The following is a 111,662-nucleotide window of genomic DNA, read 5'->3' as shown; positions in this document are numbered from 1 at the left end:
TTCCTGCTCCCCGCACACCCTGGCCTGTATCGGGCTTACGGCAAAGTCGTCCGGCAAGGACGCAGCGTCGGCTTCCTAGAGGCCGAGCTGCGAGATTCAAACGACGTGCTCATCGCGACGGCCAGTTCGACGGCGGCTCTACGGCCCAAGAATCCTGCCGGAACCAGCCCGACGTAATCCTTTTGCAATTCTCGGCTCTCAGAAGCCGTAGAGTTGGACTGCATTGTCGATTAGGATCTTCCTGCGGACAGCCTGGTCGGGCACGCAGCGCCTGAACAGATCCATCAGCACCGACTCCTTCGGAACATCGTCGTCGGCGTGGCCCACATGCGGCCAGTCGCTGCCCCAGACCAGCCGATCGGGGTTGGCTGCGACCAGCGCCTTCATGAAGTCCTCGGTGTCCTCGTACGGGCTGCCGACTCGCGTGTTGCGATCCGCACCGGACAGTTTGCACCAATAGCGGCCGCTCTTGAGGCCGCGGTCGCAGAACCACTGGTAGCCACTGTAGTTGACGGTCTTGTCTGCCATGGTGCGACCCTGATGGTCGATGACGAAGTCGAGCGGGAGCTTCTCGATTTCGGGCGCCAGTTGCTGCAGATCGCCGGTCTCGATCCAGAGCTGCGCGTGCCAACCGCGCTCGGCGATGCGCGGCGCCAAGGCTTTCAGGTCGTCCAGGTTCATTCCGCCGCCCGACAGCACGGGCTTGCCGTCCTGGAACAGGAGATTGATGCGCACGCCCTTGAAGCCGGCATCGGTCAACTCGTCCAGCCGCTTGTCGGTGACGTCCTGGTTGAGGATCGCGACCGCACGCAGTTTGTCCGGAAAGCGCTTCAAGGCCTCGAGCGTCACCTCGTTGTCCGAGCCAGCATTGCCGGCATGGACGATCACGCCGCGCGAGATGCCGATCGACTTCCAGACGTCGAACAGCATCTCGACCGGAAACTCCTGCTTCGGAGCGAATTTTCCGGAATAGTCGACGGGGAAGCGATCGAACGGCCCATAGATGTGGACGTGGCAATCGCAACTTCCGTCCGGAATTTTTTCGAGCTTTTCCGTCATGGTGACCTCACTTGCCCGTGAAATTGGCGGATCGGCGCTCCGCCGTGGATTTGACGCCTTCACGGAAATCGTCGGTCACGCGGAGCCGGTTCTGCTCGGCGAGTTCATGGTCCGTCGCCTTCTTGACGCGGTCCGCCAGCCCGGCACGCATGGTCGCTCGGGTGGACAGCAAGCCGAGCGGCGAGCATTCGGCAATTTCCTGCGCGAGCGACATCGCGGCCGCGCGAACCTGGTCCTGAGGGACCAAAACGCTCGCCAATCCCATCGCCAGTGCCTGCTCACCAGTGACGCGACGGCTGGTGTAGAACATCAGCTCGGCGTTCGACTTGCCGATGGCTTCCGGCAGAGTGACCGTCAGTCCGAAGCCGGGGTGGAAACCGAGGCGGGTGAAGTTCGCGGCAAACCGGGCCTCAGGGCAGGTCACGCGAAAATCCGCCGACATCGCCAGACCAAAGCCGCCGCCAATCGCGGCGCCCTGCACCGCTGCGACGATCGGCTTCTTGTTCCGGAAGATGCGCACGGCCTCGATATAGAGGTGACCGCCGTCTCGCTGGTCGCCACTGGCCGGCGCGTCCCGGGCTGGCGTATTGAAATCCGCGCCGGCGCAAAACGCCTTTCCTTGCGCGGCAAGAACGACGGCGCGGATCTCTCCGTTCGCATCGATCTTGTCGAGTGCGTCGGCGACGTCTCGAATGAGCTGGAGATCGAAATAATTCAGCGGTGGCCGCTGGATCTCGATCGTTGCGACGTGGCCTTGCGTGGTAACCGCGATATCAGTGCTCATGTGGAGTCAGATTCCCTTTGTCTTGATCAGCGAAGTCCAAGCCCGCGCGCGATGATGCCGCGCAGGACTTCCGTGGTGCCGCCCTGGATTGTGAGCTTCGGCGCGATCTTGAGCTCGAAATCCAGCTTGTTGCGGAAGGCGTCCTCTTCGTCGTCCTCGAGGTCGAGCAGCGAAGCGAGCTCGCGGACCCGATGCGGCAGGCCCTGCTCCCAGACCGTTCCGAGATCCTTGACGATCGCGGCCTCGACGACGGGTTCGCGGCCCGCCTCGAGCATCCCCGCCACCGAAACGGACATGCGGCGCAGCGTGTGCAATTGCGCGACCAGCCTCCCGATGCCGACGGTCACCCTCACGTCGGGCGTGGCGCCCGCTGCGTTGGTAAGCGCAAGCAACGCATCGTAGGTTTCGAGAAACCGCTCAGGCCCCGAGCGCTCGTAAGCCAGCTCGCTCGTGGCCTGCTTCCAGGCGCCATCGACCTCTCCGATGACATGATCATCCGGAATGAAAGCGTCCTGGAACACGACCTCGTTGAAGTCGCGCTGGCCGCTCATTTGGCCGATCGGACGACATGCGATTCCAGGGGTCTTCATGTCGACCAGGAACGAGGTCAGGCCATGCCGCCGGTTTTCCCTGGTCGAACCGGACGTCCGGAACAGGCCGATCATGTAGTCCGCGATGTGCGCGCTACTGGTCCAGACTTTTGTACCGTTGATCAGCCAGCCGCCATTCGTCTTGGTCGCCTTCGTGCTTGCCGCGAACAGGTCCGAGCCGGAGTTGGGCTCGCTCATGCCGATGCAGAAGAACAGCTCGCCGCGGATGATGCGGGGAAGTACGTCCTGCTTGATGTTCTCGTGCGCGTAGCGAATGAGGGTTGGGCCGCTCTGCCGATCCGCCACAAAAAAGCGGCGCACGGGTGCATTGGCAATCCGCATCTCCTCGGTGACGACATAGCGCTCGAGGAAGCTGCGCTCCTGCCCGCCATACTTCTTCGGCCAGGTCATGCCGATCCAGCCTTTCGCGCCGACGCGACGGGAGAATTCATCGGCATTCTTCGCGCCGACTTCGGGCCTATCGGGATCGAACGTGCCGGCTGCGATCTCGCTCTCAAGGAACGCCCGGACCTCCTTGCGCAACTCCTGGCAATGATCCGGCAGGCGCATGGCGTCGAAATGAATGAGAGACATCGCGGCTCCTTTCAGCGAGAGGCAAGCAGGGGCCAGAGTTCCCTGGCACCTCTGGCGGTGATTAACTCGCCGAGCTTGAGGCTCCAGAACGTTTCGTCACCGAACTCATCGCGCCATGAAAGAAGGCGCAGCGTGAACCGATGCAAGATATGTTCATCGGTGAATCCGATCGCGCCGTGCACCTGATGGGCGATGCCGGTTCCGACCTCGGCGGCCTCGCTGCAGCGAATCTTAGCCGCTGCGATCTCAAGCAGCGCGGCATCGTCATCAAAGCTGGTGTTGGCGATGGTATCGGCCGCCGACGCCGCCGCGGACGCAGCCGCAGCAACCTCACCGCCGAGCCGCGCAAGGCTGTGCTGGATCGCCTGGAATTTCGAGATCGGCTTCTCGAACGCGACACGCTGCTGCGAATAAAGAACCGAAAGTTCGAGGATCCTCTCTAGAGCGCCCGCAATCTGCTGCGCTCGCACAGCAGCGCCCATCAGCAGGAGGACGTCCTTCTCGCGCGCTCCCGATTCCTTCTGGCGCGCACGATGGACCGGCAGCACGTTCGCGAACTCCACGGTGTCGCGAGCGTCGCTCGCGAGGCTTTTGCCGGGCTTCAGCTTGCAATCGGCCATTCGGACCAGAGCGATCGACGGCCCCTCGTCGCCATTGGCCAGCACGACGAGATGCTCGACATCGCTCGCGAAAGGCACCATGCGGGCTTGGCCGTTGACGCGTCCGGTCTTGTCGAGTGTGAGGTGATCTTTCGGCCGAACCGGCGCCACCGTCATCGGCCCGCCCGGCGCGGTCAGACCCGCGCGGTCTAGCAGCCACCCGGCCAGAAGCGTTTCCGCGAGCGGCACTCCCAATGCCGCGCGGCCGGCCTCGCGAACGATGCCGAAGCCATCGCCGAGCGACGCCCCTGCCCCGCCGGCGGTCTCGGAAGCCCAGGCGAGGTCCAGTCCTACCTCCTGAAGAGACGACCAGAGCGGCGCCTTCCAGGCATCGTCGCGCTTCTGGACAATGGTCTGCGGATCGGCCAGATCCGCAAGGACACGCGCGGCTGTTTCAACGACGAGGGTTTCGGAAGCTGACATCGTCATTCTCTCACTATGTGGATGGGGGGCGCGGGCCGATCACGCCCTCGCTCCGCAGCGTAGCGATCTCGGGCTCCGACATGTCCAGCATCGACGACAGCACCTCATCGGTGTTCGCGCCCAATCTGGAGGAGATCGCGGCCGGCAGCCTGTCCGCGCCGTGAATGCGGATCGGGCTGTCCGGAATGACGATCCGCCCGAACTGCGGATGCTCGATCCATTCCAGCATGCCGCGTGAATGCATGTGTCGATCGTTGCACACCTCTTCTAGGTCGCGGACCGGTGCGGACGGCACCTTGAATTTCGCCAGTGCAGCGCAGGCCTCCTCGCGGGTGATCTTCGAACTCCAGTCCGCGATCAACCGGTCGGTTTCGTCCATGTTGCGAACGCGCGCGACTTTGTCGCGGAATCGCGGATCGTCTGCGAGTTCGGTCCGTCCGATCGCTTGCAGCAGATTGCCCCAATGCTTGTCGTTGGTCGCAATGATCGCGATGTAGCCGTCACTCGCCGGATAGACATTGTATGGCGCCGCGGAGAGCCCGCCGTGTCTATTGCCGGTGCGCGGCGGTGCCCTGCCGATGTCGTACATGTAGGCCAGGTTCGAGGCGAGCGCGGGAAACACGGCCTCCTGCATCGCCACCTCCACCAGCCGGCCGACGCCGGTGATCTGCCGCTCGTACAACGCCGTCATCACCCCGGCATAGAGGTGAATTCCGCTCATGAAATCGACCAGCGCCGGACCGGCCTTGACGGGCGGGCTATCCGGAAAGCCGGTAACGCTCATGAGTCCCGACACGGCCTGCACAGTCACGTCCATGGCCAGATTGTCCTTATCCGGGCCCGACAGTCCATAACCGGATCCCGACGCATAGACCAGCCGGGGATTGAGCTCGTGCAGCACGGACCAGCCGATCCCGAGCCGATCCATCACGCCCGGCGCGTAGTTTTCCAGCAGGACATCGGCGTCCTTGACCAGGCGCTTGAGGATCTCCTTGCCCTTCGCGGATTTCAGATCCAGCGTGATGCACTTCTTGTGACCGTTCAGCATCGCGAAAGGTGCGCCCGACCCGCGACTGACGCTGTCGCGCTGACGAACCGGTTCTCCGGCAAGCGGCTCGATCTTGATCACCTGGGCCCCGGCCTTGGCCATCAGATAAGTTGCGTAAGGGCCCTGATAGACCTGGCCAAGATCGATGACCGTGAGGCCATCGAGCGGAAGATTGCGTCGACCCTGCATGTGTCTGTCTCAAATCCCTTGCAATAGGCTATCTCTACTACGCGCCGAGATAGGCTTCCTGGATGTCAGGCGCATTGGCGATTTCACTGGCGGATCCCTCGCGTACGATCGAACCGACTCTCAGGACGTAGGCCCGATCGGCGATCTTGAGTGCCGCGCGCATGTTCTGTTCGACCAAAAGCGCCGACAGGCCCTTGGAACGCAGCGCGCCGATAGCGCCGAGCACGAATTTGGAAAAGAACGGCGACAGGCCGAGTGACGGCTCGTCGAACAGGATCAGCCTTGGACGCGCCATCAGACCGCGACCGATGGCAAGCATCTGCTGCTCACCGCCGCTGAGATTTCCGGCGGCCTGCCGAAAGCGCTCGCGTAGGCGCGGAAACATGTTCAGCACGTCCTCGACCGTGAACACGGGGCCGCTGCCGAACGCGTCAACGATCTTCAAATTCGCCTCGACCGTCATCGACGGAAAGATCTCGCGCCCTTCGGGGACGTGGCTGATGCCGGCCCGGCTGAGCGTCCAGGGCTTGCGCCCGTCGATGCGCTGATCCGCGAACTCGATGCGGCCCGCAGTGATCGGCAGGACGCCGGAGATCGCGTTCAGCAACGTGGTTTTACCCGCGCCGTTGGCGCCGAGGATGGCGACGATCTCGCCGCGGTTGACGGAGAGCGAGACGCCGCGGAGCGCGACGACCTTGCCGTAAGCCGCCGAGACGTCCTTGACGGTCAGAAGCGTGCCATCACTCGTCATCGTCAGCCCCCAAATAGGCGGTCACGACTTCCGGATGACTGAGAACGTGATGCGGCGCGTCGACAACGACAGGCTTGCCGTCGACGACGACGAGCGCGCGGCCGCAGAGCTGCCGGATGACCGCCATGTCGTGCTCGACGATCAGGATGGTCCGCCCCGGTGCGATCGCACGGATCAGGGCGATGAAGTCGGCGGTCTCGCGCCCGTTCATGCCGGCGGCGGGCTCGTCGAGGAACATGATCTTCGGATCGGACATCAGTGCGATTCCGACGGCCAGCCGGCGCTGCACACCATAGGCAAGCACGCCGGCCTTCCGGTGCCGCTCTCCGTCGAGGCCGATCAGCGCAAGAATCTCCTCGACGCGGTCCTGGAAGGCCTGCTGATCCCGGACATAGGACTTGCTGCCGACGATGCGGCCAAGGACGCCATGGTGAAAGCTCGCATGGCGCCCGAACAGGAGATTTTCCAGCACCGTGCTTTCGGCAAACACCGCAGTTCTCTGGAAGGTTCGGGCGACGCCTGAGCGCGCGATGAGATGCGGCGGCATCCCCGATATCTCGCTTCCCATGATGCGGATCGATCCGCTGGTCGGCACGGTGATGCCGCAGAGGATGTCGAACAGCGTCGACTTGCCCGCACCATTCGGGCCGATAATGCCAAAGATTTCGCCTTCCTCGACATCGAGGCTGACGCCGTTCAAGGCCGTCACGCCGCCATATCGCTTGACAATGTCCCGGGCCGAGACGACTGGACGCTCAGCGGCTGCGATCGTCATCTGTCCTCCTCCCGAGCCGGTCACGCAGAGCAACGCCCAGTTGATGCAGTCCGCCGGGGGCAAACATCATGATCAGGATGATGATCGACGAGAACACCAGGATCCTTACGTTCGGATCGAGGTTCATAGCCTGCGGTATCAGCGTGAACATCGCAGCGCCGATCACCGGTCCGACCACGAGCTGCGCGCCGCCCAGCAGGACCATCAGGAGCCCATCCACCGTGTTCGCGACGCTAAAGACCTCGGGCGTGACAATCTGCGTGTAGGGAACGGCGAGCGCACCAGCCAGTGCAGCAAACGGCGCGCTCAGCATGAAAGCCTTGAGCCGGACGCGCGCCACATCGACGCCGACCGAGCGCGCGAGATGGGGATTCTGGCGGACACTGTCCATGGCGGCGCCGAACGGAGACCGGCGCAGGGCCACCAGGAAGACGATTGCAAGCAGAAGAATGGTGGCGGTGACCGCGAAGTAGGTCTGCGGATCCGACAGCTGAAGCGGGCCTATCTCGATCGGCGGAAAGCCGAACAGACCGAGCGGCCCCCCGGTGATCTCCTCGAGATTCGTCGCTGCGACCATGGCGACGCCGGTCAGGCCCCAGGACACGATCGAGAAATAGGCGCCGGTCAGACGCAGCGTGATGACGCCGATGATGGCGGCCAGCACCACGGAAAGCACGAGCGCGATCAGCACCGCGACCTCGAACGGCAACCCAAGCTTGCCCATTCCGATCGCCGCGCCGTAAGCGCCGACGCCGAAAAACAGGCATTGGCCGAGCGGCACCTCGCCGACGCCGCCGAGGATGATGTTGATGCTCAGAGCAAACAGGGCGAACGCACAGGTGTAGCCGGCAAGGGTCACAACGAACGGGTCGGTGAACGCGAAGGCGAACGCCGCGATGGCCACGGCGGCGCATGCGACGTAAATGGCCTCTCGCGCGGCGCGCGCAGCCTTGTTGCCGTTCATGGCGCCGGCCCGCTTCCTGTCCATCATCGTGCCGAAATCCTGGATCGCCATTTCAGTGCCGATGCTGCTGGACTTGGCCAAGCAGTCCCTGCGGTCGGAACAGTAGCGTGGCGATGACGAGGCCCCAGCCCAGCGCGGGCGTCCACGAGACAGAGACGTAAGTTTCGAACAGCGCGTTGGCGACACCAATCAGAAGCGCACCCAGCATCGCGCCGGGAATGCTGCCCATTCCGCCCAGGATGACGACAGTGAAACCGACGATCAGCGCGCTGTATCCCATGGTCGGGTAGATCGTTGAGATCGGCGCCAACAGCGCGCCGGCCAGACCAGCAGCAGCAACCCCGAGCACGAAGGCCAGCGTACGTATCCGGGGGACGTTGATGCCGGAATAGAGCGCACCGCGCGCGTTCTGGGCCACGGCGACGACCTGCTGGCCCTTGATGCTCAGGCGCAGCCACAGGCCGAGTGCGCAGAGCACGAGCACCGAGCAACCGAAGATGAAAGCACGCTGCGAGGTCACGAAGATACCGACAAACCGCATCGTGCTTTGTCCCAGCGGCGACGTCACGGGGAGCGGATCTGGCCCGAAGATCAGGATCAAACCGGCTACTGCGGCCTGGCCGAGCGCGAAAGTCACGATGAGCGAGCCGTGATGGGAGTCCCCGTAGAGGCTGCGCCGGATGACGATCCATTCGGTCAGAGCGCCGATGATCACAACGACCAGCACCGACAGTGGAACGGCAACGAAATAGTTCAGGCCTCGCGACGTCAGCAAATAGCAGGCGTAGCCGCCCATGGCGAAGAATGCGCCATGGGCAAAATTGGCGATGCCTACGATTCCGAAGATCAGCGTCAGGCCCACGGCGATGACGGCATAGCCGGCGCCCAGCACCAATCCGTTGACCAAAGTTTGAGCCAGAAGTTCCAAAGCCGTAGGCACCCTCTACGTTAGATCCGCGGTCGATCTTCAGTTCGAGCTAACGCGCTCAAGCTGAACGACAGCCCCGTTCTCGACTCGCTGAATGTAGAAGTACGGCGCGCGCGCTCTGCCCTTTTCGTCGAACTTCAGCAGGCCACGCGGGCTCGGCCAGGCGCCTTCGCGAATGACCTTCGAGATCTTGTCGTAATCGCTGTCGGTTGCGGCCTTATCCATAGCGGACGCGATCAGGTTGATCGCTTCGAAAATCACCAGCTCGCCCTTGCCGGGGACGCTGTTGAACTTCTTCTGATAGCTCTCGACGAATTCCTTGCCGTCAACCCCCGGATCGGAAGCCATGAAGATTTCACCCGTGATGACGCCATTCATGGCGCCTTCCGACGGCTTGATCATGCCCGGCGTCACTACGCCCGGCGACATCGCCTCGATCTTGAAGCCGCCGAGCTGGCGCACCTGCTTCCACAGTTGTGCGGCGCGCGCCGGATAGGCGTCGGCGACGTAAATCATGTCCGGATTGCTTGCCTTGATCTTGGTGAGGATCGACGTGAAGTCATTGGTCTCTGCGTCGTAGGTCGACGTGCTGACCAGTTCGATGCCAGCCGATTTGAGGCTCTCCTTGAGCTTCTCAAGAACAGTCTTGTTGAACTCGGAATTCTCGCCCATGTAGGCGACCGTCTTCGGCTTCAACGTCTTGACGATATAGGCGTTGAACGCCTCCGAATTCAGCGACACCGTGTTGTTGATCTGGAACAGCCAGGGGCTGCCCTGGTCGGTGATGGCGTCGGCCTGCGCGCCGGCATTCACCTGCAGAATTCGCTTCTTCGTGACCGAGGATTCCGCGAGAACAACCGAGCTGTTGGTGCCGCCGGTGATCGCCTTCACGCGTCCGACAGACATCAGCTTCTGCACCGCTGCGACGCCGCCCTGCGGCGTACCCTTCTCGTCCTCGAAGACCAGCTCGATCTTTCGGCCGCCGAGAATGCCGCCCCGCTGATTGATCAGCTCCGCCGCGTATTCAGCGCCGCGCTGCAGCTCCTGCCCGTAAGTCGCGGCCGCGCCACTCAGAGGCAGCGCAAGTCCGATCTTGACGGGGTCGGCCGCCATCGCGCTGGGCGCGTAAGCGAGTTGCACAGTCGCAGCCACGACGGCGCCCAACGACAACATGATTCTCCGGCGATCCGCACGCATCATCTCTTCCCCTTATGATTTTGTCAGGTTGTCCACGGCGACGCCGCGGCGGACCCCTTTTGAATTCAGGTTAACTCGACAGATTTGAACTCAATTCAGATTGCGCTGAAAGAGATCGAACAAGCGCTCCCAATGCCGCTCGGTGCTGGCCTTGTGGTAGAGGCGCCGGGTCGGAAAGGCGAAGCCGTGCTCGGCTTCCGGATAGTATTCCATCCGCCCGTTGATGCCGGTCGCCTCGATCGCCCGCGACACCTGCTCGAGCATCTCGGGAGGCGCATAGTGATCATGCTCGGCCAGCGCAAAGTAAATCTCACCCTTAATCTTGTCGGTGACGAGATGCGCGGAGTCCGGCTGGTCAGTGACGAGGCGCGCGCCGTAGACGGAGGCGCCGGCAGCCATGCGATCGGGAAACACACCCATCGCGCGATAAACGTAGCGGCCGCTCATGCAATAGCCGACGCATCCCGTCTTGCCCTGCCGTGCAGTCGGCTCATTGGCGAGGAAGTCGAATATGGCCTGAGTGTCTTCCATCACCATGGTGTTGGTGAGGTGGCGATTGAGCTTCCACATGAACTCCAGCTTGTCCGCGCAGGCGGGGTCCCACAGCCGGTTGGCGTCGAGATCAACGCAGCGGACCATGCGGTAATACATGTTCGGCATGATGACGTAGTAGCCGACCGTCGCGAGACGCCGGCACATGTCGGACAGCTCCTCGCGGACGCCGACCGAGTCCATGTAGAAGATGACGACAGGGAACGGTCCTGGACGGTCCGGGTGAAACACATACGTGTTCATCACCCCGTCCTTGGTTTTCAGATCGACGACCTTCTCCTGCACGACTCCACCCTTCTAACCATTTTGTATCTCCGCGCGTTCGAGGCGTGGAGTGGCGGAAGCATGTGCCGGGACGTGGCTGAAAGCCAGAGCATTACAGATATGCGTGCGTATTTACAGATATGTGAAAACGGAGTTGTTCAGTTGCGGGATTTTGTCGCGGATGCGTGATCCTCCCGCGTGACGAATTTGTCGATGCCTTCGCGCAGCGATCTCAGGATTTGCGTTCGCTTGGATACCAGTCGTTCGACCGGACCGCCGACGCCGATCGCCAGGATGCGGCCGTGGCGCCGCTCCGGCAGCAACATCCCGATGACGCCCGCTCCGGCCGTTACAGTGTGAAGGGAGATGACGTAACCATCCTTGCGGATCTTGCGGAGCTTCTGCATTAGCTCCTTCAGGTCGACCTTCTTCTTTCGGTCTTCCTCCTCGAAATTGATGCGGCGCACGAGCTTCTCGATGGTGTCGTCCGAACGCGCGCTCAGCAGCATCCATCCCAGGCCCGAACGCGCAAGCGGCCGGATTGTCCCAGGCTTGATCGAAAACTGGATCGCGCGCGGCGAAGGCTGGACATGGATATATTGCATGTAAAGGTCGCTCTGGGTCGCGATGCTGACAGTCTCTTCCGTTTCCTTGTTGAGGTGATTGACCAGCGCGGAAATTCCGCGCTCGCCGAAAAGCGCGCCCTGCACCCAGTGTCCGAGCTGAACGATCCGCATCGTCGGCATGTAGGTCCGCGAATAGCGGTCGAAATCGACATAGCCGAGCACCACCATGCTCTTGAGGACCGCGGACGCGCTGGAGACGGGGTAGCCGAAGCGCAGCGCGACTTCCTTGAGACTCAACGGCCGCTGCACTTCATCGAAATATTCCAGGATCTCGAACAGCCGCTTGGCCGTCTTGATGACCTCTTTGGACATGGTGCCTCACTTGCTTTTTCATATAGATAGAAAACTTTTCCTGCAGGCGAAAGCCGTTTCGCAGTTTCCCGGCTTTTGTTAGAAGGCCCACCTAACGGAGGACGCCATGGTTGCTACCGAGCAGATGAAGTTCGATGTGTCCGATCGTGTCGCGACCATCACGTTCGACCGGCCGGACAAGATGAACGCCTGGACGCCAATCATGGAGAGCGAGCTGCGCCGCTTGATGGCGATCGCGTCCGAGGACGACGGCGTGCGCGCGATCGTGATCACCGGCGCGGGCCGGGGCTTCTGCGCCGGCGCCGACATGGGCCGCCTCTCCGACGCGTCGTCGGGAAGGGCCGCCGCCGCGGTGCCGGTCGTGCCCCCTATAAGCGACGACGATCTGGCGCAGCGCTACAGCTACCTGCTCGCCGTTCCCAAGCCGATCATTGCGGGCATCAATGGCGCGATCGCAGGCGTCGGACTTTGCATCGCGCTGTATTGCGATCTCCGCTTCATGGCAGCTGGCGCAAAGCTGACCACGTCCTTTGCCCGGCGCGGCCTCATCGCAGAACACGGCAGCGCCTGGATGTTGCGTCAGCTCATCGGACCGATGAACGCCGCGGATCTCCTGCTGTCCGGACGGGTGGTCGAAGCCGCTGAGGCCGAGCGGCTTGGCCTCGTCCGAATGTTGCCCGCAGACAGTTTTCGCGAGGCAGTTCAGCAGACCGCGTCGGATTTTGCCAATCTCTGCTCGCCCCGATCCATGCGCATCATCAAGCAGCAACTCACGGCAGCCCCGCGACAAACCCTCGCCGAAGCGACGCAGCTCGCGAACAGGGAAGTCGCAATCTGCCGGGGAACCGAAGACTTCAAGGAAGGCGTTGCCCATTTCGTCGAAAAGCGGAGGCCAAGCTTCACCGGCAAGTGATGCGAGAACGCGAGCCTCTTTCGATGGAACTAGGGGCCAGGCCGGGCGCGTGCCCCGATCATCAGGCCGGCCGGACTCGGCTCGGCCTGCGCGATATCTTCAGTAGCCACGCCCCGCCCCTCGAGGATCGCGAGAAAGCTGCGGCCTTCCTCGGTGATGTTCCATACGTCCGGCTCGCGCACGACCAACTTCTGGCCGAAGATATCAAGACCCGGCGCACGTTCGGCGAGCCGCCTCATCCGTCCGGTCCATTCCTGGCCACTCGTATAGAGGATGGCAAGGTGCTGCTTGATGACCTCGAGGCTAGCGCGTCCTTCGGTCTGGCCGTCGAGAATTTTCAGGATGGAAAGCTGGAAACTCACAAGCGACTCAGACGCTACCATTCACCGTCGCCGTATATTTGAGCCGAGCACGATGTGGAAGTCATGACGGTTACGCTGAAACGGGATACCGGCCCTGTCGATGCACTCGGCTGGACCTGCCTGCGGGACCCGACTAACCTGCCGTCAGATAGACACGAAATCAGAATGTCGGCTCGGCATCGCCGGATCTATGCGGAATAGTCGGCCCAATCAGACGATGGCAAGAAGAAGCAAGAGAGCGACGGCGGACGAGCAGATCACGGAGGCGACGAGCTACGGCCCGCCGGCCGCGGGATCGGTCAAGTCGGCAGGACGTGTGCTGCGAATCCTGGAATTCTTCGACGAGATCCAGCGCGACGCGCGCGTTGCCGAAGTGGCCGAGCGCCTGAGATTTCCGCAATCTTCGACCTCAATCTTGCTCAACTGCCTCGTCGAGCTCGGCTACATGGATTATCTGCAGGAAAGCCGCAGCTTCCTGCCCTCGCCGCGCGTCACCCTGCTTGGGACCTGGCTCGACAAGGGCCCCGTCAGAAACGGCAGCCTGATGCGGATGCTCGAAGAGCTGTCCCACAAAACAGGCGACACCGTCATCATCGCTGCGCGAAGCGGAATCTATGCGCAGTATATCCACGTCTTGCAGGCCCGTGCGACTATGCGCTTTCATGTCCCGCCCGGATCCAGGCGCCTCGTGGTCTGGTCCGCCACCGGGTTTTCGCTATTGACGTCGAGCAGCGACAAGGAGATCCGCAGCCTGTGCACGCGCACCAACGCGGAAGCCGCGCTCGGCATATCCCGGATCGACATCAATCAGGTGCTGGAAAACGTCGAGCGAACGCGGCGTGAAGGCTTCTTCTTCTCGGCCGGTCTCGTCACCCCCGGCGCCGGATCGATTGCCGTGCCGCTGCCTGAGGGCATCGACGGCTGGAACCGCGCGCTTGCGGTCGCGGTCTCAGGCCCACTCCAGGATATCACGCGGCGACAGACGGAGATCGTCACGCTGCTCAACGATGTCGTGCAGCGCTATCTTCGCCCCACAGCCTCGGTTTAGGCCGCGCCGGCGGCTGCCGGCCGGTCGACGAGCAGCGGCCAGAGACCCTCGCCGCCTTGCGCGCAGATCATCCGGCCGATCTTGTCCTGCCACCAGGGTTCCGCCCCCCATTCGTCGCGCCACGACCAGAGCCGGCGGGTCGCGTAATGCAGCGGATGCTCTTGGGTAAACCCCATCGCGCCATGGACCTGATGGCAGAGGGCCGCGACCTGACCGGCAGATTCACCGCATCGCGATTTTGCAATCGCCACGGCCAGCGCGTCATCGCCCAGCCGCGGCGACTCCGTCAGCGCGTCGCCTGCCGCCGACGCCGCGGCAAAGTGGCCTGCCGCAATCGCCAGCATATGCTGGATGGCCTGGAATTTCGCGATCGGGCGGCCGAACTGCACGCGCTCATTGGCGTACGACAGCGCATAATCCATGCACCGTTCCATCCCGCCGATCATCTGCTGCACACGGATAGCTGCGCCGAAGGGCATCAAGCCGTCAACTCCGAGACTGGCGGGCGCCGGCAGGATATCGCTCGCGGCCAACTGCACGCCACCGAAGTCGACATCTTCGCGCGGCTCGTAGGCGACGTTGCGCCGCGTCTTGTTCGAACGCGCCTTGGCGGTCGGCACGCGGCAGAGGAAGGCCTTGCCATTCGCGTCGTGTGCAAGGACCAGCGCGGTCGGAGCCTGCTGGCCCCAGGCGACATGCCGGGCGATACCTCGCAAAATCGTGCCTGCCGCACCCGAGACGAGCGTGATGCGATCCTGCGGATTAACCGGCGCAAGCGTCACCGCGCCCGCGATGACGTCGCCGCCAGCGTCGGTCCAAAGCGCGTTGGCGATCATGGTCTCGGCCAGCGGCAGCGGGACGGAATGAAATGCGGACCTGCGGATCAGGTTTGCCCCAACGTCCGGCGTGAGCCCCGCCCCACCCTTCATTTCCGGCACCAGTGCCGACGGCAGGCCGGCATCTTCAACCGCGCGCCATGGCGCATCAGGCCAATGCCCCGCATCTGCCGCGGACAGAACCTTCTTGTCGATGTGCTGCGCGAAGAGGCGATCGGCCTGCTCGAGCACAATGGCGGACATGTCTTCCATGGCATTCTCCCCGTCAGCGCAGGCCAAGACCGCGGGCAATCATCCCGCGCAGGATTTCCGGCGTGCCGCCGCGAATGGTGAACGATGGCGCGTGCAGCAACACATGTGCCATCGCCTGCGAATACTCGTCATCATCATCGAGACTTGCCTCGACCGGCAACAGCTTGCGCACCGCTTCCGGGACTTCCCGCTCGAATGCCGTGCCGACATCCTTGACCAGTGCAGCTTCGGTGACCGGACTTTCGCCTCGCTCCAATAGGCCCGCGATCGACGACGACATCCGGCGCAACGTGGCGAAGTGAGCCGCGAGCCGGCCGATCTCGACCGCCTGCCGCTCATTCGGCTCGCGCCCGATCTTGTCGACGAGTTCGACGAGAAGCCTGATGTCCGACATGAAGCGATCCGGGCCGGCGCGTTCGAACGCCAACTCGCCGGTCACGCGCGTCCAGCCCTCGCCGGGCTTTCCGATCATCATGTCGTCGGGAACGAAGCAGTTCTTGAAGAACACCTCGTTGAACTCGTGCCCTCCCGACAGGTTCATGATCGGCCTGATCTCGATGCCTTCCGAGCCCGTATCCACAATGAACTGGGACAAGCCTGCGTGACGGTTCTCGCTGGGCGGCTCGGTGCGGGCCAGCACGATCAGGTAGTGGACACGGTGCGCGTTCGAGGTCCAGATCTTGGTACCGTTGATCACCCAGCCACCTTCCACCTTGTCCGCCTTGGTGCGGGCGGCCGCAAGGTCGGAGCCGGAATCGGGTTCGCTCATGCCGATGCCGAAATAGCACTCGCCCGCGGCAATCCTGGGCAGAATCAGCTCGCGCGCTCGCTCGCTGCCATGCTTGAGAATCTGCGGACCGGACTGCCGATCCGCGATCCAGTGCGCACCGCCCGGCGCGCCGGCCGCCAGCATCTCTTCGGTCATGACGAAGCGCTGCAGGTTGGAGTATTCGCCACCGCCATAGCGTTTCGGCCAGATCATGCCGATAAAACCGGCTTTGGCGGCGCGCTTGCTGAACTCCGGGTCGAAAGTCGACCAAGATGTCCGGTGGGCGGCGTAGCGGCCCTTGTCTCGCTCCTCCTTCAAGAAGGCGCGAACCTTGCGCCGCATCTCGTCTGCTTCGGGCGGCAAGGTCAGAGATTCGAACCGGAACGCGCGCATTCAAGCCTCCATTCGTCGAAAGTCGTCGTCTGGCAGAATAGTCATCATCACCCCCGCCTCATCTGCTCTTGCCGCTCGGGGAGATTGTCTTCGGCACATGCATTCCGATCTCCGCGAGCAACTCGGCCGTATGTTCGCCCAGCCGCGGCGCATGGCGGCGGACCCGGAACGGCGAGGAGCTAAAGGACACCGGCGACCGTATCGACTTGTATGCTCCCTCCGATGGATGCTCGGCACGGCTGAACATCCCGACCGCCTTCATGTGTTCGTCATCGGGCAGATCGGCGAGACCCAGGACGGGCATACAGGGAATGCTGACGTCGTCGCAGAACGACACCCATGCGGCCGTAGAATGCCGGGGGGCTTCCTGCTCAATGATCTCGTAGAGTGTCTCAAGATGCGCCACCCGCTCGACCAGCGGAAAGAAGCGGGTGTCGGACTTCATTTCGGGGCGCCCCACGAAGTCGAAGAAGTCGCGCCAGTTGCGATCCGAATAGGGAAGGATGCACATATACCCGTCGCCGGTGCGAAACGGCTTGCGGCGCGGGCTGACGACGCGGGCATAGCCGGGGTCGCCGAGCGACGGCTCAAAGGCAAAGCCGAGCAGATGCTCTATATAAGCGAACTCCGCCGTGGTCTCGAACATAGGAACCTCGATGGCCTGCCCTCCGCCACCACGCTCCCGCTGGAACAGCGCCGCCATCACCGAATAGGCGATTGCTTGCCCAGACAGCTTGTCACACAGCACTGTCGGCATGAAGGCCGGCTCGCCGCGCGCGACCATATGCAATGCGGCGAGCCCGGAGCCGGCCTGGATGATATCGTCATAGGCCGCCTTGTCGCGATAAGGTCCTTTCTCGCTGAACCCGTAAGCGCCGCAATAGATGATATCAGACTTGATGGCGCGGACGGCCTGATAGCCAAGCCCGAGCTTGTCGATAGCCTTGGGACGCAGCGAGTGGACGAACACGTCGGCTGTCGCAATCAGCTTGCGCAACGCATCCATCCCCGCAGGCTGCTTCAGATCGAGCATGACGCTGCGCTTGTTGCGGTTGAGATGGAGAAAGCCGCCGGCCATGCCTTCGTTGCGATTGGGGCGATATGTCCGGAAGGAATCGCCCTCCTCGCTCTCGATCTTGATCACGTCAGCCCCGAGATCGGCCATGATGTGCGTTGCAAACGGTCCCATGATCACGTTGGTCAGGTCGATCACGCGAATTCCGCCCAACGGGCCGTCTGCAGGGGTCGTGTCCATCCCGAAGCTCTCTCGTTCATTGGCCACCGCGGTTGGCGCGCGCCACGCGGGACGTCCAACTTCTACGTGATTGCATTTCGATCAATACGGTTTGGCACGATCGCGCCAATTATCACATATGCGATTGATTATGCCCCATCGCTCTCTTGCTGGCGGGAACGCGATCAAACATAGTTTCGCCCAACCACAAAAAGACTTGGGAGAAAACAATGATTTCGACGAGCCGTCGTCAGTTTGCGGGCGTGATTGCTGCGACATTTGCTTTGGCGGGCCTTGCAGCGCCAGCCGCAGCCGCTGAGAAATGGGATCTCTATATCTACAATCCAGTCGCGACGGTGGCAGCGGCCAAAGGCATGAGCGCCGTCGCCGAGCAGATCGAAAAGGACACCGGCGGAGAGCTGTCGGTCCGGATGCATCTCGGGGGCTCGCTCCCGATCAACACCACCACCATCACCCAAGCCGTCAGCGACGACGTCGTCCAGATGGGCGACGACGGCTATTTCCTCGGCAACGTGCCGATCGGCGGTGTCCTGCGGCTGCCGATGCTGATCCGCTCTCTCGATGAATACAAGAAGGCGGCGGACATCATGGCGCCGTACCTGGAAAAGGCCTTCGAAAAGAAGGGCGTCCTGGTGCTGGGGCAATACCTTTATCCCTACCAAGTCGCATTCTCGAGCAAGAAGCTGACTTCGCTGGCCGACATCAAGGGCCAGAAGATTCGGGTGACGTCGCCCGAGCAAGGTGAGTTCATCAAGCGGCTCGGCGGCGTGCCGGTCACGCTCGGCGCCCCCGAAGTTCCTTCCGCGCTCGACCGCAGCATTGTCGATGGTGTCCTCACCGCCAACACCGGCGGCGGAAATACCTGGAAGGACCTGCTCAAGTTCAATTACCGGCTCGGCATCAACTATTTCAACTCCGTCGTCATCGTGAACAAGGAGCGCTTCAACAAGCTGTCACCGGAGATCCAGGCCAAGGTCCGCAAAGCCGTCGCCGACAACATGCCCCTTATCACCAAGGCGATGGCGGATGAGGAAGACAATCTCAGCAAGAAATTTGCCGAAGGCGGCATGACGGTGACAGAGCAGCAGCCCGGCGATCTCGACGTCGGCACCAAGGCGATTTCGGCCTATTGGGACGAATGGGCGAAATCGAAGGGGCCGGATGCTGCGGCCGCGCTCAAGCAGGTTCGTGCAGCGCTTGGCCGGTAATCGATCATGGCTGGGAACATGGAGATCAAGGAGGTGGCGCCTGACGGCGCCGTCCATTTCATCGACAACGTCTCATCGGGCCCCGGCCCGATGGAGAACGCCTCGGAGGCCATCTGCGCGCTCTTCCTGATGGCCATGATCGTCCTGATCGGTGCCGAGGCGATCGCACGCAATCTGTTTGCGACATCGCTCCAGATTACCGACGAGATCGGCGGCTATCTGTTGGTGGCAATGACCTTTCTGAGCATGTCGGTCGCCGAGGCGCACGGCGCGTTTCACCGGGTCGAGCTGGTTCAGGCTCGCCTCGGACACTCTGCCCGGCTGGTGTCGCAGATCGTGTTCGACCTGATGTCGCTGGTCGCCTCCGCATTGATTACATGGCAGCTGACGCGACTGGTCATGAACTCGTGGCGCTCGGAGGACGTGGCGCCCACGCCGCTGCAGACGCCGCTGTGGATGCCGCAGACCACCATGGCCATCGGCATGTTCCTGCTCTGCCTCGCCCTCCTCCGAACCATCCTCACCAAGACACGCCGTCTTCGCGGGAGTGCGCAGTGATGACTCCGGGCGTCGAACTGATCTTTGTCCTGGCGATCTTCGTCGGGCTGCTCTGCGTGGGAATGACGATCCCGTTCTCGATCACGGTCCCGTCTGTCCTGTATCTGCTGCTGCATGCAGGTCTGCCCGGACTGAAGGGCATCGGCCTCGTCAGTTGGGGCAGCATGAACAGCTTCACGCTGAGCGCGATCCCGCTGTTCATCCTGATGGCCGAGATCCTGCAGGAGAGCCGACTGAGCTTGCGGGTGTATCACGGCCTGTCCAAGCTGGTGTCCTGGATTCCCGGCGGCCTACTGCAGACCAACATCGCGGGATGCGCCATCTTCGCGGCCATCAGCGGCTCGAGTGTGGTCACCGCCGCCTCGATCGGGCGGGTCGCGCTGCCTGAATTGCAGAAACGCAAATACAGTCCGCGCCTGTCCGCGGGCTCGCTGGCGGCGGGCGGCACGCTCGGCATCCTGATCCCGCCCAGCATCGCGATGATCGTCTACGGCACCTTCACGGAAACTTCCGTCGCCAAACTGTTCATGGCGGGCGTGATGCCGGGCCTGCTGCTGACCGCGATGTTCATGGCCTACATCGCCGTGCATGCGTGGTTCAGACCCGGAATCGCTCCGCGGGAAGTCGGCGCCCGATCAACGCGTGAACTGCTCTCGGCCCTGCTCGACGTCGTCCCCTTCATGGTTCTGATCGGCGGCACCATCGGCAGCATCTATTCGGGTCTGGTCACGCCGACCGAGGCAGCAGCCGTCGGCTGCGTGCTGGCGATGATCATTGCGGTGTTCTGGGGCGAATTCAGTGTCGCAATTCTCTGGCGCGCGTTGCAGACCACCGTGCGTGTGTGCGGCAACATCCTGTTCATCGTCTATGCCGCCTTCCTGTTCTCCTATGCCATCAGTTATGCTGGCGTAGGCGAGCAGATCACCCAGTTTCTGGTCAATCTGAAGCTCTCCAAGCTGGAGTTTTTCTTCGCACTGTTCGTTCTCTACACGGTGCTAGGCTGCCTGGTCGAAAGCCTCGGCATGATCGTGGTCACGGTGCCGCTGCTCTATCCGGTTCTGGTCCAGTATGGCATCGATCCGATCTGGTTCGGCGTCATCCTGGTGCTGTTCATCGAGATGGGCCAGATCTCGCCTCCGATCGGCATCAACCTGTTCGTGATCCAGAGCATATGGACGGGCAAGCTGAGCGACGTTGTCGCGGGCACGGTCCCGTTCCACCTGATCATGTTCGTGCTGCTCGGCCTGCTGGTAATCTTCCCCGAAATCGCGATGTGGCTGCCTTCGCAAGTCACTGCCGTGCCCTAAGCGAGATACCCCGATGTATGCTCCACCCGAAGAAATCAAGACCGAGGTCTTTGCCCGCCTGCCGGACAAGTTTCGACGCAAGGACCCCGACAATGCCTGGTCGCTGGTCAACCGCCGTGGGCTGGTGGCGGATTCGTTCATCGAAGGTCCGTCGTTCGACCGCGACGGCAATCTCTACATCGTCGACATTCCCTATGGACGGATCTTCCGCATCTCGCCGGCGGCAGAGTTCACGCTGGTCACCGAATATGACGGCGAGCCGAACGGGTTGAAGATCGCGCGCGACGGGCGGATCATCATCACGGATTATCGCCACGGCCTCATGACGCTCGACCCGGCCAGCGGCACGGTCAGCTCCCTGTTGGAGCGGCGCTGGTCCGAGCGCTTCAAGGGCGTCAACGACCTGATCTTCGCTGGCAATGGCGACATCTATTTCACCGACCAGGGTCAGACCGGGATGCATGACCCGACGGGCCGCGTCTATCGGTTGCGCGTGGACGGAACACTTGACCAGATCGTCAACAACGTCCCCAGTCCGAACGGCCTCGTGCTCAACGGCGGCGAACACATCCTTTACGTGGCCGCCACCCGGGGGAACGCAATCTGGCGGATACCGCTGATGCCTGACGGCACCGCATCGAAGGTCGGAATCTTCATCCAGCTGTCTGGAAGCCTCGGCGGCCCCGACGGCCTTGCGATGGACGAGCAGGACAACCTTGCGATCGCTCACGCGGGCCTCGGCACTGTCTGGATCTTCAGCCGCCTCGGCGAGCCGCTATATCGGGTTCGATCCTGCCAAGGCCTCGCCACCACCAACGTGGCCTATGGCGGCGCCGACAACAAGACTCTCTACATCACGGAATCTGAGACCGGCTGCGTGCTGGTCGCGCGACTTCCCGTTGCTGGACGGGTCATGGCATCGCATCGATAGTGCCGGACTGGCTTTGCAAGATCAGAGACGCCGCAGCCCCAATTTGTTTGCTACGAAGAATGAAAGGACTGCCTTCATGTTGAGGAAGGTTCGAACGGTCATATCGATGGTCGTCCTGACGGCCTCGGGAGCAGCGATGGCCGCTTGGCCCGAGGACAAGCCGATCGAGGTCGTCGTTGGCTTCGCCGCGGGCGGCGGGACCGACGTCATGGCTCGCAAGCTGCTTCCCTTCGTCGAGAAGCGGCTCGGCGGAAACGCGCGGTTTGTCGTCCTCAACAAGCCCGGCGCCGGCGGCGAAATCGCGTTCACCGCGATCGCACGCGCTGCTTCCGACGCCTATGCGATGGGTGTGGTCAACGTGCCCGGCTACAACTTTCTGCCGATGACGCGCAAGACCCAGTACACCATGGATGAAATCCGTCTGGTCGCGCGCGTGGTCGACGATCCCGGCGTGATCGTCGTTCGCAACGATAGCCCATTCACGACGCTCGCCAGCGCTGTCGACGCGCTGCGCAAGAAGCCCGGTTCGGTCACGTTCGGACATAACGGAGCCGGCACCAATGGCCATCTGGCCATCCGCATGCTCGCGAAGGCTGCCGGCGTCGAGCCAAACGAGATCTCCTATCGCGGAACGGCAGCGCAGAGGACCGACGTTCTCGGCGGCCATCTCGATATCGGAATGGTCAGCCTGAGCGAGGTGCCCGAACTGCACGGCACCAACAAGGGAGAGCTCCGGGCACTCGCGATCCTGTCGAAGGCTGGCTCCCCGTCCTTGCCCGGCGTACCCACCGCCGAGGAAGCCGGCGTTCCCGTCATCATGACCGCGGAGCGCGGCTTTGCGCTGCCGAAGGATGCCCCCGACGACGTCGCGAAGAAGCTGGAAACGGCGATCGCCGAGAGTCTCACCGATCCCGACTACGTCAGGAGTTCTCCGGGTGATGCGCCGGTGCTCGCCTTCATGCCCGGAGCCGAGTGGCAGAAGCGCCTCGACGAGATGACGAAAAACTTGCAGCCTCTCGCCAGCGAGTTGGCGGAGCCGAAATAGCTTAGTCGATCGGAGGGCGCTAGGTATATCGGTCCGTCACGGATCGGAAGGCAACATGCCCGGCGCGCGGGAGCAATCCTCGATACCCCCGAGTTGGGCGTATGCTCAAACACCGTCAGAAATCGGGAGCGCGCAGGTCCCAGTCGTTCAAAGTCCGCGCGTGCCACCAGTTGAGTGCACTGCCACGGTAATTTTTCTGCACAGACGGCCACTTCCTTCTCGATAGTTTTTACTGTGGGGTTCGAATGTTCTTCACTGTCATTGCCGGCATCGGCTGCACCTGTCTTGGAATGGTGGTCGGAGGGATTGTAGCATTCTACATCGCGAAGGTACGCGAGTTCACGCTGCGAGGCCTGACCAGCGTTTGCGCCATTGTCGGCGGTGCCGGGGTCCTGAAGATTTTCGAATTGCTGGGCGTTCCTGCAGAGCCAGGCGTCTACTGGTTTTATCCGATCGGCCTGCTCATCGGCGCCGGTGGACTTGCATCACTGCACTACAACGAGCCGGGACAAGGATCAGGACTACGGTGACCGTGCACTACACCGCGTTGCGTTCACCACTCTTGGGCTGCGGTCATTCAGATGAGAGCACAGCCTTTACGGTTACTGAGCATTCAACTCGGTACGTGCGTGTCTGATCTTTTGAGCAAGACATATCGTGCCCCAACGAAACAGGGAAAAGCCGCAGCGCGGTTCCAGCCCCACTGCGGCCCATCCCGGGCAACTTGAAATTGATTGATGCTTAAATCTCGCCGGTGTTCTCACAGTAGAACACCCCGTTCCAAATAAGGACTCCGTATAACTACCGGAGTCCGCTGTTCCACGAGTTGTCATTAACGGCGGAACATGGCACGGCTCGCTGTTCCAGCCCCAATGCTCCCGGCCGCCGGTTCAATTGAGGATCAGAGCGCCGGGAGTGCTAGTGCTGGGCATCCGCAGCCATTCCAAATACCTTCCCAAAAACCGCTGACAACCCGCCGGAAACGTGTAGGATTCACCAAAACCGGAGGGAACTGCATGTTTGAAATCAACGGTTTCGACACGGCGGGCGTCGTCAGTCTCAAGCGGCTGTCACTCGAAGCCGCCCTCAAGAAAGCCAGAGAGCTTGTCCGGGACGGCTGCAGGGACGTTCAGGTCGTCGATCCCGCCGGCCGGGTCTACACGTCGTTCGAAGAACAGGCCGCCTAGCCGCCTCGCCATTCGAGCCATCATCAGCGCGGCTATCCGCCTCGGCCGACGTTTGACGAGGCGTTGTTCAGCCAGCGCGCCGTTGCCTCGTCGCTCCAGCCGGGGACGGCAAAGCGCGCCGGCGGGGCTTCATTCGCGTGGGGCCGATCCACCGCGGGATGGCGCGCGCGGGCGTGATGCACATTTGCAGCGCTTGCGGAGCTGCACAGCACCAGCAACAGACCCATGGCGAACACAGACCGCATCGCAGCAACTCCAATCGAGCAATCGCCCGCTGTCATCTGATGCGCCGGTCGGCTCGTCACAACCGAGCGCGGCTTCACAAGCCGGAGAGAAGCGCCGCGCAGCTGCGCTGGTGCAGGCAGCCCTCAACTGCCGCGCGCGATGCCATTGCCAGTCAACTCGTTTGGGAGCAGGCTCGCGCGAGGCGCTCGAGACGCCGCACAGGGAGCGAACCATGAAGGAACCGGGCCTGGATGGCCGCCACCGCGACAAGGATGCCGCGATCAGCAAGAAGCACGGCAACACGCTGGTCGGCACGTTGCGCAAGATTTACGGGAAGGGCTTTGCGGCCGGCTATCCCGATACGACGCAACTGAGCGAGGTTCTGGTTCAGCTGAACGAGACGTCGCTGAGCCAGTTGCGCCGCGATCATGACACCGGGCATCTGCAGCACAAGATCGACCACGCCGCGAAGTGACGGGCTGTCAGGCCTCCCGGGCAACCGGGGTCGGCCTCTCTCGATCAGGAAACTCTCGTCAGCTTTCGGGAGCCCCCGTCGCAGCCGGCACCGTCAGCGGCGCGCCTCCGACCGAAACGGGACCCAAGGGCTTTACTTCCCGAATTTCCCGAACGTCCCGAACGTCCCGAACCTCCCTTGCCATCCGCTTGCGCATCGCGGCGGGCAGTCCGTAGCGCGCATGCGCGCGCCGGACGGACGAGGTGACGTCCGACGTCACCGTGTTTTGCAGGTTGTCGATCTTCGCCATCAGCGCGGACAATTGCGAGGAGATCTTCCTCACGTCGACCCGCTCCTCCGTGATGCTCTGCCGCAGCGACAGCAGCACCATTGAATCCTGCTGCAGCAAGACCGAGTTCTGATCCGATACCTGATTGTTCTGTTGTAGCAACACGGTGTGTTGCTGCTGGGCCGCTTGAATGTCCTTCAAGGCCGCGACCACGGGATCCGGCTTCGGCACGGACGCCTCCAGGCGCGGCAGCAGTTCAGCCAGACTGGCGACGGTCAGCGACCGAAAATCGGTCGGCGAGGTGTAGATGGCCGCTGCGCCGTTGATGGCGAGGGCACACACCGCCAGGGCCAGGACCGATTTCCGGCTGGACCGCTTGAGCAGGGCCGGAGCTTCGGAGATTTCAGGTTCGTCCGCTGATGCGGCAGCCGCAAGGGCTGCGGCGTCGAGCTCTTCGGCGAAGCTTTGCGTTTCGAAAGTCGCGGTCATCTGCATTGACCCCAGTGAGCGAGCAACAGGAAGCCGCCCCTGAACCGCCCTCGCGACGACCCCTTGTACGCAGCACCCTTACACAACTGTCTAAAATTGTGAGCATTTCGGATTAATTCCACGTTAGCGGCCTGGCCCGCCGACCCCGGCCGAATACGGAGATCATGCGAGCAGCGAAGGCGCCACGCAGACAAATGCTGTTTTGCCCGACGGAGCAAGCGCGCCTCTCAACCCCGATTCAAAAAGCCTTGCGCCAGCAGCACTTAGCTACTGTGCATGGGGTTGTTTTCGCGTTTTTTGCTGTCCCTACCCCTCGTCCAGCAGCTCGAACAATTCCTCCACCCGATCGAACGGCGCGTCCTGCATCTTGGCGTGATGGACCACGCGGTCGCCATCGCGCTGCAACGATTTGCCCCGCGACTTCCGCAGGCGCCCGGGCAGGAAGGTTGCGGCTGCCGCCTCGGGCCCGACATCGAGGCGGACGATGCCTCTGCGTTTGCATTCGAGCCTGATCCGGGCTGCGGCGAAGAAATCGAGCGCGCCCCTCGGCAGCGGGCCGAAGCGGCGTGCGGTTTCTTCCTCGAGATCTTCGAGATCATCCTCATCCTTGCATCTTGCGGCGCGCGCATAGAGTTCGAGGCGCACCGGCTCGGACTGCACGTAGGTCTCGGGCAGCATGTCAGCGACCGGCAGGTTCAGGTCAGGCACCCACACGGCCTGCCCCTCGTCGAGCTTCTCCGAGGCCATCTTCAGGAGGTGGCTGTAGAGCACGGGCCCGAACACCTGGACATGCCCGGATTGCTCCTCGGAGAACAGGTCGCCCGCGCCTCGCAGATCGAGGTCGCGCTCGCTGATGGCAAAGCCGGCGCCGGGCTTGCTGAACTCCTCGAGCACGGCCAACCGCTTCTCGGATTGTCCGGACGCCGTCTCGGTCAACAGATGGGCGAAGGCGCGGATGCCGCCACGGCCGACGCGCCCGCGCAATTGATGCAGCTGGGCGAGGCCGAACTTCTCCGGCCAGCACACCACGATGGTGTTGGCGCGGGGAATGTCGAGGCCGCTCTCGACGATGTTGGTTGCGAGCAGCACGTCGGCCCTGCCCTCGACGAAGCTCATCATGCGATCGTCGATCTCGTCGGCCGCCAGTCGGCCGTGCAGGCAGACGATGCGCAGGTCCGGCGCCACCGCCTGCACCCGCGCCAGCATCGGATCGAGATCCTGGATGCGCGGGCAGATCAGGAAACTCTGGCCGTGGCGGCGCTGCTCGCGCAGCAGAGCCGTCGCGATCGCCGCATCCGACAGTGGCGCGATCCGGGTCGCGACCGGCAGCCGGTGCACCGGCGGCGAGGCGATCACGCTGAGGTCGCGGAAGCCGGCCAGGCCCGCGGCAAGCGTGCGCGGGATGGGCGTCGCGCTCATCATCAGCACATGGACGTTCTTGGCGAGGCCGGACAGCTTGGCCTTCTCGGCGGCGCCAAAATGCTGCTCCTCGTCAATGATGACGAGGCCGAGATCGTCGAACCTCACGTCCTTGCCGGTGAGCGCCTGCGTGCCGATCACGACCTTGATCCGGCCGCTGCGCAGTCCCTCCCTGGTCTCGCGCAGCGCCGCACCCGAGGTCGCCCGCGACAAATTGCCGACCTCGATGCCGAACGGCGCAAAGCGCTTCTGGAACGTCGCCACATGCTGCCGCGCCAGCACCGTCGTCGGCACCGCGATCGCCACCTGCTTGCCCGACAGCACGACGGCCGCTGCCGCCCGCAGCGCCACCTCGGTCTTGCCGAAGCCGACGTCGCCGCAGATCACCCGGTCCATCGGGTGACCGGACGCAAGATCGTCCAGCACGTCGTCGATCGCCTTGGCCTGGTCGATCGTCGTGAAGTAGGGGAAACGCGCGACGAACTTCTCATAGGTCGATCCCGGCGGAACCAGCTTGTCGCCGCGCCGCTTGCGGCGCTGGCTGATGTGCTTGGCGAGCGCCTTGCCTGCCACCTGGATTTCGCGCTCCGCCTCGCCGCGGCGCGCCCACCATGTGCTGCCGTCTGCCTTGTCGAGCGAGAGCTTGCCGAGCTCGGCCGCGTAAGGCCACATCAGCGCCAGATCGGGCGGCGGCACCAGCACCGCGTTGTCGCCGGCGAACTTCAGGCGGATCATCTCCCGCATTGCGCCGCCGCCGGTGTTCACGGTCTGCAGGCCGTCGAGCACGCCGAGGCCGCGCTGGAGATGGATGACCACGGTGCCCTGCTCGGGCACATCGGCATGGTCGAAGGCCGCGCTCCAGGCCCGCGCCATCGGCTGCGGATGATGCGCGCGGCTGCCGAGCACGTCGGAGGCGGTCACGACGACGAGGGGCTTTTTCCCCGGCACGACGAAGCCGGCATCGAGATCGGCCAGCAGCGCGGCCTCGCCGGCCCGCCCGCGCACAGCCTCGTCCCAATCTTCGCATCGCTGCGCCTTGAGGCCGCTCATCCGCTCCATCACGCGCAGATCGTCCTCATGCGCTGCGACGAGGATCAGCCGCGATCCGGCCCGCCGCGTGTCTTCGACGAAAGCCCGCAACGCCTTCCTCGTGGAGGTCAGCTTCGAAAATTCGGGGATGGTCTGGAAGGACGAAGCGCGCGGCAACACCTTCATGCCCCGGCAGAGCTGCTTCCAGTCGCGCCGTCCGAGATATTCGCGCTCACGCTCCGCGCGCGGCGCGGCCTCCTCGATCGTATCGAACCAGCCGTCGACATGTGCCGGCACGCCCGCATCGGCGATCCATTTGGCGCGTCCGCAATAGTCGAACAGGCTGGCGCGCTTGCCGCCTTTGCCGGCAAGGCCGAGCCGCTCCGACATGGGATCGACGACCAGCTCCCTGGTCTCGAAGATGATCCTGTGCTCGTTCGGATCGAATGCCACGATCCGCTTGATCGCGCGATCCGAATGCTCGATCCGGAACGGCCCGAGCGCGCCGGCTGGAAATATCTCGAAGGTCTGGCCGTGGAACAGCGCCCCGCCCGGATAGTCCGGCTCGTCATCGAGATCGTATCCGAGCGCTTCGAGGCGCGTCTCCAGATCCTGCTCCGAGAAGGCGCCACCGACCTTCAGGCTCAAGCTCAGGCGCGACAGGCTCGCCGGTGGCGGCAGTCGCTCCATCACGGCTTCCGCCGTTGCGACGAGAAAGAGCGGCTTCTTGGATTTCGCGATGCGCCTCAGGACGGAGGCTCTCCGTCCCGCAAGCTCGTGCGATGGCTCGAGCTGATCGAACGGCAAGGTGTTCAGGCGCGGAAACACCAGCACCTCGCAGGAGGGGTCGAGCGCGTGAATGACGCTGCCGAGCCGCTCGGCCCTGTTCTCGTTCTCGGCGAGAAAAACGATGCCGCTCGGTCCGGACTGTTTCCATTGGACGAGCAGGTGCAGCGCCAGCAGGCCGAGCGGCGACGAAGAGGAGATCGCGGCGCGCTGGGCCTCTCTGCTCTTCCCTGGCAGCGCCTTGCGGGGCGACGTCCTGGTCGGCGACGCCTTCTTCGGCGGCGTCTTCTTTGCTGACGTCTTCTTCGGCGGCGTCTTGGCCGCTCGCGCCTTCTTGGTAAGCCTCACTTGAATCCGTTTCTGCTCGTAAACCGTCGTCAACTGAACGCCAGCCGCCCTCATTCTCGATTCGGCGACTTCTCGCCATGCATATGGGATTTGCCCGGTGAACGCACGCCTGGTGGCAACGTTCGGCGCGGCGCCGCGATCCCGACAATTTTTCTGTTGATCGAGCTCTGGCCGGAACTAGCTCGGCGCGAGATCTGCGTCTGTCGATGCGACGCTTGGCGCGATTGTAAACATTCTGTGCACGGAGAGAAACGAAAAACCCCAGCGCTTGGAGCCACGCTGGGGCGTTTCGATCAAAATGAACTGGTCAAGCAATGACGCCTTCATAGCAGCGATTTCAGCTCGCGCTTGTGAACTGGTTCACACGTTGCAGCAAACAAACGACCTCGGCGCAGGGCCCTGAGGTCACCGACCTTTGTGGGGGAAAGGTTTTCTCACGGCGGGGCTTTCGGGGCAGTCGTTCCAAGGTTCGCCGGTCCATTCACGCCGGAACAGGGTACCGCATTCTTCGATTTGAGCGCACACGCGCCACGCGCTAGGGTGCCTGCTTTGACGGAGGCTCATTTGAAACCAATCATTTTCATCGCTGCCATTGCACTGCTTGCAACGGCGCCCGCCCGCTCACAGCCGCTGGTCGATCCCAACAAGGTTGCGCCGGAATATCGCGAGGCGGCCGAGAAGCGCCGGGCCGAGCAGTTGCGCCAGCGCGAATGCGCACTGAAGGCGGATCTCGAGAAGGTGCTGCCCAGGGATCGCACCGCCTTTCTCAACCAGTGCCTGGCCACGCTGGCAGCCAAGCAGTAGCGGCTGACCGGCAGTTCCATCCGGCCTCTTCCGCCGGCTGTGACTGGCCGATGGCGCTTGTCCGCGCGAAGACATTCAAGCTTTCTTCAGACATTTGGGATCATCTGACGATCCATTTTCCAAAGACATTGTTGTCCGCGCATGAGTTCGGTCCAGATTCAGTGCACGCGGTGCAAGGGCGTGTTCCGCGATCGCGCCGGGCGGTTGCAGGACGGCTATTCCAGGCAATGTCCGAGCTGCGAAGTCGTGCTGTTCTTCGCCGAAGATTCCCAACATCCCTTCGTCAAGCGCGCGATGCGCGATGCGCGCAACGTCCGCAAGCAGATGCGGGAAGCCGAGGCCGCGAAGCGTGCTGCGCCCGAACCGCAGGGGATGCAGTCGCGGAGGTTCGCCGGACGGACGCGGTCGGTCGGACGCGAGGACTAGCTCACCTTCGCCTCTGCTTCCTCGGGAACAGGCGATCGCGAATATAGCGCGAGGTCGGGGTCAGGCGGAGGCCGCGCGGCTTCTGCCAGGCGGCGCGGTCGATCTCCTTCTTGTCGCCGATCGCCAGCCTGCCTTTGGCCGTCTTGGCAATGAAGATCGCATCGCTCATCTTGCGGCCGGAGCGCTTGTTCCTCGCCGTCACTTCCTTCCAGAGGCTGATCCTGCCGAGCTTCAGCTTGGGCAGTTCCTCCCTGATCTCCCGCCGCAGGCAGTCCTTGTCGGACTCGCGCGCGCGCTTGCGGCCGCCAGGGAACATCCACAGGCCGTCCGACCGCCGTCTGACCAACAATACCTTGCCGCGCCGGGCGGCAACCAGTTTGGAAGACTTTGCCATTGCTGCCGTCATTGAAACCAGAATCGTCCCAATCGTAACTTGTCTAGTCGAACAGACAAGTTCCCGGCGCGTTTTGATCACAGATGCGAGCCGTCGAGTGGTGGCCCGACCCGGCGGAGAGATCGTGCCGCTCGCAACGCGATCAGGCCTCGCTCGCCCCCACCCCGTCCTCCGTCCTGATCCAGGCCATCATCATCTCCCAAGCCACCGACAAGATGATCGGTCCGATGAACAGGCCGACGATGCCGTGGGCCAACGTGCCGCCGATCACGCCGACGAAGATCACGATGGTCGGCGTGGTCAGGCCGCGCCCCATCACGAGCGGCTTCAACATGGTGTCGAGGAAGCCGACGAGGACGAGAAACACGGTGAGGAGCAGCGCCGTGGTGACGTCCTTGGCGGTCCAGATCCAGATGATGACAGGCAGCAGCACGAGGAAAGCGCCGATCTGCACGATCGAGAGCAGCAGCACGATGAAGGCGAGAAGGCCGGCGCTCGGCACCGCCGCGAGCTTGAAACCAATGCCGGCCAGCAGCGCCTGCACGATCGCGACGCCGATCACGCCCTGCGCCACGGCGCGGATGGTCGCACCCGCGAGCGACAGGAAATGCTCGGTCTGCTCGGGCACGATGCGAAACAGGAAACCGCGGCTGGCCGCGACCAGCCGCGGCCCATGTGGAAACAGGAAGCCGGCCACGAACACCGAGACCAGGAACTGGAGCGTGCCGACGCCGGCATCGCCCGCGAGCGAAAGCAGTGGCCCCGCCAGCGGCTGCAGATACGGCGCCACCTCGCGTACGACCGCGCGGACGTTGGTGTAGGCCTGGTCCCAGAGCTCGTAGAGCAAGGGGCCGACCAGCGGCCACGATTTGAGCTGCTCGGGCGCGGCCTGGAGCGCCAGATCGCCGGTCCCGAGTTGATGCGCCAGCTCGCGCACGCCGTCCACCGCGCTGATGCCGAGCCATGTCGCCGGGCCGATGACGATGCCGAGCGTGATCAGGGTCAGGATCACCGCTGCGGTCTTGGGCCGACCGCCCAGGATTTTGGCGACCCAGCCGAAGGCCGGATAGAACGCGACCGCGAGCACGCCGCTCCAGGCCAGGATCGGCACGAACGGGCGGATGATCAGGAAGGTCCAGATGATCAGCAGGGCGAGCAGGCCGAGCCGGATCACGAGCTGGATGACGTCCTCTCCCGTCAGCAGCTGACGGAGACTTTTCACGGGCACGGCCTTCCCTGCAACATGAACGCAACCCCCGGTGCTTGCGAGGCCTGGCCGTTATTGCCAGCAACGCACCCGGCGTCAAGACGAGCGGAACCGCCCTTTACCCAGGATTAGGAACACGTAGGACCATTCCGCATTCGAAAGACGATGACACGCCCGCCCGGAAAGTCCGATGCAATCGCGGGAATACACCGCGGCATCCACTATTCCCTGAGGCCGAATGCCGCGCCGGGCTATTGGCACTTTGCCTATGCGATCGGCGGCAGGGTCCGCTCCGGACGGGTGCAAGGCAGGCTGCGGCTGCTCGCGGTCAGGCGGGTGCAAATGCGCATCGACCGGGACATGCGACGCGGCAGCTGATCCGGCTGCGAAGCCGCGCTGATCTCGCATGACCCGCGATAGCGGCGGCCGGGCTTGGCTAACGCCCGTTAACCGGATTTCCCCGCGCCGATTTACGCCACTGCAAACGCCGGTGACTACCGTGGGTCGAGGTCAACAAAAACCATTCCGTGCAAATGGCCAACAGCATCTGGACGATCGAAGAATTCACCTGTGCAGGTTGCGGCATGAACTACACCGCGACCAGGGAAGAGCACAGCGAGGCCCACACAGGCAGCTTCAAATGCAGCATCTGCAGCGGCATGGTGCACGCCTGGTCCGGCAAGCATCATTTCTTCGGCTGGCAGGCCGTCAAGACGAGGCCGCCCGTGTTCGGCAGGCGCTGGGCCGACGTCGAATGGTAGGCTGAGGCACGACGCCTCCGCCGCGTCATTGCAGCCTGCGTGAACTGTGGCTTCTGCTCCTCTGCGGCATCAGTTAGACTCTCCGCCCCGCAACTGAAGCCGATGGCCAATGTCCGCTCCCTTCGTTCCCCAGATCTCCCTCTACCGCAACTGGCTCGCCGAGCAGCGCGGCCTCACTTTTGCTGATTACGAGGACATGCGGCGATGGTCGGTGCGCGATCCCGACGGCTTCTGGCGCAGCATCTGGGACTATTACGATCTGCAATCACCGACGCCGTTCGCGGCCGTGCTCGCTGAGCGCAGGATGCCGGGCGCGGTCTGGTTTCCTGGCGCGCAGGTCAACTATGCCCGGCAGGTGTTCCGGCATGTCGCGGCGGCTGATGCCGCCGGCCTGCCCGCCATCGTCAGCGCCGGTGAAGACGGCAGGCTGACGGAGACGAGTTGGCCGGAATTGCGGCGCAAGGCGGCCGCACTCGCGCTGCACCTGAAGGACCAGGGCATCAAGCCCGGCGACCGCGTCGCCGCCTATTTGCCCAATATCCCCGAGACCATCATCGCGTTTCTCGCAACCGCCAGCCTCGGTGCGGTCTGGAGTGTCTGCGCGCCCGACATGGCCGCGCCCGCCGTGATCGACCGCTTCAAGCAGATCGAGCCCAAAGTGCTGATCGCCTGCGACGCTGTCACCTATGCCGGCCGGCGGCACGACCGGCGCGATGTCTTTGCCGAGCTGCGGCGTGCGCTGCCCAGTGTCGAGCATGTGATCCTGCACAGCGAGACCGTTGCGCCTGCCGCACCGGAGGCTCTGCTTTCCGACATCCTCGCAAGGACGAGCACTGCGATCGATGCGTTCGAGCCGATGTGGCTGCCGTTCGATCATCCGCTCTGGATCGTCTATTCCAGCGGCACCACCGGCCTGCCGAAACCGATCGTGCACGGCCATGGCGGCATCGTCATCGTGGTGCTGGCGCTGCTCGGCCTGCACAACGACATCGGCTGCTCCTATCACCCGAATTCGTTCGGCGAGCGCTATCACTGGTACTCGTCGACCGGCTGGATCATGTGGAACTCACAGGTCGGCGGCCTGCTCAGCGGCACCACCTGCTGCATCTTCGACGGCAGCCCCGGCGGCGCAAAGGACAAACCGGACTGGACCACGTTGTGGCGCTTCGTCGCGCAGTCGAAGGCGACCTTCTTCGGCGCGGGTGCGGCGTTCTTCGCCAACTGCGCCAAGGCCGAGGTCGATCTTGCCGCCGCCGGCGATCTGTCGCGACTGCGCTGCCTCGGCTCGACTGGCTCGCCGCTCAGCGCCGACACGCAAGCCTGGTTCAACGACCGCTTTGCAGCGCTGTCGAAGACCAATGGCAGCAAGGCGCAAGCCGACATCTGGTGGGCGAATATCTCCGGCGGCACCGATTTCGCGGGCGCCTTCATCGGCGGCAATCGCGAACTGCCGCAAACGCCCGGCGCGATGCAGTGCCGCCTGCTGGGCGCGTCCGTCGAAGCCTTCAGCGAACAGGGCCGCGCCGTCACGGACGAGGTCGGCGAGCTCGTCTGCACCGAGCCGATGCCGTCGATGCCGCTGTATTTCTGGAACGACAAGGACGGCGCACGCTATCGCGCCAGCTATTTCGAGACCTATCCGGACAATTTCGACGGCAGCGGCCGCGGACCGGTGTGGCGGCACGGCGACTGGCTCAAGGTCAACCTTGATGGTTCCTGCATCATCTATGGCCGCAGCGATGCCACCATCAACCGCCATGGCCTGCGCATGGGCACCAGCGAGCTCTATTCCGCGATCGAGGCGCTGCCTGAGGTGCTCGACAGCCTGGTCGTCGACCTCGAATATCTCGGCCGCGACAGCTACATGCCCTTGTTCGTGGTGCTGCGCGACGGCGTCGCACTCGACGCCGCGATGCAGGCCAGGATCAACAAGGCGATCGAGACCGGCCTCTCCCGCCGATTCCTGCCGAACGAGATATTTGCCGTCGCCGAGATCCCGCGCACGCTCTCCGGCAAGAAGCAGGAATTGCCGATCAAGAAGCTTCTGCTCGGCCATCCCGTCGAGAAGGTCATCAACAAGGAAGCGATGGCCAACCCCGCCTGCCTCGACTGGTATCTCGCCTTCGCGCGCGACTATCTGGCGCGGACCGCGGCGTGACGGCAGATCACCCCAATTGCGTCAATGCCGTTTGGACTCCGTTCACCGATCGCCGCTAGATCAGGACGGATCCTCCGCGCCGAACAGCAGACATGGCCGACCTCAACGCCGTCCTTACCAGGCTCAACGACCGCCTGCTCCGCCTCGAGGGCGAGCTGTTCGTGCTGCGTTCGCTGGCGCGCGCCACTCTGACGGCGGGCGACGACCACGCGGCGCGCATGCGCAAGCTGGTCGAAGCCGCAAAGATCGCGCTCGACGACGAGGCCAAGCGCCCCCTGGACAAGCCGACACGCAAATATGTCGATGCAGCCACCGCGCTGGTGGAGGAATTGCTGGTCGAGCCGACTTCGTCGCGGCCGCTGTTTACGGTGATCGACGGCGGCCGGCGCGACTGAGCGCGCCCGCCCTCAGCACGGCGATCAATTATCGCCCGTACAGTCCAGGCGGTTGGCGGCCGTTGCGGTAGCATTGACCGTCCGCGTAATTGTACGCGAAGCCGTCCGGGCAGAGCCCGCCGCGTCGTCCATAGCCTCCATAGCCTCCATTGCCCCCATAGTTTCCATAGTATTCGTGCGGCCCGGGATTCCGCGTGTAGACGCCCGGCGCATGATAGCCGTTGGGATAGCAGCGGCCGTTCGAGTGGTTGAAATCATAGCCGTCCGGGCATCGTCCGCCCGGAGCAGCCCTGAACTGAACTTGCTCCACCATGGGTGCCGGCGATGCCGCGGGCACGGTTGCAATTGCCAACAGGCCGGCCAACGCAAGCTCGATCATGACATCTCCTCCAGATCACGGGGACAAGCCTAGCAGGATTCGTGTCCCACGAAACAACCCGGGGATTGAGACATGGCCGGCCTGAACCATGCATGAACCGGTCCCGGACTGCGACGATGCGTCGTCACCAGTCCTCGCGAGAGTTCGCCTCGCTCCCGCCGCTAGAGGTTTTGGAATTTTCGGCCTTGAGCCGGCTGAGACCGGCCTCGATGATCGCGATCTCCTCGTCGATCTGGCCGATCGGCAGGCTGAAATCATAGCCGCCGGACCTGCTCTTCAGATCGACCGCGAGCCGTTGCCTGTGCATCATCAGCTCGTCGAGCCCGCGCCGGTTCTTCAGCCGCACATAGCTGTCGACGATCTGCTCAATGGCGCTCGGCATGAAATCTGTCCCGGCGAAATGGCCCGCGCGGCGCACAAAGGCCGGCGAGGCAATTTCGGTGTCGCGGTACGCAATACAAATCCGCGACGGTTTAGTCGATACGCCAAGCTGGTTGAGATCGTGTTACCGCCGGATGGAGTCGTGATGCGCGGCATTGAAAAGGCCGCTGACGAATGCGCCAGCGGCCCAAGCCGGGTTAAAAACGGATGCGGGTTGAAATGTCGCCAGCCCCGGTAGGCGCACTCTTATCAGCCGGTCCGGCTCACCTCTGTTAAAAAAGAAACACAGGAACCGACTTATCGGCCCCTTGCCGCCCCACCGTGGCCGCGCGGCAACGCCAAAGCATGGTTCCGGATAAGGGCGCAGCGGCTTTCAAAGCTCGTGATCACAACACCTGACGCGGGGTGACGATCCATCTTGATCCCTCTCGCTTCAGTCCGTGACGCAGAAATAGGTGCGCGGATGTCAGTACGGCCGGTAAGCGTAGCCACGAGAGAGCGCCGGCGGCTCCTCGCCGTAATAGGCACCGTGATAGAAATTGGTGACCGGCTCTCCGACGCAACGAAAGGCGTCCCAGCTCGGCCCCACGAACGGCGCGACCCCGGTCTCGGACGGCACAGCGGGGTATGGCCCGCCGACTTGGGCCGGAGAGCCCACAATCAGCGTCGCGAAAACGACAAGCCGGCGCCTCGCATGCATTCGCTCCCGAGCCGTCCAATACACGTATGCAGCACCGGAACGGCCGCCTGCGCAATCGCGGAATTCATCGCGTCCGCGCCGGCACATTGTTGATAACCGGGGCAAACCCCGCGCGGGGGGTGACAGGGCGTCCGGACGTGTTATCGGGGGATGACGCAGTTGCGAGACCGGATCGGACACCCATGCGCATTACCCTCGTCGGCTCCCGCCATTTCGGCGTGACCACCCTGAACATGCTCCGGGAGCACGGCGTCTCGATCGTCCGAGTCGTCGTCGCCGACGCCGAGGATCGCCTTGCCTCGACCGCCAAGGCGGCCGGCATCGAGGTGGTGGTCCAGGCCAATCCGAAGCTGGTGGTGGCCTCCGAAATTGCTCCCGATACCGATCTGATCATCACGGCGCACAGCCACGCCCGGATCGGCAAGGACGCGCTTGCGGCCGCCAAGCTGGGCGGGATCGGCTATCACCCCTCGCTGCTGCCACGCCACCGCGGCAAGGCCGCCGTGGAATGGACGATCAAGGAAGGCGATCCGATCGCCGGCGGCACGATCTATCATCTCGCCGACCGCATGGACGCCGGCGCCATCGCCGCACAGGACTGGTGCTTCGTCAGGAAAGGCGAAACCGCCCGCGAGCTCTGGGAGCGCGCGCTCGCTCCGCTCGGCCTCAAATTGCTAGCCGACGTGGTCGATTATGCCAAGGTCCACAAGGCGCTTCCGTCCAAGGCTCAGGACGAGCAGTTCGCGACGTCCGCACCGAGTCTGTCCTGACGTTTACCCTTAATGTGTGGCGGCCTTGATTCCACTTCGAAAATTGGACCCCGGAACGCAAATAAACCATTGTTTGCAAAGGAACAAATTTCGATTTGCGTTGCAACAAATTTCCGTCACATTTCGTCCGAATAAGCGTCAGCATATCAGACAAATTCAAGGACGGAATTCATGCGTTTTGGTCGCATCGCGGCGTTCTGTGCCGCTTCAGTTTTGACCGGCACCCTCGCCGCTCCCGCCCTCGCCCAGAGCCCCTACGACGGCAACTGGCAGGTCGTCATCGTCACCAAGAGTGGCACCTGCGAGCCGACTGCAAGCTCCATGCTGACGGTTGCCGACGGCAGGATCACCGCGCCCGGCGCTAACGTTTCCGGCACCATCGGTAGCGCGGGACTTGTGAAAGTTTCGATCAATGGTGCATATGCTAACGGTCAACTCAACGGCAACGCCGGATCGGGGAAGTGGAATGGAGCATCTGCAGGCATACCGTGCAGCGGGCGGTGGGAAGCATCGCGCCAATAAACTAATCGAGGCTCGCGCCCGGAACCGGCGGCTGCTGATCACGGCCGCCGTTTTGTTTGCGGCAGGGATCGTCAACTCCGAAAGCAAGGCCCAGTCCGGCCCGTTTGCCCCGATGGCAGGCAACTGGAGCGGCGGCGGTGTCGTGACGCTGGATGACGGCTCGACCGAGCGGATCCGCTGCCGGGCCAAATATGCCCCGATCGGCCCGACCCTGGAGATGTCGCTGACCTGTGCCAGCGATGCCTACAAGTTCAACCTCGGGGCCAACGTCAAGGCCGAGGGCAGCGCCATCACCGGCAGTTGGTCCGAGGCCAGCCGCAATATCTCCGGCTCGCTCCAGGGCCGTGGCGGCGGCGGGAGCTTCGACGTGGTCGCCTCGGCAGCCGGCTTCAACGCCAACATCGCGCTGAAGACGAGCGGCAACAAGCAGACTGTCACAATGCGCGCAGACAGCCAGTTCCGCGGCGCCAACATATCGCTGTCGCGCTAAGCCGACACAGGCAATTTACAATCGATCCGGCGCCCGCGCCGGATCGATTTTTTTATGCGACCGGCACGAACGCCGTGACCTCGATCTCGACCTTGGCCCGCTCGTCTACGAGACCGCCAATATAGAGCAGCGTCGACGGCGGGAAATTGCGTCCGAGCGTTTCCTTCCAGGCGGCGCCGATGCCGGCACCGGCCGCCTCATATTCGCTGCGGCTGGTCAGGTACCAGGTCAGGCGGACGATGTGCTCGGGACCGGCGCCGGCCTCGCCGAGGAGCTTGATGATCCGCTTCAGCGCGGTTCCGACCTGCGCCGCCATGTCGGGGGCGTAATTGCCGGCCTCGTCGCCGCCGGTCTGGCCGGCCAGAACCACCCAGCGGCCAGGACCTTCCGCCACAACGCCGTGAGAGAAGCCGCGCGGTTTTTTCCATTCGGCCGGCTGCAGGATCTGCATGAGCGAAGTTCTCCCGTTTTTTGTCGTTGTTCGTTGATGCCTTAGCACGTCGCCCTGCATCGCTGCATCCGCAGATTTGCCGTTGCAAACGGCGGCGATGTCGCCGATACCGGCCGTCCTTTCACATTCCCGTCCCTTCTCATTCCCCTGCACCCGCCTCGATGAGCGCGACCCCGTCCAAAACGATGGCTGCCTTGTGGATGGCCGGCTGGCTGTCGCTGATGCTCGTCATGGCCGTTGCCGGGCGCGAGACCACGCGTGAGCTCAACGTCTTCCAGATCATGGAAGTGCGTTCGGTGATCGGTTTCACGCTGCTCCTGCCATTCATCTACCGCGCGGACGGCTTCAAGGCGGTCGCGACCAGACGCCTGCCGCAACATCTTGCTCGCAACGGGGTGCATTATTTCGCGCAACTCGGCTGGTTCTACGCACTGACGCTGATCGGAATCGGCCAAGTGGTGGCGATCGAGTTCACCATGCCGATCTGGACCGCCGTGCTGGCTGCGACGTTCCTCTCCGAGCGCATGACGGTCTGGAAGATCGCCGCGGTCGTGCTCGGCATCGTCGGCGTCGTCATGATCGTGCGACCTGCCACCAGCGAGATCAATCCGGGCCAACTGATCGCGCTTGGCGCCGCGATCGGCTTCAGCATTTCCATGATTCTGGCAAAGTCCTTGACCCGGACCGAAAGCGCGCTGTCGATCCTGTTCTGGATGATCGTTGTGCAGATGGTCGTGGGCCTGCTGCCGACGCTCTTCGTCTGGACCTGGCCGTCGGCTTATCTCTGGGGCTGGCTGGTTGTCATCGGTGTCTGCGGCACTTTCTCGCACTATTGCCTTGCCAGCGCGCTGCGATACGCCGACGCAACGATCGTGGTTCCCATGGACTTCCTCCGGGTGCCGCTGACCGCGACCGCGGGCTGGCTGCTCTACTCCGAGCGGCTCGACGCCTGGACCGTACTCGGTGCGGCGCTGATCCTGTGCGGCAATCTCCTGAATTTGAAGCCGGCGCCCGCGGTTCCCGCCCGCGCTCCGTGAACCTGGCACGGCCTCGCGCGACAAATCAAAGTGGCCGTGTGATTTGGATCACGTTGGGAGGTACTCCCATCGTGCACATTCGGCCACACAGCAGCGGGTTGTACGCACCGGACCGCCGTTTTGGTGGCACGAGGTCGGGCACTTCGTGTAAGTTCGTTGCCAATTTGTTGCTGCCTGCAATTCGATTCTGGGGATTTCAGATGCGCTATCTCACCCTCCTCGCTTCGCTGATGTGCATGGCGCTGTCGGTCAGTGCCGCGAAGGCCGACCGCCGCGTCGCTTTCGTCGTCGGCAACGGCTCCTACAAGAACGTCGCGCAATTGCCGAACCCGCCGATCGACGCCAAGGCGATGGCATCGACGCTGCGCAATGTCGGCTTCGAGGTGATCGAAGGATCCAACCTCACTCGCGACCAGATGACCGAGAAGTTGCTGGACTTCGGCCGCAAGGCGCAGGGCTCCGACGTCGCCGTGTTCTACTACGCCGGCCACGGCATCGCCGTCAGCGGCAGCAACTATCTCCTGCCCGTCGATGCCGACATCAAGTCGGAGATGGACGTCAAGCTCGGCGCAGCCATCAACATCGACCTGACGCTCGAACAGACCATGGGCGACGCCAAGGTCAAGCTCGTCTTCCTCGACGCCTGCCGCGACAATCCGTTCGCCGCCAAGATCAAGTCGAACTCCGCGACCCGCAGCGTCAACGTGCAGAGCGGCCTTGCCGAGATGAAGTCCGGCGAAGGCACGCTGATCGCCTTCGCCACCGGGCCGGGCCAGACCGCGCTCGACGGCCAGGAGGGCAACAACAGCCCCTTCACCCGCGCGCTGATCGACAACATCACCAAGCCCGGCGTCGAGATCCAGCAGGCAATGACGTCGGTACGCGCCCAGGTCAACGAGGAGACCCGCAAAGGCCAACTGCCCTGGGGTCATACCAACCTGACCGGCGCGGTCTATCTCAACCAGGCTCCGACGACGCAGGTCGCCAACGCAGCTCCGACCGCTTCTGGCATCGTGCCGGCAGCGACCGGCGGCTCGGACGGCGTCGAGCTCGAATACTGGCGCTCGGTGAAGGAGTCCAACAAGGCGGAAGAGCTCAACGCCTATCTCGCCGCCTATCCGAACGGTCAGTTCAAGGCGCTGGCGCTGGCGCGCCTCGCCGCGATCAAGAGCGGCCCTTCGACCGCAACCCGCACGCTCAACGCCGGCATCGATCCCGCAACCTTCACCGATGAGGCTACCCAAATCACCGAGGACCAGATCGGCCTCGACAAGAACAAGCGCCGCGACGTGCAACGTCGACTTACGGCGCTCGGCTTCGACACCAAGCAGACCGGCGCGTTCGACGACGAGACGCGATCCGTGCTCAAGCGCTGGCAGACGGCGCGCGGCTATCCCTCATCAGGCTACCTCAACAAGAACCAGCACAAGGCCCTGCTCTCGGAGGTCGTGGCTGCCCCGGCGACGGCGAGCGACACGAGCCAGAAGCCGGCTCGGCGCGCCGCCAGCGCCCCTCAGAGCGCGCCCGCACCGGCTCCGCAACACCGCAGCAACCCCGGCGACGCCGCCGGTGCGGCCTTCGTCGGCGGTGTCGTCGGCGGCATGATGGGCGGCATGTTCCGCCGCTGATACGAAAACGAGATCGATAGCATAAAGCCCGGCTCGCGCCGGGCTTTTTCCGTTAGTATGACGGTGTTGCTGCGTATGCCGTCATTGCGACGTTAGAGACGGGCTTATCCGAACATCTCAGCATCCAGCCAGACCCGCATTGATCGGGACTTACTTCCCCGCGGCCTTGCGCAGCGCCTCGTTGATGCGGTCCTGCCAACCGGGGCCGCCCTCCTGAAAGAACTCCAGCACGTCCTGATCGATGCGCAGCGTCACCTGCTCCCGGACCCCCGGCGCCACGTTCGGCTTCGGCGGCGCGACCGCGACCTTGGCCGTCACCTTCTTGAACGCCGCCTCGGCCTCCGTCCTGGCATCGCCAAGCGTGCGCGGCCGCCTCGGTGGTTGATCCGCCATGTCCTAGATTCCCTCAAACAGTGCTGTCGAAAGATACCGCTCGGAGAACGACGGCACGATTGCCAGAATGGTCTTTCCCGCCGCTTCCGGCCGCTTGCCGATCTCGAGCGCGGCGGCGATCGCGGCGCCCGACGAGATGCCGCCCGGAATGCCCTCGTGCCGCGCCAGCGCGCGCGAGGTCTCGATCGCCGTCGTCGAGTTGATCTTCACGACCTCGTCGATCACGGCGCGGTCGAGGATGTCGGGGACGAAGCCGGCGCCGATGCCCTGGATCTTGTGCGGCGTGTGCTGGCCGCCCGATAACACCGGGCTCTCTTCCGGCTCGACCGCGACCACGCGCAGCGAGGCCTTGCGCGGCTTCAGCACCTGGCCGACGCCGGTGATCGTGCCGCCGGTACCGACGCCGGCGACGAAGAAATCGATATTGCCGCCGGTGTCGTTCCAGATCTCCTCCGCGGTGGTGCGGCGGTGCACCTCGGGATTGGCGAGGTTCTTGAACTGCTGCGGCATCACCGCGTTCGGCGTCGTCTTCACCAGCTCTTCGGCGGCGGCGATCGCGCCCTTCATGCCCTGCGCTGCCGGCGTCAGCACCAGCTCGGCACCGAGAAAAGCCAGCATCTTGCGCCGCTCGATCGACATCGATTCCGGCATCACCAGCTTGAGCCGGTAGCCGCGTGACGCCGCGACGAAAGCGAGTGCAATGCCGGTATTGCCGGAGGTCGGCTCGATCAGCACGGTGTCCGGCTTGACGATGCCCGCCTTCTCCATCGCGATGATCATGGCCGCTCCGATGCGATCCTTCACGCTTGCGGCCGGATTGAAATATTCAAGTTTTGCCAAAATGGTCGCGTTCACGCCGTGCATGCCGGGTAGCCGACGCAACCGCACGGTCGGCGTATTGCCGAAGGCATCGACGATCGAGTCATAGATTCGGCCGCGGCCGGGTTGGTGCGCTGCACCCGTGGTGGACGATACGTCCATGATGAACTCCCTGTGACGACAATTTTCAATTCTGTCGCGGCTCTTGCGCAGTAAGAGACAGCTTATGGCGACACGCAAGCGGCAATGCCGCACATGTTAAATACGCTGCATCGCAAAATCGCGTGAGCTTTAATTTGCAGAAAACCAACGCATTTGTGTTGCGACCTCGTCAACTGATTCGGCCTATGTTAGGCTTAGGTCTTGAAGCAGGGAGGTCACCACGATGTCAGCAGTCGCTGAAGTGATGTCGACCGTAGCGCTAAGGCGTGATCCGCGTTGCAGCGAGCTGCCGACCTGTCCCGTCTGCGCCGACTCCATGGTCGCCGCCGAAGCATCCGCCTACGTCTCCGACCACGTGATCAGCTATCTCTGGACCTGCGACAATTGCGGCTACGGCTTCGTCACCAAGCACGCCGTGAAGCAGCGGATGGTGTGCAATTGAGCTTGGACCATTGATCTAGCGCGGGGCGATATCGCCCCTCGCCCAGTCCGCGCGCGTACGCTGATAGAACTCGTCGAACCTTCCCTGCGCAATCGCTTCCCTGATGCCCTGCATCAGGAACTGGTAGTAAGCGATATTGATTTCGGACAGCAGCATCGCTCCGAGCGTCTCGCCCGCCTTGACGAGATGATGCAGATAGGCGCGCGCGCAATTGCGCGCCGACGGCCACGAGCTCTCCTCATCGAGCGGACGGGAATCGTCGGCGTGGCGCGCGTTGCGCAAATTCACCTGGCCGAAGCGCGTGAAGGCGACGCCGTGCCGGCCATTGCGCGTCGGCATCACGCAATCGAACATGTCGATGCCGCGCTTGACGGCTTCGAGGATGTCGTCGGGCGTGCCGACGCCCATCAGATAGCGCGGGCGCTGTTTCGGCAGCAATGGTGCGGTCTCGTCGATCATCGCCAGCATCACCGCCTGCGGCTCGCCGACGGCGAGGCCGCCGATCGCATAGCCATGGAAGCCGATCTCGACGAGGCCTTGCGCGCTCGCGTGACGAAGCTGCGGGATGTCGCCGCCCTGCACGATGCCGAACAGCATGTAGCCGTCGGGCGCGCTCTCGAAGGCGCGCTTCGAGCGCTCGGCCCAGCGCAGCGACAATTGCATCGCGCGCTCGATGTCGGCGCGCTCGGCCGGCAACCGCACGCACTCGTCCATCTGCATGGCGATGTCGGAGCCGAGCAAGCGCTGCACCTCGATCGAGCGCTCCGGCGACAGCTCGACCTTGGCGCCGTCGATATGCGAGCGGAAGGTGACGGCGTTCTCGGTGACCTTGCGCAGGTCCGACAGCGACATCACCTGGAAGCCGCCGGAATCCGTCAGCATCGGCCCGTTCCAGCCGGTGAATTTCTGCAGGCCGCCGAGCGCCGCGATCCGCTCGGCAGTCGGACGCAGCATCAAATGATAGGTGTTGCCGAGCACGATGTCGGCGCCGGCATCGCGCACCTCGCGCCAGTGCATGCCCTTCATGGCGCCGGCGGTGCCGACCGGCATGAAGGCGGGGGTGCGCACCACGCCATGCGGCGTGGTCAGGCGTCCGGTCCGCGCAGCACCATCAGTGCCGAGCAATTCAAAGTGATTGGGAAGGTCATGGTCCGGATTCATGGCCGTGCTTATTGCGTGTCGGAGCAAGCCGATCAACCCGCCCGTCGGCGCCCCCGGTGCCTCAGACTGGGACAGAATGGAGCCAGAGGTTACGCGCCGCTGCTCTTGCTAAACAAAACGATACCGTGTAGTTTTACCGATGGGGCTGGACGGGATGCCGCGGCAAATGTGCCGGCGGCGGTAGATGCGTGATCGCCAGCCACCGACAATGCCCTACCCTTCAGGTTCGACTGACATGCCCGGCCCCTCGCGTGGCCGGAAAAGGCAGGCAGGCGCACGCCTGACCGCATTTCTGGTTCTGACGTGCAGCCTGGTGCTCGGCGCCTGCACCTCCCTGCCCCGTACGCCTTACACGGCCGCGGAGGCCAGCACATCGCGCGTGCTCGATATCGACGGCCTCAGGCGCTACGCCGACGACCCCGTCAGCAAATTCAGCTTCGAGAAGGACACCGGCACCGCAACGAGGTCCTATCTGGCGCTGTCCGGCGGCGGCGCCGATGGCGCCTACGGCGTCGGCGTTCTCAACGGCTGGACCGCGACCAGAACCCGTCCCACCTTTTCTGTCGTCTCGGGCGTGAGCACCGGCGGCCTGATCGCGCCGTTCGCGTTTCTCGGCTCGCAGTACGACGACACGCTGAAGGAGGTCTACACCAGCGGCATCGCCGAGAGCCTGTTGAACGATCCCAGCATCATGCGCGTGCTGTTCGGATCCGGCCTGTTCGGCAACACACGGCTGCGCGAGCTGGTGGCGCGCTATGTCGGGCCGGAGCTCATGGCGCAAGTCGCGCGCGAGAATGCCAAGGGCCGGAAGCTGCTGGTGGTGACGACCGATCTCGACACCCAGCGCACCGCGATCTGGGACATGGGCAAGATCGCCGCGGTCGGAACGCCCGAAGCGCTGAAACTGTTTCGCGACGTGATGGCGGCCTCCGCCAGCATTCCCCTGGTGTTTCCGCCGATCATGATCGACGCCGAGGGCGAGGGCCGCAAGTTTCAGGAGATGCATGTCGACGGCGGCGTGACCGCGCCGGTGCTGACGCTGCCGGAAGCCCTGCTGTTCCAGGGCAGCCGGTTGCCGGGCAGCGCCAAGCTGGACATCTACATCCTCGTCAACAAGAAGATCGAACGCAATTTCGAACTGGTCTCCAACGGCACCATCGACGTCGCCTCGCGCAGCCTGTCGGCGATCACCCAGTCGCAGACGCGTTCGATCATCTTCTCGACTTACGATTTCGCCAAGCGCAACCGTCTCGGCTTCCACCTCTCCTACATCGCGCGAGAGTACCCGGCGCCGCCCTCGGAAGGATTCGACACCGGCTACATGCGGGCGCTCTACCAATACGGATATGACAAGGCCGCTGCCGGTCAGGCCTGGAGCTCGACGGTGCCGTGAGACGGAACGAGGCCCTGCCGAAACCGTTGACGATGCGGCCAATTCGGCCAAATTCGCCATGACGCCCCGGCTCCTGCGCGATATAGAACGACTGTCAGAAACGCGCAGGAATCAGCGGGCATGGGATTGACTGCGACCAGGACAAAACCGGCTGTGCCGCGGCGCGAGGTGCCGAAATCCCGCGGCGGCCGGCCGACGAAAACCGCCGCCATCGAGCGCGACCAGCGGCTGATCGAGGTCGCCACCCGCCTGTTCCTGGACCGCGGCTTCGACGCCACCTCGCTCGACGCGGTCGCGGAAGCGGCCCGGGTCAGCAAGCCCACCGTCTATTCCCGCTATGGCGACAAGCGCGGCCTGTTTGCCGCCGTGCTGAGGCGCGAGATTGCGCGCTGGCTTGCGCCGCTGTCGGCCGCCGCCGAAACGCAGCTCTCCAGCGCCTCCGACATCTCGGTCGAGCAGCGCCTGGTCGAGATCGGACGCGAAATGCTGACATTCACCTGCGGACCCGATGCCGTCGCGTTCAGCCGCATGATGACGTCGCAGGCGATCAACTTCCCGGATGTCGCCAAACTCGGCAAGGAGGAAGGCTGGCTCAAGGCGGTCGACGCCACCGCGCGCTTCTTCGACGCTCTGGTAGCGCAGGGCGCGCTCGACATCGAGGACACCACCATCGCAGCCGAGGTTTTTCTCGACGTGGTCGTCGGTCACACCCACCGCTTGGCGACGTTCGGAACGGCGCTCGAGATGAAGCCCGCCGAAAAACGCATGCGCACGGCCATAAAGCTGTTCCTTGCCGGTGCGCTGGGACCTGCCGACCGCGTCCAGGCCACCACCAAAGGCTCGTCGCGGCGACGCCCCACCCGCTGACAATTCCGTGAGATTGCCCGCTTACCGCAACGGAACCCGCCTGCGCGATTGACCAAAATAAAACGATACGGTATGGTTTAGTTATAAGCGATACGGACCGCTTTTTTCACCAGCCCCAAAGGTGGCCCGTACCGCTAGATCGCCGTGCCGGGTACAGCCCGGACACGACGTTCCGCGGCCGGCCGACGCCCAAGGCCGGCCGCGAATTCTTTACGATCATCCGGCACACTCGCTGGCCGAGGGTTTCGAGCATGACGAACGCCAAACGACACATCTCGCGATTGCTTGCGACCGCCCTGTCCGCGCTCCTCATCGGCGCGCCGGCCCGGGCAATCGTCTCCGCGGGCACGCCGACCGCCCTTCACAGCGACACAGATGGTGATGCCGAGGCCGATCGCCGGGCCATCAGCCGCGAGATCGAGCGCTTCCGCAGCTCGTCGATCTCGATCAGCCAGGCGATGTCGATTGCCGAAGCCCGGCACGCCGGCGCCACCACGGCGGATGTGAGTTTCGACGGGGCCGCGGGGGTCCCGGTGTATCGTGTGAAGACCCTGCACAACGACCGGATCTGGCGCCACACCATCAATGCGACGACCGGCGAGCTGGTCGGCGGCGAAGCCGCCCTTCCCCTCGCCGAGCTCGACCACGAGGACCGCGACAACCTCGCAGCGCTCGGTGCGATCAGGCACCGCCTCGCCGAGGCCGTGCGCGTCGCCGAACGCGCCGCTTCGGGCAAGGCGATCAGCGGCGGCCTGGTGCGCGAGCGCGGCCGGCTCAATTTTTCGATCGTCGTCGTCAGCGGCGACGATCTCAAGGAGGTCACCCTCGAGCCGCCGGGCGCCAAATAGCGGGAGTCCGGCCCCCGGCACCGACCGGGGCGAAAGGGCATTGACGGACGCAAGACTCTGCCGCATAAGTCGCCGCCATGTTCACGACCACCAAACGCACGACCAAAACCACCACGGCCTCAGGGGCCCGGGGAGGCGTGCGCGCGTAGTCGTCGACTAGAACGCAATCTGCTCTACCGAAGCCCCGCCCATGATGGTCCGGGGCTTTTTTGTTGTCTGAATTTCAAACGCAATGGAGGACAAAGTGAGTAACGATCCCGTCGTCGCGATTGTCGGCGTCACCGGTGCGGTGGGCGCCGAATTCATCGCCACCATGGACAAGCGCGGCTTTCGCGTCGGCAAGCTGAAGGCGCTGGCGAGCGCCCGCTCGGCCGGTAAGACGGTGTCGTTCCGGGGCAAGGACGTCGTCATCGAAGAGCTCAATGAGCGCTCGTTCGAGGGCGTCGATATCGCGCTCTTCTCCGCCGGCGGCAGCATCTCCAGGAAGTACGCGCCGATCGCGGTCAAGTCGGGCGCGGTCGTGGTCGACAATTCCTCGGCCTTTCGCATGGACCCGAACGTGCCGGTGGTGATCCCCGAGATCAACTCCAACCGCATTCGCGACCACAAGGGCATCATCGCCAATCCGAATTGCGCCGCCATCACCGCGCTGGTGCCGCTGTGGCCGATCCATCAGAAGAACCGTATCAAGCGCGTCATCATCTCGACCTATCAGGCCGCGTCCGGCGCCGGCGCCGCCGCGATGGAGGAGCTGGTCGAATCCACGCGCGCCAATCTCAACGGGCAGGTCTATACGCCGAAGGTGATGCCGCATCCCTACGCCTTCAACCTCTTCAACCACAACACCGCCATCGACCCCGACACCGGCTACAACGACGAAGAGACCAAGGTCATCAAGGAGACCCGCAAGATCTTCGAGGACGAGAAGATCGCCATCGGCGTCACCTGCGTGCGCGTGCCGGTGCTGCGTGCCCATTGCGAGGCCATCACCTTCGAGTGCGAGAAGCCGATCAATGAGGACCAGGTCCGCGCCATCATGGCGCAGGCGCCCGGCGTGAAGGTGGTCGACGACCGCGCCAAGAACTACTTCCCGATGCCGATCGACGCCTCGGGCCAGGACGACGTCCTGGTCGGCCGCATCCGCAAGGATCTGAGCGATCCCTCAGGACATTCGATCTCGATGTTCGTGGCGGCGGATCAATTGCTCAAGGGCGCGGCGCTGAATGCGGTGCAGATCGCGGAGTTGTTGCCGCAGCGGGTGATGGCGTAACGTATGTCGTAGCAACCGGTATCGTAGGGTGGGCAAAGGCGCGCAAGCGCCGTGCCCACCGCTCTCGCCCTTATTCAAAAAGACGTGGGCACGCTTCGCTTTGCCCACCCTACCGCGCCGGCGCTAACCGTCCGCCCGAAACAGCAAGCACGCATCGCCATACGAATAAAACCGATACCCGTTCGCAATCGCGTGGGCATAGGCGTGCTTCATCGTCTCCAGTCCCGAAAACGCCGACACCAGCATGAACAGCGTCGACTTCGGCAAATGGAAATTCGTCATCAAAATATCGACCGCGCGGAAGCGATAGCCGCGCGTGATGAAGATCGAGGTCTCGGTCGCGAACGGCTGGATCGTGCCGTCCTCGCGCGCCGCGCTCTCGAGCAGGCGCAATGACGTGGTGCCGACGGCAACGATGCGGCCGCCGTTCTTTCGCGCACTGTTGAGGCGCTCCGCCGTCTCGGCCGAGATCGTGCCCCACTCCGCATGCATCTTGTGGCCCTCGGTGTCGTCCACCTTCACCGGCAGGAACGTCCCTGCCCCGACATGCAGCGTCACGCGGTTGACGCCGACGCCGCGCTCACGCAGCGCCTGCTCCAGCGCCGGGGTGAAGTGCAGGCCCGCGGTCGGCGCCGCGACCGCGCCTTCGTTCGCCGCGAACATGGTCTGGTAGTCGGCGAGATCCTGATCGTCGGGCGTGCGCTTGGAGGCGATGTAGGGCGGCAGCGGCGGGCTGCCGAGATCGGCGATGGCCTGGTCCAGCGCCGGGCCGTGGAACGAGAACGACAGTGTCACTTCGCCCTCTAAGCCCTTGGCTTCGACCTCGGCATCGAGATGGCCGAGCAGGCAGACCTTGCCTTCATTTCCGAAGCGGATGCGGTCGCCGGCCGCGAGCTTCTTCGCTGGCTTCACCAGCGCCTGCCAGCGCGAGCCGTCGAGCCGCTTGATCAGCGTCGCCTCGATCTTCGGCTCGGTCTCACGCCCGATGCGGCGGCCTTTCAGCTGCGCTGCGATCACCTTGGTGTCGTTGACGACGAGTTGGTCGCCTGCCTGCAGCCATGACGGCAGGTCGGCGATGGTCTGGTCGCGCAGCGCGCCGTTCTGCACGACCAGCATCTTCGCGGAGTCGCGCGGGCTCGCCGGGCGCAACGCGATGCGCTCGGCGGGCAGATCGAAATCGAAAAGATCGGTGCGCATGTCGGTGCTTGGCGCGACAGCCAAACCCTCATGGTGAGGAGGCGCGCTAGCGCCGTCTCGAACCATGAAGGCCGACCCGCAGCAGCGGGGCCTTCATCCTTCGAGACGCGCGTTCCGCGGTCCTCAGGATGAGGGTCGAGCGCTTACGCCGCGTCCGCGGCCATCCGCGCCTTGACGATCTTATCGGGGTTCTGCACCGGCTCGCCGCGCTTGATCTTGTCGACGTTCTCCATGCCCTCGGTGACCTTGCCCCACACCGTGTACTGGTTGTCGAGGAAACGGGCGTCGTCGAAGCAGATGAAGAACTGGCTGTCGCCGGAATCCGGGCTGGCGGCGCGCGCCATCGAGGTGGTGCCGCGCACATGCGGCTCCTTGTTGAACTCGGCCTTGAGCTTCTGGCCCGAGCCGCCGGTGCCGGTGCCCTGCGGGCAGCCGGTCTGCGCCATGAAGCCGTCGATCACGCGGTGGAACACGATGCCGTCGTAGAAGCCCTCGCGAACCAGTTCCTTGATGCGCGCGACGTGGCCGGGCGCGAGATCGGGCCGCATCTCGATGGTGACCGGGCCCTGCGTGGTCTCGAGGATCAGGGTGTTTTCGGTGGCGCTCATGCTCGTCTCTCTTGCGTTGGAGGTGAAGTCTTGTCGGGTGACGTTTTGCGGCTGCGGAACTGGATCGCAAATGGACGTCCCGCGGCAGCGCCCGCCATTGCATCGGTAAATGGCATCGGCGTGCAGCGTTGCAACGCCTCCATCACCGCGATCCGGTATTGCAGCCGGTCATTGTCGGTGGCCTCCGCGGATTCATAGGAGATCCTCGGATGGCCCAGAATGTCGCCGGACCGGTTAAAGCTCACGACGACGGTGATGTCGAGTGGGCGGGCCTTGGCGACCGGCGGCGGTTTCCAGCAGGTGCGCAGATGCCGGAAGATGTCCTGGATGGTGTTGACCTGCCCATCCTCGGCGGCCGCACCGGACAGGCCGAACAGCAGCAATGCGGCAATCAGCAGGAGCTTGCTGCCACAGCGCGCCATCGCAATCTCCTATTTGATGTCGGCGGCGACCTGCACCTTCACCATCTTGTCGGGATCGGTCACGGCGCCGCCGGCGGAGCCGGGGGGAGCCTTCTTCAGCTTGTCGACGACATCCATGCCCTGCACGACCTCGCCGATCACGGTGTACTGGTTATCGAGGCTGCCGCCGTCGGCGAACATGATGAAGAACTGCGAGTTGGCGGTGTCGACGCTGTCGCCGCGCCGGGCCATCCCGACGATGCCGCGCGCGAAATGCACCTTGGAGAATTCCTGCTTCAGGTTCGGATATTTCGATCCGCCGGTGCCGTTGAAGTTCTGGCCGTCGCCGGTCTGCGCCATGAAGCCGTCCATGACGCGATGGAACGGCACGTTGTTGTAGAAGCCCTCGCGCGCCAGCTGCTTGATGCGCTCGGCATGCTGGGGCGCGAGGTCGGTCCGCAGCTTGATGACGATGCGGCCCTTGGTGGTGTCGATGACGATGGCGTTGGCCTTGTCGAGATTGGCCGGCAATTGCTGCGCCACCGCCGGCACCGCGAACAGAAGCGCGGCAAGAACTGCGAGAATTCGGATCATGACAACTCCGGATCAGAGAGAAAGAAGGAAGCGCCGTTACGCGGCGAATTTTGCCTTGAGCTGTGCCGCAACTTGCGGCGGGACGAAGGCCGAGACGTCCCCGCCCATGCCGGCGATCTGGCGCACCAAAGTGGCGGTGATCGGGCGAACCATGGGTGAGGCCGGCAGGAACACCGTATGCACCTCGGGCGCCATGGCCCCGTTCATGCCGGCGAGCTGCATCTCGTAATCGAGATCGGTGCCGTCGCGCAGACCCCTGATCATGATGGTGGCACCGTGCTTGCGTGCTGCGGTCACTGCCAGATCGTCGAAGGTCACCGCTTCGAGCACGCAGCCCGCCTGGGTCGCCAGCGGCCCGCAGACGTCATGGAGCATCTGCAGCCGCTCCTCGGTTGAAAACAGCGGCTTCTTGCCGGGGTGGACCCCGATCGCGACAACGAGCCTGTCGCACAGCGAAACGCTGTGGCGGACCACGTCCAGATGGCCGTTGGTGATGGGGTCGAAGGAACCGGGATAGAAGGCAATGCGCGGCATGGCTCCCTCCTACCCCGCCCGGCCCTGCCCGGCAAGCCGGGCGGGTTCCCCAGCCAGCCCCACCGAAATATCCCGCCGACCGCGCCGGCAATGGCCGGTTTGTTTCGTCCCTTGGGCGACCACGAAACAAAGGGGCGCGGACACGAAACCATTTCCCGTGCCGGCGAAGACGTCCGGAAACTGGCCATGGTTACTAATCCGGCCAACGAACGACGGGCCGCATACTGGGCGTAGCGGCCGCATCACAGGGGACTGTCAAATGATCAAGGCTCTCTCGGCGATCGCTCTGTCTGCGTCTGTTGCCGCCGCCCTCACCCTTCTGCCCGGCTTCGCCCCGAAAGTGGAAGCCAGCGTGCCGCAGCCGCTGGCCAAGAGCGACCGGCTCGATATCCGCACCATCGGCAAGGATTGCTCGCAGCAGGCCTGGCCGAATTTCGAGGCCTCGTGCCTGCGCAAGGCCGGCACCAAGGCGAACGTCCGCGAGGCGCGCCTCGTGACCGCGAACCGGACCCCGTAGGCTGGCCTGTCAGCTCCACGTCACATAATCCCGATGGAGTTTTGCGACGTCCCGTCGCAGACTGCTTGATGCTCGCGCCCCGGCGGAATGGCCCGTGGGACGCGATCCCATCGGGGGGTTGCCATTGTCCAGTACACCCGCTGTCGCTTCCGGCCATCCTCCCGCCCCGCTGCCGATAGCAATGACCATGGGCGCCCTCGGGGTGGTCTATGGCGATATCGGGACCAGCCCGCTCTATGCCCTGAAGGAAGCCGCCAAGGCGGCCGCGCACGGGGCCACGGTCACCCCCGAGGCCGTCTTGGGCGTTGCCTCGCTGATCCTCTGGGCGCTGCTGCTGATCATCTCGCTGAAATATGCGCTGTTGATCCTGCGCGCGGACAACCGCGGCGAAGGCGGCATCGTCGCCCTGCTGGCGCTGCTCCATGCCCGCCACGCCAAACCCGGGACATGGCGCGCCCATCTGCTTGTCGTCGGGCTCGTCGGCGCCGCGCTGCTCTATGGCGACGGTGCGATCACGCCGGCAATCTCGGTGCTCTCAGCGATCGAGGGACTCAAGGTCGACGCCCCCTCGCTTGCGCCTGCCGTGGTGCCCGTGACCGTCGCCATCCTGATCGGCCTGTTCATGATACAGAAACAGGGCACCGGCTTCATCGGTCGCATCTTCGGACCGGTGATGCTGGCCTGGTTCGTCGTGCTCGCAGCGCTCGGCATCCACGGCATCGTCAAGGCGCCGGCGGTGCTGGCGGCGCTCAGCCCGCTCTATGCTTTCGAGTTCCTGATCCACCAGGATTTCCACGTCTCCTTCGCCATCCTCGGAGCGGCCTTCCTGGCGGTGACCGGCGGCGAGGCCATGTACGCCGACATGGGGCATTTCGGTCGCTTCCCGATCCGCCTTGCCTGGTTCGCAATCTGCCTTCCGGCGCTGGTGCTGAACTATTTCGGCCAGGCCGCGCTGCTCATCACCGATCCCACGATGATCGAGAACCCGTTCTTCCAGCTCTGCCCCGACGCCCTGCACTATCCGCTGGTCGCGTTTTCGGCGGTGGCGACCGTGATCGCCTCGCAGGCGATCATCTCCGGCGTGTTTTCGCTGACGCAGCAGTCGATCCAGCTCGGCTTCCTGCCGCGCATGCAGATCCGCCACACCCAGAGCGACGCCATCGGCCAGATCTACGTGCCGCTGGTGAACTGGTTGCTCGCTGCCGCAACGCTTGGCGCGGTCCTGAGCTTCGGCACCTCGGACGCGCTGGCCGGCGCCTACGGCATCGCGGTGTCGCTGCTGATGGCAATCACCACGCTGCTCGCCGCCTTGCTCGCGATCCAGTGGGGTTTTTCGCCCTGGCTCGTCGTTGCGGTCAACGGCTTCTTCTTCGTGATCGATTTGATCTTCTTCTCTGCCAACTCGATCAAGCTGTTCGAGGGCGGCTGGTTTCCGCTGCTGCTCGCCGGCCTCGTCGCCTTCCTGATGCTGACCTGGCGCGCCGGCGTGAAGCTGGTCGAGACTGCGCGCGCGAAGCTGCGCCAGCCGGAAGAGGATTTGATCGAGACCGCTGTCAACAAGTGCAGCGCACGGCTGCCCGGCACGGCCGCGTTCCTGGCGGCGGCGCCGAAGGGCGTGCCGCTGGCCCTGACGCAATTCGTCAAGCACAACCGCGTGCTGCACGAACGCGTGCTGCTGGTCACCGTGCTGATCGAGGAGCTGCCGCACATCCCCGAGGAGGAGCGCGCCGAGGTGATCGAAATCATCCCCGGCATCACCCGCGTGGTCCTGCATTACGGCTTCATGCAGAACCCGACGATCTATGAGGGACTGAATCTCGTCTGCCGCCAGGGCAAGCTGCCCGGCATCGACCTCTCCGACATCACCTATTACGTCGGCCGCGAGACCATCATTCCGCGCGAGGACGTCCCGGGCATGTGGGTCTGGCGCGAAAGCGTGTTCGCCTTCCTCCAGCGCAACGCCGAACGCTCCGCCGCATTCTTCGGCGTGCCGACCAAGCAGGTCGTGGAGTTCGGCACGGAGCTGGAGATCTAGCGTGAGCACGTTGCCCGCATGAGCGGAGCGACATGCGTGGAGATGGGTCCCGGATATCGCTGCGCTCATCCGGGCTACGGCAGTGACGCCTCACTCCCCGTTCGACTCTCCATTCGCGCCGTTCCCGCTCTCCGCCTCTTCCGTGATGTGCTCGACCGAGACCACATGCTCGTCCTCGGCGGTGTCGAACACGATCACGCCTTGCGTCGAGCGGCCGGCGATGCGGATGCCTTCGACCGGGCAGCGGATCAGCTGGCCCTTGTCGGTGACCAGCATGATCTGATCGGCGTCCTCCACGGGGAAGGACGCGACGAGGTTGCCGTTACGGTTGTTGACGCTCATGGCGACGATGCCTTTGCCGCCGCGGCCCGTGGTGCGGTACTCGTAGGAGGAAGTCCGCTTGCCGTAGCCGTTGACGGAGACGGTCAGCACGACCTGCTCCTGCGCCGACATCTCGATATAGCGCTCCTGGGTAAGCTGGAAGCTGCCGGAGGTCTCTTCCGCGTCATCCGCAGCGGGCTCCTCTGCCGCAGCCTCGCCGGCCATCGCGCGGCGCATCTTTAGATAGGCCGAGCGCTCATCCGACGTGGTCTCGACATGACGTAAAATCGACATTGAGATGACCTTGTCATCTTCAAGCGAGATGCCTCGAACACCCATCGAGGTTCGACCACCGAAGACCCGAACGCCGTGCTCTTTGATCTCGCCATCCTTATCAGGTCGAGGGTCACTGACTCTGAAGCGAATGCACTGGCCGGCGGCCGTAGTCAGCAGCACGTCGTCGTGCTCGGTGCAGATCTGCACGTCCACGATCGCTTCATTCTCGTCGAGCTTCATCGCGATGATGCCGGAGCGGCGGACGTCGACGAAGTCGGACAGCTTGTTGCGGCGAACGTTGCCGCCCGTGGTGGCGAACATCACGTCGAGGTTGGCCCAGGTGGATTCATCCTCGGGCAGCGGCATGATGGTGGTGATGCGCTCGCCCTGCTCCAGCGGCAGGATGTTGATCAGCGCCTTGCCGCGCGCGTTCGGCGCGGCCATCGGCAGGCGCCAGACCTTCTCCTTGTAGACCTGGCCGCGCGACGAGAAGAACAGCACCGGCGTGTGCGTGGAGGCCACGAACAGCCGGCTGACGAAATCCTCGTCGCGGGTCTGCATGCCGGCGCGGCCCTTGCCGCCGCGGCGCTGAGCGCGATAGGCCGACAGCGGCACGCGCTTGACGTAGCCGGCGTGGGAGACGGTGACGACCATGTCCTCGCGCTGGATCAGGTCCTCGTCCTCGACCTCGCCTTCCTGCTCGATGATCACCGTGCGCCGCGGGGTCGCGAACTCGGCCTTCACCTCGGCAAGCTCGGTCTTGATGATGCCGAGTACGCGCTCGCGCGAGCGCAGGATGTCGAGATAATCGGCGATCTCTCCGGCGAGCTTGTCGAGCTCTTCGCGGATTTCGTCGCGGCCGAGCGCGGTGAGGCGTTGCAGGCGGAGATCGAGGATTGCCCTTGCCTGCTCCATCGACAGCCGGATCGTGCCGTCCGCGCTGATGCGGTGACGGGGATCGTCGATCAGCGTCAGCATGTCCTCGACGTCCCGGGCCGGCCAGTCGCGCGACATCAGGGTGTCACGGGCGGTGGTCGGATCGGGCGAAGTCCGGATGACCCGGATCATCTCGTCGATATTGGCGACCGCGATCGCGAGACCAACCAGGATGTGAGCGCGGTCGCGCGCCTTGGCGAGCAGGTACTTCGTGCGCCGCGTGACGACCCGCTCGCGGAAGTCGACGAAGATCGCCAGCAGGTCCTTCAGATGCATGATCCGCGGACGGCCGCTGTCGAGCGCCACCATGTTGACGCCGAAGCTCGTCTGCAGCGGCGTGAACCTGTACAGCTGATTCAGCACCACGTCCGGCACGGCGTCGCGCTTCAATTCGATGACGACGCGGTAGCCGTCGCGGTCGGATTCGTCGCGGAGGTCGCCGATGCCCTCGATCTTCTTTTCCTTGACCAGCTCGGCGATGCGCTCGACCATCGTCGCCTTGTTCACCTGGTAGGGAATCTCGGTGATGATGATCGCCTCGCGCTCCTTGCGGATGGACTCGATCGCGACCTTGCCGCGCATGACGACCGAGCCGCGGCCGAGGTGATAGGCGGCGCGGACGCCCTGCCGTCCGAGAATGACGCCGCCGGTCGGGAAATCCGGTCCCGGCACGATGTTGATGAGCTCATCGATGGTGAGCGCGGGGTTGTCGATCAGCGCAACGCAGGCGTCGATGACCTCGCCGAGATTGTGCGGCGGGATGTTGGTTGCCATGCCGACCGCGATGCCGCCGGCGCCGTTGACGAGGAGGTTCGGGAACTTGGCCGGAAGGACCGACGGTTCGGTCTCGTTGTTGTCGTAGTTCGGCTGGAAGTCGACGGTGTCCTTGTCGATGTCGGCCAGCAGAGCCAGCGCGGCCTTGGTCAGGCGCGCTTCGGTGTAACGATAGGCCGCCGGAGGATCGCCGTCGACCGAGCCGAAATTGCCCTGGCCGTCGATCAGCGGCACACGCATCGAGAAGTCCTGCGCCATGCGGACCATGGCGTCGTAGATCGACTGGTCGCCGTGCGGGTGGTACTTACCGATGACGTCACCGACCACGCGGGCGGATTTGACGTACTTCTTGTCGGGCGTGTGCCCCTGCTCGTTCATCGAGAACAGGATGCGGCGGTGCACCGGCTTCAGGCCGTCACGGGCATCGGGCAGCGCCCGCGCCACGATCACGCTCATGGCGTAGTCGAGATAGGACTTCTTCATCTCCTCGAAGATGGAGACGGGGCGAATATCCGAGGGTTGCGCCGGCTGGTCGCCGGGCTTGTCGTCGTCGTCAGCCAAGGGGAAATCCGGTGAGGTTTTATCTGGGAATCATATAACGCATCGAGCCCCTGATAACCACCCTCGCGGGGGTCTTGGGAAGTGCTTTTTCCGCTTATTTTTCCAATAGCTTACGGTCTTACGGGGAGCATCTTGGATGGACCCGGAACAGGCCTTCCAAAATCGCCTTCCGAGACCTCGGCAATGCTCGGATTAACGTGCCCCGTCGAGGCGTCTGCGCCGGCGCCATCCGAGTTCAACCCACACATGAAGCGGGCCCGGAAATCCCGAGCCCGTCCTGTCGATTAGCGCGATTTGCTGACCCGGCGTGGCAGGCGCCGCATCACCGGCGCGAGCGCCCCCCGATCGTCCGTCCCCGTTCTCAGAACGGGATATCGTCGTCCATGTCGCTGTTGCGGCCACCGCCGCCGGCGGCCACAGGACGGCGCGGTGCGCTGCTGACCGGGCCGGAGGAGCCGAAATCGCCGCCCGGCTCGTCGCCGAAATTACCGCCTCCTCCGCCGCCTCCGCTGCGGCCGTCGAGCATCGTCAGCGTCGAGTTGAAGCCCTGCAGAACGACTTCGGTCGAATACTTCTCGACGCCGCTCTGGTCGGTGTACTTGCGGGTCTGGAGCGCGCCCTCGATGTAAACCTTTGCGCCCTTCTTCAGGTACTGTTCGACAATCTTGCAAAGCGGCTCAGAGAAGATCACGACACGATGCCACTCGGTCTTTTCCTTGCGCTCGCCGCTGTTCTTGTCGCGCCAGGTCTCGGACGTCGCGATGCTCAGATTCGCGATCGGCCGCCCGTCCTGGGTGCGGCGGATTTCAGGATCCTTGCCGAGATTTCCAACCAGAATGACCTTGTTGACGCTTCCCGCCATCGCCGCTCTCCACTCCGATGCCACTGAATTTCATAAGGCGGCCCGCGCGCCCGCGGTACTCTGCCCTTCTGATGCGAACCTATACGCTGAGCGTGGACCAATCAGTCCGCGCGCCCTCGGGTTATCCCCACATATAGCACCGGACCTCGGCGCGTTCCACATCCGTTCTTATTTCGTGAAGCCGGCGATATGGCACTGCAATCGCGCCAGAAGTGCTCGAGAGGGGCGACCATGGAAGACCTCGATGGAACCAAATGGAACCTTTAGGGTTCCATGATGTCGCCAAAAGCATATGACATTCATCGACTTACGCCCGTTCATTGATCGCGACTGTGGCATTTGGGCGACGGACTTGTGGCCGGAATCGAGCTACTGTTGCCTCCAAGAAAATCAGGCCTCGCGCCTTGGGGGCCGCTTCCGGAATACCGGAAGCGGACGAACATTGGAGGGACTGGAATGAAGAATACTTTGATCATCGCCGCGTTTAGTGCGGGCGCTTTGGCCCTCTCGGCTCCGGCAAGCGCCGCGGATCTTGCCGCGCGGCCTTACACGAAAGCCGCACCAATGGTCGCCATGTACGATTGGAGCGGCTTCTACCTCGGTGCCAACGGCGGTTGGGGATCGAGCCGCAAGTGCTGGGACCTCACCAATTTCGTTGTTGGCGGCCCGGTCGTACCGAACCTGGCTGAAGGCTGTCACGATGCGTCAGGCGGCACAGTCGGCGGCCAGATCGGCTATCGCTGGCAGGCCTCGTCGTGGGTCTTCGGGTTGGAAGCGCAGGGCAACTGGGCTGACTTCAAGGGATCCAACATCAGCAACCAGCTGATCAGCCGCAACGAATCCAAGGTCGAAGCGTTCGGTCTCTTCACCGGTCAGGTCGGCTACGCGTGGAACAACACGCTGCTATATGTCAAAGGCGGCGCGGCCGTTACCAGCGACAAATACACCGGCTTTACTACAGTTCCCGGCATCGTCCCTGTCGGCACCGCATTTGATTCGGCAAAGGAAACCCGTTGGGGTGCAGCGGTCGGCGTCGGCCTGGAATATGGCTTCACTCCGAACTGGTCGGTCGGCATCGAGTACAACCATCTGTTCATGGGGCACCGCGACGTGACGATGACCTCAACCGGCGCTATCGCTCCGGCCGGAGCGTTCGTCCGGACCGACCGAATCGGCCAGGACGTCGACATCGTCACCGCCCGTATCAATTACAAGTTCGGCGGCCCGCTCGTCGCACGCTACTGATCCTCGCGACCTCATCGATTTGACCAAGAAAGGCCGGCCTCGCGCCGGCCTTTTTGCTACGCGCGGCATCGCGGGACAACAGGCGATTGGCCTCACGTTGGCACCGACCTGTGGCTTTTGAGGTACACAACTTGCGGCTTCAGTGGTGTAAGTACTGCCTCAGTTGGGCCATCGAGTCCGCTGCCCTTCCGGTCAAGGAAGGCAACAACAGAAACTGGGACTGGGATTAAGTAAGATGAAAAAGGTTTTGTTGGCTTCGGCCTGTTTGTTCGCTCTCGCTGCGCCCGCCTCGGCGGCCGACCTCGCAGCCCGCCCCTACACCAAGGCGCCGGTCGCTCCGATGGCTTCGGTCTACAACTGGACCGGCTTCTATCTCGGTGTCGTCGGTGGCGGCGCCTGGGAAGACGCGAACTCGCCCCGCATGCAGGGTGGCTTCGTCGGCGGCACCGTCGGCTACAACTGGCAGACCGCCAACGTCGTGTTCGGCCTCGAGGCCGATGGCGCCTGGGCTGACGTCAGCGCTTCGGCCGCTGGTGCGGTTTTCGTTCCCGGCGTCGGTGGCGTTCCGCTGACGGTGAGCTCCAAGACCGACGCGATGGGCACCGTGCGCGGTCGCATCGGCTGGGCCGTCAACAACGTGCTGCTGTACGGCACCGGTGGTTACGCCTGGATCGACAACAAGATCACCGCCACCCTGGGCGGCGTTTCGATCTCCGACAGCAAGTTCCACTCCGGCTGGACCGTCGGTGCGGGCGTTGAAGCCTACATCGCTCCGCAGTGGTCGGTGAAGGGCGAGTATCTGTATCGCAGCCTCGGTGGCGAGACCTACTTCGGCGCCGTCAACACCGGGACGCTCAACTTCCACACCGTGCAGCTCGGCGTGAACTATCACTTCGGCGCCCCCGTGGTCGCCAAGTACTAAGCTACGCTTCAACGCATCGCGTTACGAAAGGCCGGCCTTGCGCCGGCCTTTTTGTTTGGCGGGTAGCTGGCCGCGCCGTTCCGCAACGCCGCTGCTGCCAGATGCCGCCAGCGCGCCAACAATCCGTTGACGATTCGCAACTGCCACTGGAAATCCGTCTCCGTTCTTCCTACGTTCGCTGACAACCCCATCGGCGCCGATCCCGGTTCCGGACGAAGCGCGCCTCTTTATTGGCGCGGTCGCGCACCCATGGGCTTCCCTAGGGGCAACTCGGATGGATGAAGTGATCAAGGCGAAGCGCCAACAGAACGCCGGCTCCAGCCGGCACGCAATTACGATCCGTGGCGCGCGCGAGCACAACCTCAAGAACATCGACGTCGAGATTCCCCGCGACAAGCTGGTGGTGTTCACCGGCCTCTCCGGCTCCGGCAAATCCTCGCTCGCCTTCGACACGATCTACGCCGAGGGCCAGCGCCGCTACGTCGAATCGCTGTCGGCCTACGCGCGCCAATTCCTCGAGATGATGCAGAAGCCCGACGTCGACCAGATCGACGGCCTGTCGCCGGCGATCTCGATCGAGCAGAAGACGACGTCGAAGAATCCGCGCTCGACCGTCGGCACCGTCACCGAAATCTACGACTACATGCGCCTGCTCTGGGCGCGCGTCGGCGTGCCCTATTCGCCGGCCACGGGGCTGCCGATCGAGAGCCAGACCGTCTCGCAGATGGTCGACCGCGTGCTGGCGCTGCCCGAAGGCACCCGCCTCTATCTGCTCGCGCCCGTCGTGCGCGGCCGCAAGGGCGAGTATCGCAAGGAACTCGCCGAATGGCTCAAGAAGGGCTTTCAGCGCGTCAAGATCGACGGCACCTTCCATGAGCTCGCGGAAGCGCCAACGCTCGACAAGAAATTCCCGCATGACATCGACGTCGTGGTCGACCGCATCGTGGTGCGCGCCGACATCGGCCAGCGCCTCGCCGAAAGCTTCGAGACCGCGCTGAAGCTCGCCGAAGGCCTCGCCGTCGTCGAGTTCGCCGACGCGCCGGCCGGCGCTGCGCCTGCGGAGGAAAAGGAAAAGAAGAAGACCGCCAAGATCCACGACAAGAGCGGACCCGAGCGCATCCTGTTCTCGGAAAAATTCGCCTGCCCGGTCTCCGGCTTCACCATTCCCGAGATCGAGCCGCGGCTGTTCTCGTTCAACAACCCCTACGGCGCGTGCCCAGCCTGCGGCGGCCTCGGCGTCGAGCAGCATGTCGACGAGGACCTCGTCATCCCGGACAAGGAGCTCGCCATCGGCAAGGGCGCGATCGCGCCCTGGGCCAAATCGTCGTCGCCCTACTACACGCAGACGCTGACCGCGCTCGGCAAGCATTACAAGTTCACGCTGACCACCAAGTGGAAGGACCTGGCCAAGAAGACGCAGAACGCGATTCTGCACGGATCCGGCGAGGACGAGATCAAGTTCTCCTACGAGGACGGGGTGCGCTCCTACGACACCAAGAAGCCGTTCGAAGGCGTCATCACCAACATCAACCGCCGCTATCGCGAAACCGAGAGCGAATGGGCGCGCGAGGAACTCGCAAAGTACTTCCACGACGTACCCTGCGAGGCGTGCCACGGTTTCCGGCTCAAGCCCGAGGCGCTCAGCGTCAAGATCGGCGGCAAGCATATCGGCGAGATCTCGGAGCTGTCGGTCAAGGGCGCCGGCGCCTGGTTCGAGACCGTGCCTGAGGCACTGAACACGCAGCAGAACGAGATCGCCGGCCGCATCCTCAAGGAAATCCGCGAGCGCCTCACCTTCCTGCTCGACGTCGGCCTCAACTACCTCACGCTGTCGCGCTCCTCCGGCACGCTGTCCGGCGGCGAGAGCCAGCGCATCCGCCTGGCCTCGCAGATCGGCTCAGGGCTGACGGGGGTGCTCTACGTGCTGGACGAGCCCTCGATCGGCCTGCACCAGCGCGACAATGCGCGCCTGCTCGACACGCTCAAGCGCCTGCGCGACCTCGGCAACACCGTGATCGTGGTCGAGCATGACGAGGACGCCATCCTGCTCGCCGACCACGTGCTCGACATTGGTCCGGGCGCCGGCATGCATGGCGGCAACATCATCGCCGAAGGCACGCCCGCCGAGATCATGCGCAACCCGAAATCGCTGACCGGCAAGTACCTGACCGGCGAACTCGAGGTCGAGGTGCCGGAGCGGCGCCCGCCGAACCATCGCCGCACCATCAAGGTGGTGAATGCGCGCGGCAACAATCTCAAGAACGTCACCGCCGAGATTCCGCTCGGCCTGTTCACCGCGGTCACCGGCGTGTCCGGCGGCGGTAAGTCGACGCTGTTGATCGACACGCTCTACAAGTCCATCGCCCGCAAGCTGAACAATGCCAGCGAAGGCGCTGCCCCGCACGACCGCATCGAGGGCCTCGAGCACATCGACAAGATCATCGACATCGACCAGTCGCCGATCGGCCGCACGCCGCGTTCGAACCCCGCCACCTACACCGGCGCCTTCACGCCGATCCGCGAATGGTTCGCCGGCCTGCCGGAGTCCAAGGCGCGCGGCTACGAGCCCGGCCGCTTCTCTTTCAACGTCAAGGGCGGCCGCTGCGAGGCCTGCCAGGGCGACGGCGTCATCAAGATCGAGATGCACTTCCTGCCCGACGTCTACGTCACCTGCGACGTCTGCAAGGGCAAGCGCTACAACCGCGAGACGCTGGAGGTGCTGTTCAAGGGCAAGTCCATCGCCGACGTGCTCGACATGACCGTCGAGGAAGCCGCCGAGTTCTTCAAGGCGGTGCCGCGCGTGCGCGAGACCTTCCAGACCCTGCACCGCGTCGGCCTCGACTACATCCATGTCGGCCAGCAGGCGACGACCTTGTCAGGCGGCGAAGCCCAGCGCGTCAAGCTCGCCAAGGAACTGTCCAAGCGCGCCACCGGCCGCACGCTCTACATCCTGGACGAGCCGACCACCGGCCTTCATTTCCACGACGTCAAGAAGCTGCTGGAGGTGCTGCACGAGCTGGTCGCGCAGGGCAACACGGTGGTCGTCATCGAGCACAATCTCGAAGTCATCAAGACCGCCGACTGGGTCATCGACCTCGGCCCCGAAGGCGGTGACGGCGGCGGCGAGATCGTCGCCTGGGGCCCGCCGGAAGACATCGCCAAGGCGCCGCGGAGCTATACGGGCAAGTTTCTGGCACCGGTGCTGGAGAAGGCGCGGAAGCCGAAGCGGCGGAGGACGGCGAGCGAGGCGGCGGAGTGAGGCAAAACGATATTAAAGTGAACTGAGCCATGTCGGCTGGCATAACCATCGAACGGACCGGATCGAAGGATACCGGAGTTTGCAATTGCTGTGGTCGCACCAGCCGATCCGTTTGGGGGCTTGTGTCGGTTGGGGCGGACGGCCTCGCGGCGTATTACGTGCACTGCACTGTTGGCCACGTTCCGGACAGAGGTGCCAACATCGATCTCATCGTCGGACGGTGGGGGAGCGATACCACGGCAGCAGATCGCTCTGCGGTAGCTCTGGCCTACCGCCTACTCGATACTGGACCGGCGATGATGGCCATTGATGCCGGCTCGCGCCCTTTCTCCCAACAGTTCTCTCATCGGTAAGGTGCTTTGCCGTAACGATGTGGTCAGCACTCCTCTTGCTCAGCAAGCATTCGCCATCGCCGATGCGGTACTGGCGCAAGATGACCGCGTTGCCGAACTACTCGGCTCCTGGAAGATTCAGGTCTAAGGTGGGAGCGCATAGAGCGGAATGAAGACCAGTCCGCCACTCTCCTCCCCCATGCCCTACACCCTCGCCATCTTCGACCTCGACGGCACCCTCGCCGACAGCTTTCCCTGGTTCCTGCGCACCATCAACGACATCGCCGATCGCTTCAGCTTTCGCCGCGTTGTAGATCAGGACATCGACGGGCTGCGGCATGCCTCGACGCGGGAGATCCTCAGCCGGCTCGAAGTCCCCTTGTGGAAGCTGCCGGCGATCGCGCGGCATGCGCGGCGGCTGAAGGCGGAGGCGGCTTCCGAGATTTCGCTGTTTGCGGGCGTCGAGGCGATGCTGCGGACACTGGCCGAGAACGGCGTGCACCTCGCGCTGGTGACGTCCGACAGCGAAGCCAATGCGCGCGAGAAGCTCGGGGATGCCGCCGTGCTGTTTTCCCATTTCGACTGCGCGGCCTCGGTGTTCGGCAAGCCCGCGAAATTCCGCCGCGTCATCCGGCGCGCGGGCATCGCGCCGGATAAAGTCATCGCGATCGGCGACGAGGTGCGCGACATCGAGGCGGCGCGCACCGTGGGGATTGCCTGCGGCGCGGTGTGCTGGGGCTATGCGGCACCGGCCGCGCTGCGGGCGCTGGGGCCGGATCATCTGTTCGAGCGGATGGATGAGATAGTGGGCGCGATGTGCCCCGGTGCCGTAGGGCGGATTAGCGAAGCGTAATCCGCCGATCGATCGTCGATGCCAGATGGCGGATTACGCTTCGCTAATCCGCCCTACTCTTCCCTACTCCGTCCTGCGCAAGAACGCCCCGAACGCGCGTGGGCCGTCGCCGGTCTTGACCTCGCCGATCTTCTTCAGTTCGACGGCGTCGATGATAACAAGCGTGTTGCTCTCCCAGCACGCCACGATGACGCGCTTGCCATCGGCGGTGGCCGCGATGCCTTCCGGATAGTCGCCGACATTGATGCGCTTGATCGGCTTCAACGTCGCCACATCGAACACGCTGACGGTGCCGCCATATTGGTCGGTGACGAAGCCGCGGCCTTGCGTCAGCGCCACCGCATAGGGGCGCATGCCGACCGGCACGCGGCCGATCTCGCGGCCTTCCGCAAGGTCGATCACGGAGACGTCGTCGGAGCCGACATTGGCGGTGTAGGCGCGTTCTCCCGCGGCATCGATGGTGACGCCGAACGGGCGGGTACCGACCTTGATGGTCGCCTTGCGCTGGCGCGTCGTCGTGTCCACGACCGAGACGCTGTCGTCGTCGCGGTCCGCCGATAGCAGCAGCTTGCCGTCGGGCGTCACCGCAAGGCCGGACGGAGAGGCGCCGACCGCGATACTGGCCGTGATACTGCGCGAGGCCGCATCGATCACCCGCACCGCCGCCGCATACCAGTCGGCGACATAGACCGTCCTGCCATCCGGCGTCACCGCGATGCCGAGCGGCCCGCCGCCGACCTCGATCCGCCCCGCCACCTGCCGGGTCGCCGCGTCCACCACCGTCACCGCCTTGGCGTCGGGGCTCGTGACATAGGCAAAGCGTCCGTCCACGCTGACGGCCACCCCCGCCGGCTTGCCACCGATGGGAATGGTCGCGACGCTACGCGAGGTCGCGAGGTCCACGACCATCAGATCGTCGCTGAGCTGGTTGGTGACGAACGCCTCCTCGGCAGCGGCGCTGCCGAGGCTGGCATGACAAAGGCTGGCGGCGAGCGCCGCCAGAACCAGCATCCGCACGATCAGCTACCGCTCTCGATCTTCTTCTTCAGCGCTTCGAGACCGGTCTTGTAGAGCCCGCTCACCGCCTTCACTGCGGCCTCGTCGCTCAGTTCCGGCGGCGGATCGTTGTTGGGAAAGCCGCGGTAGAACGCGCCGGCCCATTCCAGCTTCGATTTGCCGTCGGAAGCCGGCGACACCGTCAGCGTCGAGGAATAATTGGTGACCGGCAGCACCTTCACGTCGACCTTGGTGATCCGGTACGAATAGCTCAGCATGTCGGGCTCGTACTTGTAGAGCTCCTCCTCGACCGTCGCGCCGCCCTGCAGTGTCAGCGTCCGCGTCGCGCCGACCTCGTTGCCCTTATCGCCCGTGGTCTTGGTGACGGGTGGAAGCCAGCTCATGTCCTGAAAGTTGCGGATCGCGGCCCACACCTTGTCCTGCGGCGCGTTGATCTCGATGGATTCCCGCACCTTCTGCCGGGTCGGCCCATGTGCCCAGGCCGCCGGTGAAAAAGCCGGGCTCAGTGTCGCCGTCAAGCCTGCCGCCCCAATCACCGCCAGCGCCGACGCCATGGCCGCACGCCGTCCAATCGTCACCCTCATCTCGTTTCCTCATACGTCCAGTTGATCGTGCGCGACTTGAATGCGCGCTGCGGTCATCCTAGCGCATTTTGGGGCCGAGGGGAGACCGGTTCGTGGCGTGGTTGCGGCGGCGATGTCCGCCCACCCACAACCCGTTGCGCGGCCCGGCGGGCAAAACACCCATGGCAGGGTCAACGCCGCCGCACGAAAATATTTCTCTTTATCAGAACTTCGGATTATCGTATAAAAACCCATCCCGTCCCGGGCCGAGGGGCGTATCGCGATCGTCACGAACGCGGGATGGGACGTGGTGGACGCAGGCTGCGTCGGCGCGAAGGTGGTTTGCAGGGCGGGTCACACCGTGAGCAAGGACCGGCGCGCACACGACCGGTGTAGCCTGCGTACGGCAAAATCGTGTGGTCCTGGCGCCCGGGGTCTGTGCGCCAAGTCTTGCGGTGATGCAGGCAGCCCAACCGGGCTCGTGCATCAGCCATCCGCGAGGCGACGGGGGCAATAGTGCAACGCTCCCCGGGGAGAGCACGACATAAGCCGTAAACCCGCTGCGCAGGGAAGGCCGGATGTTTGGCTTCACCTGTATGCCGCTGTGCAACTTTTTAAGCACACGCTTTCGCACAGTGGACCGCGGGTGCCAGCCGGCACCCGGCCTTCCCTGCGCCCTCGGCACTTCTGAGGGCCGCAACCGAAGCAAAAGCTCGGGCACGATGTGCCGCGAGAACGAAAATCATGGGATGGATACAGCTCTCGTGCCCCGGACGCTGCGCAGCACGAAGTGATGCGCTGCAGAGCCGGGGCCCACGCAGCGGCACGTGGCTCGGCCTCCTGGGTCCCGGCTCTGCGCAGCAACGCTAAAGGCGTTGCAGCGCGTCCGGGACTCGAGAGCGGAGGATGCCTCTTCCGACCAGCGTCATTGCGAGGAGCCCTTGCGACGAAGCAATCCAGACTGCCGCCGCAGAAGGATTCTGGATTGCTTCGCGGCACTCGCGGCGACGAGGAAAAGAGCGAGAACAGATCGCGCCCGTCTATTCCGCCAGCGTCGCTTCGACGAACCCGCGCGGATCATTGCAGAATTCGCGCATGACCCGGTAATGATCCGTCTCCTCCACCGTCACGGGCTCGAGGCCGTACTTCGTCAACCGCAGCAATCGCGCGTTCGGATAGGCCATCAGCATCGGCGAATGGGTCGCCATGATGACCTGGCAATTGCGCGACGAATCCATGCGATGCAGCAGCTTCAGAAACTCCATCTGTCGCGCCGGCGACAGCGCTGATTCGGGTTCGTCGAAGATGAAAATGCCCTGCTTCTGGCATCGCTCCTGGAAGAAGCGCAGAAAGCCCTCGCCGTGGGAGTAGGACAGGAAATCCGGCGGCATGTCCGAAACTTCGTCGAGATATCGTGCAACGGAGAAAAAGGTCTCGGCGCGGAAAAACCAGCCGTTGGTGATCTTCGGCACCCAACCGGCGCGAAGCGCGGCCGACAATTCGCCGCCCATGATCTCGCGCGCATGGGAATGATCGACCGGACGATAGCCCTTGCCGCCGCCGGCGTCGTCATAACCGGCGAGCGCTGCGATCCCCTCGAGGATGGTCGATTTGCCGGTGCCATTCTCGCCAACGATGATGGTGATCGCGGTGTCGAAGCTGAGGTCGAAGTCTTCGCTGAAGATCGGAAGACAGTAGGGATAAGCGTCCCAGTCAGAGACCAGTGCACGGTCGAGCCAGACGCGCCGGAGATAGGGCGCCGGTAATCTGATATCGCGCTGTCGTCCTCGCATCTCCGCCGCTCCCTGCACGTCCCTCCGAAGAACGTATCAGGAACGACAACGCCGGGGAAGTGGCTTGACCTGCGACCGACAGATCCAAACCGCAGCCTAGTCCAGCGCCTCCAGCACCAGCTCCATGGTCATCAGCACGGGATTGTCGCCGCGGACCAGGCGTCCCTCCGCCAGGCCGCCGGTGTAGTCGATCAGCGCGACGTCGAGCGCAGCTTCGAGCGCGCCGGAGGGCCCGGGCGCGACCAACCCGGCCGTCACCGCAAGCTCGGTCGCAAACGGTTCGGTCACGCCGCCATGGCTGAAGCGCGCGCCGATGGTCGAGCCGACGCCGCCATGGATCTTCGCGCGCCCGATACCGTGCGCGCGGCAGAAGCCTTCGAGCGAGCCGGCAAAATCCTGATTGGGACGCAGCCGCAGCGCGAAAGCACGGCTCGTGGCGCGTGCGCCGGTGCGCGCGGCCGCCACCGGCCCGAACAGCTTGAAATTGGTCTCGGGATCGGGCTCCGCGGTGAACATCGCGCCGTCGAGGCCGAAAGCCTCGACCTCGAACGGCTGCGCGACGACGGTCTCGTCCGGCAGCATATGGCCGCCACTCGCCTTGCCGTCCGCTTCCGTCCACAGGCCATGGCAGTGAAAGAACGGCGCACCGTCGCGCGTGCCGAGCGTCATGCTGCCGAGCCTGGTGCGCGTCGGGCCGCCGGGCCGGTACGTATCGCTGTAGAACGCCGCGTTCTCACCGTCCTTCGACAGTGCCGGCATGACATAAGCGAACGGCCCGAGCGCGCCGCTCCGGAAGTTGAGCACGCCGCTCGTGAAACCCTCCGCCGCAAAGCCGCGCCGCGCGGCTTCCAGCAGCGGCAGACCTGCCTGAAGCGTGAACGCGAAGGCGCGTCCCCTCGCCTCCACCCATTGGATACGTTCCGCGACGGGCGCGCCCGGCTGCTTGATACTCCGCATCACCTGAGCTCAGCCCGCCTTCGTCGTGTCGAGATCGAGCAGCCCGCGCGCCTCGAGTTCGTCGCGCACCATGCGTTTGGGGATCTTGCCATAGCCCGACTTCGGCAAAGCTTCCCAGAAGAAGAAGCGCTTCGGCATCTTGTAGCGCGGTACCTTCGGCGACAGGAACGCCGCCATCTCCGCCTCGCTCACCGCCTTCGCCCCTTCACGCGCAACGCACACGGCGACGCCGACCTCCCCCCATGTCGCATCGGGTACGCCGAGCACGGCGACCTCGCCGACCGCGGGATGCGTCAGGATCTTCTCCTCGATCTCGCGCGGATAGATGTTGGAGCCGCCGGAGATGTACATGTCGGAGGCGCGCCCCGTGATGTAGATGAACCCCTCCTCGTCCATGTGGCCGAGATCGCCGGTGCGGAACCAGCCGTTGCGGAACGCCTTCGCGTTGGCCTCGGGATTGTTGTAGTAGCCTGCGAGCACGGCAGGCCCGATCACGCAGATCTCGCCGCTCTGGTTGGCCGCGAGTTCGCGGCCCTCGTCGTCCTGGATCGAGACCTGCATGCCGGTACGCTCGAAGCCACAGGTGCCGATCTTGGCATGCGGGCCGTCCTCGGGATCGTGCAGCGCGGCGGGCAACACGGTGATGTTGCCGGTGACCTCGCCGAGGCCGAAATACTGCACGATGACCTTGCCGAGTTTTCTCAGCGCGGTCTTCTGGTCCTCGCGATACATCGGCGCCCCCGCATAGATCACGTGACGCAGCGAGGAGTGATCGTATTTGTCGACGGCGGGGTGCTCGACCATCATCTTCAGGATCGTCGGCACGGTGAAGAGATTGGCGACCCGATGCGTCTCGATCAGGCGGAACGCCTCGTTGATGTCGAATTTCTCGGTCGGCAACAAGACGGTGCAGACGCCGCGCGCGGTCTGCACCAGCTGATGCACGCCGGCGCCATGCGACAGCGGCGCCACCACCAGCGAGGCGTCATTCTCGGTGACGCCGGGCGTCAGATCGGCGAGATGGTTGGTGATCACAAAGCCCATCTGGCCGTGGGTCAGCACCGCGGCCTTGGAGCGGCCTGTCGTGCCCGATGTAAAGAAGAACCAGCAGGGATCGTCGTGCTCGACATCGACGTTCGCGAAATTGGCGCCGGCTTGCGATGCAATGGCATCGGCAACCGAGCGCTCGCCGAACGAAGCCTTGCCGTCGACGCTCCAGGTGAACTCCAGCGCGCCCCCCTTCACGGCCGCTGCGTGCTCGGGAAAATCGACATGGCACAGGAACGCCTTGGCGCCGGAGGCCTCCGCGAGATAGGTGACCTCATCCGGCATCAGGCGAAAATTGGTGGGCACCCAGACCGCGCCGAGCCGGAACGCGGCGAACATCGAGACAAACATCTCGTCGCCATTCTTGGAATGGACCAGAATACGGTCGCCCTTGGCGATGCCGCGCGCGGCGAGCGCAACCGCCAGCGCCGAGACTTGCGCATCGATCTCGCGCCAGCTCCAGGATTTGTCTCCCCATACGAACCCGGGACGCGCGCCATGCCGCCGCGCATTCTGGGTCAGCATGTAAGCGAGATTCATGACGCGGCGGGACATACGCAGGGGCTGCATGGGGAATCCTCTTCGAGGCCGAACGGCGCGCTGGCGGCCGGCTCATGTCAGCCCATTTATCGCCATCGCCCGCGCCCCTGCAAGGCGGCTTCGACATCAAACCTCGGCTGCTCTGAAGCACCCGCACATCTCGCTGTGCTGCCTGAACGAGCCGCGGCAGCGCCCATGTTCCTTGCAACGCGACGATTTTCGCCCTACCATTTTAAGTTGCCAGACCGCCCCGGACCTCCCGGTGCTTTGAAGACAGGTGGCCCGTCCGGCACGCATTTGCGACTGAAATTTTTACAAACTTTTTTTGGGAGAAAGTCATGGTGGAATGGAAGGGAATAGTTGGTACCGCCTATGCCGCAGATGAGTTCGACAGCTACGCGCACGCTCTGCGATGGTCCGGATGGCGGCCTGCATTCATTGTTCTTCACAACACGGCGGTGCCAACACTCGCGCAGCGGCCCAATGGGTTTACGAAACAGCACATTCTAAATCTGGAGGGCTTTTACAGAGATCAGCAGCACTGGAAAGCCGGTCCGCATCTTTTCATCGACGACAAGCAGATCTGGGTCTTCACTCCCCTGACCATGTCAGGCGTCCATTCTCCCTCCTATAACAAGACTGCCTTGGGATTTGAGATGCTTGGCGATTACGACCGCGATGAATTCAATTCCGGTCGTGGATTGCGCGTTCAAAGGAACGCCGTTGCAGCGGTCGCGACGATGTCCGCGGTGCTCGGCCTCGATCCGGATACGATGAAACTCCATAAGGAAGATCCGTTAACGACGCACGCCTGCCCGGGAAAGACGGTCGTCAAGAACAAGTTCGTCGAAAAGGTGAAGGAGCTGCTCGCCGAGCGGCACGGCGGCGAACATCTCGACCTCGTCTCCTCGTGACGCCAGCTCTCAAGCTCTGCTGACAGCTGGCGGAAGATCTTCGAGAAGCGGCCACAGCTCCTGGGGCGCCTCGTCCATGCACCAGAAGCTGTAGCCCCCGTAGCCCCGATGCTCGACGGCGGTGATGAAGTTTCGCGTCGCTGCCAGGCAAGCGTGCGCGCTTGAGAATGGAATGTCACTCGTGATCGTCACGTTGCCAGTAGGCCTGTAGCGATTCCCAATGTTACGTTCGCCCTCGGCGATCTTGTAGTCATCGACCGATTTGGAGGTCATCACGTAGGATTGCACTCCAGGGCCGCCTCAATCAAGGCGAAAAGCCGAAATCGGCAGGGCCGGACTGCTCTATCGCGAATCTCTGAACGCAAACGGCGTTGCCGTAATCGCCTTCCGCTTAACGCAGGCCTGCGGACCAAAGCCGCCGCAGATGCTGCCATGCAGATCGAAGCGAATGCTGCGCGCGGCCCCGCGCTTCACCGGCGGCGGCGTGATCTTGTAGCTGCGGACATGGCCGTCGAACACCTCGCGAACGCCGCCATCGGGCAACGTCACCAGGATCTTGATGATGCAGCCGCCTGTTCCGCAATAGGTCGTCTCGCGATCTCCGCATTTGGTCTCGCTGAAGTCGACGATGTAGTCGTCGCGGCCGTCACCGGTGAGATCGATCTTGCGTACCGTATCGGGCGCAAAGGTCACCTCGCCGCCGTCCTCGCGCGGCGGACACGAACAGAGCGAGCAGAAACATCAAATAACGCATGCGCGTTCGTCGCCGACGCCGCCGCAATCATTCAGGGAATCTTAAACATGATCGGCGCACCCTCGCCCGGTTCTCGCGTATAGAGTGCCACATCATGATCAAAGCGCCCGCCTTCCTCCTGTTGTCGCTGGCGCTCGCCGGATGTGCCGTGGCGCCTCAGGCGCATCTGGCCTCCGATGCCGCCTTCAGGCCCGGCCGCTATGCCTGGGATGGCGCGGGCGAGGATCCCAATCGGCCGCGTGCAGCCTCTCGACCAGCCCGCGCCGCCGCCCGATCCGAGCGCAACACATCACAGGCCGGGCTCCAGCCCCAGTCGAAGGAATGGTGGCAGGCACAGGACGCCAGCGAGGCCGAGCAGGATGCCAGGGTCAACCGCGCCCTGGTCATCTGCCAGGGATGCCTGCGCCCGCCGCAGCAGCCCGAAGATTCCAGGCTCGCCAAAGCAGTCGATTGAGCAGACCGCCTTATTACAGCGCTCCGAGCTTCCGCAACGAGTCCTGCGCGGACGCCAGGCCGGGCTTCAGTTCAAGCGCCTTCCGGAAATCGGCGATCGCTCCCTGCTTGTCGCCGAGCCGCGACCGGGCCTGCACGCGATTGCTCCAGGAATAAACGTCGGAGGGATCGTACGACAGCGCCTTGTCGTAGTCGGACAGGCCGCCCTTGTTGTCGCCCTGGTAGAGGCGGATCATGCCGCGATTGCGCCAGCCGCGCGCGTCGGTCGGCGCGACGCGGATCGCCTCGCCATAGTCCGCGGCCGCACGGTCGAGCTGCTCGCTGTCCCGGTAGACGTTGCCGCGATCGATATAGGCGAGCAGATCGGGGGCAAGCTTGATCCGCATCGTATAGTCGGCGATCGCATGGGCCATGTCGCGCTTGCGGTAATAGACAAGGCCGCGATTGCCATAGGCCATTGCGTAGTTCGGGTCGCGCTTGATCGCCGCTTCGAAATCGGCAAAGGCGCCGTCGAGGTCGCCCTTGTTGAAGCGGGACTCGCCGCGATTGCTATAGGCCAGCGCCAGCGACGGATCGAGCTTGATGGCCTGGTCGTAATCGGCAATGGCGCGATCATAATCGCGCTTGAAGCTGTAGACGCGACCGCGATTGTTGTAGGCGCAGGCATAGCTGGGGTCGAGCCTGACGGCTTCGTCGAGATCGGACAGCGCGGCTTCGAGTTCGCGCTTCTCGGTGAGACCATGCCCCCGATTGCAATAGGCACCGGCGAGCCGCTTGCCGGTCTCGCTCCCGGTGTCGATCACGGTGGAGCAGGCCTTGACCCGCTGGTCCGGCGTGCTGGTCAGCCCCACGCAAACCTCCCAGGCCGGACCGTCCTCAGCCGCAGCACTCACCGTCGCGGTCAGCGCGGCGAGCAGCACCATGAGACCGAGCCGGACACGCATTTTGCGGATATCTCCCCTGCAGCAACCTTCCTTGGTCGCACCTTGGCAAGGGCCGGTTCAGGCGCCTAGATCAGAGCAAAGCAGCACGTCGGAAGGATCTTGCATGGCGGCATCGGTACGGGACAACAAGGACAGGAGCCGCTTCGAGCTCGATGTCGGCAGCGACGTCGCGTTCGCCAATTACCGGCTGACCCCGACGGCGGTCATCATCACCCATACCGAGACGCCGCATGCGCTGCGCGGTCGCGGCATCGGCTCCGAACTGGTGAAAGGCGCGCTGGAGCTAATCCGCCGAGACGGCAAGAAGGTGATCGCCGGCTGCGGCTTCGTGGTCGACTATCTCGAGCGGCATCCGGAGGATGCGGATCTCGTCGCCTGAAAGCAAAAGGGCCCGCGACAGGCGCGGGCCCTTGCGACCGCTTCGCAGCGACCGATCGATCAGTGCTTGATCTCCGGCGGCAGCTTGCCGCCATTGGCGGCGAGCTTGGACATCACCTGCTTGTGCAGCCAGACGTTCATGCTGGCGGAGTCGTTCATGTCGCCGGTGTAGCCGAGCTCCTTGGCGAGATCCTTGCGCGCGGCGAGGCTGGAATCGATGTCGAGCGCCTTCATGAGGTCGACGATCGAGGTACGCCATTCCAGCTTCTCGCCCTTGTGCGCGGCCACCGCCTTGTCGACGATTGCCGCCACGTCGACCGCGGCCATCGGCACGGCGCCCGGTGCCGTAGCGTCCGGCGCGGCTCCTGCGGGCGACGCTGCGCCACCGGCAGGCGCGGCGGAAGCCGGCTGGGTGCCAAAGATCGCGCTCATGATTTTCCCGAAAATGCTCATATCTGCTCCCCGAAAAGGATCCGTTGGACGGACCTTGAGTGGCACTTATAGACGAAGTTCCTGCGTTGCGCCCGCGCGTTCTGCGAACCATCAACCAGCATCAGCTTATCTGCGGCGAAATGACGGCCGAATGACATCGTCGAGGTTGCGATGCGGCATCGAATCTCACCCAAGCGTGAGGGACAGGGCTCGGAAATCGGCGTACGGTTCGGCTTCAGCTCGCGATGTCATCCGGAATTCGCGTCTGGTCGGGATCGCGGGACTTCAGAGAATGGCGGCCGCTCGCGCCGTTTGCCGGCGTCGGATTCGGCTGCTCGGCAAGGGAGCTAGCGACCATGGCCACACTCTACCAGGGCAATGTCCCTACAATGGCCCAGCCCACCAATGCGGCTGGACCGGTGATCCGAACCATTCAGCTGTCCGATCTGCGCGATGCGCTCCGGCGCGGCTGGGAAGATTTCAAGGCCGTGCCGAGCCACGCCATCATCCTCTGCGTGATCTATCCGGTGCTCGGCCTCGTGCTCGCCCGCATGGTGTTGGGCTATTCAGTGCTGCCGCTGCTGTTTCCGCTCGCCGCCGGCTTCGCGCTGATCGGCCCCTTCGCAGCGCTCGGTCTCTACGAGCTCTCCAGCCGGCGTGAACGCTATGAGGAAGCCAGTGCCTGGAATGCGATGGAGGTGCTGCGGTCGCCCTCGTTCGGGGCGATGCTCGGCCTCGGCGCATTGCTGCTTGCTCTGTTCGTGACCTGGGTTGCGACCGCGCAAGCGATCTATGTCGCGGCGTTCGGCTATGAGGGCGTCACCGGAATCTCGGACTTCACGACGCGCGTGCTGACGACGCAGCAGGGCTGGTGGCTGATCGTGGTCGGCTGCGGCGCCGGCTTCCTGTTCGCGCTCGCTGCGCTCTGCATCAGCGCCGTTTCGTTCCCGTTGATGCTGGATCGCCATGCCGGCGCGTTCGAGGCGATGAGCACCTCGCTGCGCGTGGTCGCGAGGAACCCGGTGCCGATGGCCGCCTGGGGCGTGATCGTTGCGGTGCTGCTCGCGCTCGGCACGATCCCGGCCTTCCTCGGCCTTGCCGTCGTGATCCCCCTGCTCGGCCATGCCACCTGGCATCTCTACCGCAAGGTAATCGTCTCGGAGCCCGGTGCACGTCCGGTGCCGCCCCCGCCGCATCGTCCCCGCAAGCCCGCGGCCGACTTCCCGGCCAACCTCTTCCCCTGGCGTAACCGGACGGACGCCTGACGATCTCGTGAGATGCGATCCTGCTAATGCTTCGGCAGGATCGCACGCCTTGCTTTGGCCGCGGTTCCGACCGAGATTGCGCGCGCCGATCATCTCACGGAATTCATTACCTCGAATGACCTCGACGATTTCTCGTCTCGCTCTCGCAGCCTTCGCCCTTTCCGCGTCAATCCTGTCCGCCCAGCCGGCGTTCGCCGCAGTTGCCTGCGGCTCGGGCAATTTCGATGCCTGGCTTGCGGAGTTCAAAACAGACGCTGCGGCCAAGGGCATCTCACAGCAGGCCATCGCATCGGGGCTCGCCGGCGTGACGCCCGATCCGAGCGTGCTCAACCGCGACCGCTCGCAAAAGGTCTTCAGCCAGACCTTCGAGGAATTTTCCGGCCGCATGGTCCCACCACGCCTGGAGCGCGGCTCCAACAGGATGAAGCAATACGGTTCGGTCCTGTCGCGCATTGAGCAGACCTACGGCGTTCCCGGCGAGGTCCTGGTCGCGATCTGGGGCCTGGAGACCGATTTCGGCGTCAACACCGGCAAGTTCGCCACGATCCGCTCGCTCGCAACACTGGCCTATGACTGCCGGCGCGCCGAGCAGTTTCGCGCCGAGCTGCTGGACGCGCTGCGCATCGTCCAGCGCGGCGACCTCGCGCCGGCCGAGATGAAGGGCGCATGGGCCGGCGAACTCGGCCAGACCCAGTTCATGCCGTCGTCCTGGATGAAATACGCCGTCGATTTCGACGGCAACGGCAAGCGCGACCTCTTGCACAACGCGCCCGACGTGCTCGCCTCCACTGCCAATTATCTCGCCGGCTATGGCTGGCAGAAGGGCAAGGATTGGCAGCCGGGAAGTCCGAATTTCGCGGTGCTCCAGCAGTGGAACAAGAGCGAGGTCTATTCCAGGACGGTCGCCTATTTCGCCACCCAGCTGGCGCGCGCCCCTTAAGGACCCATTTACAAACGCGTAGGGCCGATCGCCTGACGACCGGCCCTCTCTCGTGCGTTTGCCTACCCGTTTACTTGCCCATGGTGGCGTGCATCGCCTTGTTCAGATGCGCGCCGCACGCACCCATTTTGCCGTTGAGCATCGAATCCTGGGCGGCAGCGATCTCCTTCTGCGCGACGAGCTTGCCGTCACCGTCGGCCATGTTCTCAATCGCGGTCTCGGTCTTCTCCAGATTGGCCGGGCTGCAACCGCCAGCGGTGTGCTTGGCGGCCTGGGCCGGCGCGACGGCGAACGCGACGGCGGCAATTGCGATAACCCCGAGTAACTTCGTCATGACGTTACTTTCCTTCTCTTGTTCTTGGGCAGGACCAGCGACATTGCCGGATTCTGCAAAATGACTTTCCCCGGACGCGGCAACTTGTCGCAATAAATTCCCCGCGAGAATTGCGTGATGTTGCGCGCCACGCAGAGCCGCATGCAAAATTTCTGATTTTCATTACATCCCGGTAATCATCGCCACACGCTTGGCGTGCGCGCCAGGGCGCCCGCTCGATCCGCCGACTATCTCTGCTCCGGTGAAGCCATCTGGGGCACTTCACGGATCTTGCAGCAAACTAAGTAATGAATATCAATTCATAAAAGCGATCTTCGCATCATGCGAATCACGCATGCCCGACTTGGGTGTACAAGCTATAAGGACGGCTTGCCGACGACCAATACGCACCTTATTTCAGCTTTGGCCGCAAACAATCACCTGTCATTAAGCCCTTTAATTCACGGATGTTTATCGACAGGTTCGCGTCCTGCAGCCCAAGCCTTGGGCGGGACTGGCAAGAGGTTAAGCGTTCCTTACTGCTGATATGCGTTAGTCGCTTAGCTGCATCGCAACATCGGAACTTTCGCACTGCACCACTCTCACATATATTCATTTCAACGATGAGGCTCGGGCAAGAGCTGAATCGAACTACAGGAGACTACCAATGCTGCTTTCGCTCATCCGCATGATCCAGGCCTTCCGGGACTATCAGCGCAATGTTGCCGAACTGTCCCAGCTCAGCGATCGCGAACTGGCCGATATCGGCCTCGATCGCTCGGACATCCCGCGCGTTGCCGCCGGTCAGTATCAGGGCTGATATCGTTCAGCCCTCCACTGGAACGGACCGATAGCGCCCGCCTCGTGCGGGCGTTGTCGTATCTGGTGGCAGAAAACTCAATCTCGGCGATTCCACTCCTCGCCGAAAAGCGCTACCTGTCCGCCCCATGACAGGATCCCATTCCAACATCATGCACGTGATTGGCGCCGGCCTTGCCGGCTCCGAGGCGGCCTGGCAGGTGGCGAAGGCCGGCGTGCCCGTAGTGCTGCACGAGATGCGGCCGACCCGCATGACGGAAGCGCACCGCACCGACGGGCTCGCCGAGCTCGTCTGCTCCAATTCGTTCCGCTCGGACGACGCCGCCAACAACGCCGTCGGCCTGCTGCATGCGGAGATGCGCCGGCTCGATTCGCTGATCATGTGCGCGGCCGACGCCAACCAGGTGCCCGCCGGCGGCGCGCTCGCCGTCGACCGTGACGGCTTCTCCGCAGCCGTCACCAAGGCGCTCAACGACCATCCCCTGATCCAGATCGCCCGCGGCGAGGTTGCAGGCCTGCCGCCGGCGGACTGGGGCAACGTGATCGTTGCCACCGGGCCCCTCACCTCCGCCCCGCTGGCCGACGCGATCCGCGAACTGACCGACGAGAGCGCGCTCGCCTTCTTCGACGCGATTGCGCCGATCGTGCACCGCGAATCCATCGACATGTCGGTGGCCTGGTTCCAGTCGCGCTACGACAAGGTCGGCCCCGGCGGCACCGGCGCGGACTACATCAACTGCCCAATGACCAAGGAGCAGTATGATGGCTTCGTCGCCGCGCTGATGTCGGGCGAGAAGACCGAATTCAAGGAATGGGAGACCAACACGCCCTATTTCGACGGCTGCCTGCCGATCGAGGTAATGGCGGAGCGCGGCCCCGAGACCTTGCGCCACGGACCGATGAAGCCGGTCGGTCTCACCAATCCGCACGATCCCACGACCAAAGCCTACGCGATCGTGCAACTGCGCCAGGACAACAAGCTCGGCACGCTCTACAACATCGTCGGCTTCCAGACGAAATTGAAATACGGCGAGCAGCAGCGCATCTTCCGCACCATCCCCGGGCTGGAGAAAGCAGAGTTCGCCCGTCTCGGCGGCCTGCATCGCAACACCTTCCTGAACTCGCCGAAGCTGCTCGACGGACAGCTGCGCCTGCGCGCGCAGCCGCGGCTGCGCTTTGCCGGCCAGATGACGGGCTGCGAGGGCTATGTGGAATCGGCCAGCGTCGGCCTGATTGCCGGTCTCTATGCAGCAGCGGACGCGCGCGGCGAGACGCTTGTCAGCCCGCCCGACACGACCGCGCTCGGATCGCTGCTCGGCCACATCACCGGCGGCCATATCGAGACCGTCGAGCCCGGCACGCGGTCGTTCCAGCCGATGAACATCAATTTCGGTCTGTTCCCGCCACTTGCGAGCGTGCCGACGAAGAAGCCTGACGGCACGCGCTTGCGCGGCAACGAGAAGACGGTGGCCAAGAAGCAGGCGATGAGCGCTCTCGCACTCGCCGATCTCGATCGCTGGATCGCCGATCATTTGCGCATGCCCGCAGCCGCGTGAGTTTGCAATGAGCCTCCCCAAAGACGACGCCGCGACGCTTTCGGCGCGCTGGACCGAGGGCGTGCTGCTCAAGCGCGACGTGTTCTCGACCGTCGAGCGCGGGCGCTTCCGCGGCGAGAGCGGCGAGGTCGATGCCGTGCTGCGCCGGCTCGACGAGGTGCCGTGGTGGTCGTTCCCTCTGGCGCGCCATTTGTTCGCCCGCGAGAAGCACGCTCTCGCGCTCGCCAAGGGGCTGAATGTCGGACCTGAACTGCTGTGGGCCGGACGCCGTGCGCTGGTACGCGGCTTCGTCGACGGCGTCGCCTTGCATCTGGCAAAGCCGCATGGCGACCTCGTCTATTTCCGGTCTGCCAAGGCGGCGCTACGCCGGCTGCGCCGCGCCGGTATCTGCCACAACGATCTCGCCAAGGAACAGAACTGGCTGGTCGGCCGCGACGGCCTCGCCTATGTCACCGACTTCCAGCTCGCCGCCTGCTTCGACCGGCGCGGCCGGCTGTATCGCATCCTCGCCTATGAAGACCTCCGCCATCTGCTCAAGCACAAACGATCCTACGCACCCGAGGCGCTGACGCCGCGCGAGCGAAAGATCCTCGCCAAGAAGTCGTTTGCCGCGAGCCTGTGGCTCGCCACCGGCAAGAAAGTCTATCGTGCCATCACGCGCGGCCTGTTCAACTTCACGGACCGCGAGGGCGGCGGTCGCAGGCTGGTCAACGATGCACCGGTGCTGACCGAGTTGATCCGGAAGAATCCGGCCGTGCGCGACACCGCCATCGTCGCTTTTGCCGACCGTCGCTCCGGCGTCGGGCTCTACGCTTTCGTCGAAGCCGATCAGACCACGCTCGAAAGCCAGTTGCGGAACGACCTTTCATCCGCGAAGGGGCCGAAACCGCCGGAGCACATCCAGGTGGTACACGCCCTGCCACGCGACGCCAGCGGCAAGCCTCGCACCGAGATCCTGCAACTGGTTGCCATGAATCAGCTCGACCTGATCGAGCCGATGATGAAGAACGACCAGGACCGCGCGTTCCTCAAGGACATTCTGGAACAGCGGAAAAACCTGCGCGACCGCTTCAATTTCGAGGCGGATTTGCCGACGAGCTGACGGGCCGGGTCGCGCCTTGAAGCGTCCACATTGGCGATAGAGAAGCGGTCGGAGAATTGGGGACGGTGGAGTCATGCGCAGGCAGTGGACAATGACGCGTGGTGGGATTGGCGCATTGATCGCCGGCCTTCTGCTGCTGAACGCCACAGCCGCGATGGCGGACTCGCCGGCCGAGCTGATCTCGAGCTTCCGCCTCAAGCACGGCGAAGTTCGCGTCGTCCGCGATTCAACGCTCGACCGCATCGCCATGGACCAGGCCCGCGCGATGGCGGCGAAGGACGACCTCAGCCACGACGCGCTCGGCCCTTTCAACCGCCGCGTCGCACCGGCTGGCGCGGGCCGGGCCGCCGAGAACATCGCCTACGGCTACGACAATTTCGAGAAGACGCTGGGCCAGTGGATCGACTCGTCCGGACACCGCAAAAACCTGTTGCTGCACAACGCCTCCCGCGTCGGCATCGCAAGTGCGAAAAATGCGAGCGCCAAGCGCACCTATTGGGCGATGGTGATCGCCGGCGATTACGAGCCGAAAGGCAAGGGCAAGAAGGACAAGGAGCCGCTGGTTGCCGTCAAACGCGAGGCTGCGCCGGCTGCCAGCAAGCCGAAGTCCAGCAACTGCCACGTCAAGCTGCTCGGCCTTTGCCTCTGAGATCCGACAAGAATCCCCGCCTGACGTCTTGCTCGGCCCGTTCGGCGCATCTAGTTCACGCATAAGGGATCGCGAGACATGGAGGAGTTGGTGATCGACATCGACCAAATTCGGTCCGATACGCCGGCCGCCAGCCGGCTCGCATACCTCCACAACGCAGGCGCGGCTCTGATGCCGATTTCCGTTGTTGCGGCGATGAAGCAGCATATCGATCTGGAAAGCGAGATCGGAGGCTATGCCGCCGCCGATCGCGAGGCCGACCGGCTCGAAGCGGTCTACGGCTCGGTGGCTGGTCTGCTCAACGCCGCGCCCGACGAGATCGCCCTCGTGGAAAACGCGACGGTCGCCTGGCAGATGGCATTCTATTCGCTTCCGTTTCGCAAGGGCGACCGCATCCTGACCGCCGAGGCGGAATACGCCGCGAACTATGTCGCCTTCCTGCAGGTCGCCAAACGCACCGGCGCGACCGTCGAGGTGGTGCCGAGTGATGCCAGCGGCGAGCTCGACATCCACGCGCTCGAACGCATGATCGACGATCGCGTCAAGCTGATCGCGATCACCTGGGTCCCAACCAATGGCGGGCTGGTCAACCCGGCGGCAGCGGTCGGCAAGATCGCGCGGGCGCACGGCATTCCCTATCTGCTCGACGCCTGCCAGGCGGTCGGCCAGATGGCGGTCGACGTCGAGGCCATCGGCTGTGACATGCTGTCGGCCACGGGACGCAAATTCCTGCGCGGCCCGCGCGGTACCGGATTTCTCTACGTTCGCCGCGCGACGCTGCAACGGCTCGAGCCGCCGATGATCGATCACTTCGCGGCGCCCTGGGTCTCACGCGATGAATATCGGCTTCGCGACGATGCCCGTCGGTTCGAGACCTGGGAAAACAACTACGCGGCACGGCTCGGGCTCGGCGCTGCCGTCGATTACGCCCTGGAGATCGGCATCGCGCCGATCGAACAACGCTGCCGCATGCTTGCCGGCCGTCTTCGCACCGGCCTCGCGGCCCTTCCCGGCATCACCCTTCGCGACCTCGGACGTGCGCCGGGTGCCATCGTCAGCTTCACACTGGTCGGGCACGAGGCGGACGCCGTCGTCGCGAGTGCCGCGGCAGCCAGCATCACCATCGGTGCTTCAGACCCGTCGAGCACGCGCATCGATGCCGAACTTCGCGCGTTGCCGCATGTCGTGCGGGCATCGCCGCATTATTACAACACGGAAGCGGAGATCGACCGGCTGATCAGCCACGTCGCGAGCCTGGCGTCGCGATAGAACCACCCCGGTCAGGTGCAGCGCGCGCTCAGTCCGGATGCACTGAGCCTGGCCATCACCTCGTCGAGATGGGCGCTGTCGCGCGTCTCGATGACGAGTTGCAGCAGCGTGGCCTTGGCCGGCAGGTCGGAGAACGTCCGCTGGTGCGAGACCTCGATGATGTTGGCGCCGGCTTCGGCGAGCAGCGCCGCCACAGCAGCCAATTGCCCGGGTCTGTCGGGGATATCGAGCGAGAGCTGGGTCAACCGTCCCTCGCGCGCGAGTTCGCGCGTGAGGACGGATGCGATCAGCCGCGTGTCGATATTGCCGCCGCTCAGCACCAGGCCCACCTTCTGGCCCGCGAAGCGGGAGGGATCCGACATCAGCGCGGCGAGGCCGGCGGCGCCAGCGCCCTCGACGACCGTCTTCTCGATCGAGATCAAGGTCGCAAGCGCGCGCTCCAGCTCGGCTTCATTGACGAGCGCGATGTCGTCGACGAGGCGGCGGATGATCTCGGTGGTGATCTTGCCGGGTGATTTGACCGCGATGCCTTCGGCCAGCGTATCGCCGCGCGCCGGCAGATTGCCGGCGTGGATGGCGTTGTACATCGAGGGATAGAGCCAGGCCTCGACGCCCAGGATTCGCAGCGACGGCTTGATCGATTTCGCGGCGATGCCGATGCCGCTGATCAGGCCGCCGCCGCCGATCGGCACGACCAGCGTGTCGAGCTCCGGCACGGCCCTCATCATCTCCAGCCCGATTGTGCCCTGCCCCGCGATGACAAGCGGATCGTCGTAGGGATGGACGAAGATCATGCGTCTCGCTTCGCCGTGGCTGCGCGCGAAAGCGGCCGCCTCCTCCAGCGTCGCGCCGGTGACGACCACCTCCGCGCCATGATGCCGGGTGTTCTCCACCTTCACCATGGGCGTGCCGACCGGCATGACGATGGTGGCGGGAATGCCGAGCCGCTTGGCGTGATAGGCCACCCCCTGTGCGTGGTTGCCCGCCGACATCGCGATGACGCCCCGGGCGCGTTCCTCCGCGGTAAGCGCCGTGAGCCGGTTGAGCGCGCCGCGCTCCTTGAACGAGGAGGTGAACTGGAGGTTCTCGAATTTGAGCCAGATCTCGCAACCGCAGATACTGCTCAGCGTGCGGCTGTAGCTGCAGGGCGTCTCGACGACGGCGCCCCTGATCGTGTCGGCGGCGGCGACGATGTCGCTTGGGGCGACCGGCAAACCGCTGAGATCGAAGGGCGAGGTTTGGGACAATTCAGCCATAGGACAGTATAGGGCATTTAACCGGCTCAGGCGATAAGCCGGCCGCTATTTGGTAAACTCACGCGACCGCGAAGCCCGCCACAACGTCCACAGCGTGCGCAGTCGGGACGGTTGCCTCGGCGTAAAAGGATTGCGCCCGGGTTGTGACAGGCGCTTGAGGTCGGCCCGCACCTGTCCGAGCGGCAGAAATGCTGCCCGAGCCGCTGGCGGCACCTCCGCCAGCAACGACAGGGCCGTAGAGAGATGTTGCCTCGCTTCGCCCGCGAGCTGCTCCAGCACGGCGCGCAGGTTCGGCGTGTCCTTGCCGGCGAACACCTCCTCCATGTCGCAATCGTGATTCGCCAGCAGCTGCTGCGGCAGGAACAGCTGCCGGTGCGCGGCATCGCGCGGCAGGTTCGTGATGATTTGCACGATGCCCTGCGCAAGCCCGGCATGACGGGCGATATGTTCGACGGCCTCCGAGGGCGGCGCCACGATCCGGGCCGCGAGATCGAACAGCGCCGATGAGGTCGCGGCCAAATAGCCTTCCAGCGCCGCCATCGTCGGCATCGGATCGTTATAGAGGTCGAACTGGTGCTCTTCGACCAGGAGCGACAGCGGCTCGACCGGCAAATCGAAATCACGGATCGCACGCAGCAACTCGGCTGCGACCGGATTGCCCTCGGCACTGCCATGGACCAGGCCCGAGAACAGATCGGTCCACCATTGAAAGCGGATCTCGCCGGGCAAGGGCTGGCTCACCTGGTCCCGGACGCGGACGATCTCGACATTGAAGGCGTAGAGCGCCAGCAGCGCGCGGCGCTCAGCAGCAGGAGCGAACAGCGTCGCGGCATAGCGCGGGAAGTCGTGGCTGCGCACGAGATCGGCGCAGAAGGACAAATTGTCGGGCGGAGCTGCGGTGGCGTTCATGGCACGGCGATCAGCGCGGCCGCGACCCGCCGCCGTTCGCCGATCATGATGTTGTAGGTGCGGACGGCGGGGCCGGTCTGCATCGTGTCCAGCACCACCCGCACCGCCTTGAGCGCTTGCCTCAGCGCCGGCGGCGGCAGCCAGACCCCGGTTCCGGTGCCGATCAGGAGCGTGTCGATGCTGTTGGCGGCGGTGAACACCCGGTCCAGAGAATAGCGGTCGATTTTCGCGGGATCCGTCACGTCCCAGGCCCAGATCGCGTCGGGCAGGCACAGCAGCGATCCCCGATGCGACATGCCGGCAAAGGCGAAGCCACCCTTGCCATAGGCTTCGATCGGCGCCGAGCGCGGGAAATGCGGTGCGTTGGGATCGCCGGCCATGAGCTTCGTCCGAATGGGCTTACTGCCCTCGCAAACGCCTGCGAGGGCATGCGGTTCGGATCATGCCTTGCTTTTCTTTGCCGGCGGAGCCTCTTCTTTCGTATCCTCGCGATGCTCGCCGACGCCGAGATAGATCAGGATCGGCGCCGCGATGAAGATCGAGGTGTAGGTGCCGACCAGCACCACGCCGAACATCATCACCGCGGTGAAGCTGTGGATCGCGTGACCGCCGAACAGGAGCAGCGCCAGCAGCGCCAACGTCACCGTGAAGTGGGTGATGATCGAGCGCGACAGCGTCGAGTTGATGGACTCGTTGAGCAGCTGTGGCATCGGCATCTTCTTGTATCGACGCAGCATTTCGCGGATACGGTCGTAGATGACGACGGTGTCGTTGAGCGAATAGCCCAGAATGGTCAAAAGCGCCGCGATGCTGGTCAGGTCGAAATCGACCTGGCTGATCGACATGAAGCCGATCGTCAGCACGATGTCGTGCACGTTGGCGATCATGGCGCCGAGCGCGAACTGCCATTCGAACCGGAACCAGAGATAGATGAGGATCGAGACGATCGCGAGCATCAGGCCGAGCATGCCGTAGGCCAGAAGCTCGCCGGCGACGCGCGGACCGAGCACCTCGACGCGGCGATACTCGATGGAATCACCGAGCGCGGTACGGACCTTCTGCACCGCATCCTGCTGCGCCTTGTCGCCGCCGGGCTGCTCGGCAACGCGGATCAGGACGTTCTCGGGGCCGCCGAACTGTTGCAGCTGGATTTCGCCGAGCCGCAAGCCGTCCAGCGTCGTGCGCATCGCCGCGATGTCGGCGGCGCCCGACTTGGCCCGCACCTCCAGCAGCGTGCCGCCCTTGAAGTCGATACCGAGGTTCAGCCCGTGGGTGAAGAACAGCGTGATGGCGATGATCGACAGCACAGCCGAGATGGGGAAGCTGATACGCCGGAAGCGCGTGAAGTCGAAATGCGTTTCGTCCGGAACGATCCGCAGCGATGGCAGCCAGCCAAAGGCTGCGACCACGGTGAGAATGGCGATGAGGACGCCGAGCCCGATGAGAACGGTGTGAGTCACGATCAGGCTCCTAGATCGGCACGCTCTGCGGCCGCTTCCACCGCACCCACCAGGCGACGATCAGCCGGGTCATGGTGAAGGCGGTGAACACCGTGGTGATGATGCCGATACCGAGCGTCACGGCGAAGCCGCGCACCGGGCCGGTGCCGATGTAGAACAGCACGGCGGCGGCAATGAAGGTGGTGATGTTGGAATCGAGAATGGTCGCCAGCGCCCGCTTGAAGCCGGCGTCGATCGCCGAGATCGCGTTGCGGCCGCCACGCAGCTCCTCGCGGATACGCTCGTAGATCAGCACGTTGGAGTCGACCGCGATGCCGACGGTGAGCACGATGCCGGCGATGCCGGGCAGCGTCAGCGTGGCGTTGAGCAGCGACAACAGGCCGAAGATCATGGCGACGTTGATGGCCACCGCGATGTTGGCGAACACCCCGAACAGCCGGTAGGTCAGCAGCATGAAGATGATGACGAGGATCGAGCCGACATAGGCGGCGAGCTCACCCTTCTCGATCGAGTCCTGGCCGAGACCCGGACCGACGGTGCGCTCCTCGACCACGGTCAGCGGCGCCGGCAGCGCGCCGGCGCGCATCAGGATCGCGAGATCGTTGGCGGACTGGACCGTGAAGCTGCCGGAGATCTGTCCCTGCCCGCCCGTGATGGGCTCGTTGATCCGGGGTGCGGAGATCACCTTGTTGTCGAGCACGATCGCGAAGGGCAGCCCGACATTCTCTTGCGTGGCCTGCGCGAACTTGCGCGCGCCCGACGTATTGAACTTGAAGCTGACGACCGGCTCACTCGTGCGCTGGTCGAAGGTCGCTTGGGCATCGATCAGATCGCCGCCGGCAACCAGCACCTGCTTCTTGACCACATAGGGCGTCGGCGGCGGCGACGCGCTCATCAGCAGCTCGGAGTCCGGCGGCAACTTGCCCTGTTGCGCCTGGTCCGGCGACACGGTCGTGTCGACCATGCGGAATTCCATCTTCGCGGTTTCGCCGAGCAGCTTCTTCAGGCGCGTCGGATCCTGAAGACCAGGCACCTGCACCAGGATGCGGTCATTGCCCTGGCGCTGGATGACGGGCTCGACGGTGCCGAGCTCGTTGACGCGGCGCTCGACGATCTGGATCGATTGCTCGATGGTCTTGCGCATGCGGTCGAGCATCGCGGCCTGCGGGACGGTCAAGCGAATCAGGCTGCCGCCGGCATCGGTCACCTCGAGGTCGCGCTGACCGCTGGATCCCATCAGGCCGCCCAACGGCTGGGACAGCTCGCGCAGCTTGGCGAGCGCAGCCTGAACGTCCGTCTCCTTGGTGATGCGAACCTCGGCCGCGTCGTTGCGCACGGTGACGCCGCCGGTGAAGCCGATCTTGGCATCGCGCAGCGTCCGGCGAACGTCGTCACGAACCTGGTCGAGCCGCTCCTTCTTCACATAGGCGGAATCGACCTCGAGCAGCAGATAGGAGCCGCCCTGGAGATCGAGGCCGAGCACGAGCCGGCGCTGCGCCCAGGCGGGCCAGGTCTTGACCTGCGCCTCGGGGAAGAAGTTCGGGACCGCGCAGAGGCACACGATCAGCGCCGTCAGGATGATCCCGAGCGCCTTCCACCGCGTGAAATACAACATCGACTGGACCTGTCAGATCAGGAGACTTGAGATGCTCGCGGACGCGCTCACTTCGACGCGGCGTCGTCCTTGGCGCTTTCCTTCGCGCTTTCCTTGGATTCCTTGGCCGGCTCGCCCTTGGCGCGCACGCCGGAGACCATCGAACGCATCTGCCGCACGCGCACGCCGTCGGCGATCTCGAACTCGATCTGGTCGTCGTCGACGACCTTGGTGACCTTACCGACGAGTCCACCCGAGGTCACGACGGTGTCGCCGCGGCGGATGTTCTTCACGAGATCGGCATGGTCGCGGACCTTCTTCTGCTGCGGACGCAGAATCAGGAAGTACATGATCACGAAGATCAGGGCGAACGGCAGCAGCGACATCAACATGCTGTTGGTGTCGCCGGCGCCCGCGGCCTGGGCATACGCAGGGGTAATGAACATTCGGACGATCCTCGTGGACACGGGGGAAAACCGGTCAGGCCCTCAAAGGCGACCGGTTCGGTCAAATTCGCGCGGACTATAGCGGCCATTGCCCCAATTGCAACGCTGCCAGACCGCTCATTTGGCCACCTTGCGGCGCGCCGTCAGGCCCGATAAGGCTGCATCTTCAGGAACTTCGGACATGCCCAGAAAACCCAGCAAAAGCCCGGCCGGCAAAGGCCTCCGCACCCCTGCCCGCAAGGCCGCCCCCGTCGCGGCAAAACGCCCCAAGGGGACTGCCAAGGTCGCCGTCCAGGCATCCGCGGACCTATCTCAGGAGCGCATCGTCCGCGCACTGGAGACCATTGCGGCGCACCTGTCCGCCCAGGGCAAGCCGGCCTTCGAACGCCAGTCGTTCAAAGAGGCCGATGCCTATGTCTGGCACCCCGATGGCCGCCTTGCGCCGGTGCCGCGGGTTAGCCGCGTCGAGCTGTTCCTGCTCAAGGGCGTCGACCGGATGCGCGACATCCTGATGGAGAACACCGAGCGCTTCGCCAATGGCCTGCCTGCCAACAACGCGCTGCTCTGGGGCGCGCGCGGCATGGGCAAATCGTCGCTGGTGAAGGCCGCGCACGCCAGCATCAATGCGGAGCGCAAGCCGGCCGACAGGCTGAAGCTGATCGAGATCCACCGCGAGGACATCGAGAGCCTGCCCGCGCTGATGGAGAAGCTCCGGGACGCCAGCTTCCACTTCATCGTGTTCATCGACGACCTCTCCTTCGACGGCAATGACGCGTCCTACAAATCGCTGAAGGCCGTGCTCGAAGGCGGCATCGAGGGCCGGCCGGAGAACGTGATTCTCTACGCCACCTCCAACCGCCGCCATCTGCTGGCGCGCGACATGATCGAGAACGAGCGTTCGACCGCGATCAATCCTGGCGAAGCCGTCGAGGAGAAGGTGTCACTGTCCGATCGCTTCGGCCTCTGGCTCGGCTTCCATCGCTGCAGCCAGGACGAATACCTGGCGATGGTGCGCGGCTATTGCAGCCATTTCGGCGTGAAGATCGACGACGAAGCGCTGGAGCGCGAGGCGCTGGAATGGTCGACCACCCGCGGCTCCCGCTCGGGCCGCGTCGCCTGGCAATTCGTGCAGGAGCTGGCGGGCCGCCTCGGCGTCAAGCTGACGGCGAAGTAGCGGACCGTTCGCCTCCCCCTCAACTGTCATTCCCCGCGCAGGCGGGGAATCCAGTACGCTGCGGCTTATCGGCTCAATGAGTGCTGTGTCGGAATGCTGGGTCGCCCGGTCGAGCCGGGCGACGACACCGCGTTTGTGGTGACTGCGTGCCCGGCCCGCGCCTCACGCGCCGTTCAGGAATTGAAGCGGGTCAACCGGGCTCGATCCCTTGCGGATTTCGAAGTGGAGCTGCGGCGACGCCACCTCCCCGGATTGACCCGACTTGGCAATGACCTGACCGCGCTTGATGGTATCGCCGCGCTTCACCAACAGCTCACTCGCATGGGCATATGCGGTGACGTAGCCGTTGGAGTGCCGAACCAGGACCAGATTGCCGTAACCCTTCAGCTCGTTGCCGGAGTAAGCGACGACGCCGTCTTCGGCCGCCTTGACCGGTGTCCCCTCGGGCACCGCGAGATTGATGCCGTCATTGGACTTGCCGTTGGTCTTGGCGCCGTAGCTCGTGACCACCTTGCCGCGCACCGGCCAGCGGAAGGTCGGCAGCGCGCTGGTGGTCTCGGCAGCTTTCGCCGGAGCCTCGGCGGCGGGTTTCTCTTCGACATTCGCCGTGGCCTGGGCGAGGCGCGCGCTTTGAACGGGCGCCGCGGCGGCGGCCATCCTGGTGGCGGGCGCGGGAGCGGCAGCAACCGGCTGGAGCGTCCCCGCCACCGGAGCAGCCCCGACGGGAGCGGCAGCCACCGGCGCCGCGAGGGCGACGGTTTTGACACCGGGCACGGTCAACTTCGTGCCGAGCTTGAGCTTGGCCGAGGGATCGAGGCCATTGGCACGGGCGAGCTCAGCCGACGAGATGTGGTTCTTGCGGGCGATGCTGGCGAGCGTGTCGCCGCGGTTGACGAAGTGCATGCTCGACGGCGCGGCGACGGCCGCAACCGGTTTCGGCGCCATCGCAGGAGCCGCCGCAACGGGAGCCAGCGCAGGCGCGGGTGCAGCGGCCGTAGCCGGATGCGGGATGATCAGTTGCTGGCCGGGCGAGAGCGCGCGCGGCCCCTTGTAGCCGTTGGCAGCGAGAATTGCCTGCGGCGTGACGTGGTAGCGCTTGGCGAGCAAATCGAGCGTGTCGCTGGTCCCGACGATGATCTTGGTGCCTCCGGCCGGCTGGGCCGCGGCAACGGAACGCGGCGGCACGGCGGCCGTGGTCTCGAGATGCGGCTGCGTCGGGGGCGCGTAGGAACTGACGCCGCGCCCGCCTCCTGACACGCCACCACCCGCGACGGGATAGGATTGCGGTGCGGACACCGCCGGCGGCGGCAAGGGCTGCGACTGATAATAACCGGACTGCGTCTGCGGCCGCGAATATTGTGGCAGCTCACGCTGCGGCGGCGGCGCCTGCTGCACCGAGCCGGTCTGCTCCGATGAGAAGGGGTTGGAGAAGTTCGACTGGGACAGTCGCGACGACATGTCGGCGCTGCACCCTGCGAAGCTGAAGGAGATCAGCGCCAGCACCGCGACCTGCGGTACGCGGCGCGAGTAAAGCAACTCGGCGACAGCGGACATGGTTACTCACTCGTACGCAACAGAACTGGTGTTTTAAGTAAACACGCGCCGAGTAAATAACGGCTTAACCCTCCCAATAAGATGTTGGCGGCACAACCGATCCGGAAATCTACAGCTCCCGCGCCACCCCGGGCAGCGCCGGCACGAAGCGGACATCGACGAGTTCCTTGCGCTCGATCCCGGCTTCGGTGCGGGTCAGGCGGATCAGCGTCTGCACGCCCTGATGCGGGCCGACCGGCGCGATCAGGATGCCGCCGACCTCGAGCCGCTCGACCAGATTCTCGGGTATCTGCTCCACCGCGGCGGTGACGATGATGCGGTCGAACGGGCCGATATTGGGCGGCAGATCGAGACCGTCGCCGAGCATCACCTCGACATTGTGACATTCGAGCTTTTCAAGCCTTGCGCGAGCCATGTCGGCAAGCTTGCGATAGCGCTCGACGGTCAGGACCTGGCCGGCGAGCCGCGACAGCACGGCGGCCTGATAGCCTGACCCTGTTCCGATCTCCAGGACGCGGTGCCGCTTCTGGAGCTGCAGCTGTTCGGTCATGTAGGCCACCACGAAGGGCTGGCTGATGGTCTGCCCGCAGGCGATCGGCAGCGCGCTGTCCCGATAAGCGCCGTCGCGATCGGCCTCGTCGACGAAAAGCTCGCGCGGCACCGCCTCCATGGTTCGCAGCACCGCCTGGTCGCTGATGCCCCGACGCCGCAGCGTGAGCTGAAACATCATTTTTTCCGGCGGATGCTGATCGGAGGTCATTGCCTGCTTTTGCCGTCTTGCCGGATCCGGTGGACATTCAACCCGGGCGCAAGAATCGTGTTCCTGCTCAGGAACCTATGATATTCTTCGCCTGGAGCATTTGACCACAAATTGGCTTGCCACGGGCGAGCCGCGATGACCATTTTCAGATATCCGTTCGTCAAAACGCGCATTGCGTCAATTCGTGTTATCTGCGAACGTTTTTGGGAATGGGCAAGGGACCAACTATGACCGCGACAGGGCTTTCAGGCCGCTCTGTATTCCTCGTCGAGGACGAGGTGATGATCAGGATGATGGTCGCGGACATGCTCGAAGAGCTCGGCTACAAGGTCGCAGCTGAAGCGGGCGACATCACCGAGGCCCTGCGGCTCGCCCAGGCGACCGAATTCGACATCGCCATTCTCGACGTCAACGTCAACGGCAAGGTGATCTCGCCGGTCGCCGACGTGATCAAGGCAAAGGGCTGTCCGTTCATCTTCGCCACCGGCTACGGCTCCTCCGGCCTGCCCGAGCAGTACCGCGACCGGCCGGCGCTCCAGAAGCCGTTCCAGCTCGACGCGCTCGGCAAGACCATCGAAGCCGCACTTCGGGGCGGCTAAGCGCTATTTCAGCGTCGCGCTGAGCTCTTCCGAAAACGCTTCGTTGGTGCGGTCGAGCCTCAGCGGCGTGACCGAGACATAGCGCTCGCGCAGCGCCGCCAGGTCGGTGCCGTCCGCAGGCGTGTCCAGCATCGCAGAGCGCTCGAAGCCGATCCAGAAATAGGGATTGTTGCGGCCATCCCTGCGCTCGTCGATCCGCAAGAAGCCGAGATTGCGCTTGCCCTGGCGCGTGACGCGGATGCCGAGCACTTCCTCCGGCGCGCAGGAGGGGAAGTTGACGTTGATGACGGTGTCCTTCGGAATGCCTGCGGCGATCACCTTGCGCAGGATGTCGGGCCCGAATTTACGCGCGGTGTCCCACGGCGGGCGCTCGCGGGTCTCGACGCTGAACTCCTGCGACAGCGCAAACGACGGCAGGCCCAGAATGGTGCCCTCCAGCGCGCCGGCGATGGTGCCGGAATAGACCACGTCCTCGGCGACGTTGCGGCCCTTGTTGACCCCGGACAGCACGATATCGGGCAGCTTGGCCCCGAGGATATGGCGCGCGCCCATGATGACGCAGTCGGTCGGCGTGCCGCGCACGGCGAAGTGCCGCGGCCCGACTTCGCGCAGGCGCAAGGGGTCGTTCAGCGACAACGAATGCGACACGCCGGACTGGTCGAGCTCGGGCGCCACCACCCAGACGTCGTCGGACAGCGCGCGCGCGATATCCTCGACCACCTTGAGGCCGGGAGCGTGAATGCCGTCGTCATTGGTGCAGAGAATGCGCATGCGAGGGTCGATTCCAAAAATGGGGGTCTGAGCCGTCTTATCCGGCTCCGGCCGATCAGGCAAACCGGCTGATCGGGGGCCGGCCCGACCCCATTAGCGGCGGATGCGCCATTGCGGCAGGAAGCGCGCCAGCCGGCCCTCCGCACGCAGCTGCATCGCCGGCACAGCCGGACTGACGATCGGCGCCGCGATCACGCCGAGCGCCTCCAATTCCGCAACGAGCGCGTCCGGCTCCGGCTCTCGCGGAAAGCGTTCGCGGGCCAGCGTCAGCGCGTTGTCGAAGTCGGCAGCATTCACACCGGGCTTGGCCCGCCGGCTCTGCACGAAATCGTCGTCCCAGAGCCGCGTGATCTCGATGTCGAACACGCCGCGCAGGCGCTGATCGACGGCCTGGATTCCGGCCCCCGTCACCGCCCATTGTCGGCCGACCCAGAAGATGTCGCGGTGCAAGGCCATGAACGGTGGGTTCGCGTTGTCCGGAGGCCGGCAGGATAACCGGCCACCCGATCTTCGCAACCGATCGTTTCCAGCGTCAGTCGCGCCCGATCACCTTCACGCCGCCCATATAGGGCTGCAACACGTCGGGGACCGCAATCGAGCCGTCCTGCTGCTGATAGGTCTCCATCACGGCGATCAGCGCGCGGCCGAGCGCGGTGCCTGAACCGTTCAGCGTGTGGACGAAACGCGGCTTTCCATCGGGACCGCGCGAGCGCGCGTCCATGCGGCGTGCCTGGAAGTCGCCGCAGACCGAGCAGCTCGAAATCTCGCGGAACGCCCCGCCCTCGCCCTGGCCCGGCATCCAGACCTCAATGTCGTAGGTTTTTTGCGACGAAAAGCCCATGTCCCCCGCGCACAGCGTCATCACGCGATAATGCAGGTCGAGCCGGCGCAGCACTTCCTCGGCACAGGCGAGCATGCGCTCGTGCTCGTCCCGGCTGGTCTCCGGCGTCGTGATCGAGACCAGTTCGACCTTGGTGAACTGGTGCTGGCGGATCATGCCGCGCGTATCGCGCCCGGCAGCGCCAGCCTCGGCACGGAAGCACGGCGTCAGCGCGGTCAGCCGCATCGGCAGCTGCTTCTCGTCGAGGATGGATTCGCGCGCGAGATTGGTGAGCGAGACTTCCGCGGTCGGAATCAGGCCGAGGCGCTCTGTCCTCAGCCGCTCCCGGTCGGGCGACGCAAGGAGCTCGCCCTTGATCGCCCAGAACTGATCGTCCTCGAATTTCGGCAATTGTCCGGTGCCGAACATGATCTCGTTGCGCACCAGCAGCGGCGGATTGATCTCGGTATAGCCGTGCTCGTCGACGTGCAGATTCAGCATGAACTGGCCGAGCGCGCGCTCAAGCCGCGCCAGTCCCCTCTTCAGCACGACGAAGCGCGCGCCGGAGAGTCTTGCCGCCGCCTCGAAATCCATGTCACCGAGCGCGGTGCCGAGATCGTCATGCAGCTTCGGCGCAAAGCCGTAGTTGCGCTTGTTGCCGAACACATGGCGCTGCACATTGCCGTGCTCGTCGACGCCGTCGGGCACGTCGTCGAACGGAATGTTCGGGATCGCGGACAGCTCTTTCGCCAGCTCGTCGTCCGCGGTTTTCGCTGCGGCTTCGAGCTGCGGCATCGTGGTCTTGAGCTCGGCTACTTCGGCCATCAGCTTGGCCGCGCGCGTCTCGTCCTTGGCCTTCTTGGCGTCGCCGATTTCCTTGGAGGCCGCATTGCGCCGCGCCTGCGCCTGCTCGGACGCCAGGATCGCCGCGCGCCGCGTCTCGTCGATCGCGAGCAGCGCGGCCGACAACGGCTTCAGGCCGCGCCGGGCGAGGCCGGCGTCGAAGGCTTGCGGATTGTCGCGGATCGATTTGATGTCGTGCATGGCTGTCTTCCCGTCATGGCCGGGTTTATCCCGGCCATCCACGTGTCTGCCGCCTTAGATCAAGTCGTGGATGCCCGGGTCAAGCCCGGGCATGACGAATCATGGGCTGAACGGCTCCATGATAGAGCGAAAGCGCCCTACTCCGCCGGATTGGCCGGCGTCACGTCGGTGCCGGTCGTCGCCTGCGTCGCCGCCAACTTTTTCTCCACCATCCCCACCGCGATGATCGAGCCCTCGTAGAGCAACAGCAAGGGGATCGCGAGCGAGCATTGGCTCAGCACGTCCGGAGGCGTCAGCACGGCCGCGATGACGAAGGCGATGACGATGAAATAACGCCGCTTCTCGCGCAGCATCTTTGAGCTGACGATGCCGATGCGGCCGAGCAGAGTCAGGATCACCGGGAGCTGGAAGGCGATCCCGAAGGCGAAGATCAGCGACATCATGAGCGACAGATATTCGCCGACCTTGGGCAAGAGCTGGATCTGCGCAGTCTCGTCGCTACCGGCCTGCTGCATGCCGAGCGAGAACCGGACCAGCATCGGCAGCACGACGAAATAGACCAGGGCGGAGCCCAGCACGAAGAAGAAGGGAGTCGCGACCAGATACGGCAGGAAGGCCTGCTTCTCGTGCTTGTACAGACCCGGCGCCACGAATCCGTAGATCTGCGTCGCAATGACCGGGAACGAGATGAAGCCGGCGCCGAACAACGCAAGCTTGAGCTGGGTGATGAAATATTCCAGCAGCGCGGTGTAGATGAACTTGGAATTCTCGGGACCCGCGACCCACACGAACGGCCAGACCAGCACGTTGTAGATCTGCTTGGCGAAGAAGAAGCAGAAGATGAATGCAATGCCGAAGCCGAGCAGCGCCTTGATCAGCCGCGAGCGCAGCTCGATCAGATGGTCCATCAGCGGGGCTTTGCTGGCCTCGATATCGGCGTCGCTCATGACGCTTTGGCGTCCTTGATCGCTTCGGATGGCGCGGTGTCCTGCGCAACCTGCGCCTGCTCGACCTCGCGGACGATCGCGAGCGGCTCGTTCGCGGCTGCGTGCGCCTCGGCTTCCATGAAGGTCGCGGGCGTCGGCGCTTCCGGCGTGGTGGGCGTCGTCGGCGGCTCGATAGCTGCAGTCGCAGGCGTCTCGGCCGGCTTGTCCAGCGCATCGACGCGCAACGCGTCGCTGACGTCCTTCTGGAGCGAGGTCAGCGGATTGTTGCTGGTGAAGCCGGTCGCGGCTTCCTTGACCTCGTCGAAGCTCTTCTTGAGGTCGGCCATTTCCGCTTCGCGCATCGCTTCCTGGAACTGGCCCTGGAATTCGGCGGCCATCTTGCGGGCCTTACCCATCCACTGCCCGACCATACGCAGCACGCCCGGCAGCTCTTTCGGGCCGATGGCGATCAGGGCCACGACCCCGATCAGGACCAGTTCACTCCACCCGATGTCGAACATGAGGTCTTCCGTTCACGCGAAGCAGCAGCCGGCCAAATCCCTTGCGCGCAGGATCGGGCCGCACCCCGCGTCTCGCGTGCTTTCCGGCTCAGACGGCCTTGCTGCCGACGTCGGATCGCGCCGCGGTCGGCGCATTGTTGTGCTCGATGGACTTCGCAGGCTCGGGCTTCTCGGCGGGCTTGTCGTCGTCCTGCATGCCCTTCTTGAACGCCTTGATGCCCTGCGCCACGTCGCCCATCAGATCCGAAATCTTGCCGCGGCCGAACAGAAGCAGGACCACTGCGATCACCAGGACCCAGTGCCAAATGCTGAGTGAACCCATCCTGCAACCCTCCAAACACACATAGCCGGGGACCCGGCGATCTTCACCGAAACCTAGGCTTGGCAGGTGTCAAAAACAAGGACCTAGGCAGAGCCAATTCGCTGTCGGCACTACGTAATCTTGCTAGTGTTAACCGGTCGCAGGGCGCCGGTAAAACGCCGAGACCTCACTCTTCGGTGCCGCCTTCGCCGCCCCCCTCATGGCCGCCCTCCGGCGCTTCTTCCGGGGTCTCGGGCTCGACCGCGGGCGCCAGGGCCAGATCAAGCTCCTCGCCGGGTTCCAGGGGATCCTCGTCTTCACGCAGCTGTGGGTCGTCCGACGGGGTCGGCACGCTGAATCCGGTCGGCAGGCGCGAATCCAGCAGGCCTGTGCCCTTCAACTCCTCAAGGCCCGGCAGATCGCCGAGCTGTTCCAGGGTAAACTGCGACAGGAAGTCCTCGGTGGTTCCGAAGGTCAGCGGACGGCCGGGCGTCTTGCGGCGGCCGCGCGGCTTGATCCAGCCGGTCTCCAGCAGCACGTCGAGCGTGCCCTTCGAGGTGACGACGCCTCGGATCTCCTCGATCTCGGCGCGCGTCACCGGCTGGTGATAGGCAATGATCGCCAGCACTTCGATCGCCGCGCGCGACAGGCGGCGGGTCTCGGTGCTCTCCCGCGTCATCAGCCAGGCGAGATCGCCGGCCGTGCGGAACGTCCATTTGTTGGCGACGCGAACGAGATTCACCCCGCGCAACGAATAGTCGGCCTGCAGCTGCTCGAGCGCGGCCTTGACGTCGACGCCCTCGGGCATGCGCTTGGCCAGCGTCGCGGTATCCAGCGGTTCACTCGAAGCAAACAGCAGCGCTTCCAGCAGCCGCAATTCCTCGGGACGCGCCTGGGTTTCGTTCTCCATCGGCTCGGCCTCTTCTACCCGCACTTCAGCCAGGCTTGCCATGGTAGCTTCTCCTTCTTGCACTTAAGCGACCGGCGCATCAGGCGCAGGAGCTGCGTCCGGCACCGGCTTGGGGCGCCCCTTCCGGAAATAGATCGGCGCAAACGCCTCTTTCTGGTTCAGCTCCAGCTGACCTTCGCGAACCAGCTCCAGCGCAGCGGCGAAGCTCGAGGCGAACACCGTCGCGCGCTGGGTGGGATCGGCGACGTGCCGGACCAGGAAGTCGTCGAGCACGCCCCAATCGTCCTGCTCGCTAATGCTGCCGACCAGCCGCTCCAACGTGGCGCGCGCCTCGGCGAGCGACCACACCGTGCGCTTGGCCAGATGCACGCTCGCCAGCACGCGCGACTGGCGCTGCGAGGCGTAGGCGGTGAGCAAATCGTACAGCGTCGCCGTATATTTCGGATGCTTGATCTCGGCGATCTGCTCGGGCTCGCCGCGCGGGAAGATGTCGCGCAGCAATTGCTGCCTGTTCATCAGCCGGTTGGCGGCTTCGCGAATGGCCTCGAGCCGACGCAGCCGATTGGCGAGCGCGGTCGCCATCTGCTCGGCGCTCGGGCCTTCCGCGCTCGGCGGCTCCGGCAGCAGCAGGCGAGACTTCAGGAAGGCGAGCCATGCCGCCATGACGAGATAGTCGGCGGCAAGCTCGAGCCGGATCTTTCGCGCGGCTTCGATGAAGTGGAGATATTGGTCGGCCAGCGCCAGGATCGAGATCTTGGCGAGGTCGACCTTCTGCTGCCGCGCCAGCGCAAGCAACAGGTCGAGCGGCCCCTCATAGCCCTCGACATCCACCACCAACGCCGGCTCACCCTCGGCAAGCTCAGCAGGCCGCCCGGTTTCAAACGATAGGATTTCTGCGGTCATGCGGATGCCGTGTTTGCCCGTGCGATCAATGCGTCCAGCTCCATGCGTGCAGCGACGCGATCGAGCGATTGCGGCGCCTTGCGCGCGGCGAGCGCGGCGTTCGCCCGCTCCAGCGCCCGGCCCGACAGCTCAGGTGTCTGGCCGGCGACCTCGCGCATCTCCTCGATATTGCCGTTGCAATGCAGCGCCATGTCGCAGCCGGCCGCGAAGATGGCGCGGGTCCGCTCGGCGATATTTCCCGACAGCGCGTTCATCGACACGTCATCACTCATTAACAAACCCTGGAACCCGATTGCGCCGCGAATCACGTCAGCAATCATTGTCGCAGATGTCGTCGCCGGATGGGCGGGGTCGACCGCGCTAAACACAACATGTGCAGTCATGGCCATCGGCAGGTCCGACAGCGGCTTGAAGGCCGCGAAGTCGGTCCGTTCCAGCTCGGCTCTCGGCGTGTCGACCGTCGGCAGCTTGAAATGGGTGTCGGCAGTGGCCCGGCCATGGCCGGGGATGTGCTTGAGGACCGGCAACACGCCGCCCTGCTCCAGACCCTCGGTGACCGCGCGGGCAATGGCCGCGACCTTGCCGGGCTCGGTGCCATAGGCACGGTTCCCTATGACGGCGTCAGCGCCCTCGACCGGCACGTCAGCCAGCGGCAGGCAATCCACGGTGATGCCGAGATCGGCCAGATCGGCGGCGATCAGGCGGGCCGACAGGCGCGCCGCGGTGAGCCCGAGCGCCGAATCAGTGTCGTACAGGGTCGAGAAGACGGCGCCCGGCGGATAGACCGGCCAGTGAGGCGGACCCAGGCGCTGCACTCGTCCGCCCTCCTGGTCAATCAGGACAGACGCGTCGGCGGCACCCGCCGCCGTCCGCAATTCCGTAACCAGTGCAGTAACTTGAGCCGGCGTCGCGACATTGCGCTTGAAGAGGATGAAGCCCCATGGGCGCTGGTCGCGGATAAACTCCCGCTCGACTGCGGTCAGTTCCGTTCCGGATACACCGGTAATGAAGGCCCGCGTGCTCATAACGGCCGATTAACCCTGACCCGCGAGGGGGTCAAGGAAACGGCCGTTAATTCCTCTGGACGAAGCAGGCCGACAGGCCTGCGGACTTCAGGCTGTTGCAGGCCTGCGTCGCCTCCTCGGCCGAAGCATAGGGCCCGGCGAAAGCGCGGTAGACGACGCCCTTGCCCTTGTCGGTAAGGTCGACGCGCTTGATCACCGGCGAACGGGAGCCGAGCACGCTGCCATACTTGCCCTGAAGCACGCGGTACGACGCGGCGGCGCTATCCTCGCTTTGCTGCGAGGAGACCTGCACGATGTAGCCGCCACCGCCGCTGCTGGCGGGCGCGATCTGGGTCGGAGTGGTCGCAGCCATCCGCTGCTGCGGTTCGGCAGCCGGGACCGATTGTGGCGCCAGCGACATCGGCTGATTGGCGCTGGCATTGGCCGAGGTCGGCGGATTGCGCGGCGCGGCCGGTGCAACGGGTGCAGCAACAGGCTTTTGGGCAGCCGTGGGCCTGGCGGCAGCGGCCGATTGCGGCGTGGCGCTATCGGTCTGATCGCCCTTCACGGCGACGGTCCTGATCGGGCGCGGCGAATTGTTCGGCAGCGTGCCGTTGCTCGCGCCCGGCGGCGGTACCGAGGACGGCGACACGCTCGCCACCGACGGCGGGTTCGCATTCTGGTTCAGCGGCGGGAACACAACACGGGGACCGCCCGCCTTGGCGTTGACGTCGACCGGCGCCTCTTCGCGCGGGACGATCTTCTCGGAGCCATCGCCGATCGCCATGCGATCCGGCACCTTGGTCGAGGCATCCGACGGCGCCGGCACGATCTTGGTCGGGGTATTGTCGGCCCTGATGATCGGCGGCTCGCCGCTGCGGGGCGAACCGACATAGGTCTTGTAGGCAAAGGCAGCGCCCGTGCCGACCACGGCCAGCGCCAGGATCGCCGCGACCGTCATCATGCCGCCGCGCTGCTTCTTGGGCTCTTCGAGCTCGGCCTCCGGATAGTCGCTTTGATACGCGTAGGGATCGTCCGGATAGGCCGGCTCGCGCTGATAATCCTGCTCGCCTGCCTCCAGCCGGCCGTAGAGCGCATCGTCGTAACGCGCCGGATCGGGCTGCTGATGCGGCTCCTGATAGGCCGGCTGTTGATAAGCTTGATCCTGCTGCGGGTAAGCCTGCCCCGGATAGGCGTGATCCTGGTAGGCCTGCGGCTGATGAACATCAGGCTCGGGCGCAGCGGGTGGGGCCGAATAGCGATGCAGCGGATGAACCGGATTGACGGCTACCTGATAATCGGGCTCCGGGGCCGGCGGCGGCTGCACATTGGCGCGGCGCATCCATGAGGGCGGCCCGGCCGGCGGCGGCACGGTCGGCTCGGCGTCGTCCTGCTGATAGTCGTCGTCCGGATAGCCCTGTGCGGGCGCAGCGGCTGCCGGCGGATGAGCGCCAGGCCGCGATTGCGCAGCAAATGGATCGGTCTGTCCGATCAGGCGGGCGAGCTCGGCCAAGGGATCGCCTTCCGCCTTGCCATACTGGCTGCCACCGCGACCATAGTCATCGGAGGGAAACGGTCTGTCCTGATATCGTTCGGCCATCGTGATGATGCGTCCCTTCGGGAAAGCCGCGCGCCCCTCGACCAAGGCACGGCCTTCGACCCACAAGGCTTTCAACCAAGTCTAAGCGATCCGGCTTCTGCCGGTTACCCCCGATATTCCCCTTAAGTAGTTCGCCCCAAACTACCGCATCTCGTTCGGAGCATGGACGCCGAGGATGGCGAGGCCCGATGCCAGAACCGAGACGACGCCCTGGACCATGGCCAGCCGCGCCTTCGTAAGCTCTGCATCATTATTGATAATGAAGCGTAAATAGGGCAAATCGCGCCCCTTCGTCCAAAGTGCATGAAATTCGCTGGCTAAATCATAGAGATAAAAGGCAATTCGGTGCGGCTCGTGGGCGCTAGCCGCGGCTTCCAGCATGCGCGGAAATATTGCGAGCCGCTTGAGCAGGTCAAGTTCGACGGGGTCTGACAGCCGCTCCACCGCCGACTCAGCGAGCCAGGCGATCCGCTCGCCGGCATCCTCGGGGAGTTCCGGGAACACCTCCGTCCGCGCGTTGCGAAAGATCGAGTGGCCGCGGGCATGGCCGTATTGAACGTAGAACACCGGATTGTCGCGCGACTGTTCCATGACCTTGGCGAGGTCGAAGTCGAGCACCGCATCGTTCTTGCGGTACAGCATCATGAAGCGGACCGCGTCCTGGCCGACCTCATCTACCACCTCACGCAAGGTGACGAAGTCCCCGCTCCGCTTCGACATTTTCACCGGCTCGCCGTTGCGCAGCAACTTCACGAGCTGGACGATCTTGACGTCGAGCGCGCCCTTGCCCGACGTCGTCGCCTTCACCGCCGCCTGCATGCGCTTGATGTAGCCGCCATGGTCGGCGCCCCAGACGTCGATCATCTCGGCGAAGCCACGATCGAACTTGTTCTTGTGGTAGGCGATGTCGGAGGCGAAGTAGGTGTAGGAATTGTCCGACTTGATCAGTGGACGATCGACGTCGTCGCCGTAGGCGGTCGCCTTGAACAGCAGCTGCTCGCGGTCTTCCCAGTCCTCGACCGGCGCGCCTTTCGGCGGCGGCAGGCGGCCCTCGTAGATGTCGCCCTTGGCCTTCAGGAAATCGATGGTCTCGGCGACCTTGTTGTTGCCGGTTTCGATCAGCGAGCGCTCGGAGAAGAACACGTCGTGGCGGATGTTGAGGGCGGCGAGGTCGTCCTTGATCTCGTCCATCATCATCGCGATCGACTTGGCGCGCACCGCGGGCAGCCACTCGGCTTCGCTCTTGGCGAGGAGCTTGTCGCCGTGCTCCTTCGCAAGCGCCTGTCCGACCGGCTTCAGATAGTCACCGGGATAGAGCCCGTCCGGGATCGCGCCGATGTCCTCGCCGAGCGCCTCGCGATAGCGCAGGAACGCGGAACGCGCGAGCACGTCGACCTGCGCGCCGGCGTCGTTGATGTAATATTCGCGCGTGACGTCGTGGCCTGCGAACTGGAGCAGGCTCGCCAGCGCGTCGCCGAACACGGCGCCGCGGCAATGGCCGACATGCATCGGCCCGGTCGGATTGGCCGAGACGTATTCGACATTGACCTTGGAGCCGCCGCGGACGCGGCCGTAGTCAGCGGCCTCGCGCAGCACGGTCCGCAGCGCCTCGGCCCAGGCGGCCGGCTTCAAGGTCAGATTAATGAAGCCGGGACCGGCGACGTCGACCTTGGCGATCAGGGCGTCGGCGCGCAGCCGCTCGGCGATCTGCTCGGCGAGATCGCGCGGCTTGGCCTTGGCCTCTTTCGCCAGCACCATGGCGGCGTTGGTCGCCATGTCGCCATGAGAGGCATCGCGCGGCGGCTCGACCACCACGCGCGAAAAATCGATGCCCTCGGGCCAGTTGGCTTCCACGGCCAGCGTACGGCAGGCGGCGTGCACGCGTGCAAGCACGTCGGCGAACAAATGCGGTGCTGAGGATGTGTCGGGCATGGCCGCCGCCTAACGCAAATCCGGGGTCGAGTCAAAAAGCCGCTGGTGCTCAGTGAGGGCGAAGCGGTCGGTCATTCCGGCAATGAAATTACCGATCCGGCGGGCCCGGTCCCCCTCATTGTCAGCCTCCGCCCCCAGCAGCCATTCCGGCGGCAGTTCGGCCGGCACCTTCAGGTATTTCGCGAACAGGTCGAACAGGATCTGCTCGGCCTCCCCCATCACCCGCATCACCCGCTTGTGACGGTACATGTGCTGGTAGAGGAAGCGCTTGATGGCGGCCTCTTCCTCGGCGACCTCGGCGGGGAACGCGATCAGCGCCCGGCTCTGCTGGCGGACGTCCTGGGCCGATTGAGGTTTGAGGGCGGCGAGGTTCCTCTCGGCCTCCGCGAACACCGCGCCGATCAGGTGCGAGATCAGTTCGCGTACCAATTCGGCGCCGCGCCGGAGGTCTTCGAGATCGGGATAGTGCGCTGAAGTCCCGGCGATGATTTCAGCCGTGAGCGGCATCACCTTGAGATCGTCGAGATGGAACAGGCCGGCGCGCAGGCCATCGTCGATATCGTGGGCGTCATAGGCGATGTCGTCGGCGATGGCAGCGACCTGCGCCTCCAGCGAGGCGAAGCTCCACAATTCGAGGTCATAGGTCTTGATGTAGTCGGCGATCCCGACGGGAATGCCGTGCTCGCGATAGCGCCCGACCGGCGCGCCGCTGCGGTCGGTCAGCGGACCGTTATGCTTGACGATACCCTCCAGCGATTCCCAGCTCAGGTTGAGCCCGTCGAATTCAGGATAGCGATGCTCGAGCGAGGCAACGACGCGGAGCGTCTGGGCGTTGTGGTCGAAGCCGCCAAAGTCCTTCAGGCAGGCGTCCAGCGCCCGCTCGCCGGCATGGCCGAACGGGGGATGACCGAGATCGTGGGCCAACGCCAGGGTTTCGGTGAGGTCCTCGTCCAGCCCGAGCTGCCGGGCCAATGCGCGGGCGATCTGGGCCACCTCCAGCGAATGGGTCAGCCGGGTGCGGTAATGATCGCCCTCGTGGAACACGAACACCTGAGTCTTGTACTTCAGGCGGCGAAACGCGGTGGAATGGATCACCCGGTCGCAATCCCGCCGGAACGGGCTGCGGGTTCGGCTCGGCGGCTCCGCAACCAGCCGGCCACGGCTGCGGTCGGGATCGCAGGCATAGGGCGCATGGGGGGCAGCCATTCCGACGGACACGACGAATTTAGTCCCTATCCATTTGATTCTGCGTATCCTTGCACTTAACTATGCCGGGCGCGGGATACCAAATGAATTGGGCAAGTGAACTTGGTATGACCGCGGGACTATCGGAGACGAGCCATGACGACCGACGTGACCATCAGTGACCGCGCCGCACGCCGAATTGGAGAGATCCTCAAGGGCGAAGGCACAGGCGCGATGCTGCGCATCTCGGTCGAGGGCGGCGGCTGCTCGGGTTTCCAGTACAAGTTCGACATCGACCGGGCGCGAACCGACGACGATCTGGTGATCGAGCAGGACAACGCGGTGGTGCTGGTCGATTCCGCCTCGCAGCCGTTTCTGGCGGGATCGCAGGTCGATTTCGTCGACGATTTGATCGGCGCCTCGTTCCGCGTCAACAACCCCAACGCCACCGCGTCCTGCGGCTGCGGGACCAGCTTCTCGATCTGACCGGCTAAGCGCCCGTCATCTGCCTCTCCTCGTCCGTCCACTCGACATCGACCGGCATCAGCGCCGGCTGAAGCGGTGCGTCCTCCGACATCGTGTGGCCGTCGAGCGCGCGCAGCAGCGCGGCGACAAGCGCCGGCTTGCGCAGCGGCTTGGCGAGGAAATCCGACATGCCTGCCTCGCGGCAGATGCTGACGTCCTCGGGGAAGGCGTTGGCCGTCAGCGCGACGATCGGCAAGGCCGCCAAGCGACCGCCTTGCGCACGGATCGCGCGGGTGGCTGCAAGCCCGTCCATGTCCGGCATGCGCACGTCCATCAGCACCACGTCGTAATGGCCCTCGGATGCTGCCGCGACGGCTTCAGTCCCGTCGGTGACGACGCGCAGCTCGACGTCGAAGGCCCCCAACATCTTGCTCACGACCATGCGGTTGACCGCATCGTCCTCCGCGACCAGCACCTTCAACGGCCGATCGAGGCCGGCGATACGGGCCTTGAGCTCCTCGGCCTCGTCTTGGCCGGCCGTCTGCTCGGAGGCCTGCCCCTGGCTCCAGGGCAGCACCAGCGTGAAGCGGAAGGTCGAGCCCTCGCCGGGCGTCGAGGTGACGCCGATGGTGCCGCCCATCTGCTCGATGATGCGCCGGGAGATCGCAAGTCCAAGCCCGGTGCCACCGAAGCGGCGGCTGATCGAGGCATCGGCCTGCGCGAAGTCGCTGAAGAGCTGGCCGAGCTTTTCGGGGGCGATCCCGATGCCGCTGTCGGTCACCGTCCATTCGACGGTCGCCAGCAGGTCTCGGCGGGCCTGGCAGGTCGCGCAGATCGTCACCTCGCCCTCATCGGTGAACTTCACCGCGTTTGACGCGAGGTTGAGCAGCACCTGGCGGATGCGCGCGACGTCGCCGCGCAGCGTCGGCGGCAGGTTCGGGTCGAGCTCGACCTTGATCGCCAATCCCTTGCTCTTGGCGCTCGCGCGCGCGACGTTCGCGACCGTCTCGACCAGCGCCTGCGGGGCGAAGTCGATCGCCTCGAAGGCGAAGCGTCCGGCCTCGAGCTTGGACAGGTCGAGGATGTCGTTGAGGATGCGCTGGAGATTGTCGCCGGACTCGCGGATCGTGGTGACCGCCTCGTGCTGCTCCGGATCGAGCTTGGTCTCCAGCAGCATGCTTGCGAGCCCGAGCACGCCGTTCATGGGCGTGCGGATCTCGTGGCTCATCACCGCGAGGAAGTCCGATTTGGCACGGCTCTCGGCCTCGGCCTTTTCCGCGCGCCAGCGCTCGGTCACGTCGCGCCCGAAGCCGCGATAGCCGAGGAACTGGCCCTCGCGGTCATAGGCGGGCTTGGCCGTCAGCGACCACAGCCGCGCATCGCCGCCGGCGACGACCTTGAGGTTCATCTCGTGCAGCGGCTCGTTCTGCTCCATCAGGCCGACCACGTTATAGGCCGCGCTCTTCTCCTCGGGGCAGAGCATGTCGAGCACGTCGGCGAAATACGATCCCTTCAGCAGCGGCAGCGGCAATTGCGCAACGTCGGCGAAGCGTTGGGGCACATCGATCAAATGTCCCTCGGCGTCGGTCTGCCACAGCCAGTCGCTGGCGTTCTCCTGGAAGTCCTTCAGCAGCAGCGAGATGATCTCGGTCTGCCGCTCCAGCTCGAGCTGGGCCTTGAGATTGCCGAGGAACAGATTGCCCTGCGAGACGATGTTGCGCGCCATGAAGAAGGCGAACAGCAGCAGGAACACCGCCGTCACCAGATACGGTCCGGTGCCGCACAGCAGCAGCGCTCCCGCGCAGCCGACCGTCATGGTGGCGAGATAGACCAGGCCGGCGCGCGGGAAGGTCGAGAACGTGAAGGCGCCGCCGGACATCATGCCGACCATCAGGCAGGCCAGGATCAACTGGCTGGTCGGCTCGATGCGGCTGAACAGAGCGAGCGGTAGCGCGCCCCAGATCGCGGCGAGAAACACCGCCTGGCGCAGCATCTGACGCGCGGCGCGTGGCGAGGCCTCCTGCGGCGGGTTGCGATGCGACCGCCGCCATGAGCGCACCGCCAGCGAGGCGGTGGCGGCGAGGGTCAGGCCCCAGATCGCGAGGAAGTCGTTCCAGCCGCGGCCCCAGAACAGGATCAGCACGATGCCGACGTTGAGCATCGTCACCGCCATCGTCACCGGGATCAGCCGCGTCACGGCGTCGATCTGCTTGGCGCGGATGCGGCCGATCTCGCGCTCGCTGAGGCCGGCGGTCAGGCTGTCCTCGATCTCGAAGCCGCCGAGCCAATACAGGAACGCGCCGATCAGGCCGTCACGCGGCTCGGTTCGCTTCATCGATTTGTCCGGCCATCCCATCCGAGGAACCCTTTGACGATCAATCGCCTGCCGCCTGCTTAAGCCGGGTTAATTTTGTGGGAGATTTTGCGGCGTCCTTGACGGGCGCGTTTGCAGTTTGTTCTAACCATGGCCCCTGCCCGGAGCCCGCCGACATGACCATCAGAGTTGCCACCTGGAACGTGAACTCGGTCCGGCAGCGGATCGACCTTCTGCTGACCTGGCTGAAGGAATGCCAGCCGGACATCGTCTGCCTGCAGGAGATCAAATGCGTCGACGAGGCTTTCCCACGGCTGGAGATCGAGGCGCTCGGCTACAACGTGGTCACCCACGGGCAGAAGACGTTCAACGGCGTTGCCCTGCTCTCCAAGCTCCGCTTCGACGAGACCAAGTCGGGCCTGGCCGGTGACGATGAGGATGCCCACGCCCGTTTCCTCGAAGGCGTGGTGACGCTGAAGTCCGGCGTGCTGCGCATCGCCTGCCTTTATCTGCCCAACGGCAACCCGGTCGGGACCGAGAAATATCCCTACAAGCTCAAATGGATGTCCCGGCTTCTTGACTATTCGAAGGAGCGTCTCAAGACCGAAGAGCCGCTGATCCTCGCAGGCGACTTCAACGTCATCCCGCACGCCCGCGACGTCCACAATCCCGCCGCCTGGACAGAGGATGCCCTGTTCAAGCCCGAGACGCGGGAGAGCTTCCAGTCCCTGCTCGGCCTCGGCCTGACCGACGCCCTGCGGGCCGTAACCGACGAGCCGGGCCTCTACACCTTCTGGGATTACCAGGCCGGCGCCTGGCAGAAGAATCAGGGCCTGCGGATCGACCATCTGCTGCTGTCGCCGCAGGCCAGCGACCGGCTCGCCAATGTCGGGATCGACAGCTATGTGCGCGGCTGGGAGAAGCCGTCGGACCACGTACCGGTGTGGGCGGATCTGGATCTGGAGGCGGCGTGAACGGAAGCTGGATCGGCGGATTACGCCTTCGGCCGATCCGCCCTAAGGCACCGGAGTCGGGGATTTACTCCCGGCGGCCCTGCACCCACTGCTCCAGCATCTGCAGGCACATGGCGCGGTCGTCGTCGGAGGCCTTGGCGAAGGCGCGGTTGTAGTTTTCCTTGATCCAGGTCTCTTCCGTGCCGGCGCTGTCCCGCGCCAGCGTCAGCCACATCAGGCCGCGCGCAGCCTGCCGCGGCAGGCGGTCGCCGTTGAACAGCATCTGGCCGAGCAGTGCCTGGGCCTGATGCTGGCCCTTCTGCGCGGCAAGGCCGAGCCAGCGCGCGCCATACCGGAAATCCTCGCGCGAAGCATCCGGCGTCTTCAGGTAGAGCCGGGCGAGATCGTATTGCGCGTCGGCATTGCCGAAATAGGACGCCGCATAGGAGAACATCTCCCGCGCCCGATCCGGATCCGACTTGATCTTCGAGTTCGGGATGCCGCTGAGATAATAGCGGCCGAGCGCGACGAAGGCGTTGGCCACGATCTGCGCCTGCGGCGCCGACGGGCTGTCCTCGGCATGCGCATTGGCGATCCGGCTGAAATATTCGAAGGCGCGCAGATCGTCCTGGGCGACGCCGTCGCCATTGGCGTACATGCGGCCGAGCTTCCACTGCGCGATGGGGTGACCACCCTCGGCGGCATATTGCAGCGCACTGAGAGAGGTCTCCTGAGGCACGGCCGCCGGTGCGACCTTGCCACGCGCGGTCGCCGCGGGGCCTGGCAAGGCGGTCACGACCGGGATGGTGGCGTCTTTCGGGTTGACCGGCGCGCCGTCGAAGGCAAGCGCCGGCACGGCCAGCGCACTGGCCCCCAACACGAACGCAACTATGGCACGCCTAGATGTCCGCATAGCACTGCTTCTCGTGCGCGCCGCCCGGATGGGTCACTGCCCCCCCGACCGCTGGTCCAACCTGTTGAGCATATTTCCAGAGCGCACCTGACGTGTGGTTAGTCGCGCGAGCGCTCCATTTGGTCTTGCGCTGGGCGAGCTCGGCGTCGCTCAATTTTACGTTAAGGGTACCGGCGACGGCGTCGATCTCGATGATGTCGCCGTCCTCGAGCAGCCCGATCGGGCCGCCAATGGCCGCTTCCGGCCCGACATGGCCGATGCAGAAGCCGCGGGTGGCGCCGGAGAAGCGGCCGTCGGTGATGAGCGCGATCTTGCCGCCCATGCCCTGGCCGGTCAGCGCCGCGGTGGTCTGGAGCATTTCCCGCATGCCGGGGCCGCCCTTGGGCCCCTCGTAGCGGATCACGATGACTTCGCCTTCGCGGTAGGTGCGCTTCTGGACCGCCTCGAAAGCATCCTCCTCACGGTCGAAGCACCTGGCCGGACCGGTGAACCTGAGGTTGGACATTCCCGCGACTTTCACGATCGCACCTTCTGGCGCCAAATTACCCTTCAGACCGACCACGCCGCCAGTGACGGTGATGGGCTTGTCTGCCGGGTGCACCACGTCCTGGTGCGGATTCCATTTCACGCTCTTGAGGTTTTCGGCGATCGTACGGCCCGTTACGGTGAGGCAATCACCGTGCAGGAAGCCGTTGTCGAGCAGCGTCTTCATCAGAAGCGGTATGCCACCTACTTCAAACATGTCTTTGGCGACATAACGGCCACCCGGCTTCAAATCCGCGACATATGGTGTCTTTTTGAAGATTTCGGCGACGTCGAACAGGTCGAACTTGATGCCGCATTCATGCGCGATTGCCGGTAGGTGCAGCGCAGCATTGGTCGAGCCGCCGGACGCCGCAACTACGGCAGCAGCATTCTCCAGCGCCTTGCGGGTGACGATGTCGCGCGGCCGGATGTTCTGGGCGATCAGCTCCATCACCTGCTCGCCCGCGGTCATGCAGAAGGCATCGCGGATCTCGTAGGGTGCCGGAGCGCCGGCCGAGTAAGGCAGTGCAAGGCCGATCGCCTCGGAGACAGTCGCCATGGTGTTGGCGGTGAACTGGGCGCCGCAGGCGCCGGCCGAGGGGCACGCCACGCGCTCGATCTCGTCGAGGTCCTCGTCCGACATGGCGCCGACCGAATGCTTGCCCACGGCCTCGAACATGTCCTGCACGGTGACCTGCTGCCCGCGGAACGTGCCGGGCAGGATCGAGCCGCCGTAGATGAAGATCGAGGGCACGTTGAGGCGGACCATCGCCATCATCATGCCCGGCAGCGACTTGTCGCAGCCGGCGAGCCCGACGAGCGCGTCATAGGCATGGCCGCGCACGGTCAGCTCGACGGAATCGGCGATGCATTCGCGCGACGGCAGCGAGGAGCGCATGCCGTCATGGCCCATGGCGATGCCGTCGGTCACGGTGATGGTGCAGAATTCGCGCGGGGTGCCGCCGGCCGATGCGACACCCTTCTTCACCGCCTGCGCCTGGCGCATCAAGGCGATGTTGCAGGGCGCGGCCTCGTTCCAGCACGAGGCGACGCCGACGAAAGGCTGGTGGATCTGCTGTGTGGTCAGACCCATGGCGTAGAAATAGGAGCGATGGGGCGCGCGCGAGGGACCTTCCGTCACGTGACGGCTCGGCAGCCTCTGCTTGATGTCGGTCTTCGCGTCCATCGCAAACCAGCTTCCCCGGTCGACCTTTTCAGACCCGAAAAATCAGAGCCAAGATTTGAATCGACCTTGGGATTTCTCGTCGCCGTCGAAGGCTGCCGCTGCCCTAAAACATTAGAGTGATTTTATTCATGTTCGGGTGTGGCCAAAAAGCGGCGGCGATGCGAACCACCGGTGATGAAGGTTAAATCCAGAATGAGTGTTGCGGAGACACCACAATCGTTACCGCGAAGACACGGGATGGACTACCGAGATACCCTTATGGGAAAGGCGCTCCACAACCTCAGATTTTTACCTCCAATCTCACCTCCGAGTACGCTCTACGACGCGGTGACCACCGTGGCCGAGTCGGGCGAGCTCCCTTACGATTGGCTTTCGCCTTACGTCCCGCACAAGCTGAAACCCGAAGCATTGCTGCCGGGACCGAGAGGGCCCGGCACGCGGCGAGATGGGCCCCGGCTCTGCAGCGCACCGCAAGCGCTGCGCTGCGTCCGGGGCACGAGAGGAGAGTTTGACGTAGGCTCTCTCCTCGCTTGTCATTGCGAGCGGAGCGAAGCAATCCAGAGTCTATCCACCGAGAGATTCTGGATTGCTTCGTCGCAAGGGCTCCTCGCAATGACGCTGAGGCGGCAGGTGGGTTCTCCATGTCTCGCTGTCATTCCCCGCGCAGGCGGGGAATCCAGTACGCCGCGGCTTCTCGGTTCAATCACTGCCGTCTCGGAGTACTCGATCGTCCGGTCCTTATGCGCAATTGCGCACTGGCCGGGCGATGACACTGAGTGTGTGGTTGCAGACGCGCCATTTCGTTCTCGCGGCGGATTTCGCCCGAGCTTTGCCTTGGTCTCGCTACCCTCTTGAGCCAAGAGGGCGCAGGGAAGGCCGGGTGCCGGCTGGCACCCGCGGTCCGCTGCGCGAAATGCACACGCAGAAAGAACCGCACAGCAGCATACAGGTGTCGCCGATCACTCGGCCTTCCCTGCGCGATGGCTGGACGGCTTATGCCGTGATCTCCCGGGAGCCGACCATTCCTTT

The 111,662-nt window shown here is 64.3% G+C and carries 115 protein-coding genes (1 of these 115 running past the window's edge); 48 read left to right on the top strand and 67 right to left on the bottom strand.

Features of this window, described 5'->3' with window-relative positions:
- Positions 1–177: the final stretch of a PaaI family thioesterase gene (locus C7G42_RS19405; RefSeq protein ID WP_106950578.1), read on the top strand. 279 nt of this gene lie to the left of the window's left edge; only the last 177 of its 456 coding nucleotides appear in the window; the start codon falls outside the window, past its left edge; it ends in the stop codon at positions 175–177.
- A gap of 21 nt (positions 178–198) precedes the next feature.
- Here C7G42_RS19405 and C7G42_RS19400 read toward each other — a convergent pair whose 3' ends face one another.
- From C7G42_RS19400 to C7G42_RS19345, 12 genes are all read right to left on the bottom strand, one after another.
- Positions 199–1,059: an amidohydrolase family protein gene (locus C7G42_RS19400; protein ID WP_106950577.1), complete on the bottom strand. Its 861-nt coding sequence runs from the start codon at positions 1,057–1,059 to the stop codon at positions 199–201.
- A 7-nt stretch (positions 1,060–1,066) separates the two neighbouring features.
- Entirely contained in the window at positions 1,067–1,843 is a 777-nt protein-coding gene (locus C7G42_RS19395; RefSeq protein WP_106950576.1) for an enoyl-CoA hydratase/isomerase family protein, read from the bottom strand.
- Positions 1,844–1,869: 26 nt separating this feature from the next.
- Positions 1,870–3,027: an acyl-CoA dehydrogenase family protein gene (locus C7G42_RS19390; RefSeq protein ID WP_106950575.1), complete on the bottom strand. Its 1,158-nt coding sequence runs from the start codon at positions 3,025–3,027 to the stop codon at positions 1,870–1,872.
- 11 nt (positions 3,028–3,038) lie between these two features.
- Positions 3,039–4,109: an acyl-CoA dehydrogenase family protein gene (locus C7G42_RS19385; protein ID WP_199581005.1), complete on the bottom strand. Its 1,071-nt coding sequence runs from the start codon at positions 4,107–4,109 to the stop codon at positions 3,039–3,041.
- A gap of 13 nt (positions 4,110–4,122) precedes the next feature.
- Positions 4,123–5,346: a CaiB/BaiF CoA transferase family protein gene (locus tag C7G42_RS19380; RefSeq protein WP_106950573.1), complete on the bottom strand. Its 1,224-nt coding sequence runs from the start codon at positions 5,344–5,346 to the stop codon at positions 4,123–4,125.
- A 37-nt stretch (positions 5,347–5,383) separates the two neighbouring features.
- The gene (locus C7G42_RS19375; protein ID WP_106950572.1) at positions 5,384–6,097 is read right to left on the bottom strand and encodes an ABC transporter ATP-binding protein; all 714 of its coding nucleotides are present in this window, start codon (positions 6,095–6,097) and stop codon (positions 5,384–5,386) included.
- Positions 6,087–6,872 carry an ABC transporter ATP-binding protein gene (locus C7G42_RS19370; RefSeq protein WP_245427824.1) on the bottom strand — a complete coding sequence of 262 codons (786 nt, stop codon included), beginning with the start codon at positions 6,870–6,872 and terminating at the stop codon, positions 6,087–6,089. The genes C7G42_RS19375 and C7G42_RS19370 overlap by 11 nt, the downstream gene beginning before the upstream one ends.
- A complete protein-coding gene (locus C7G42_RS19365) occupies positions 6,853–7,887 on the bottom strand; it encodes a branched-chain amino acid ABC transporter permease (RefSeq protein WP_245427822.1) in 1,035 nt (344 codons plus the stop codon). The genes C7G42_RS19370 and C7G42_RS19365 overlap by 20 nt, the downstream gene beginning before the upstream one ends.
- 1 nt (position 7,888) lies before the next feature.
- The gene (locus C7G42_RS19360; RefSeq protein WP_106950570.1) at positions 7,889–8,764 is read right to left on the bottom strand and encodes a branched-chain amino acid ABC transporter permease; all 876 of its coding nucleotides are present in this window, start codon (positions 8,762–8,764) and stop codon (positions 7,889–7,891) included.
- Between the two features lie 39 nt (positions 8,765–8,803).
- Complete coding sequence (locus tag C7G42_RS19355) at positions 8,804–9,937, bottom strand: ABC transporter substrate-binding protein (RefSeq protein ID WP_245427820.1); 1,134 nt, start codon at positions 9,935–9,937, stop codon at positions 8,804–8,806.
- Between the two features lie 114 nt (positions 9,938–10,051).
- The gene (locus C7G42_RS19350; RefSeq protein WP_106950569.1) at positions 10,052–10,798 is read right to left on the bottom strand and encodes a dienelactone hydrolase family protein; all 747 of its coding nucleotides are present in this window, start codon (positions 10,796–10,798) and stop codon (positions 10,052–10,054) included.
- 137 nt (positions 10,799–10,935) lie between these two features.
- A complete protein-coding gene (locus tag C7G42_RS19345) occupies positions 10,936–11,715 on the bottom strand; it encodes an IclR family transcriptional regulator (RefSeq protein WP_106950568.1) in 780 nt (259 codons plus the stop codon).
- Positions 11,716–11,821: 106 nt separating this feature from the next.
- Between C7G42_RS19345 and C7G42_RS19340 the strand changes: the two genes are divergently transcribed.
- The gene (locus tag C7G42_RS19340) at positions 11,822–12,628 is read left to right on the top strand and encodes an enoyl-CoA hydratase-related protein (RefSeq protein ID WP_106950567.1); all 807 of its coding nucleotides are present in this window, start codon (positions 11,822–11,824) and stop codon (positions 12,626–12,628) included.
- 29 nt (positions 12,629–12,657) lie between these two features.
- Here C7G42_RS19340 and C7G42_RS19335 read toward each other — a convergent pair whose 3' ends face one another.
- Positions 12,658–12,990 carry a hypothetical protein gene (locus tag C7G42_RS19335; protein ID WP_245427818.1) on the bottom strand — a complete coding sequence of 111 codons (333 nt, stop codon included), beginning with the start codon at positions 12,988–12,990 and terminating at the stop codon, positions 12,658–12,660.
- Between the two features lie 217 nt (positions 12,991–13,207).
- Here C7G42_RS19335 and C7G42_RS19330 point away from each other — a divergent pair, with 217 nt between their 5' ends.
- Positions 13,208–14,038 carry an IclR family transcriptional regulator gene (locus tag C7G42_RS19330; protein ID WP_106950566.1) on the top strand — a complete coding sequence of 277 codons (831 nt, stop codon included), beginning with the start codon at positions 13,208–13,210 and terminating at the stop codon, positions 14,036–14,038.
- Here the strand turns inward: C7G42_RS19330 and C7G42_RS19325 are convergent.
- The 3 genes from C7G42_RS19325 to C7G42_RS19315 are packed head-to-tail and all read right to left on the bottom strand — an operon-like array spanning position 14,035 to position 17,543.
- Positions 14,035–15,153: an acyl-CoA dehydrogenase family protein gene (locus tag C7G42_RS19325; protein ID WP_245427816.1), complete on the bottom strand. Its 1,119-nt coding sequence runs from the start codon at positions 15,151–15,153 to the stop codon at positions 14,035–14,037. The two genes, C7G42_RS19330 and C7G42_RS19325, sit on opposite strands and share 4 nt — an antisense overlap.
- The gene (locus C7G42_RS19320) at positions 15,140–16,288 is read right to left on the bottom strand and encodes an acyl-CoA dehydrogenase family protein (protein ID WP_106950564.1); all 1,149 of its coding nucleotides are present in this window, start codon (positions 16,286–16,288) and stop codon (positions 15,140–15,142) included. The genes C7G42_RS19325 and C7G42_RS19320 overlap by 14 nt, the downstream gene beginning before the upstream one ends.
- Positions 16,289–16,346: 58 nt before the next feature.
- Positions 16,347–17,543 carry a CaiB/BaiF CoA transferase family protein gene (locus tag C7G42_RS19315; RefSeq protein WP_283809851.1) on the bottom strand — a complete coding sequence of 399 codons (1,197 nt, stop codon included), beginning with the start codon at positions 17,541–17,543 and terminating at the stop codon, positions 16,347–16,349.
- 209 nt (positions 17,544–17,752) lie between these two features.
- Between C7G42_RS19315 and dctP the strand changes: the two genes are divergently transcribed.
- The 7 genes from dctP (at position 17,753) to C7G42_RS35335 (ending at position 23,779) form a co-directional block, all read left to right on the top strand.
- The gene (gene dctP, locus C7G42_RS19310) at positions 17,753–18,751 is read left to right on the top strand and encodes a TRAP transporter substrate-binding protein DctP (RefSeq protein WP_245427814.1); all 999 of its coding nucleotides are present in this window, start codon (positions 17,753–17,755) and stop codon (positions 18,749–18,751) included.
- A 6-nt stretch (positions 18,752–18,757) separates the two neighbouring features.
- Complete coding sequence (locus tag C7G42_RS19305; protein ID WP_106950563.1) at positions 18,758–19,309, top strand: TRAP transporter small permease; 552 nt, start codon at positions 18,758–18,760, stop codon at positions 19,307–19,309.
- Positions 19,309–20,616 (top strand): TRAP transporter large permease, encoded by a 1,308-nt coding sequence (locus C7G42_RS19300; RefSeq protein WP_106950562.1) that lies wholly within the window; start codon positions 19,309–19,311, stop codon positions 20,614–20,616. Before C7G42_RS19305 ends, C7G42_RS19300 begins: the two co-directional genes overlap by 1 nt.
- Before the next feature lie 13 nt (positions 20,617–20,629).
- Positions 20,630–21,547 carry an SMP-30/gluconolactonase/LRE family protein gene (locus tag C7G42_RS19295; RefSeq protein ID WP_106950561.1) on the top strand — a complete coding sequence of 306 codons (918 nt, stop codon included), beginning with the start codon at positions 20,630–20,632 and terminating at the stop codon, positions 21,545–21,547.
- 136 nt (positions 21,548–21,683) lie between these two features.
- Positions 21,684–22,592, top strand: coding sequence for a tripartite tricarboxylate transporter substrate binding protein (locus C7G42_RS19290; RefSeq protein ID WP_158537602.1), 909 nt, complete (start codon positions 21,684–21,686; stop codon positions 22,590–22,592).
- Positions 22,593–22,837: 245 nt separating this feature from the next.
- Complete coding sequence (locus C7G42_RS19285; RefSeq protein WP_106950559.1) at positions 22,838–23,122, top strand: hypothetical protein; 285 nt, start codon at positions 22,838–22,840, stop codon at positions 23,120–23,122.
- 486 nt (positions 23,123–23,608) lie between these two features.
- Positions 23,609–23,779 carry a hypothetical protein gene (locus C7G42_RS35335; RefSeq protein WP_199581004.1) on the top strand — a complete coding sequence of 57 codons (171 nt, stop codon included), beginning with the start codon at positions 23,609–23,611 and terminating at the stop codon, positions 23,777–23,779.
- 32 nt (positions 23,780–23,811) lie between these two features.
- Here the strand turns inward: C7G42_RS35335 and C7G42_RS19280 are convergent, their stop codons facing one another.
- The gene (locus tag C7G42_RS19280) at positions 23,812–24,024 is read right to left on the bottom strand and encodes a hypothetical protein (RefSeq protein ID WP_106950558.1); all 213 of its coding nucleotides are present in this window, start codon (positions 24,022–24,024) and stop codon (positions 23,812–23,814) included.
- A gap of 212 nt (positions 24,025–24,236) precedes the next feature.
- On the opposite strand from C7G42_RS19280, the gene C7G42_RS19275 reads away from it, so the two are divergent.
- Entirely contained in the window at positions 24,237–24,479 is a 243-nt protein-coding gene (locus C7G42_RS19275) for a hypothetical protein (protein ID WP_106951048.1), read from the top strand.
- A gap of 58 nt (positions 24,480–24,537) precedes the next feature.
- Here the strand turns inward: C7G42_RS19275 and C7G42_RS19270 are convergent, their stop codons facing one another.
- Entirely contained in the window at positions 24,538–25,242 is a 705-nt protein-coding gene (locus C7G42_RS19270) for a hypothetical protein (RefSeq protein WP_106950557.1), read from the bottom strand.
- Between the two features lie 300 nt (positions 25,243–25,542).
- Positions 25,543–28,647 (bottom strand): DEAD/DEAH box helicase, encoded by a 3,105-nt coding sequence (locus C7G42_RS19265; RefSeq protein WP_106951047.1) that lies wholly within the window; start codon positions 28,645–28,647, stop codon positions 25,543–25,545.
- 735 nt (positions 28,648–29,382) lie between these two features.
- Here C7G42_RS19265 and C7G42_RS19260 point away from each other — a divergent pair.
- A complete protein-coding gene (locus C7G42_RS19260; protein ID WP_106950556.1) occupies positions 29,383–29,622 on the top strand; it encodes a hypothetical protein in 240 nt (79 codons plus the stop codon).
- A gap of 141 nt (positions 29,623–29,763) precedes the next feature.
- Positions 29,764–30,048, top strand: a complete 285-nt coding sequence (locus C7G42_RS19255; protein WP_106950555.1) for a hypothetical protein — start codon at positions 29,764–29,766, stop codon at positions 30,046–30,048.
- Between the two features lies 1 nt (position 30,049).
- On the opposite strand, the gene C7G42_RS19250 is transcribed toward C7G42_RS19255, so the two are convergent.
- Together C7G42_RS19250 and C7G42_RS19245 are read right to left on the bottom strand one after the other, a co-directional pair.
- On the bottom strand, positions 30,050–30,442 hold the full coding sequence (locus C7G42_RS19250) for an NUDIX hydrolase (protein ID WP_162307543.1): 393 nt from the start codon (positions 30,440–30,442) through the stop codon (positions 30,050–30,052).
- A gap of 142 nt (positions 30,443–30,584) precedes the next feature.
- Positions 30,585–31,670: an AI-2E family transporter gene (locus C7G42_RS19245; protein ID WP_106950553.1), complete on the bottom strand. Its 1,086-nt coding sequence runs from the start codon at positions 31,668–31,670 to the stop codon at positions 30,585–30,587.
- Between the two features lie 144 nt (positions 31,671–31,814).
- Between C7G42_RS19245 and C7G42_RS19240 the strand changes: the two genes are divergently transcribed.
- The 4 genes from C7G42_RS19240 to C7G42_RS19225 all read left to right on the top strand — a co-directional run bounded on the left by C7G42_RS19240 (position 31,815) and on the right by C7G42_RS19225 (position 34,963).
- Positions 31,815–32,027 (top strand): hypothetical protein, encoded by a 213-nt coding sequence (locus C7G42_RS19240; RefSeq protein ID WP_106950552.1) that lies wholly within the window; start codon positions 31,815–31,817, stop codon positions 32,025–32,027.
- A 155-nt stretch (positions 32,028–32,182) separates the two neighbouring features.
- Positions 32,183–32,410, top strand: a complete 228-nt coding sequence (locus tag C7G42_RS19235; RefSeq protein ID WP_094974025.1) for a hypothetical protein — start codon at positions 32,183–32,185, stop codon at positions 32,408–32,410.
- A gap of 109 nt (positions 32,411–32,519) precedes the next feature.
- Positions 32,520–34,568 carry an acetoacetate--CoA ligase gene (locus C7G42_RS19230; RefSeq protein WP_106950551.1) on the top strand — a complete coding sequence of 683 codons (2,049 nt, stop codon included), beginning with the start codon at positions 32,520–32,522 and terminating at the stop codon, positions 34,566–34,568.
- 92 nt (positions 34,569–34,660) lie between these two features.
- Positions 34,661–34,963, top strand: a complete 303-nt coding sequence (locus C7G42_RS19225; protein WP_106950550.1) for a hypothetical protein — start codon at positions 34,661–34,663, stop codon at positions 34,961–34,963.
- 28 nt (positions 34,964–34,991) lie between these two features.
- Here C7G42_RS19225 and C7G42_RS19220 read toward each other — a convergent pair whose 3' ends face one another.
- Both C7G42_RS19220 and C7G42_RS19215 read right to left on the bottom strand, forming a co-directional pair.
- Positions 34,992–35,342, bottom strand: a complete 351-nt coding sequence (locus C7G42_RS19220) for a hypothetical protein (protein WP_106950549.1) — start codon at positions 35,340–35,342, stop codon at positions 34,992–34,994.
- A 124-nt stretch (positions 35,343–35,466) separates the two neighbouring features.
- Positions 35,467–35,724 carry a hypothetical protein gene (locus C7G42_RS19215; protein WP_106951046.1) on the bottom strand — a complete coding sequence of 86 codons (258 nt, stop codon included), beginning with the start codon at positions 35,722–35,724 and terminating at the stop codon, positions 35,467–35,469.
- A gap of 881 nt (positions 35,725–36,605) precedes the next feature.
- Here C7G42_RS19215 and C7G42_RS19205 point away from each other — a divergent pair.
- From C7G42_RS19205 to C7G42_RS19195, 3 genes are all read left to right on the top strand, one after another.
- On the top strand, positions 36,606–37,193 hold the full coding sequence (locus C7G42_RS19205; RefSeq protein ID WP_106950547.1) for a formyltransferase family protein: 588 nt from the start codon (positions 36,606–36,608) through the stop codon (positions 37,191–37,193).
- Between the two features lie 171 nt (positions 37,194–37,364).
- Positions 37,365–37,715 (top strand): hypothetical protein, encoded by a 351-nt coding sequence (locus C7G42_RS19200; RefSeq protein WP_106950546.1) that lies wholly within the window; start codon positions 37,365–37,367, stop codon positions 37,713–37,715.
- A complete protein-coding gene (locus tag C7G42_RS19195; RefSeq protein ID WP_199581003.1) occupies positions 37,660–38,205 on the top strand; it encodes a hypothetical protein in 546 nt (181 codons plus the stop codon). The genes C7G42_RS19200 and C7G42_RS19195 overlap by 56 nt, the downstream gene beginning before the upstream one ends.
- A gap of 52 nt (positions 38,206–38,257) precedes the next feature.
- Here C7G42_RS19195 and C7G42_RS19190 read toward each other — a convergent pair whose 3' ends face one another.
- Positions 38,258–38,656 (bottom strand): RidA family protein, encoded by a 399-nt coding sequence (locus C7G42_RS19190; RefSeq protein ID WP_106950544.1) that lies wholly within the window; start codon positions 38,654–38,656, stop codon positions 38,258–38,260.
- 161 nt (positions 38,657–38,817) lie between these two features.
- Here C7G42_RS19190 and C7G42_RS19185 point away from each other — a divergent pair, with 161 nt between their 5' ends.
- On the top strand, positions 38,818–39,693 hold the full coding sequence (locus tag C7G42_RS19185; RefSeq protein ID WP_106950543.1) for a DMT family transporter: 876 nt from the start codon (positions 38,818–38,820) through the stop codon (positions 39,691–39,693).
- Positions 39,694–39,893: 200 nt separating this feature from the next.
- Positions 39,894–41,321: a caspase family protein gene (locus C7G42_RS19180; RefSeq protein WP_106950542.1), complete on the top strand. Its 1,428-nt coding sequence runs from the start codon at positions 39,894–39,896 to the stop codon at positions 41,319–41,321.
- Between the two features lie 150 nt (positions 41,322–41,471).
- On the opposite strand, the gene C7G42_RS19175 is transcribed toward C7G42_RS19180, so the two are convergent.
- Together C7G42_RS19175 and cysK are read right to left on the bottom strand one after the other, a co-directional pair.
- Positions 41,472–41,714: a BrnA antitoxin family protein gene (locus tag C7G42_RS19175; protein ID WP_106950541.1), complete on the bottom strand. Its 243-nt coding sequence runs from the start codon at positions 41,712–41,714 to the stop codon at positions 41,472–41,474.
- 3 nt (positions 41,715–41,717) lie between these two features.
- Positions 41,718–42,695 (bottom strand): cysteine synthase A, encoded by a 978-nt coding sequence (cysK, locus tag C7G42_RS19170; RefSeq protein WP_106950540.1) that lies wholly within the window; start codon positions 42,693–42,695, stop codon positions 41,718–41,720.
- A gap of 223 nt (positions 42,696–42,918) precedes the next feature.
- On the opposite strand from cysK, the gene C7G42_RS19165 reads away from it, so the two are divergent.
- A complete protein-coding gene (locus tag C7G42_RS19165; RefSeq protein ID WP_106950539.1) occupies positions 42,919–43,137 on the top strand; it encodes a hypothetical protein in 219 nt (72 codons plus the stop codon).
- A gap of 15 nt (positions 43,138–43,152) precedes the next feature.
- On the opposite strand, the gene tgt is transcribed toward C7G42_RS19165, so the two are convergent.
- Positions 43,153–44,298: a tRNA guanosine(34) transglycosylase Tgt gene (gene tgt, locus C7G42_RS19160; RefSeq protein ID WP_106950538.1), complete on the bottom strand. Its 1,146-nt coding sequence runs from the start codon at positions 44,296–44,298 to the stop codon at positions 43,153–43,155.
- Between the two features lie 235 nt (positions 44,299–44,533).
- Here tgt and C7G42_RS19155 point away from each other — a divergent pair, with 235 nt between their 5' ends.
- The 4 genes from C7G42_RS19155 (at position 44,534) to C7G42_RS19140 (ending at position 48,676) form a co-directional block, all read left to right on the top strand.
- Positions 44,534–45,691 carry a patatin-like phospholipase family protein gene (locus C7G42_RS19155; protein WP_199581002.1) on the top strand — a complete coding sequence of 386 codons (1,158 nt, stop codon included), beginning with the start codon at positions 44,534–44,536 and terminating at the stop codon, positions 45,689–45,691.
- 120 nt (positions 45,692–45,811) lie between these two features.
- Positions 45,812–46,558 carry a TetR/AcrR family transcriptional regulator gene (locus C7G42_RS19150; RefSeq protein ID WP_106950536.1) on the top strand — a complete coding sequence of 249 codons (747 nt, stop codon included), beginning with the start codon at positions 45,812–45,814 and terminating at the stop codon, positions 46,556–46,558.
- 251 nt (positions 46,559–46,809) lie between these two features.
- Positions 46,810–47,406 carry a PepSY domain-containing protein gene (locus C7G42_RS19145; RefSeq protein WP_199581001.1) on the top strand — a complete coding sequence of 199 codons (597 nt, stop codon included), beginning with the start codon at positions 46,810–46,812 and terminating at the stop codon, positions 47,404–47,406.
- Positions 47,407–47,638: 232 nt separating this feature from the next.
- Complete coding sequence (locus tag C7G42_RS19140; protein WP_106950534.1) at positions 47,639–48,676, top strand: aspartate-semialdehyde dehydrogenase; 1,038 nt, start codon at positions 47,639–47,641, stop codon at positions 48,674–48,676.
- Positions 48,677–48,799: 123 nt separating this feature from the next.
- On the opposite strand, the gene queA is transcribed toward C7G42_RS19140, so the two are convergent.
- From queA to coaD, 5 genes are all read right to left on the bottom strand, one after another.
- Positions 48,800–49,873, bottom strand: a complete 1,074-nt coding sequence (gene queA / locus C7G42_RS19135) for a tRNA preQ1(34) S-adenosylmethionine ribosyltransferase-isomerase QueA (protein WP_106950533.1) — start codon at positions 49,871–49,873, stop codon at positions 48,800–48,802.
- A gap of 143 nt (positions 49,874–50,016) precedes the next feature.
- A complete protein-coding gene (locus C7G42_RS19130) occupies positions 50,017–50,481 on the bottom strand; it encodes a peptidylprolyl isomerase (RefSeq protein ID WP_018457987.1) in 465 nt (154 codons plus the stop codon).
- Positions 50,478–50,903, bottom strand: a complete 426-nt coding sequence (locus C7G42_RS19125) for a UCP034077 family protein (protein WP_106950532.1) — start codon at positions 50,901–50,903, stop codon at positions 50,478–50,480. The genes C7G42_RS19130 and C7G42_RS19125 overlap by 4 nt, the downstream gene beginning before the upstream one ends.
- 9 nt (positions 50,904–50,912) lie before the next feature.
- Positions 50,913–51,476 (bottom strand): peptidylprolyl isomerase, encoded by a 564-nt coding sequence (locus C7G42_RS19120; protein ID WP_106950531.1) that lies wholly within the window; start codon positions 51,474–51,476, stop codon positions 50,913–50,915.
- Positions 51,477–51,512: 36 nt separating this feature from the next.
- Positions 51,513–52,010, bottom strand: a complete 498-nt coding sequence (gene coaD, locus C7G42_RS19115; protein ID WP_106950530.1) for a pantetheine-phosphate adenylyltransferase — start codon at positions 52,008–52,010, stop codon at positions 51,513–51,515.
- Positions 52,011–52,269: 259 nt separating this feature from the next.
- Between coaD and C7G42_RS19110 the strand changes: the two genes are divergently transcribed.
- Together C7G42_RS19110 and C7G42_RS19105 are read left to right on the top strand one after the other, a co-directional pair.
- Positions 52,270–52,527, top strand: coding sequence for a hypothetical protein (locus C7G42_RS19110; RefSeq protein WP_106950529.1), 258 nt, complete (start codon positions 52,270–52,272; stop codon positions 52,525–52,527).
- 181 nt (positions 52,528–52,708) lie between these two features.
- On the top strand, positions 52,709–54,562 hold the full coding sequence (locus C7G42_RS19105; protein ID WP_106950528.1) for a potassium transporter Kup: 1,854 nt from the start codon (positions 52,709–52,711) through the stop codon (positions 54,560–54,562).
- 90 nt (positions 54,563–54,652) lie between these two features.
- Here the strand turns inward: C7G42_RS19105 and gyrA are convergent, their stop codons facing one another.
- Positions 54,653–57,430: a DNA gyrase subunit A gene (gene gyrA / locus C7G42_RS19100; RefSeq protein WP_106950527.1), complete on the bottom strand. Its 2,778-nt coding sequence runs from the start codon at positions 57,428–57,430 to the stop codon at positions 54,653–54,655.
- Positions 57,431–57,791: 361 nt separating this feature from the next.
- Positions 57,792–58,292: a single-stranded DNA-binding protein gene (locus tag C7G42_RS19095; protein WP_106950526.1), complete on the bottom strand. Its 501-nt coding sequence runs from the start codon at positions 58,290–58,292 to the stop codon at positions 57,792–57,794.
- Between the two features lie 456 nt (positions 58,293–58,748).
- On the opposite strand from C7G42_RS19095, the gene C7G42_RS19090 reads away from it, so the two are divergent.
- The 5 genes from C7G42_RS19090 to C7G42_RS19075 all read left to right on the top strand — a co-directional run bounded on the left by C7G42_RS19090 (position 58,749) and on the right by C7G42_RS19075 (position 64,903).
- Entirely contained in the window at positions 58,749–59,537 is a 789-nt protein-coding gene (locus C7G42_RS19090) for an outer membrane protein (RefSeq protein WP_106950525.1), read from the top strand.
- 235 nt (positions 59,538–59,772) lie between these two features.
- Positions 59,773–60,459: an outer membrane protein gene (locus C7G42_RS19085; protein WP_106950524.1), complete on the top strand. Its 687-nt coding sequence runs from the start codon at positions 59,773–59,775 to the stop codon at positions 60,457–60,459.
- Between the two features lie 274 nt (positions 60,460–60,733).
- Positions 60,734–63,718, top strand: coding sequence for an excinuclease ABC subunit UvrA (uvrA, locus tag C7G42_RS19080; protein ID WP_106950523.1), 2,985 nt, complete (start codon positions 60,734–60,736; stop codon positions 63,716–63,718).
- Between the two features lie 309 nt (positions 63,719–64,027).
- Positions 64,028–64,198 carry a hypothetical protein gene (locus C7G42_RS35040; RefSeq protein WP_158537600.1) on the top strand — a complete coding sequence of 57 codons (171 nt, stop codon included), beginning with the start codon at positions 64,028–64,030 and terminating at the stop codon, positions 64,196–64,198.
- Positions 64,199–64,249: 51 nt separating this feature from the next.
- A complete protein-coding gene (locus C7G42_RS19075) occupies positions 64,250–64,903 on the top strand; it encodes an HAD family hydrolase (RefSeq protein WP_106950522.1) in 654 nt (217 codons plus the stop codon).
- Between the two features lie 63 nt (positions 64,904–64,966).
- Here the strand turns inward: C7G42_RS19075 and C7G42_RS19070 are convergent, their stop codons facing one another.
- The 5 genes from C7G42_RS19070 to C7G42_RS19045 all read right to left on the bottom strand — a co-directional run bounded on the left by C7G42_RS19070 (position 64,967) and on the right by C7G42_RS19045 (position 70,850).
- Complete coding sequence (locus tag C7G42_RS19070) at positions 64,967–65,920, bottom strand: YVTN family beta-propeller repeat protein (RefSeq protein ID WP_106950521.1); 954 nt, start codon at positions 65,918–65,920, stop codon at positions 64,967–64,969.
- Between the two features lie 2 nt (positions 65,921–65,922).
- Positions 65,923–66,504 (bottom strand): SRPBCC family protein, encoded by a 582-nt coding sequence (locus C7G42_RS19065; RefSeq protein ID WP_106950520.1) that lies wholly within the window; start codon positions 66,502–66,504, stop codon positions 65,923–65,925.
- Between the two features lie 1,019 nt (positions 66,505–67,523).
- Complete coding sequence (locus tag C7G42_RS19055) at positions 67,524–68,276, bottom strand: AAA family ATPase (RefSeq protein WP_106950519.1); 753 nt, start codon at positions 68,274–68,276, stop codon at positions 67,524–67,526.
- 96 nt (positions 68,277–68,372) lie between these two features.
- Positions 68,373–69,233 carry a PCC domain-containing protein gene (locus C7G42_RS19050; RefSeq protein ID WP_106950518.1) on the bottom strand — a complete coding sequence of 287 codons (861 nt, stop codon included), beginning with the start codon at positions 69,231–69,233 and terminating at the stop codon, positions 68,373–68,375.
- A 9-nt stretch (positions 69,234–69,242) separates the two neighbouring features.
- Entirely contained in the window at positions 69,243–70,850 is a 1,608-nt protein-coding gene (locus C7G42_RS19045) for an acyl-CoA synthetase (RefSeq protein ID WP_106950517.1), read from the bottom strand.
- Positions 70,851–71,158: 308 nt separating this feature from the next.
- On the opposite strand from C7G42_RS19045, the gene C7G42_RS19040 reads away from it, so the two are divergent.
- Positions 71,159–71,734, top strand: a complete 576-nt coding sequence (locus C7G42_RS19040; RefSeq protein ID WP_106950516.1) for a peptidoglycan recognition protein family protein — start codon at positions 71,159–71,161, stop codon at positions 71,732–71,734.
- A 9-nt stretch (positions 71,735–71,743) separates the two neighbouring features.
- Here C7G42_RS19040 and C7G42_RS19035 read toward each other — a convergent pair whose 3' ends face one another.
- Positions 71,744–72,007, bottom strand: a complete 264-nt coding sequence (locus C7G42_RS19035; RefSeq protein ID WP_106950515.1) for a hypothetical protein — start codon at positions 72,005–72,007, stop codon at positions 71,744–71,746.
- Between the two features lie 69 nt (positions 72,008–72,076).
- Entirely contained in the window at positions 72,077–72,427 is a 351-nt protein-coding gene (locus C7G42_RS19030) for a hypothetical protein (protein WP_245427812.1), read from the bottom strand.
- A gap of 155 nt (positions 72,428–72,582) precedes the next feature.
- Between C7G42_RS19030 and C7G42_RS19025 the strand changes: the two genes are divergently transcribed.
- Positions 72,583–72,942, top strand: coding sequence for a hypothetical protein (locus tag C7G42_RS19025; protein ID WP_106950514.1), 360 nt, complete (start codon positions 72,583–72,585; stop codon positions 72,940–72,942).
- 13 nt (positions 72,943–72,955) lie between these two features.
- Here C7G42_RS19025 and C7G42_RS19020 read toward each other — a convergent pair whose 3' ends face one another.
- The gene (locus C7G42_RS19020; RefSeq protein WP_158537598.1) at positions 72,956–73,885 is read right to left on the bottom strand and encodes a tetratricopeptide repeat protein; all 930 of its coding nucleotides are present in this window, start codon (positions 73,883–73,885) and stop codon (positions 72,956–72,958) included.
- A gap of 103 nt (positions 73,886–73,988) precedes the next feature.
- Between C7G42_RS19020 and C7G42_RS19015 the strand changes: the two genes are divergently transcribed.
- Positions 73,989–74,264 (top strand): GNAT family N-acetyltransferase, encoded by a 276-nt coding sequence (locus C7G42_RS19015; RefSeq protein ID WP_106950512.1) that lies wholly within the window; start codon positions 73,989–73,991, stop codon positions 74,262–74,264.
- 59 nt (positions 74,265–74,323) lie between these two features.
- Here C7G42_RS19015 and C7G42_RS19010 read toward each other — a convergent pair whose 3' ends face one another.
- Positions 74,324–74,716, bottom strand: a complete 393-nt coding sequence (locus tag C7G42_RS19010; protein WP_199581000.1) for a DUF3597 domain-containing protein — start codon at positions 74,714–74,716, stop codon at positions 74,324–74,326.
- Positions 74,717–75,051: 335 nt separating this feature from the next.
- On the opposite strand from C7G42_RS19010, the gene C7G42_RS19005 reads away from it, so the two are divergent.
- Positions 75,052–75,960: a DUF2189 domain-containing protein gene (locus C7G42_RS19005; protein ID WP_106950510.1), complete on the top strand. Its 909-nt coding sequence runs from the start codon at positions 75,052–75,054 to the stop codon at positions 75,958–75,960.
- 115 nt (positions 75,961–76,075) lie between these two features.
- Complete coding sequence (locus C7G42_RS19000) at positions 76,076–76,900, top strand: lytic murein transglycosylase (RefSeq protein WP_106950509.1); 825 nt, start codon at positions 76,076–76,078, stop codon at positions 76,898–76,900.
- Positions 76,901–76,970: 70 nt separating this feature from the next.
- On the opposite strand, the gene C7G42_RS18995 is transcribed toward C7G42_RS19000, so the two are convergent.
- Positions 76,971–77,234, bottom strand: coding sequence for a hypothetical protein (locus C7G42_RS18995; protein ID WP_106950508.1), 264 nt, complete (start codon positions 77,232–77,234; stop codon positions 76,971–76,973).
- A 646-nt stretch (positions 77,235–77,880) separates the two neighbouring features.
- Between C7G42_RS18995 and C7G42_RS18990 the strand changes: the two genes are divergently transcribed.
- The 5 genes from C7G42_RS18990 (at position 77,881) to C7G42_RS18970 (ending at position 82,608) form a co-directional block, all read left to right on the top strand.
- Complete coding sequence (locus C7G42_RS18990; RefSeq protein ID WP_007590701.1) at positions 77,881–78,033, top strand: DUF1127 domain-containing protein; 153 nt, start codon at positions 77,881–77,883, stop codon at positions 78,031–78,033.
- Positions 78,034–78,160: 127 nt separating this feature from the next.
- Entirely contained in the window at positions 78,161–79,588 is a 1,428-nt protein-coding gene (trmFO, locus tag C7G42_RS18985) for a methylenetetrahydrofolate--tRNA-(uracil(54)-C(5))-methyltransferase (FADH(2)-oxidizing) TrmFO (RefSeq protein ID WP_106950507.1), read from the top strand.
- A gap of 7 nt (positions 79,589–79,595) precedes the next feature.
- Complete coding sequence (locus C7G42_RS18980; protein WP_106950506.1) at positions 79,596–80,690, top strand: serine/threonine protein kinase; 1,095 nt, start codon at positions 79,596–79,598, stop codon at positions 80,688–80,690.
- A gap of 91 nt (positions 80,691–80,781) precedes the next feature.
- Positions 80,782–81,339, top strand: a complete 558-nt coding sequence (locus C7G42_RS18975) for a CAP domain-containing protein (RefSeq protein ID WP_199580999.1) — start codon at positions 80,782–80,784, stop codon at positions 81,337–81,339.
- A gap of 90 nt (positions 81,340–81,429) precedes the next feature.
- Positions 81,430–82,608 carry an aminotransferase class V-fold PLP-dependent enzyme gene (locus tag C7G42_RS18970; RefSeq protein ID WP_106951045.1) on the top strand — a complete coding sequence of 393 codons (1,179 nt, stop codon included), beginning with the start codon at positions 81,430–81,432 and terminating at the stop codon, positions 82,606–82,608.
- Positions 82,609–82,619: 11 nt separating this feature from the next.
- On the opposite strand, the gene C7G42_RS18965 is transcribed toward C7G42_RS18970, so the two are convergent.
- From C7G42_RS18965 to yajC, 6 genes are read right to left on the bottom strand one after another with little or no spacing between them, the layout of a single operon-like run.
- Positions 82,620–83,864, bottom strand: coding sequence for a threonine ammonia-lyase (locus C7G42_RS18965; RefSeq protein WP_106950504.1), 1,245 nt, complete (start codon positions 83,862–83,864; stop codon positions 82,620–82,622).
- 45 nt (positions 83,865–83,909) lie between these two features.
- Positions 83,910–84,773 carry a phytoene/squalene synthase family protein gene (locus C7G42_RS18960; RefSeq protein WP_106950503.1) on the bottom strand — a complete coding sequence of 288 codons (864 nt, stop codon included), beginning with the start codon at positions 84,771–84,773 and terminating at the stop codon, positions 83,910–83,912.
- A complete protein-coding gene (locus tag C7G42_RS18955; protein ID WP_106950502.1) occupies positions 84,770–85,153 on the bottom strand; it encodes an Mth938-like domain-containing protein in 384 nt (127 codons plus the stop codon). The genes C7G42_RS18960 and C7G42_RS18955 overlap by 4 nt, the downstream gene beginning before the upstream one ends.
- A gap of 60 nt (positions 85,154–85,213) precedes the next feature.
- Complete coding sequence (gene secF / locus C7G42_RS18950; protein WP_106950501.1) at positions 85,214–86,233, bottom strand: protein translocase subunit SecF; 1,020 nt, start codon at positions 86,231–86,233, stop codon at positions 85,214–85,216.
- A 10-nt stretch (positions 86,234–86,243) separates the two neighbouring features.
- On the bottom strand, positions 86,244–87,848 hold the full coding sequence (gene secD, locus C7G42_RS18945; RefSeq protein WP_106950500.1) for a protein translocase subunit SecD: 1,605 nt from the start codon (positions 87,846–87,848) through the stop codon (positions 86,244–86,246).
- Between the two features lie 47 nt (positions 87,849–87,895).
- On the bottom strand, positions 87,896–88,273 hold the full coding sequence (gene yajC, locus C7G42_RS18940) for a preprotein translocase subunit YajC (protein WP_106950499.1): 378 nt from the start codon (positions 88,271–88,273) through the stop codon (positions 87,896–87,898).
- Between the two features lie 181 nt (positions 88,274–88,454).
- On the opposite strand from yajC, the gene C7G42_RS18935 reads away from it, so the two are divergent.
- The gene (locus tag C7G42_RS18935) at positions 88,455–89,447 is read left to right on the top strand and encodes an ATP-binding protein (protein ID WP_106950498.1); all 993 of its coding nucleotides are present in this window, start codon (positions 88,455–88,457) and stop codon (positions 89,445–89,447) included.
- Between the two features lie 162 nt (positions 89,448–89,609).
- Here C7G42_RS18935 and C7G42_RS18930 read toward each other — a convergent pair whose 3' ends face one another.
- On the bottom strand, positions 89,610–91,001 hold the full coding sequence (locus C7G42_RS18930) for a LysM peptidoglycan-binding domain-containing M23 family metallopeptidase (protein WP_106950497.1): 1,392 nt from the start codon (positions 90,999–91,001) through the stop codon (positions 89,610–89,612).
- Positions 91,002–91,110: 109 nt separating this feature from the next.
- The gene (locus C7G42_RS18925; protein WP_106950496.1) at positions 91,111–91,761 is read right to left on the bottom strand and encodes a protein-L-isoaspartate(D-aspartate) O-methyltransferase; all 651 of its coding nucleotides are present in this window, start codon (positions 91,759–91,761) and stop codon (positions 91,111–91,113) included.
- 227 nt (positions 91,762–91,988) lie between these two features.
- Here C7G42_RS18925 and C7G42_RS18920 point away from each other — a divergent pair, with 227 nt between their 5' ends.
- The gene (locus C7G42_RS18920) at positions 91,989–92,360 is read left to right on the top strand and encodes a response regulator (protein WP_094977798.1); all 372 of its coding nucleotides are present in this window, start codon (positions 91,989–91,991) and stop codon (positions 92,358–92,360) included.
- A 3-nt stretch (positions 92,361–92,363) separates the two neighbouring features.
- On the opposite strand, the gene surE is transcribed toward C7G42_RS18920, so the two are convergent.
- From surE to C7G42_RS18860, 12 genes are all read right to left on the bottom strand, one after another.
- A complete protein-coding gene (gene surE / locus C7G42_RS18915) occupies positions 92,364–93,131 on the bottom strand; it encodes a 5'/3'-nucleotidase SurE (RefSeq protein ID WP_106950495.1) in 768 nt (255 codons plus the stop codon).
- 93 nt (positions 93,132–93,224) lie between these two features.
- Positions 93,225–93,587: a hypothetical protein gene (locus tag C7G42_RS18910; RefSeq protein ID WP_106950494.1), complete on the bottom strand. Its 363-nt coding sequence runs from the start codon at positions 93,585–93,587 to the stop codon at positions 93,225–93,227.
- A 76-nt stretch (positions 93,588–93,663) separates the two neighbouring features.
- Positions 93,664–94,995 carry a serine--tRNA ligase gene (gene serS / locus C7G42_RS18905; RefSeq protein ID WP_106950493.1) on the bottom strand — a complete coding sequence of 444 codons (1,332 nt, stop codon included), beginning with the start codon at positions 94,993–94,995 and terminating at the stop codon, positions 93,664–93,666.
- A 137-nt stretch (positions 94,996–95,132) separates the two neighbouring features.
- Positions 95,133–95,942: a twin-arginine translocase subunit TatC gene (gene tatC, locus C7G42_RS18900; protein WP_106950492.1), complete on the bottom strand. Its 810-nt coding sequence runs from the start codon at positions 95,940–95,942 to the stop codon at positions 95,133–95,135.
- Positions 95,939–96,442 (bottom strand): Sec-independent protein translocase protein TatB, encoded by a 504-nt coding sequence (gene tatB / locus C7G42_RS18895; protein ID WP_106950491.1) that lies wholly within the window; start codon positions 96,440–96,442, stop codon positions 95,939–95,941. Before tatB ends, tatC begins: the two co-directional genes overlap by 4 nt.
- Before the next feature lie 88 nt (positions 96,443–96,530).
- Entirely contained in the window at positions 96,531–96,764 is a 234-nt protein-coding gene (locus C7G42_RS18890) for a twin-arginine translocase TatA/TatE family subunit (protein WP_106950490.1), read from the bottom strand.
- Positions 96,765–96,930: 166 nt separating this feature from the next.
- Positions 96,931–97,695, bottom strand: a complete 765-nt coding sequence (gene scpB, locus C7G42_RS18885) for an SMC-Scp complex subunit ScpB (RefSeq protein WP_199580998.1) — start codon at positions 97,693–97,695, stop codon at positions 96,931–96,933.
- A 21-nt stretch (positions 97,696–97,716) separates the two neighbouring features.
- A complete protein-coding gene (locus C7G42_RS18880; protein ID WP_094890436.1) occupies positions 97,717–98,556 on the bottom strand; it encodes a segregation and condensation protein A in 840 nt (279 codons plus the stop codon).
- Positions 98,553–99,581, bottom strand: a complete 1,029-nt coding sequence (nagZ, locus tag C7G42_RS18875) for a beta-N-acetylhexosaminidase (RefSeq protein ID WP_106950488.1) — start codon at positions 99,579–99,581, stop codon at positions 98,553–98,555. Before nagZ ends, C7G42_RS18880 begins: the two co-directional genes overlap by 4 nt.
- A 46-nt stretch (positions 99,582–99,627) precedes the next feature.
- A complete protein-coding gene (locus tag C7G42_RS18870) occupies positions 99,628–101,160 on the bottom strand; it encodes an SPOR domain-containing protein (protein WP_106951044.1) in 1,533 nt (510 codons plus the stop codon).
- Positions 101,161–101,301: 141 nt separating this feature from the next.
- On the bottom strand, positions 101,302–103,092 hold the full coding sequence (gene argS, locus C7G42_RS18865; protein ID WP_106950487.1) for an arginine--tRNA ligase: 1,791 nt from the start codon (positions 103,090–103,092) through the stop codon (positions 101,302–101,304).
- A gap of 9 nt (positions 103,093–103,101) precedes the next feature.
- Entirely contained in the window at positions 103,102–104,298 is a 1,197-nt protein-coding gene (locus C7G42_RS18860) for a deoxyguanosinetriphosphate triphosphohydrolase (protein WP_245427809.1), read from the bottom strand.
- 135 nt (positions 104,299–104,433) lie between these two features.
- Here C7G42_RS18860 and erpA point away from each other — a divergent pair, with 135 nt between their 5' ends.
- Complete coding sequence (gene erpA, locus C7G42_RS18855; RefSeq protein ID WP_094890440.1) at positions 104,434–104,763, top strand: iron-sulfur cluster insertion protein ErpA; 330 nt, start codon at positions 104,434–104,436, stop codon at positions 104,761–104,763.
- A 4-nt stretch (positions 104,764–104,767) separates the two neighbouring features.
- On the opposite strand, the gene C7G42_RS18850 is transcribed toward erpA, so the two are convergent.
- Positions 104,768–107,098: an ATP-binding protein gene (locus C7G42_RS18850; RefSeq protein WP_106950485.1), complete on the bottom strand. Its 2,331-nt coding sequence runs from the start codon at positions 107,096–107,098 to the stop codon at positions 104,768–104,770.
- 134 nt (positions 107,099–107,232) lie between these two features.
- Between C7G42_RS18850 and xth the strand changes: the two genes are divergently transcribed.
- Complete coding sequence (gene xth / locus C7G42_RS18845; RefSeq protein WP_106950484.1) at positions 107,233–108,030, top strand: exodeoxyribonuclease III; 798 nt, start codon at positions 107,233–107,235, stop codon at positions 108,028–108,030.
- Positions 108,031–108,094: 64 nt separating this feature from the next.
- Here xth and C7G42_RS18840 read toward each other — a convergent pair whose 3' ends face one another.
- Both C7G42_RS18840 and ilvD read right to left on the bottom strand, forming a co-directional pair.
- Positions 108,095–108,922 carry a tetratricopeptide repeat protein gene (locus C7G42_RS18840; RefSeq protein WP_106950483.1) on the bottom strand — a complete coding sequence of 276 codons (828 nt, stop codon included), beginning with the start codon at positions 108,920–108,922 and terminating at the stop codon, positions 108,095–108,097.
- Positions 108,909–110,633: a dihydroxy-acid dehydratase gene (gene ilvD, locus C7G42_RS18835; RefSeq protein WP_106950482.1), complete on the bottom strand. Its 1,725-nt coding sequence runs from the start codon at positions 110,631–110,633 to the stop codon at positions 108,909–108,911. The genes C7G42_RS18840 and ilvD overlap by 14 nt, the downstream gene beginning before the upstream one ends.
- Positions 110,634–111,662 lie beyond the last annotated feature (1,029 nt).

This window comes from Bradyrhizobium sp. MOS003, from assembly GCF_003020125.1.
Lineage (GTDB): Bacteria > Pseudomonadota > Alphaproteobacteria > Rhizobiales > Xanthobacteraceae > Bradyrhizobium.
Note: the sequence above shows the minus strand (reverse complement) of the source record. Positions and strands in the feature narration are given on the sequence as shown.

Bases quoted from the DNA above. Each gene is read 5' to 3' on its own strand.
- C7G42_RS19400 (WP_106950577.1), bottom strand. From the start codon at position 1,059: ATGACGGAAAAGCTCGAAAAAATTCCGGACGGAAGTTGCGATTGCCAC.
- C7G42_RS19395 (WP_106950576.1), bottom strand. From the start codon at position 1,843: ATGAGCACTGATATCGCGGTTACCACGCAAGGCCACGTCGCAACGATC.
- C7G42_RS19390 (WP_106950575.1), bottom strand. From the start codon at position 3,027: ATGTCTCTCATTCATTTCGACGCCATGCGCCTGCCGGATCATTGCCAG.
- C7G42_RS19385 (WP_199581005.1), bottom strand. From the start codon at position 4,109: ATGTCAGCTTCCGAAACCCTCGTCGTTGAAACAGCCGCGCGTGTCCTT.
- C7G42_RS19380 (WP_106950573.1), bottom strand. From the start codon at position 5,346: ATGCAGGGTCGACGCAATCTTCCGCTCGATGGCCTCACGGTCATCGAT.
- C7G42_RS19375 (WP_106950572.1), bottom strand. From the start codon at position 6,097: ATGACGAGTGATGGCACGCTTCTGACCGTCAAGGACGTCTCGGCGGCT.
- C7G42_RS19370 (WP_245427824.1), bottom strand. From the start codon at position 6,872: ATGACGATCGCAGCCGCTGAGCGTCCAGTCGTCTCGGCCCGGGACATT.
- C7G42_RS19365 (WP_245427822.1), bottom strand. From the start codon at position 7,887: ATGGCGATCCAGGATTTCGGCACGATGATGGACAGGAAGCGGGCCGGC.
- C7G42_RS19355 (WP_245427820.1), bottom strand. From the start codon at position 9,937: ATGTTGTCGTTGGGCGCCGTCGTGGCTGCGACTGTGCAACTCGCTTAC.
- C7G42_RS19345 (WP_106950568.1), bottom strand. From the start codon at position 11,715: ATGTCCAAAGAGGTCATCAAGACGGCCAAGCGGCTGTTCGAGATCCTG.
- C7G42_RS19340 (WP_106950567.1), top strand. From the start codon at position 11,822: ATGGTTGCTACCGAGCAGATGAAGTTCGATGTGTCCGATCGTGTCGCG.
- C7G42_RS19330 (WP_106950566.1), top strand. From the start codon at position 13,208: ATGGCAAGAAGAAGCAAGAGAGCGACGGCGGACGAGCAGATCACGGAG.
- C7G42_RS19320 (WP_106950564.1), bottom strand. From the start codon at position 16,288: ATGCGCGCGTTCCGGTTCGAATCTCTGACCTTGCCGCCCGAAGCAGAC.
- C7G42_RS19315 (WP_283809851.1), bottom strand. From the start codon at position 17,543: ATGGACACGACCCCTGCAGACGGCCCGTTGGGCGGAATTCGCGTGATC.
- dctP (WP_245427814.1), top strand. From the start codon at position 17,753: ATGATTTCGACGAGCCGTCGTCAGTTTGCGGGCGTGATTGCTGCGACA.
- C7G42_RS19305 (WP_106950563.1), top strand. From the start codon at position 18,758: ATGGCTGGGAACATGGAGATCAAGGAGGTGGCGCCTGACGGCGCCGTC.
- C7G42_RS19300 (WP_106950562.1), top strand. From the start codon at position 19,309: ATGACTCCGGGCGTCGAACTGATCTTTGTCCTGGCGATCTTCGTCGGG.
- C7G42_RS19295 (WP_106950561.1), top strand. From the start codon at position 20,630: ATGTATGCTCCACCCGAAGAAATCAAGACCGAGGTCTTTGCCCGCCTG.
- C7G42_RS19290 (WP_158537602.1), top strand. From the start codon at position 21,684: ATGGCCGCTTGGCCCGAGGACAAGCCGATCGAGGTCGTCGTTGGCTTC.
- C7G42_RS19285 (WP_106950559.1), top strand. From the start codon at position 22,838: ATGTTCTTCACTGTCATTGCCGGCATCGGCTGCACCTGTCTTGGAATG.
- C7G42_RS35335 (WP_199581004.1), top strand. From the start codon at position 23,609: ATGTTTGAAATCAACGGTTTCGACACGGCGGGCGTCGTCAGTCTCAAG.
- C7G42_RS19280 (WP_106950558.1), bottom strand. From the start codon at position 24,024: ATGCGGTCTGTGTTCGCCATGGGTCTGTTGCTGGTGCTGTGCAGCTCC.
- C7G42_RS19275 (WP_106951048.1), top strand. From the start codon at position 24,237: ATGAAGGAACCGGGCCTGGATGGCCGCCACCGCGACAAGGATGCCGCG.
- C7G42_RS19270 (WP_106950557.1), bottom strand. From the start codon at position 25,242: ATGCAGATGACCGCGACTTTCGAAACGCAAAGCTTCGCCGAAGAGCTC.
- C7G42_RS19255 (WP_106950555.1), top strand. From the start codon at position 29,764: ATGAGTTCGGTCCAGATTCAGTGCACGCGGTGCAAGGGCGTGTTCCGC.
- C7G42_RS19250 (WP_162307543.1), bottom strand. From the start codon at position 30,442: ATGGCAAAGTCTTCCAAACTGGTTGCCGCCCGGCGCGGCAAGGTATTG.
- C7G42_RS19240 (WP_106950552.1), top strand. From the start codon at position 31,815: ATGACACGCCCGCCCGGAAAGTCCGATGCAATCGCGGGAATACACCGC.
- C7G42_RS19235 (WP_094974025.1), top strand. From the start codon at position 32,183: ATGGCCAACAGCATCTGGACGATCGAAGAATTCACCTGTGCAGGTTGC.
- C7G42_RS19230 (WP_106950551.1), top strand. From the start codon at position 32,520: ATGTCCGCTCCCTTCGTTCCCCAGATCTCCCTCTACCGCAACTGGCTC.
- C7G42_RS19225 (WP_106950550.1), top strand. From the start codon at position 34,661: ATGGCCGACCTCAACGCCGTCCTTACCAGGCTCAACGACCGCCTGCTC.
- C7G42_RS19220 (WP_106950549.1), bottom strand. From the start codon at position 35,342: ATGATCGAGCTTGCGTTGGCCGGCCTGTTGGCAATTGCAACCGTGCCC.
- C7G42_RS19215 (WP_106951046.1), bottom strand. From the start codon at position 35,724: ATGCCGAGCGCCATTGAGCAGATCGTCGACAGCTATGTGCGGCTGAAG.
- C7G42_RS19205 (WP_106950547.1), top strand. From the start codon at position 36,606: ATGCGCATTACCCTCGTCGGCTCCCGCCATTTCGGCGTGACCACCCTG.
- C7G42_RS19200 (WP_106950546.1), top strand. From the start codon at position 37,365: ATGCGTTTTGGTCGCATCGCGGCGTTCTGTGCCGCTTCAGTTTTGACC.
- C7G42_RS19195 (WP_199581003.1), top strand. From the start codon at position 37,660: ATGGAGCATCTGCAGGCATACCGTGCAGCGGGCGGTGGGAAGCATCGC.
- C7G42_RS19190 (WP_106950544.1), bottom strand. From the start codon at position 38,656: ATGCAGATCCTGCAGCCGGCCGAATGGAAAAAACCGCGCGGCTTCTCT.
- C7G42_RS19185 (WP_106950543.1), top strand. From the start codon at position 38,818: ATGAGCGCGACCCCGTCCAAAACGATGGCTGCCTTGTGGATGGCCGGC.
- C7G42_RS19180 (WP_106950542.1), top strand. From the start codon at position 39,894: ATGCGCTATCTCACCCTCCTCGCTTCGCTGATGTGCATGGCGCTGTCG.
- C7G42_RS19175 (WP_106950541.1), bottom strand. From the start codon at position 41,714: ATGGCGGATCAACCACCGAGGCGGCCGCGCACGCTTGGCGATGCCAGG.
- cysK (WP_106950540.1), bottom strand. From the start codon at position 42,695: ATGGACGTATCGTCCACCACGGGTGCAGCGCACCAACCCGGCCGCGGC.
- C7G42_RS19165 (WP_106950539.1), top strand. From the start codon at position 42,919: ATGTCAGCAGTCGCTGAAGTGATGTCGACCGTAGCGCTAAGGCGTGAT.
- tgt (WP_106950538.1), bottom strand. From the start codon at position 44,298: ATGAATCCGGACCATGACCTTCCCAATCACTTTGAATTGCTCGGCACT.
- C7G42_RS19155 (WP_199581002.1), top strand. From the start codon at position 44,534: ATGCCCGGCCCCTCGCGTGGCCGGAAAAGGCAGGCAGGCGCACGCCTG.
- C7G42_RS19150 (WP_106950536.1), top strand. From the start codon at position 45,812: ATGGGATTGACTGCGACCAGGACAAAACCGGCTGTGCCGCGGCGCGAG.
- C7G42_RS19145 (WP_199581001.1), top strand. From the start codon at position 46,810: ATGACGAACGCCAAACGACACATCTCGCGATTGCTTGCGACCGCCCTG.
- C7G42_RS19140 (WP_106950534.1), top strand. From the start codon at position 47,639: ATGGAGGACAAAGTGAGTAACGATCCCGTCGTCGCGATTGTCGGCGTC.
- queA (WP_106950533.1), bottom strand. From the start codon at position 49,873: ATGCGCACCGATCTTTTCGATTTCGATCTGCCCGCCGAGCGCATCGCG.
- C7G42_RS19130 (WP_018457987.1), bottom strand. From the start codon at position 50,481: ATGAGCGCCACCGAAAACACCCTGATCCTCGAGACCACGCAGGGCCCG.
- C7G42_RS19125 (WP_106950532.1), bottom strand. From the start codon at position 50,903: ATGGCGCGCTGTGGCAGCAAGCTCCTGCTGATTGCCGCATTGCTGCTG.
- C7G42_RS19120 (WP_106950531.1), bottom strand. From the start codon at position 51,476: ATGATCCGAATTCTCGCAGTTCTTGCCGCGCTTCTGTTCGCGGTGCCG.
- coaD (WP_106950530.1), bottom strand. From the start codon at position 52,010: ATGCCGCGCATTGCCTTCTATCCCGGTTCCTTCGACCCCATCACCAAC.
- C7G42_RS19110 (WP_106950529.1), top strand. From the start codon at position 52,270: ATGATCAAGGCTCTCTCGGCGATCGCTCTGTCTGCGTCTGTTGCCGCC.
- C7G42_RS19105 (WP_106950528.1), top strand. From the start codon at position 52,709: ATGACCATGGGCGCCCTCGGGGTGGTCTATGGCGATATCGGGACCAGC.
- C7G42_RS19095 (WP_106950526.1), bottom strand. From the start codon at position 58,292: ATGGCGGGAAGCGTCAACAAGGTCATTCTGGTTGGAAATCTCGGCAAG.
- C7G42_RS19090 (WP_106950525.1), top strand. From the start codon at position 58,749: ATGAAGAATACTTTGATCATCGCCGCGTTTAGTGCGGGCGCTTTGGCC.
- C7G42_RS19085 (WP_106950524.1), top strand. From the start codon at position 59,773: ATGAAAAAGGTTTTGTTGGCTTCGGCCTGTTTGTTCGCTCTCGCTGCG.
- uvrA (WP_106950523.1), top strand. From the start codon at position 60,734: ATGGATGAAGTGATCAAGGCGAAGCGCCAACAGAACGCCGGCTCCAGC.
- C7G42_RS35040 (WP_158537600.1), top strand. From the start codon at position 64,028: ATGCCGGCTCGCGCCCTTTCTCCCAACAGTTCTCTCATCGGTAAGGTG.
- C7G42_RS19075 (WP_106950522.1), top strand. From the start codon at position 64,250: ATGCCCTACACCCTCGCCATCTTCGACCTCGACGGCACCCTCGCCGAC.
- C7G42_RS19065 (WP_106950520.1), bottom strand. From the start codon at position 66,504: ATGAGGGTGACGATTGGACGGCGTGCGGCCATGGCGTCGGCGCTGGCG.
- C7G42_RS19055 (WP_106950519.1), bottom strand. From the start codon at position 68,276: ATGCGAGGACGACAGCGCGATATCAGATTACCGGCGCCCTATCTCCGG.
- C7G42_RS19050 (WP_106950518.1), bottom strand. From the start codon at position 69,233: ATGCGGAGTATCAAGCAGCCGGGCGCGCCCGTCGCGGAACGTATCCAA.
- C7G42_RS19045 (WP_106950517.1), bottom strand. From the start codon at position 70,850: ATGCAGCCCCTGCGTATGTCCCGCCGCGTCATGAATCTCGCTTACATG.
- C7G42_RS19040 (WP_106950516.1), top strand. From the start codon at position 71,159: ATGGTGGAATGGAAGGGAATAGTTGGTACCGCCTATGCCGCAGATGAG.
- C7G42_RS19035 (WP_106950515.1), bottom strand. From the start codon at position 72,007: ATGACCTCCAAATCGGTCGATGACTACAAGATCGCCGAGGGCGAACGT.
- C7G42_RS19025 (WP_106950514.1), top strand. From the start codon at position 72,583: ATGATCAAAGCGCCCGCCTTCCTCCTGTTGTCGCTGGCGCTCGCCGGA.
- C7G42_RS19020 (WP_158537598.1), bottom strand. From the start codon at position 73,885: ATGCGTGTCCGGCTCGGTCTCATGGTGCTGCTCGCCGCGCTGACCGCG.
- C7G42_RS19015 (WP_106950512.1), top strand. From the start codon at position 73,989: ATGGCGGCATCGGTACGGGACAACAAGGACAGGAGCCGCTTCGAGCTC.
- C7G42_RS19010 (WP_199581000.1), bottom strand. From the start codon at position 74,716: ATGAGCATTTTCGGGAAAATCATGAGCGCGATCTTTGGCACCCAGCCG.
- C7G42_RS19005 (WP_106950510.1), top strand. From the start codon at position 75,052: ATGGCCACACTCTACCAGGGCAATGTCCCTACAATGGCCCAGCCCACC.
- C7G42_RS19000 (WP_106950509.1), top strand. From the start codon at position 76,076: ATGACCTCGACGATTTCTCGTCTCGCTCTCGCAGCCTTCGCCCTTTCC.
- C7G42_RS18995 (WP_106950508.1), bottom strand. From the start codon at position 77,234: ATGACGAAGTTACTCGGGGTTATCGCAATTGCCGCCGTCGCGTTCGCC.
- C7G42_RS18990 (WP_007590701.1), top strand. From the start codon at position 77,881: ATGCTGCTTTCGCTCATCCGCATGATCCAGGCCTTCCGGGACTATCAG.
- trmFO (WP_106950507.1), top strand. From the start codon at position 78,161: ATGACAGGATCCCATTCCAACATCATGCACGTGATTGGCGCCGGCCTT.
- C7G42_RS18980 (WP_106950506.1), top strand. From the start codon at position 79,596: ATGAGCCTCCCCAAAGACGACGCCGCGACGCTTTCGGCGCGCTGGACC.
- C7G42_RS18975 (WP_199580999.1), top strand. From the start codon at position 80,782: ATGACGCGTGGTGGGATTGGCGCATTGATCGCCGGCCTTCTGCTGCTG.
- C7G42_RS18965 (WP_106950504.1), bottom strand. From the start codon at position 83,864: ATGGCTGAATTGTCCCAAACCTCGCCCTTCGATCTCAGCGGTTTGCCG.
- C7G42_RS18960 (WP_106950503.1), bottom strand. From the start codon at position 84,773: ATGAACGCCACCGCAGCTCCGCCCGACAATTTGTCCTTCTGCGCCGAT.
- C7G42_RS18955 (WP_106950502.1), bottom strand. From the start codon at position 85,153: ATGGCCGGCGATCCCAACGCACCGCATTTCCCGCGCTCGGCGCCGATC.
- secD (WP_106950500.1), bottom strand. From the start codon at position 87,848: ATGTTGTATTTCACGCGGTGGAAGGCGCTCGGGATCATCCTGACGGCG.
- yajC (WP_106950499.1), bottom strand. From the start codon at position 88,273: ATGTTCATTACCCCTGCGTATGCCCAGGCCGCGGGCGCCGGCGACACC.
- C7G42_RS18935 (WP_106950498.1), top strand. From the start codon at position 88,455: ATGCCCAGAAAACCCAGCAAAAGCCCGGCCGGCAAAGGCCTCCGCACC.
- C7G42_RS18930 (WP_106950497.1), bottom strand. From the start codon at position 91,001: ATGTCCGCTGTCGCCGAGTTGCTTTACTCGCGCCGCGTACCGCAGGTC.
- C7G42_RS18925 (WP_106950496.1), bottom strand. From the start codon at position 91,761: ATGACCTCCGATCAGCATCCGCCGGAAAAAATGATGTTTCAGCTCACG.
- C7G42_RS18920 (WP_094977798.1), top strand. From the start codon at position 91,989: ATGACCGCGACAGGGCTTTCAGGCCGCTCTGTATTCCTCGTCGAGGAC.
- surE (WP_106950495.1), bottom strand. From the start codon at position 93,131: ATGCGCATTCTCTGCACCAATGACGACGGCATTCACGCTCCCGGCCTC.
- C7G42_RS18910 (WP_106950494.1), bottom strand. From the start codon at position 93,587: ATGGCCTTGCACCGCGACATCTTCTGGGTCGGCCGACAATGGGCGGTG.
- serS (WP_106950493.1), bottom strand. From the start codon at position 94,995: ATGCACGACATCAAATCGATCCGCGACAATCCGCAAGCCTTCGACGCC.
- tatC (WP_106950492.1), bottom strand. From the start codon at position 95,942: ATGAGCGACGCCGATATCGAGGCCAGCAAAGCCCCGCTGATGGACCAT.
- tatB (WP_106950491.1), bottom strand. From the start codon at position 96,442: ATGTTCGACATCGGGTGGAGTGAACTGGTCCTGATCGGGGTCGTGGCC.
- C7G42_RS18890 (WP_106950490.1), bottom strand. From the start codon at position 96,764: ATGGGTTCACTCAGCATTTGGCACTGGGTCCTGGTGATCGCAGTGGTC.
- scpB (WP_199580998.1), bottom strand. From the start codon at position 97,695: ATGGCAAGCCTGGCTGAAGTGCGGGTAGAAGAGGCCGAGCCGATGGAG.
- C7G42_RS18880 (WP_094890436.1), bottom strand. From the start codon at position 98,556: ATGACCGCAGAAATCCTATCGTTTGAAACCGGGCGGCCTGCTGAGCTT.
- nagZ (WP_106950488.1), bottom strand. From the start codon at position 99,581: ATGAGCACGCGGGCCTTCATTACCGGTGTATCCGGAACGGAACTGACC.
- C7G42_RS18870 (WP_106951044.1), bottom strand. From the start codon at position 101,160: ATGGCCGAACGATATCAGGACAGACCGTTTCCCTCCGATGACTATGGT.
- argS (WP_106950487.1), bottom strand. From the start codon at position 103,092: ATGCCCGACACATCCTCAGCACCGCATTTGTTCGCCGACGTGCTTGCA.
- C7G42_RS18860 (WP_245427809.1), bottom strand. From the start codon at position 104,298: ATGGCTGCCCCCCATGCGCCCTATGCCTGCGATCCCGACCGCAGCCGT.
- erpA (WP_094890440.1), top strand. From the start codon at position 104,434: ATGACGACCGACGTGACCATCAGTGACCGCGCCGCACGCCGAATTGGA.
- C7G42_RS18850 (WP_106950485.1), bottom strand. From the start codon at position 107,098: ATGGGATGGCCGGACAAATCGATGAAGCGAACCGAGCCGCGTGACGGC.
- xth (WP_106950484.1), top strand. From the start codon at position 107,233: ATGACCATCAGAGTTGCCACCTGGAACGTGAACTCGGTCCGGCAGCGG.
- C7G42_RS18840 (WP_106950483.1), bottom strand. From the start codon at position 108,922: ATGCGGACATCTAGGCGTGCCATAGTTGCGTTCGTGTTGGGGGCCAGT.
- ilvD (WP_106950482.1), bottom strand. From the start codon at position 110,633: ATGGACGCGAAGACCGACATCAAGCAGAGGCTGCCGAGCCGTCACGTG.